The organism is Massiliimalia timonensis, assembly GCF_900186585.1.
In the GTDB taxonomy this organism is placed as follows: Bacteria; Bacillota; Clostridia; order Oscillospirales; family Ruminococcaceae; genus Massiliimalia; species Massiliimalia timonensis.
In genome coordinates this window covers 1-115,343 of sequence record NZ_FYDD01000004.1, presented here as the reverse complement: position 1 = coordinate 115,343, position 115,343 = coordinate 1, and the positions used below count along the sequence as shown (strand labels likewise).

88 protein-coding genes, 4 tRNA genes and 1 riboswitch (1 of these 93 running past the window's edge) are annotated in these 115,343 nt (G+C 47.7%); of the genes, 56 read left to right on the top strand and 36 right to left on the bottom strand.

Going from position 1 to position 115,343, the window contains the following annotated elements; all coding sequences use genetic code 11:
* The 3 genes from alaS to CIB36_RS13305 all read right to left on the bottom strand — a co-directional run.
* Window positions 1-579, bottom strand: the start of a protein-coding gene (gene alaS / locus CIB36_RS08270) for an alanine--tRNA ligase (protein WP_093989107.1). The gene continues 2,061 nt to the left of window position 1, outside the view; only the first 579 of its 2,640 coding nucleotides appear in the window; its start codon is at window positions 577-579; its stop codon lies off the left edge, out of view.
* Window positions 580-911: 332 nt separating this feature from the next.
* Window positions 912-2,531 (bottom strand): peptidoglycan D,D-transpeptidase FtsI family protein, encoded by a 1,620-nt coding sequence (locus CIB36_RS08260; protein ID WP_093989105.1) that lies wholly within the window; start codon window positions 2,529-2,531, stop codon window positions 912-914.
* Window positions 2,516-2,662: a hypothetical protein gene (locus CIB36_RS13305; protein ID WP_158662637.1), complete on the bottom strand. Its 147-nt coding sequence runs from the start codon at window positions 2,660-2,662 to the stop codon at window positions 2,516-2,518. Before CIB36_RS13305 ends, CIB36_RS08260 begins: the two co-directional genes overlap by 16 nt.
* Before the next feature lie 200 nt (window positions 2,663-2,862).
* Between CIB36_RS13305 and guaA the strand changes: the two genes are divergently transcribed.
* The gene (guaA, locus tag CIB36_RS08255; RefSeq protein ID WP_093989104.1) at window positions 2,863-4,398 is read left to right on the top strand and encodes a glutamine-hydrolyzing GMP synthase; all 1,536 of its coding nucleotides are present in this window, start codon (window positions 2,863-2,865) and stop codon (window positions 4,396-4,398) included.
* A 221-nt stretch (window positions 4,399-4,619) separates the two neighbouring features.
* Here the strand turns inward: guaA and CIB36_RS08250 are convergent, their stop codons facing one another.
* On the bottom strand, window positions 4,620-5,153 hold the full coding sequence (locus CIB36_RS08250; protein ID WP_093989103.1) for a helix-turn-helix domain-containing protein: 534 nt from the start codon (window positions 5,151-5,153) through the stop codon (window positions 4,620-4,622).
* Between the two features lie 381 nt (window positions 5,154-5,534).
* On the opposite strand from CIB36_RS08250, the gene CIB36_RS08245 reads away from it, so the two are divergent.
* The 9 genes from CIB36_RS08245 to CIB36_RS08210 all read left to right on the top strand — a co-directional run bounded on the left by CIB36_RS08245 (window position 5,535) and on the right by CIB36_RS08210 (window position 11,318).
* Complete coding sequence (locus tag CIB36_RS08245) at window positions 5,535-5,723, top strand: transcriptional regulator (RefSeq protein ID WP_003532935.1); 189 nt, start codon at window positions 5,535-5,537, stop codon at window positions 5,721-5,723.
* Window positions 5,723-6,814 (top strand): site-specific integrase, encoded by a 1,092-nt coding sequence (locus tag CIB36_RS08240; RefSeq protein ID WP_093989102.1) that lies wholly within the window; start codon window positions 5,723-5,725, stop codon window positions 6,812-6,814. The genes CIB36_RS08245 and CIB36_RS08240 overlap by 1 nt, the downstream gene beginning before the upstream one ends.
* Complete coding sequence (locus CIB36_RS08235) at window positions 6,804-7,127, top strand: plasmid mobilization protein (protein WP_093989101.1); 324 nt, start codon at window positions 6,804-6,806, stop codon at window positions 7,125-7,127. The genes CIB36_RS08240 and CIB36_RS08235 overlap by 11 nt, the downstream gene beginning before the upstream one ends.
* 1 nt (window position 7,128) lies before the next feature.
* Entirely contained in the window at window positions 7,129-7,275 is a 147-nt protein-coding gene (locus CIB36_RS13300) for a hypothetical protein (protein ID WP_158662636.1), read from the top strand.
* A 62-nt stretch (window positions 7,276-7,337) separates the two neighbouring features.
* Window positions 7,338-8,228: an AAA family ATPase gene (locus CIB36_RS08230; protein WP_324612423.1), complete on the top strand. Its 891-nt coding sequence runs from the start codon at window positions 7,338-7,340 to the stop codon at window positions 8,226-8,228.
* A gap of 250 nt (window positions 8,229-8,478) precedes the next feature.
* Window positions 8,479-9,732 carry a plasmid recombination protein gene (locus CIB36_RS08225; protein ID WP_093989100.1) on the top strand — a complete coding sequence of 418 codons (1,254 nt, stop codon included), beginning with the start codon at window positions 8,479-8,481 and terminating at the stop codon, window positions 9,730-9,732.
* Between the two features lie 9 nt (window positions 9,733-9,741).
* Complete coding sequence (locus CIB36_RS08220) at window positions 9,742-10,122, top strand: TnpV protein (RefSeq protein WP_093989099.1); 381 nt, start codon at window positions 9,742-9,744, stop codon at window positions 10,120-10,122.
* A gap of 110 nt (window positions 10,123-10,232) precedes the next feature.
* A complete protein-coding gene (locus tag CIB36_RS08215; protein ID WP_093989098.1) occupies window positions 10,233-10,445 on the top strand; it encodes a helix-turn-helix domain-containing protein in 213 nt (70 codons plus the stop codon).
* An 18-nt stretch (window positions 10,446-10,463) separates the two neighbouring features.
* Complete coding sequence (locus CIB36_RS08210) at window positions 10,464-11,318, top strand: DNA adenine methylase (protein ID WP_229408221.1); 855 nt, start codon at window positions 10,464-10,466, stop codon at window positions 11,316-11,318.
* Between the two features lie 33 nt (window positions 11,319-11,351).
* Here CIB36_RS08210 and CIB36_RS08205 read toward each other — a convergent pair whose 3' ends face one another.
* Window positions 11,352-12,173 carry a type II restriction endonuclease gene (locus CIB36_RS08205; RefSeq protein ID WP_093989097.1) on the bottom strand — a complete coding sequence of 274 codons (822 nt, stop codon included), beginning with the start codon at window positions 12,171-12,173 and terminating at the stop codon, window positions 11,352-11,354.
* Window positions 12,174-12,386 (bottom strand): helix-turn-helix domain-containing protein, encoded by a 213-nt coding sequence (locus CIB36_RS08200; RefSeq protein WP_093989096.1) that lies wholly within the window; start codon window positions 12,384-12,386, stop codon window positions 12,174-12,176.
* 169 nt (window positions 12,387-12,555) lie between these two features.
* On the opposite strand from CIB36_RS08200, the gene CIB36_RS08195 reads away from it, so the two are divergent.
* Window positions 12,556-13,143: a hypothetical protein gene (locus tag CIB36_RS08195; protein WP_093989095.1), complete on the top strand. Its 588-nt coding sequence runs from the start codon at window positions 12,556-12,558 to the stop codon at window positions 13,141-13,143.
* A gap of 513 nt (window positions 13,144-13,656) precedes the next feature.
* Here CIB36_RS08195 and CIB36_RS08190 read toward each other — a convergent pair.
* Window positions 13,657-14,676: a LacI family DNA-binding transcriptional regulator gene (locus tag CIB36_RS08190; RefSeq protein WP_093989094.1), complete on the bottom strand. Its 1,020-nt coding sequence runs from the start codon at window positions 14,674-14,676 to the stop codon at window positions 13,657-13,659.
* A gap of 273 nt (window positions 14,677-14,949) precedes the next feature.
* Between CIB36_RS08190 and CIB36_RS08185 the strand changes: the two genes are divergently transcribed.
* Window positions 14,950-16,878, top strand: a complete 1,929-nt coding sequence (locus CIB36_RS08185) for a DUF5060 domain-containing protein (RefSeq protein ID WP_093989093.1) — start codon at window positions 14,950-14,952, stop codon at window positions 16,876-16,878.
* A 135-nt stretch (window positions 16,879-17,013) separates the two neighbouring features.
* Window positions 17,014-18,363, top strand: coding sequence for an MATE family efflux transporter (locus tag CIB36_RS08180; protein WP_093989092.1), 1,350 nt, complete (start codon window positions 17,014-17,016; stop codon window positions 18,361-18,363).
* A gap of 270 nt (window positions 18,364-18,633) precedes the next feature.
* Here CIB36_RS08180 and ilvD read toward each other — a convergent pair whose 3' ends face one another.
* Window positions 18,634-20,361, bottom strand: a complete 1,728-nt coding sequence (gene ilvD, locus CIB36_RS08175; RefSeq protein ID WP_093989091.1) for a dihydroxy-acid dehydratase — start codon at window positions 20,359-20,361, stop codon at window positions 18,634-18,636.
* 15 nt (window positions 20,362-20,376) lie between these two features.
* On the bottom strand, window positions 20,377-20,517 hold the full coding sequence (locus CIB36_RS13295; RefSeq protein ID WP_158662635.1) for a hypothetical protein: 141 nt from the start codon (window positions 20,515-20,517) through the stop codon (window positions 20,377-20,379).
* Window positions 20,518-20,972: 455 nt separating this feature from the next.
* Here CIB36_RS13295 and CIB36_RS08170 point away from each other — a divergent pair, with 455 nt between their 5' ends.
* Window positions 20,973-21,335: a hypothetical protein gene (locus tag CIB36_RS08170; protein WP_093989090.1), complete on the top strand. Its 363-nt coding sequence runs from the start codon at window positions 20,973-20,975 to the stop codon at window positions 21,333-21,335.
* Window positions 21,336-21,382: 47 nt separating this feature from the next.
* A complete protein-coding gene (gene dapA / locus CIB36_RS08165) occupies window positions 21,383-22,348 on the top strand; it encodes a 4-hydroxy-tetrahydrodipicolinate synthase (protein WP_093989089.1) in 966 nt (321 codons plus the stop codon).
* A gap of 358 nt (window positions 22,349-22,706) precedes the next feature.
* On the opposite strand, the gene CIB36_RS08155 is transcribed toward dapA, so the two are convergent.
* The 3 genes from CIB36_RS08155 to CIB36_RS08145 form a co-directional block, all read right to left on the bottom strand.
* Window positions 22,707-22,792 (bottom strand) — tRNA-Tyr (locus tag CIB36_RS08155).
* A 29-nt stretch (window positions 22,793-22,821) separates the two neighbouring features.
* Window positions 22,822-22,897 (bottom strand) — tRNA-Thr (locus CIB36_RS08150).
* 61 nt (window positions 22,898-22,958) lie between these two features.
* Window positions 22,959-23,035: transfer RNA gene (locus CIB36_RS08145), tRNA-Pro, on the bottom strand.
* A gap of 169 nt (window positions 23,036-23,204) precedes the next feature.
* Between CIB36_RS08145 and CIB36_RS08140 the strand changes: the two genes are divergently transcribed.
* The 10 genes from CIB36_RS08140 to CIB36_RS08095 all read left to right on the top strand — a co-directional run bounded on the left by CIB36_RS08140 (window position 23,205) and on the right by CIB36_RS08095 (window position 36,660).
* Window positions 23,205-24,251, top strand: a complete 1,047-nt coding sequence (locus CIB36_RS08140) for a movement TGBp3 family protein (RefSeq protein ID WP_158662634.1) — start codon at window positions 23,205-23,207, stop codon at window positions 24,249-24,251.
* A 13-nt stretch (window positions 24,252-24,264) separates the two neighbouring features.
* Window positions 24,265-25,737 (top strand): 4-alpha-glucanotransferase, encoded by a 1,473-nt coding sequence (malQ, locus tag CIB36_RS08135; RefSeq protein WP_407657466.1) that lies wholly within the window; start codon window positions 24,265-24,267, stop codon window positions 25,735-25,737.
* Window positions 25,738-25,758: 21 nt separating this feature from the next.
* A complete protein-coding gene (locus CIB36_RS08130; protein ID WP_093989085.1) occupies window positions 25,759-28,119 on the top strand; it encodes a glycogen/starch/alpha-glucan phosphorylase in 2,361 nt (786 codons plus the stop codon).
* Window positions 28,120-28,268: 149 nt separating this feature from the next.
* On the top strand, window positions 28,269-29,873 hold the full coding sequence (locus tag CIB36_RS08125; RefSeq protein ID WP_093989084.1) for a potassium/proton antiporter: 1,605 nt from the start codon (window positions 28,269-28,271) through the stop codon (window positions 29,871-29,873).
* Between the two features lie 193 nt (window positions 29,874-30,066).
* Window positions 30,067-30,261, top strand: coding sequence for a ferredoxin (locus CIB36_RS08120; protein WP_093989083.1), 195 nt, complete (start codon window positions 30,067-30,069; stop codon window positions 30,259-30,261).
* Window positions 30,262-30,406: 145 nt separating this feature from the next.
* Window positions 30,407-31,258, top strand: a complete 852-nt coding sequence (locus CIB36_RS08115; protein ID WP_093989082.1) for a MerR family transcriptional regulator — start codon at window positions 30,407-30,409, stop codon at window positions 31,256-31,258.
* Between the two features lie 103 nt (window positions 31,259-31,361).
* Window positions 31,362-32,396 carry an NAD(P)H-dependent amine dehydrogenase family protein gene (locus CIB36_RS08110; protein WP_093989081.1) on the top strand — a complete coding sequence of 345 codons (1,035 nt, stop codon included), beginning with the start codon at window positions 31,362-31,364 and terminating at the stop codon, window positions 32,394-32,396.
* Between the two features lie 170 nt (window positions 32,397-32,566).
* Complete coding sequence (locus CIB36_RS08105; protein ID WP_093989080.1) at window positions 32,567-33,076, top strand: MarR family winged helix-turn-helix transcriptional regulator; 510 nt, start codon at window positions 32,567-32,569, stop codon at window positions 33,074-33,076.
* The gene (locus tag CIB36_RS08100; protein WP_093989079.1) at window positions 33,045-34,778 is read left to right on the top strand and encodes an ABC transporter ATP-binding protein; all 1,734 of its coding nucleotides are present in this window, start codon (window positions 33,045-33,047) and stop codon (window positions 34,776-34,778) included. The genes CIB36_RS08105 and CIB36_RS08100 overlap by 32 nt, the downstream gene beginning before the upstream one ends.
* The gene (locus CIB36_RS08095) at window positions 34,771-36,660 is read left to right on the top strand and encodes an ABC transporter ATP-binding protein (protein ID WP_093989078.1); all 1,890 of its coding nucleotides are present in this window, start codon (window positions 34,771-34,773) and stop codon (window positions 36,658-36,660) included. Before CIB36_RS08100 ends, CIB36_RS08095 begins: the two co-directional genes overlap by 8 nt.
* Before the next feature lie 77 nt (window positions 36,661-36,737).
* Here CIB36_RS08095 and CIB36_RS08090 read toward each other — a convergent pair whose 3' ends face one another.
* The gene (locus tag CIB36_RS08090; protein ID WP_093989077.1) at window positions 36,738-37,190 is read right to left on the bottom strand and encodes a hypothetical protein; all 453 of its coding nucleotides are present in this window, start codon (window positions 37,188-37,190) and stop codon (window positions 36,738-36,740) included.
* Between the two features lie 140 nt (window positions 37,191-37,330).
* Between CIB36_RS08090 and CIB36_RS08085 the strand changes: the two genes are divergently transcribed.
* From CIB36_RS08085 to CIB36_RS08065, 5 genes are all read left to right on the top strand, one after another.
* Window positions 37,331-37,906 (top strand): xanthine phosphoribosyltransferase, encoded by a 576-nt coding sequence (locus CIB36_RS08085; protein WP_093989076.1) that lies wholly within the window; start codon window positions 37,331-37,333, stop codon window positions 37,904-37,906.
* A gap of 473 nt (window positions 37,907-38,379) precedes the next feature.
* Window positions 38,380-58,440 (top strand): SdrD B-like domain-containing protein, encoded by a 20,061-nt coding sequence (locus tag CIB36_RS08080; protein ID WP_093989075.1) that lies wholly within the window; start codon window positions 38,380-38,382, stop codon window positions 58,438-58,440.
* 70 nt (window positions 58,441-58,510) lie between these two features.
* A complete protein-coding gene (locus tag CIB36_RS08075; RefSeq protein WP_158662633.1) occupies window positions 58,511-60,052 on the top strand; it encodes an ABC transporter substrate-binding protein in 1,542 nt (513 codons plus the stop codon).
* Between the two features lie 165 nt (window positions 60,053-60,217).
* Entirely contained in the window at window positions 60,218-60,898 is a 681-nt protein-coding gene (locus tag CIB36_RS08070; protein WP_093989073.1) for a TIGR00266 family protein, read from the top strand.
* 17 nt (window positions 60,899-60,915) lie between these two features.
* A complete protein-coding gene (locus tag CIB36_RS08065; RefSeq protein ID WP_093989072.1) occupies window positions 60,916-61,179 on the top strand; it encodes a hypothetical protein in 264 nt (87 codons plus the stop codon).
* Between the two features lie 43 nt (window positions 61,180-61,222).
* Here the strand turns inward: CIB36_RS08065 and CIB36_RS08060 are convergent, their stop codons facing one another.
* The 6 genes from CIB36_RS08060 to CIB36_RS08035 form a co-directional block, all read right to left on the bottom strand.
* Window positions 61,223-63,202, bottom strand: a complete 1,980-nt coding sequence (locus CIB36_RS08060; RefSeq protein ID WP_093989071.1) for an ABC transporter permease — start codon at window positions 63,200-63,202, stop codon at window positions 61,223-61,225.
* A complete protein-coding gene (locus CIB36_RS08055) occupies window positions 63,195-63,962 on the bottom strand; it encodes an ABC transporter ATP-binding protein (RefSeq protein ID WP_093989070.1) in 768 nt (255 codons plus the stop codon). The genes CIB36_RS08060 and CIB36_RS08055 overlap by 8 nt, the downstream gene beginning before the upstream one ends.
* 131 nt (window positions 63,963-64,093) lie before the next feature.
* Window positions 64,094-64,798, bottom strand: a complete 705-nt coding sequence (locus tag CIB36_RS08050; protein WP_093989069.1) for a transglycosylase domain-containing protein — start codon at window positions 64,796-64,798, stop codon at window positions 64,094-64,096.
* Window positions 64,799-64,975: 177 nt separating this feature from the next.
* Window positions 64,976-65,986: a sensor histidine kinase gene (locus CIB36_RS08045; RefSeq protein WP_093989068.1), complete on the bottom strand. Its 1,011-nt coding sequence runs from the start codon at window positions 65,984-65,986 to the stop codon at window positions 64,976-64,978.
* Between the two features lie 72 nt (window positions 65,987-66,058).
* Window positions 66,059-66,739, bottom strand: coding sequence for a response regulator transcription factor (locus tag CIB36_RS08040; RefSeq protein ID WP_093989067.1), 681 nt, complete (start codon window positions 66,737-66,739; stop codon window positions 66,059-66,061).
* 25 nt (window positions 66,740-66,764) lie between these two features.
* Window positions 66,765-67,466: a class I SAM-dependent methyltransferase gene (locus CIB36_RS08035; protein WP_093989066.1), complete on the bottom strand. Its 702-nt coding sequence runs from the start codon at window positions 67,464-67,466 to the stop codon at window positions 66,765-66,767.
* Between the two features lie 142 nt (window positions 67,467-67,608).
* On the opposite strand from CIB36_RS08035, the gene CIB36_RS08030 reads away from it, so the two are divergent.
* The 8 genes from CIB36_RS08030 to CIB36_RS13525 all read left to right on the top strand — a co-directional run bounded on the left by CIB36_RS08030 (window position 67,609) and on the right by CIB36_RS13525 (window position 73,065).
* Window positions 67,609-68,025 carry an acyl-CoA thioesterase gene (locus tag CIB36_RS08030; protein WP_093989065.1) on the top strand — a complete coding sequence of 139 codons (417 nt, stop codon included), beginning with the start codon at window positions 67,609-67,611 and terminating at the stop codon, window positions 68,023-68,025.
* 4 nt (window positions 68,026-68,029) lie between these two features.
* Window positions 68,030-68,464 (top strand): ribonuclease HI, encoded by a 435-nt coding sequence (gene rnhA / locus CIB36_RS08025; protein WP_093989064.1) that lies wholly within the window; start codon window positions 68,030-68,032, stop codon window positions 68,462-68,464.
* A gap of 36 nt (window positions 68,465-68,500) precedes the next feature.
* Window positions 68,501-68,920 carry a nuclear transport factor 2 family protein gene (locus CIB36_RS08020; protein ID WP_093989063.1) on the top strand — a complete coding sequence of 140 codons (420 nt, stop codon included), beginning with the start codon at window positions 68,501-68,503 and terminating at the stop codon, window positions 68,918-68,920.
* 185 nt (window positions 68,921-69,105) lie between these two features.
* The gene (gene nifS / locus CIB36_RS08015; RefSeq protein WP_093989062.1) at window positions 69,106-70,275 is read left to right on the top strand and encodes a cysteine desulfurase NifS; all 1,170 of its coding nucleotides are present in this window, start codon (window positions 69,106-69,108) and stop codon (window positions 70,273-70,275) included.
* A gap of 37 nt (window positions 70,276-70,312) precedes the next feature.
* Window positions 70,313-70,747 (top strand): Fe-S cluster assembly scaffold protein NifU, encoded by a 435-nt coding sequence (nifU, locus tag CIB36_RS08010; protein WP_093989061.1) that lies wholly within the window; start codon window positions 70,313-70,315, stop codon window positions 70,745-70,747.
* Window positions 70,722-71,783, top strand: a complete 1,062-nt coding sequence (gene mnmA, locus CIB36_RS08005) for a tRNA 2-thiouridine(34) synthase MnmA (protein ID WP_229408220.1) — start codon at window positions 70,722-70,724, stop codon at window positions 71,781-71,783. Before nifU ends, mnmA begins: the two co-directional genes overlap by 26 nt.
* Window positions 71,784-71,808: 25 nt before the next feature.
* Window positions 71,809-72,300: a GNAT family N-acetyltransferase gene (locus CIB36_RS08000; RefSeq protein ID WP_158662632.1), complete on the top strand. Its 492-nt coding sequence runs from the start codon at window positions 71,809-71,811 to the stop codon at window positions 72,298-72,300.
* A gap of 141 nt (window positions 72,301-72,441) precedes the next feature.
* Window positions 72,442-73,065 carry a hypothetical protein gene (locus CIB36_RS13525; protein WP_093989058.1) on the top strand — a complete coding sequence of 208 codons (624 nt, stop codon included), beginning with the start codon at window positions 72,442-72,444 and terminating at the stop codon, window positions 73,063-73,065.
* Window positions 73,066-73,284: 219 nt separating this feature from the next.
* Here CIB36_RS13525 and CIB36_RS07990 read toward each other — a convergent pair whose 3' ends face one another.
* From CIB36_RS07990 to CIB36_RS07970, 5 genes are all read right to left on the bottom strand, one after another.
* Window positions 73,285-74,706 (bottom strand): sensor histidine kinase, encoded by a 1,422-nt coding sequence (locus CIB36_RS07990; protein ID WP_093989057.1) that lies wholly within the window; start codon window positions 74,704-74,706, stop codon window positions 73,285-73,287.
* A complete protein-coding gene (locus CIB36_RS07985) occupies window positions 74,693-75,364 on the bottom strand; it encodes a response regulator transcription factor (RefSeq protein WP_093989056.1) in 672 nt (223 codons plus the stop codon). The genes CIB36_RS07990 and CIB36_RS07985 overlap by 14 nt, the downstream gene beginning before the upstream one ends.
* A gap of 54 nt (window positions 75,365-75,418) precedes the next feature.
* On the bottom strand, window positions 75,419-76,246 hold the full coding sequence (gene rsmI / locus CIB36_RS07980; RefSeq protein WP_093989974.1) for a 16S rRNA (cytidine(1402)-2'-O)-methyltransferase: 828 nt from the start codon (window positions 76,244-76,246) through the stop codon (window positions 75,419-75,421).
* Between the two features lie 7 nt (window positions 76,247-76,253).
* Window positions 76,254-76,982 carry a tRNA1(Val) (adenine(37)-N6)-methyltransferase gene (locus CIB36_RS07975; protein WP_093989055.1) on the bottom strand — a complete coding sequence of 243 codons (729 nt, stop codon included), beginning with the start codon at window positions 76,980-76,982 and terminating at the stop codon, window positions 76,254-76,256.
* 112 nt (window positions 76,983-77,094) lie between these two features.
* Complete coding sequence (locus tag CIB36_RS07970; protein ID WP_093989054.1) at window positions 77,095-77,325, bottom strand: HPr family phosphocarrier protein; 231 nt, start codon at window positions 77,323-77,325, stop codon at window positions 77,095-77,097.
* Window positions 77,326-77,717: 392 nt separating this feature from the next.
* On the opposite strand from CIB36_RS07970, the gene mtaB reads away from it, so the two are divergent.
* From mtaB to CIB36_RS07940, 6 genes are all read left to right on the top strand, one after another.
* Window positions 77,718-79,007 carry a tRNA (N(6)-L-threonylcarbamoyladenosine(37)-C(2))-methylthiotransferase MtaB gene (gene mtaB / locus CIB36_RS07965; protein WP_093989053.1) on the top strand — a complete coding sequence of 430 codons (1,290 nt, stop codon included), beginning with the start codon at window positions 77,718-77,720 and terminating at the stop codon, window positions 79,005-79,007.
* Window positions 79,008-79,118: 111 nt separating this feature from the next.
* Window positions 79,119-82,844 (top strand): phosphoribosylformylglycinamidine synthase, encoded by a 3,726-nt coding sequence (locus CIB36_RS07960; RefSeq protein WP_093989052.1) that lies wholly within the window; start codon window positions 79,119-79,121, stop codon window positions 82,842-82,844.
* 104 nt (window positions 82,845-82,948) lie between these two features.
* The gene (locus CIB36_RS07955) at window positions 82,949-83,479 is read left to right on the top strand and encodes a flavin reductase family protein (RefSeq protein WP_324612373.1); all 531 of its coding nucleotides are present in this window, start codon (window positions 82,949-82,951) and stop codon (window positions 83,477-83,479) included.
* A 246-nt stretch (window positions 83,480-83,725) separates the two neighbouring features.
* Window positions 83,726-83,828, top strand: a riboswitch (purine riboswitch).
* 138 nt (window positions 83,829-83,966) lie between these two features.
* Window positions 83,967-85,382, top strand: a complete 1,416-nt coding sequence (locus CIB36_RS07950) for an NCS2 family permease (RefSeq protein ID WP_093989050.1) — start codon at window positions 83,967-83,969, stop codon at window positions 85,380-85,382.
* A gap of 130 nt (window positions 85,383-85,512) precedes the next feature.
* Window positions 85,513-87,000 (top strand): polyphosphate:AMP phosphotransferase, encoded by a 1,488-nt coding sequence (gene pap, locus CIB36_RS07945; protein WP_093989049.1) that lies wholly within the window; start codon window positions 85,513-85,515, stop codon window positions 86,998-87,000.
* A complete protein-coding gene (locus CIB36_RS07940; RefSeq protein ID WP_158662631.1) occupies window positions 86,997-87,347 on the top strand; it encodes a DUF3221 domain-containing protein in 351 nt (116 codons plus the stop codon). Before pap ends, CIB36_RS07940 begins: the two co-directional genes overlap by 4 nt.
* Window positions 87,348-87,371: 24 nt before the next feature.
* On the opposite strand, the gene CIB36_RS07935 is transcribed toward CIB36_RS07940, so the two are convergent.
* The 6 genes from CIB36_RS07935 to CIB36_RS07910 all read right to left on the bottom strand — a co-directional run bounded on the left by CIB36_RS07935 (window position 87,372) and on the right by CIB36_RS07910 (window position 94,236).
* Entirely contained in the window at window positions 87,372-87,635 is a 264-nt protein-coding gene (locus CIB36_RS07935) for a metal-sensing transcriptional repressor (RefSeq protein WP_093989048.1), read from the bottom strand.
* Between the two features lie 20 nt (window positions 87,636-87,655).
* Complete coding sequence (locus tag CIB36_RS07930; RefSeq protein ID WP_093989047.1) at window positions 87,656-90,175, bottom strand: heavy metal translocating P-type ATPase; 2,520 nt, start codon at window positions 90,173-90,175, stop codon at window positions 87,656-87,658.
* A gap of 197 nt (window positions 90,176-90,372) precedes the next feature.
* Window positions 90,373-90,969: an HD domain-containing protein gene (locus tag CIB36_RS07925; RefSeq protein WP_093989046.1), complete on the bottom strand. Its 597-nt coding sequence runs from the start codon at window positions 90,967-90,969 to the stop codon at window positions 90,373-90,375.
* Between the two features lie 65 nt (window positions 90,970-91,034).
* On the bottom strand, window positions 91,035-92,204 hold the full coding sequence (locus tag CIB36_RS07920; RefSeq protein ID WP_093989045.1) for a SpoIIE family protein phosphatase: 1,170 nt from the start codon (window positions 92,202-92,204) through the stop codon (window positions 91,035-91,037).
* Window positions 92,205-92,244: 40 nt separating this feature from the next.
* Entirely contained in the window at window positions 92,245-93,945 is a 1,701-nt protein-coding gene (locus CIB36_RS07915) for a [Fe-Fe] hydrogenase large subunit C-terminal domain-containing protein (RefSeq protein WP_093989044.1), read from the bottom strand.
* Between the two features lie 42 nt (window positions 93,946-93,987).
* On the bottom strand, window positions 93,988-94,236 hold the full coding sequence (locus CIB36_RS07910) for a (2Fe-2S) ferredoxin domain-containing protein (RefSeq protein WP_093989972.1): 249 nt from the start codon (window positions 94,234-94,236) through the stop codon (window positions 93,988-93,990).
* A gap of 241 nt (window positions 94,237-94,477) precedes the next feature.
* Here CIB36_RS07910 and CIB36_RS07905 point away from each other — a divergent pair, with 241 nt between their 5' ends.
* From CIB36_RS07905 to CIB36_RS07890, 4 genes are all read left to right on the top strand, one after another.
* On the top strand, window positions 94,478-94,744 hold the full coding sequence (locus tag CIB36_RS07905; RefSeq protein ID WP_158662630.1) for an NAD(P)H-dependent oxidoreductase subunit E: 267 nt from the start codon (window positions 94,478-94,480) through the stop codon (window positions 94,742-94,744).
* Window positions 94,745-94,749: 5 nt separating this feature from the next.
* Window positions 94,750-96,249 (top strand): 4Fe-4S dicluster domain-containing protein, encoded by a 1,500-nt coding sequence (locus CIB36_RS07900; RefSeq protein WP_093989042.1) that lies wholly within the window; start codon window positions 94,750-94,752, stop codon window positions 96,247-96,249.
* A gap of 74 nt (window positions 96,250-96,323) precedes the next feature.
* A complete protein-coding gene (locus CIB36_RS07895) occupies window positions 96,324-97,265 on the top strand; it encodes an AEC family transporter (RefSeq protein WP_093989041.1) in 942 nt (313 codons plus the stop codon).
* A 56-nt stretch (window positions 97,266-97,321) separates the two neighbouring features.
* Window positions 97,322-97,783 carry a putative ABC transporter permease gene (locus CIB36_RS07890; RefSeq protein WP_093989040.1) on the top strand — a complete coding sequence of 154 codons (462 nt, stop codon included), beginning with the start codon at window positions 97,322-97,324 and terminating at the stop codon, window positions 97,781-97,783.
* On the opposite strand, the gene CIB36_RS07885 is transcribed toward CIB36_RS07890, so the two are convergent.
* The 3 genes from CIB36_RS07885 to CIB36_RS07875 all read right to left on the bottom strand — a co-directional run bounded on the left by CIB36_RS07885 (window position 97,784) and on the right by CIB36_RS07875 (window position 100,738).
* Entirely contained in the window at window positions 97,784-98,758 is a 975-nt protein-coding gene (locus tag CIB36_RS07885; protein WP_093989039.1) for a sodium:calcium antiporter, read from the bottom strand.
* Window positions 98,759-98,976: 218 nt separating this feature from the next.
* A complete protein-coding gene (locus CIB36_RS07880) occupies window positions 98,977-99,444 on the bottom strand; it encodes an ABC transporter substrate-binding protein (protein WP_093989038.1) in 468 nt (155 codons plus the stop codon).
* A gap of 10 nt (window positions 99,445-99,454) precedes the next feature.
* Entirely contained in the window at window positions 99,455-100,738 is a 1,284-nt protein-coding gene (locus tag CIB36_RS07875) for an ATP-binding protein (RefSeq protein ID WP_093989037.1), read from the bottom strand.
* 283 nt (window positions 100,739-101,021) lie between these two features.
* Between CIB36_RS07875 and ilvB the strand changes: the two genes are divergently transcribed.
* The 5 genes from ilvB (at window position 101,022) to CIB36_RS07850 (ending at window position 108,013) form a co-directional block, all read left to right on the top strand.
* Window positions 101,022-102,638, top strand: coding sequence for a biosynthetic-type acetolactate synthase large subunit (gene ilvB, locus CIB36_RS07870; RefSeq protein WP_093989036.1), 1,617 nt, complete (start codon window positions 101,022-101,024; stop codon window positions 102,636-102,638).
* 12 nt (window positions 102,639-102,650) lie between these two features.
* Entirely contained in the window at window positions 102,651-103,139 is a 489-nt protein-coding gene (gene ilvN / locus CIB36_RS07865; RefSeq protein ID WP_093989035.1) for an acetolactate synthase small subunit, read from the top strand.
* Between the two features lie 22 nt (window positions 103,140-103,161).
* Window positions 103,162-104,229, top strand: coding sequence for a ketol-acid reductoisomerase (gene ilvC / locus CIB36_RS07860; RefSeq protein ID WP_093989034.1), 1,068 nt, complete (start codon window positions 103,162-103,164; stop codon window positions 104,227-104,229).
* A gap of 348 nt (window positions 104,230-104,577) precedes the next feature.
* The gene (gene asnB / locus CIB36_RS07855) at window positions 104,578-106,416 is read left to right on the top strand and encodes an asparagine synthase (glutamine-hydrolyzing) (protein ID WP_093989033.1); all 1,839 of its coding nucleotides are present in this window, start codon (window positions 104,578-104,580) and stop codon (window positions 106,414-106,416) included.
* Between the two features lie 112 nt (window positions 106,417-106,528).
* A complete protein-coding gene (locus CIB36_RS07850) occupies window positions 106,529-108,013 on the top strand; it encodes a DUF1846 domain-containing protein (protein ID WP_093989032.1) in 1,485 nt (494 codons plus the stop codon).
* Window positions 108,014-108,082: 69 nt separating this feature from the next.
* On the opposite strand, the gene CIB36_RS07845 is transcribed toward CIB36_RS07850, so the two are convergent.
* A complete protein-coding gene (locus CIB36_RS07845; protein ID WP_093989031.1) occupies window positions 108,083-109,321 on the bottom strand; it encodes a cation:proton antiporter in 1,239 nt (412 codons plus the stop codon).
* A gap of 281 nt (window positions 109,322-109,602) precedes the next feature.
* Between CIB36_RS07845 and CIB36_RS07840 the strand changes: the two genes are divergently transcribed.
* A complete protein-coding gene (locus CIB36_RS07840) occupies window positions 109,603-110,568 on the top strand; it encodes a helix-turn-helix domain-containing protein (RefSeq protein ID WP_154825775.1) in 966 nt (321 codons plus the stop codon).
* Between the two features lie 48 nt (window positions 110,569-110,616).
* On the opposite strand, the gene sleB is transcribed toward CIB36_RS07840, so the two are convergent.
* Window positions 110,617-111,297 carry a spore cortex-lytic enzyme gene (sleB, locus tag CIB36_RS07835; protein WP_407657465.1) on the bottom strand — a complete coding sequence of 227 codons (681 nt, stop codon included), beginning with the start codon at window positions 111,295-111,297 and terminating at the stop codon, window positions 110,617-110,619.
* 924 nt (window positions 111,298-112,221) lie between these two features.
* Here sleB and CIB36_RS07825 point away from each other — a divergent pair.
* Together CIB36_RS07825 and CIB36_RS07820 are read left to right on the top strand one after the other, a co-directional pair.
* The gene (locus CIB36_RS07825) at window positions 112,222-112,407 is read left to right on the top strand and encodes a hypothetical protein (RefSeq protein WP_093989028.1); all 186 of its coding nucleotides are present in this window, start codon (window positions 112,222-112,224) and stop codon (window positions 112,405-112,407) included.
* Between the two features lie 72 nt (window positions 112,408-112,479).
* The gene (locus CIB36_RS07820; RefSeq protein ID WP_093989027.1) at window positions 112,480-114,618 is read left to right on the top strand and encodes a hypothetical protein; all 2,139 of its coding nucleotides are present in this window, start codon (window positions 112,480-112,482) and stop codon (window positions 114,616-114,618) included.
* A gap of 335 nt (window positions 114,619-114,953) precedes the next feature.
* Here the strand turns inward: CIB36_RS07820 and CIB36_RS07815 are convergent.
* A tRNA-Arg gene (locus CIB36_RS07815) sits at window positions 114,954-115,030 on the bottom strand.
* Window positions 115,031-115,343: the final 313 nt, after the last annotated feature.

Here is a 115,343-nt window from a genome sequence, read left to right as displayed (position 1 = left end):
GCAGTCGCATCCTACAGCGCAGTCCGGTCTGCCGCAGCCCTTTTCTTCGCCGCGGTCAAAGTAGATCTCAGAGCATGGGCCGCACGGGCCTGCACCAATTTCCCAGAAGTTGTCCTCTTTTCCAAGGCGGACGATGTGGGAAGGGTCCACTCCCACTTCATTGATCCAAATGTCGCGCGCTTCATCATCGTCCTCGTAAATGGATACCCACAAACGGTCTACCGGGAGCTTCAACTCCTCAGTGATAAATTCCCAGGCCCATTTTGTCGCTTCGTGCTTAAAGTAATCGCCAAACGAAAAGTTCCCCAGCATTTCAAAAAAGGTGCCGTGACGCGCTGTTTTCCCAACGTTTTCAATATCCGGGGTACGGATACATTTTTGGCAGGTAGTGACCCGCTTGCTGGGCGGCGTTTCCTGCCCCAAAAACCATTTTTTCATTGGAGCCATACCCGAGTTGATCAGCAGCAGACTCTGGTCGCCCTGCGGCAGCAATGGGAAGCTGGGCAGGCGGGTGTGTGCTTTTGTTTCAAAAAAGCTTAAGAATTTTTCACGCAGTTCGTTCAAACCGGTCCATTCCATGATGATTTCCCCCTCTTGGTCATAAGTAAAAAGCAAAAAAGAAAAGAGCCCGTCATATCATAAAGTATGATATGGGACGAAGGCTCTTTCAAGTTCCGTGGTACCACCCAAATTGCGGGTACCTTGACAGTATCCGCCGCTTGTTTTCCCCTTAACGCGGGATACGGGCAGTTCAGCCACTGCCGGCTCCAAGGTGGCTTCCGAAAACAGCTTGCGGGGCTTTTCAGCCAAGAGCCCGTTCTCTGTTGCAGGCGGTTTGTTCCGGTTGGTCTTTTCATTGCTTTTTGATAGTATATCTTTTTTCTTATTATACTGTGTTTTGACGGGACTTGTCAACTCAAATTTCCAACAGAGAAGCCGTCTGAACCACCTTGGGGATTGTGCAATAACGCTATTTTTCCCGCAATTTCGGAAAAAACAGGGGAAGCGCTTTTGTTCCCGCTTTCCGCGTCTTCTGCGATCACAGCGATTACATATTCCGGGTCTTCGGCCGGGGTGAACCCGACAAACCAACCGTTTACCAGCTCGTCGCCGTCTGCATAGACGCCGGTCTGCGCGGTCGCGGTTTTTCCACCGGAGGTGGTATAGGGGGATCGGGCGTTTTGTCCTTCCTGCTCTACGCAGTCGATCAAAAACTCCTGCAGTTGTTTTGCTGTTTGGGGCTGCATAGACCGGATACCGCTTGGCAGTTCCTTCTGTTCTACCCATTCGCCTTTTTCGGTTACGATCCCTTCTACCAAGGAAGGGGAGGGGGTGATACCGCCGTTTGCCACTGCGCTGAGCATCTGCGCCAACTGAACAGGGGTGCCCAGCAAGTTCCCCTGTCCAAAACTGAGGTTTGCCAGTTCACCGTCCGACAGTGTTTTCGGCAGGATCCCGGCTTGGGTGGAAAGCCCGGGGGCAAGCTCATATCCTTTCCCGAAAGATAGGTCTTTCGATACGCGGAGCAGGTGCTCCCGGTCTAAATGCATCCCAAGATTGATAAAATAAGGGTTGCAGCTGTTTACGATGGCTTCCTGCATGGAAAACTTGCCGTGCCCGGCTCGGTTGTGGCAGTGCATGACCACGTCTCCCAACTGGTAGCCGCCTTTGCATTCGTAGGAAAAGCTGGGGTTGATCCCCTCTTCCAGTGCCGTTGCTGCCACGGCGATTTTAAAAGTGGAGCCTACACTTAACGGAGTGAATGCCCGGTTGATCATAGGAGAATCCGGATCCTGCATCGCTTCGGATAAACGGTACGGGCTGTAGGTGGGAAAGCTGCACACAGCGCGAAGCTCGCCGGTTTTGCAATCCATTACAACGACCGCTCCTTTTTCTAGGCTTTGCCCGGCTTCCTCGCAGATTTTTTGGATGCGCGAATCCAAGGTTAGAACAATACCGGAATCACTTTCTTGGGAATAGCTCACTTTAGGCTTGGTGCCCGGGATTGTCCGTCCCATCGCGTCCAGGGTATAGGTGATTTCAACGGTTCGTTTGCTCTGTTCCAGCAGGTCCTGATAGCTTTTTTCCAGCCCTGAAACACCTTTGCCTTCCGAGAGGTAGCCGACTAGGTGCGCGGCTGTCTGCTCCTGCTCATAGCGGTTGTAAACCGGAAAAACGATGATGTTGTCATCGTCGACATCCTGTGTATTGACCTCGTGTAGAAAGGGTTTGGCTTCCTGCAATTTTTCCTGGACTTCCTGCTTATTAAGGTCGGTGATTTGGGCGACTAGCTCTGCATTCTCCTGCGTTACTAAAATGGCCGCCATCAGTTTCTGGGACTGGTTGACCAGCGGAAGACGATTAGTGTCGTATAGAAAGCCGCGGCTGACTGTCAGCTCCAAGGTGTAGCTGGATTGGCTTTTTCCGGCCGTCACATAAAAAGGGTCGGCCCCGATCGAACCAATCCTTAAATAGAGCAGGGTAAATGCTAGGCACATCGTACAAAAAATACTGATCAGCCGTTTCCACATACTGTTTCCTCCACTCTAAAGCTCACTGCATTGTCTGTTTCTGGTTGAATGGAAAGGCGGCCGGAGAATGAAAACAGGGTCGCGGCAAACAGTAAAATAAAACACAATACCGGAACAGTTTTTCGCATCATAAGATCGTCAGCCTCCTCATGCTTTCCAGTTTTTTCTTCGCTATTATTTTTAACCGAAAAACAGGAGCTTATTCCGGGCTGTTTCTAACAATCCTATGAAGTCATGGAAAACGAGGACAAAAAACTTGCATTTGCTTTCAAATCATGGCAAAATAGGAGTAACAAAAGAATGAACATGAGAACATGGAGGAAGTCGACTTATGAAGCATCAGTTTGTGTTGGTACTGGATTTCGGCGGTCAGTATAACCAGTTGATCGCACGCCGTGTCAGGGAATGCAGTGTCTACTGTGAAGTAAAATCATATCAGACGCCGATCGAAGAGATTCGGGCATTAAACCCAGATGGCATTATCTTTACCGGGGGGCCAAACAGCGTTTATTTGGAAGAATCGCCGCGCATCGGGAAAGAGATTTTTGAACTGGGCGTTCCTGTTTTGGGGATTTGCTATGGCTGCCAGCTGATGGCGCATGTCCTAGGCGGGACAGTTACCTCTGCCAATGCAACAAGTGAATACGGAAAGACAAAAACATATTTTGACAAGGCTTGCGCCCTGTTCCGGGAACTTCCTGATTCCGGGATTACATGGATGAGCCATACCGACTACATCAATGAATTGCCGGAGGGCTTTTCTGTGACCGCCCATACCGATTCCTGCCCGACGGCAGCGATCGCGGACCCGGTACGGAAATTATATGGACTTCAGTTTCATCCGGAAGTTCTCCACACGGAAAACGGACTGGATATGCTGCGCAGCTTTCTCTATGAAGTGTGTGGCTGTACCGGGGACTGGAACATGGGAAATTATGCCCAGACCGCGATCAATGAGATCCGGGAAAAGGTCGGCGATGGGAAAGTTTTGCTGGCGCTTTCCGGCGGGGTGGATTCTTCGGTATTGGCTGCCCTGCTTTCCAAAGCTGTAGGCAAGCAGCTTACCTGCATCTTTGTTGACCATGGGTTTATGAGAAAAAATGAGGGCGACGAGGTAGAGGCGGCGTTCCGGGATTGGGATGTCAACTTTGTTCGCGTAAACGCGGCCGACCGTTTCTTTGCACGCCTGGACGGGGTGGAGGAACCAGAAGCAAAGCGCAAGATTATCGGGGAAGAATTTATCCGGGTATTTGAAGCGGAAGCGAAAAAAATCGGAACAGTGGATTATTTCGCACAGGGGACGATCTATCCGGATGTTATCGAATCCGGCGCAGGTGACGCCGCGGTGATCAAGAGTCATCACAATGTGGGCGGTCTTCCTGATTATGTTGATTTTAAAGAAATCATCGAGCCGCTGAGATTGTTATTTAAAGATGAAACCCGCCGGCTTGGCATGGAACTGGGACTTCCGGATTATCTGGTTTGGCGCCAGCCCTTCCCGGGCCCGGGTCTTGCGATCCGTATTATCGGACAGATCACCCCAGAAAAGGTTGCGATCTTACAGGATGCCGACTATATCTTCCGGGAAGAAATCGCGCTTGCCGGTTTGGATCGGGACATCCATCAGTATTTCGCGGTGCTGACCTCGATGAGAAGCGTTGGAGTAATGGGTGACGGACGGACCTATGACTATACTTTGGCGTTGCGCGGGGTCACGACAACGGACTTTATGACCGCCGATTTTGCCCGGATCCCATATGATCTGCTTGCGAAAGTTTCCAGCAGGATCGTTAATGAGGTCAAGCACATTAACCGGGTTGTCTATGATGTGACCACTAAGCCTCCGGCAACGATCGAGTGGGAATAAAACGAAGTACCGTAAAAACCCAGTATTTATGCGGGTTTGCGGCGCTTGGAGAAGTCTTTTGATAACAATTTGATAACAGCCATACAAGAGCCATTATTCTTGTAATCCAGTGGTTTATGGGTTGCAGAATGATTGACAAGCGGTTGTGTGGCAAACGAAATCCATATTAGAAAGCCCTTAGCTGTGGGTAATAACTCATAGCTAAGGGCTTTTTGCCGTTCTTATTTGTCTTTTTTGAGCTTGTCCTGAAATGCCTCCACCAGCGTATCGCTTAACTCCTGCGAGGGGACTTTCTCCCAGATCTGCGTGGTATCGTATTTCGGATAGTAGTAACGCCAGCGGTCATAATCGTCCTTGCTGATTTCACCGGCAGAGAGCTTGTCCGCCTGCTCTTTCCAAGCATGGAGCATTTGCAGCATCTCGTAAGCCTCTTTGCCCTTGTCCCTGCTGACTTTCAGACAAACTTCTCCGTCCGCTTCGCTGACGGTCAGCCCATAAACATCTTCAAGGGTAAATAGGGTATGCATGAGACCGATCTGACTGTCAATGTCGGGGACATCAAGCGCCTGCGGGGAAACATCAAGCACCTGCGCCAACGCAGCCGTTAAATCCGCCTTCGGTTTGCGGGAGCCTGTTTCATATTGCGCCAAGCGCACATCGGCGCTCCTTTCGGGAAAACCGACAGCCGTACCAAGATATTTTTGCGTCATACCACGCAGAAGTCTAAAAAAATGGATTCTCTCACCAATCGCCATAGTGTTTACACTCCTCGCTTATGTATCTCTGCAATCAGTATAAGAACCTGTCAAGCACCGGGTAGTATTTTCTGCGAAAATCTCCACCCTTTCCTGCCTGACAGAACCTTGAACTGGTCACTGTTTCATTCTACAACCAGTATAGCAGATATGCTTAGTGAAAGTCAAGCGAAAATAAAGCAAAAAAGTTTAATGTTTTCTCTCAAACCACTTGAAAAAAGCAAATATGCTTAGCATAATAAAATAACATTAAGCAAATAAGTTTAATATCTGTTGTGCGTCACGGTAATGGCGTACCCGCCCGGGCAAATCGGAAGGCGGCAAGAAAGTATTCCGACGCGAAATAAATGAATTTGAAAAACAGAAGGAAAGGTGATTTTTATGGAAAACAGATTTATCCGTGCCGATGATGTGGCGCAGGAACTCAATGTATCGAAGCCCTATGCCTATAAACTCATCAGAAAGCTGAACGAGGAACTAAAAGCGAAGGGGTTTATTACGATTGCAGGGCGTGTCAACCGCCAGTATTTTTATGAAAGGCTCTATGGAGCCGGAAAGGAGAAGGAATAATGCCGGTATTCAAAAATGAGGACAACGGTACTTGGTATGTGATGGCAAGGTATGTGAACTGGAAAGGCGAACGTAAGCAGAAATGCAAGCGTGGCTTTACCACAAAGAAAGAAGCGCAGGAATGGGAGCGAATGTTCCAGCTACAGAATTCATCTGACCTTGATATGAGTTTTGAAGCCTTTACAGAACTATATATCAGAGATATAAAAAATCGTTTGAAAGAAAACACTTGGCTGACAAAGGAGCATATTATCCGCACGAAGATACTTCCCTTTTTCGGCAAGCTGAAAATCAGCGAGATTTCTACAAAAGAAATCATCACTTGGCAGAATGAAATGCTTGCTTACCGTGACGAGAAGAAAAAACCGTACTCACAGACTTATCTGAAGACGCTGCACAATCAGCTTTCCGCTATCTTTAACCACGCTGTGCGCTACTACGAGCTGCGCTCTAATCCAGCCGCAAAGGTGGGAAATATGGGAAGCGAGGAACACAGGGAAATGCTGTTCTGGACGAAAGAGGAATATAAGAAGTTTGCCTTTGAGATGATGGATAAGCCCGTTTCCTTTTACGCCTTTGAAATGCTCTACTGGTGCGGTATCCGTGAGGGCGAGCTGCTGGCGCTGACGCCTGCGGACTTCGACTTTGACAAAGAAACGGTCACGATCAACAAGTCCTATCAGCGCCTGCACGGAGAAGATGTGATTACCTCGCCGAAAACAAAGAAAAGCAACCGCACTATTAAAATGCCGCATTTTCTCTGTGAGGAAATGCAGGAGTATCTTGGTATGCTCTACGGACTCAAAAAGAAAGACCGTATCTTTACGGTAACGAAAAGCTACCTTCATCACGAGATGGACAGAGGTGCGAAGGCCGCAGGCGTGAAGCGTATCCGCATTCATGACTTACGCCACAGCCACATAAGTTTGCTAATCGATATGGGCTTTTCAGCGGTGGCGATTGCTGACCGTGTGGGATACGAGAGCATTGAAATCACCTATCAGTACGCTCATCTGTTCCCGTCCAAACAGACGGAAATGGCGAAGCGATTAAACGATTTAGGAAAAGGAGATTTTGAAAATGTCAGCTAAGAACAGAGATAACAAAAACCGTTGGAGGAATATCACGGTAGGTTTTCGGGTATCGCCCGAAGAAAACGAACGCATTAACAAGGCGGTTGCTTTATCGGGATTGCCGAAGCAGGAATACTGCTACCGCCGCTGTCTGAATCAGGATGTGGTGGTGCAGGGCAATCCGAGGGTGTATAAGGCTCTGAAACAGGAGCTTGCCGCTGTCCTTACGGAGTTACAGAGGATTGAAGCGGGAAACGGTGTAGATGATGAACTGCTCGATGTCATTGAACTAATCGCCGTGATTCTCGGCGGCTTGAAAGGAGAGGAATAGAATGAATAAGCAAAAAGAAATGACCGTCCGTAACACATCTGTTGGCGCAGATGATAGGCAGTCACTCCATGTAACTAATAACAGTATAACCAATCAAGGCAGAAATATCAATGCTTTTCTTCTGGAAGGCGGTGGTATGAATGGCTGAACTGAAAATTATCAGTATGGACGAAGTCCCTGTGGAAGAAGTGGTGGCTCTGGTATCCCTATATCCCGTTTGGAAAACTGACCATTATTCACGGTGACGGCGGCGAGGGAAAAACCACTTTAATCCTTCAGTTGGCGGCGCTGTTATCGAGGGGAGAAAAGCTCCCCTGCGACAGCACCGAGCGTGAGCCGATCAAAGTGATTTATCAGACCGCAGAGGACGGGCTCGGAGATACAATCAAACCCCGGCTGCTCGCCGGTAATGCGGATTGCTCGCAAATAAAAGTCATAGACGAGTCGGAAGCAACGCTTACTATGCTGGACGAACGCATTGAAAAAGCGATTGTGGAAACAGGTGCAAGAGCGCTTATCTTAGACCCGGTACAGGCGTATATCGGTGCAAAGGTTGATATGAACCGGGCAAATGAAGTGAGAGTTATCCTTTCCCAATTAGGGCGGATAGCCGGGCAATATCGGTGCGCCATTATTTTGGTCGGACACTTAAATAAAGCGCAGGGGAATAAATCCAATTACAGAGGGCTTGGTTCCATCGACTTTCAGGCAACTGCACGGAGCGTTCTGATTGTCGGCAGGTTAAAAGATAATCCGCAGATAAGGGTGATGGTGCAGGACAAGTCCTCCCTTGCTCCAGAAGGCGAGCCGATTGCTTTTGAGCTGGGCAAGGAAAACGGCTTTCGCTGGCTCGGTCATTATGATATATCGGTGGACGATCTATTAAGCGGAATTCCAAAAGAAAAGAAATCCGAACAGGCGGAAAATTTAATACTCGAATATCTTTCAAAGGGCAAATATCCGCAGAAGGAGATGGTAAAGAAAGCACAGGCGATTGGTATCTCCAAGCGTGTGCTGGACGAGGCGAAGAAGGCGCTGAATGTCCAATCTCTCAAAGAGGGCAGTCAGTGGTACTGGGAGCTTCCCGAAAAAACGGAGTGAGGGTTTTCAAGGTTGCAACATTGCAAAAACTGGCACACCTGCAATCTTGCAATGTTCCTTTTTCGGGAAGTGATAAAGTTTGGACGGGGTTGCAAGGGTGTCCTTTTCAAAGGACAGCCCTTGCCCCTCGGAGAGCCCACGACATCTTTGCAACCGTCAGGTTGAAAGTGTCATAGTGAGTTTACGCACTTTGAAAAAGGTGCGTAACTGCGCTGTTCCACAGTATCGCAAAACGAAGGGAGGGATACGAATGCCGAAGGGAGATTTCAGCGTTGCCCGTGTGGAAAAGCGAACGAGAGCGAGCGTCGGAAAGTTTGAACGGCACATCGAGAGAAAAAATGAAAGCTATGAAAATATGAATGTTGACTTATCCCGCACGCCCATGAATGTTCATTTTCAAGGGTGCGGCGAGCTTACCTACAACGAACATCTGGACAGGCTGATTGAGGACGGAGTGGTATCCTTAAAGGGACTGAAAGCAGACGCAACAGTCTTTAACGAGATGATTTTGGATGTGAATACAGACTATTTCGAGAGAAACGGCGGCTATGATTTCGCCTGCCGATTCTATGAAGAAGCGTTCCATTTTGCAGAAAAGCTCTATGGAAAAGACAAAATTGTTTCCGCAGTCATGCACGCTGATGAGTTGAATATCGCTATGACTGAAAAGTACAGAAAGCCGATTTATCACTACCATCTGCACATTATGGCGCTGCCTGTGGTGGACAAAGAAGTGCGTTGGTCGAAACGCTGTAAAGATCCGGCGCTGATAGGAACTGTGAAAGAGGTGATTCATCAAGTCAGCCATTCAAAGAAATGGAAATCAGAAAAAGCGTTGGACGAAAGCGGAAATCCCGTACTAAATAGTAAGGGGAAACCCGTCTACCGTGCTTCATACAGCATTTTACAGGATAACTTTTACGAATATATGAAGGACGCAGGATTTGAGGGCTTTAACCGTGGCGAGCGAGGAAGTACAGCAGAAAATCTAACTTCGTTGGGGTATAAAATCCAGCAGGACGAAAAAAGGCTGGCGGATATTGAACAGAAAATTGCCGCTGAACAAGTCCGATATAACGATAACCACAAGGCGTTTATGACCTTTGCGGAGATCGACAGCTCAGGAAAAAAGTCCTTCACGGGCAAATACACGGTATCGGCTGAGGATTACGAAAAGCTGACAACGCTGGCAAAGCGCAGCTATTCGGCGGTATCCGAGGCACAGCGTTTGAGAGAAGAAAACAAAAATCTGTCCCGTCAAATATGGTCGCTGCAAAGCGAGGTTTCAAAGTTAAGAACTGCGCTGCGGGAGCTGACCGAAAAGTGCAGACCGTACCTTGAGGCATTAAAGATTGCGCCGCAAAAGGTCAAGGAGTTTATCAGCGTTATTCTTGAAAAATTCAAAAAGCAGGAAAAAAGCATTTATTATGAGCCGATTTCGGCTCGTGAACGACAGTTATCTGAGCGTGGGAAACGCTCTAAAAATAAAGATTACGAAAGGTAGGTAAACGAAATGGCAAAAACGATTTTTGAAGAAATGGGCGGTGCTTATGTACGGCAGGGAGATTATTTTCTCCCTTGCCTGTCCTTACCCGCCGAAAAAGAAAACAAGCCTGTTGGCGTATGGGGACAGCGGCACCTGCGCTATCTCAAACAGCACCGCAAAGTACTTTATACCAATCTGCTTACAAGCGGTAAGTTGAACAGTTATCTTGCGGATATTGACGAGCAAGCAGAAGATTTGTTCTTTCGGCTGGTAAACCAGATGGTGGAGCGTGAGGGCGTGACCGAGCAGCTAAAGGCGGAAAATCGGATAGAATGGGTCGGCCGGATGAATAACATTCGCAGCAGGGCGATGGAGATTGTAGATTCAGAACTTATTTTCACGGTATAATTACAACGGCGGTAGAGATTTCTCTCTACCGCTTTTAGAAAATTATTTAGTTGATAATATCAATTAAATAATTTATAATATCAAGTGCAATTTCTTCAAGGAGGTTTTATATGACTACTTCAGAACAAATACGAGTATTGTGCGTAAGAACAGGAATTAGTTTGTCTGAACTTGCAAGAAGAATAGATCAGACACCTCAGAATTTTAATGCAAAATTAAAAAGAAATACAGTTACCCAAGAAGAATTAAATCAAATTGCAAAAGTGCTTGGAGCTACATATGAACAATATTTCGTTCTTTCTAATGGAGAAATAATTAAATAAAGAAAAGGAAAATATGAAATGTCAAAACTTAACATGGAAAAATCTAGGGTATTAGTTCCACCAATCAAATGTCAGGGGATAAAAACAAAAATTGTTCCATTTATCAAAGAGAAGGTTAAAATTAACGAAAATGGCACATGGATAGAGCCGTTTGTTGGAACAGGCGTTGTTGCATTTAACATTGCACCCAAAAGAGCAAAACTAATAGATAAGAACAGATATGTCATTGCATTTTATCAAGGAATACAAAATGGAACTATTACGAGTAATATAGTCAGAGATTTTTTAGAGTTCCATGGAAGAGAACTCGAAAAATATGGTGCAGAATATTATAAAAAAATGCGTGAAGAATTTAATACCAATGGAGAGCCGCTCTATTTTCTGTTTTTAAATAGGTCAGATTTTAATGGAATGATTAGATTTAACAGGCAAGGAAATTTTAATGTCCCTTTTTGTCAGAAACCTAATAGATTTACAAAAGCTTACATAACCAAAATTTGCAATCAGGTTTCAAATGTTGCAGACATCATGAAGGGAAAAGACTGGATCTTTGAATGCTGTTCTTGGCAAAAAGCTTTTGAAAATGCAAGTGAAATCGATTATATTTATCTTGACCCTCCATATATAGGTAGAGACACTTCGTATGTTGGGGAGTGGCCAGAAGAAGAAGCAATTTTGCTTGCAGAATATGCCCATAAGACTCCTGCAAATGTTTGTTTATCTATGTGGAAAGAAAATGAGTTCAGGAAAAATAATCATTTATTTGAATTTTGGTCTGACTTTACTTGGCATGAGCAAAATCATTTTTATCATATAGGCGCTAAAGAAAGCAATAGACATCCAATGATCGAAGTATTGGCGATAAAAAGGTAAAAATAAAGAAAAGTGATATACTTTTCTTTATTATCACTTATTTTGATGAATAAACTTATATCGTGAAATACTTTCCATAACGCTTTCTGCATCAAATTTGTGTAGTAGCTCTATTGAATCTATGTTGTTAGGAAGCCAGTTTAAAAATTCATCTAGTGAGGTATAGGCTTTTTGGAAAGTGCGATATTTAGGATAATATTTCCAATATATATCGAAAACATCCTGTCCCAATTCACTAAATGGGCCTTTTCCGTATTTTAAGTCAGAAAAGTTTTTTGTGGGAAACGAGCCAATATTTTCTGTATTTCCAGATCCTGGTTTATCACCGGAAATTTTATATTTTTCTTCGATAAAATACTTAACATCGTTATATGGGAATACTATTTTTTGACGGTCTTCGTATTTATAAACACGGCTTTCTTGAGCTAGCCCATTCCGTTTATAAACAAAACCAATCACATAATGCTTTATATAATCCGTATATTTGTATTCTATATTTTTTGTGTTGTTGCGCATATATGAGCCATATGATCCAAGAGTGAACTTGATGGTTGATTGTTCAGTGTTTATGTATGTGGTTTTTATATCTATGGCAACTTTTTCTGTTGGTTTTTCTGGTTTAAATAAAACGAAATCTGGATATACAGTTTGAGATTTTGGGGTTTTAATGGTGTATTTAAGTTCTTTCGCTATCTCTTCAAGTATTGGTTGGGCATACATTTCAAATATTCTGCCTATAATTTTGGAATCAGTTCCCAATGTATGAATACAATTGCTTGAATCTAGTATCCCAAATGCTTCCAAATTGACATTTGCCATTTTTTGATAGAATTTATCAATAATTAAATCTGCCATTCATTTTTCCTCCAAGAACAATTTATATGTTTCAACTCCTAGAGCATCTGCAATGCGCTGAATATTTTCTAAAGAAATACTACGACGATAACATTCAATTGCGCTAATATAAGTACGGTGCATACTACATTTATCAGCAAAGGCTTCCTGAGATAGCCCCAAAGAAGTGCGATATTTTTTTAGATTGTCGCCAAAAACTTTTACAATATCCACAGTTGCAATCCTCCTCAATTTGTATTATAATGAAAATGAATACTATAAGTCTACATACAATAAGTATCGGATGATGCTAAAATATTTGGAAGGAACACATTAAAAAATATTCTTGATAATAACCCAACCATTATAAAAACTAATTTGTTAAAAAGAGGAACCGAAAATTATGTCAAATATCTTCTTCTGGTTAAATGATAATAGTGGCTTCTTAACTTTTTTAACTGTGCTTGCATCGCTTATAACTTGTATATTAAGTCTGTGCTCGGCACGAGCTGCATGGGCTCAGGTTAAAGAAATGCGAAGACAATTTCAGGAAGAAAATCGTCCCAATATTGAGGTAGAGTTTCTTTATGAAAGGCGAGCATTTTATGGACTTCGTTTTATAAATCATGGAAAGTACACAGCAAAAAATGTAAGAATTCTTTTAGAAGACGCATTTATTAATGCACTTCCTGAATCTGCGTTTTCAAGCCTTTTACGAAAATCAAGCCAAAAAACTTGTATTATTGGTGTAGGACAGCATTACGATTTATTCATTGGAACGCAAAAGTATCGAGAATGTCCTAATAAACCGTCAGCAAAAGGTAAAATCATATATCAAGCTAACGGGCAGACATACGAGAGTGAATTTGATATTGATATGGAGAACTATGCCACAATTTTTTCGGTACAAAGTAAACAAGAAGATTTATTAAAGAAGTTAAAAGAGCAAAACAATGAGCTTAAAAAATACAACATGCAATCTTGTCTTTAAAACATGTGGAAGGCGAGAACAGCAGTAGTGATTGATGGAGAGTTACTTAATGAATTAAGAACAGGAACTATGCAATATTGCCTTATATATAGATCTACGCTAAGGGAGGCAAGTGTTATCAACCCCGATAACAAACTGATAACATTAGCTCATATAGGCAGGATAATATGGATACATCAAATAATCAAAGTCACCACGAATATGACAGAGAATAATCTCTAAACAAAATTGATTAGACTTTGTCGAGTGGGAATGATTTTACACCCCTGAAAAATCCCGTAGTTATGCGGTTTTAGGCGTTTTGGAACCCTTAAGTGGCAACAAAACGGCAAAATTATTTGAATGATCATAAGAATAAGCAAAAAGCTATCAGATTTCAAAAATCTGATAGCTTTTTTTTCTTTGCCTAATTACATATTTTTGAGTCTATCTTTGAACGCTCCAGCCATTTCATCACTGGGTTCCTGAAACTATCCTTTTGCTGTTCTATGCTTTTTGTTTCTTTTAGAATGGCTATCCTTTCGTCGAGCAAACGCTCTGCCCGGTCATGAGTACAGGCTCAAAAATTACTTCCCGGTTCCGCAGATTCGGCTTTTCGATGCGGGATAAAATACATCCTGCTGCTTTTTCCCCGATTTGGTATGGGCTAAGTGCGGCATGCCCCAAATCCACAAAAAAAAGATCGCTGTTTTCGATGTTCCCATAGGACATTACCGAAATATCTTTGGGGACAGAAACTTGGTGGCTTCTCAAATATTTTAAGACACCGATCGTCAGGGTGTTATTGGTGACGAGCAATGCAGTTGGCCGATCCTCCATTGTCATAAGATGCGCACAGCCGGTATAGCCATTTTCTACGCTGAAAGAAGCGCAGTCAAATAAATAAGGGTAATCAGTTCCTGCTGAGATACCAGCCGCTCGCATGGCATTGACAAATCCTTGCAAGCGTTCCCGGCCGGTGCTGACCTGTGTCTCGCAGTTGATCAGCCCAATTTTGCGGTGTCCTTTGCGAAGCAGGTATTGCGTCATTTCTTTCATGCCTTCTTGATTATTCGAACCGATGTAATCTCCGCGGAAACCTGGTTCCTCGATATTTCGTTCAATTAGTACCACTGGCAGCCGGCTGCTGAACTCCACGATTTGGTCGTTATTAAAATTTGTGGTATTTAAAATCAAGCCATCCACCTGGGAGCTTAGCATGTGGTGCAGATAGTCCAGTTCCTGCTGGGGATTTTCATCCGTGCTGCACACGATCATGCTGAACCCGTTTTCCCGCAGGATCGTTTCGATCGCTTTCGCCATACTGGTGAAATGGCTGTTTGAAATATCAGAGATCAAAAGTCCAATGGTCTTGGAAGAATTAGTTTTTAAATTGCGCGCAAAGGTGTTGGGCACATAATGGCATTCTTGGACCGCTTTCATGATCCTGGAAAGCGTTTGATGTTTCACGCAGGAGGGCGCGTTCAATGCCCGGGATACCGTAGAGGTGGATACGCCTGCCAAACGGGCGACGTCGCGAATCGTTGCAGCCATGGAATTCCCTTCTTTCTATCTCGTATGATTGTTATTGTAAAAATAAATTTACAAAATGTCAACCTAATAAGAGCAAAAAATAATAACGTTTTCACAAATTATGATAAATTTAAGCGTTTTGCATAAATTTATTAAAAAATAACCGTGTTTATTACATATTTACATTTTAAAAAGCGCGGATATATAATAAGGACACAATAATAACGTTTTTATAAAAATATTACTTGAAAATGAGAAAAGACAAACACTGAAATAATAAAAGGAGTGAGTTCTATGGCAAAGAAAACGATCCACCTTTGGGAAACCAACGAGATTGTTCTGAATGCAGCAAACAGCTATGAGAACCCCTACACCGAAGTAATGGTGTGGGCAGATCTGAAAGGACCGGGATTTGACAAAAGAGTATTCGGCTTCTGGGATGGCGATAATACCTTCCGCATCCGTGTTACAGCAACAGCACCGGGCTTGTGGACTTATGTGACGGGTTCTAACGTAGACGACAATGGTTTGAACGGAAAAACGGGCGGATTTACCGGGATCGAATGGACGGAAGCAGAAAAGAAAGAAAATCCTACCCGCCGCGGGATCGTCCGGGCTACGGCAAACGGCCATGCAATGGAATACGCTGACGGGACGCCGTTTATTATGGTAGGCGATACATGGTGGGCTTTGGCTACATACCGCTATCCATGGGTGGAGGATGAAACAGAACGTCCGATTGGCCCCGGTATGAGTATCAAAGACATGGCACGCCAGCGGTTAAAACAGGGATACAACACGGTTGGGATGATTGCGGCTTTTCCGACCTGGGCAGACGATGGCAAAGACCCGTGGATCATGCTGGATGACGGACATGAAACTTGTATCCGGAACGCATGGACCGCGGACGGTTCTGCTTCTATTACCACCCGCGGCACAGTCGCACACTGCAAGGACATGCATAACGAAGGCGGGCGGCCGTTCTTCTTCCCGGGAAAGGTAGCGGGATATGAAGATGTGGTGCCGGATTATGACCGGATCAACCCGGAATACTTTAAAGTTTTAGACAAGAAGATGGATTGGCTGAATGCACACGGATTAAGCGTCTTTATTGAAGTGATGCGCCGTGACTGCTCCAAGACATGGAAATATTACTATGATTGGCCAATGGTATACACCCGTTATATCCAGTATATCTTTGCGCGTTATCAGACAAACAACTGCTTCTTCAGCCCGATCCATTTTGACATCCGGATGAATACCATCGACAGCCGTGAATTTAATGAAGCGATCAACCTGTTTGTAGACATTTATGGCCAGCCGCCGTTTGGAACCCTGATGGGGACGAATGCTTCTCCAAGTACTTTAATCAATTACGGCGGTCCGGATGAACAGCACTGGCTGACCTTCCACCAGCTTGGGAACTGGCGGGAACACGAATTTTACTGGTACCTTACCGATGCATACCACGCAGACCCAGCCTGCCCGGCGATCAATGGGGAACCGTACTATTCCGGGCATCCGGAAACTGGGCTGAAGCTGGATGACGACGGGAATTTTGTCAGCATCCGAAACAATATGACTATTGATGATCCGGAAGACCACATGAACTGTCGTACCGGTTATTACGGAAGCGCATTGTCCGGCGCATTCGGCGGGATTTTAGCAGGCTATGAAGGCGGCTGGGGCGGCAATATTGAAGAGAATAACATCTACAATGTATGGGACACCATGACCTTCCCGGCAAGCTATCAGGTGAAATACCTGCGTGATTTCCTGCTTTCTGAAGGGCTGCGCTATCAGGAGCTGATCCCGAATGCAGAGTTGATTACCCCGAATAAGACTGGAAATCCATATGGCTACCGTGGCTGGGCATTTGCAGCCGCCACTAAAAAACGCGATCTGGTTATGGGATATGTAGAGAAAGAATGCCCGCGTACCGCGATCCGCGCATTGCGTCCCTTTGAGTATTATAACCTTACTTGGTTTGATGTCAGAACCGGGGAATGGTCCGACCCTGTGGAGATTCAGGTGGATTACCTTGGGATGCTTCATCTGCCGGCTTACCCGACTGATGAAGACTGGGCATTCAAACTGAATAAGATCGACCGGGAATATGAAATCAGCATGGAGGAAAATGAAACCACCACCTATGAAGTTTACCGCAAAACAAAAGAAGAGGTAGACTCCGGGGCAACTGAGATCGAAAGAACTTTCAAATAAGCATCCATCGTTTTTTCTTTGGCGCCGCAGCAAAGCTGCGGCGTGTTTTCTTTCTAAAGATATCTCGTTTTGACATTTTAGCCTTGATTCGGTAAGATAGAATGGAACATAAATCAGAAAGGAACTTTTATTGTTATGACCCGCGACCTGACAAACGGACCTATTACAAAAACAATGCTTCTTTTTGCCCTTCCTATGATCTTGGGAAATTTGCTTCAGCAGTTTTACAATGTTGCGGACACCTTGATCGTCGGGCAGTTTTTGGGGGCGGACGCTTTGGCGGCAGTTGGGTCGGCCTATACGCTCATGGTGTTTTTAACCTCAATTTTATTGGGACTTTGTATGGGGAGCGGCGCAGTGTTCTCCATTTACTATGGGGCGAAGGATCCTGATAGATTAAAATCAAGCCTGTTTGCTTCTTTTCTTTTGATCGCGGTGTTCGCTTTGCTGCTGACAGGATTGTCCTTTTGGGGACTTGATTGGATCATCGGCTTTTTACAGGTCCCGCAAGAGATCGTTTTGCCAATGCGGGAGTACTTGTGGGTGATCTTTTGGGGGATACCGGCAACATTTTTGTATAACTATTTTGCCTCTTTGCTGCGAGCGGTCGGAAATTCAGTGCTTCCGCTTATTTTCTTGGCAGTGTCTGCGGTACTCAATATCGTATTAGATCTTGTATTTGTATTGGTATTTCAGTTTGGGGTGGCGGGCGCCGCTGCGGCAACTGTGATTTCACAGTATGTTTCCGGGGTTGGGATTTTCATTTATACGCTGATCAGGATGCCGGAATTCCGCTTGGAGCGGCGGCACCTGCGCTTGACTCGGAAAACCGTGAAAGAGATCGTTCAGTTTTCTTCCTTGACCTGTTTGCAGCAGTCGGTGATGAATTTTGGGATACTCATGGTGCAGGGGCTGGTCAACAGCTTCGGCCCGGCAGTGATGGCGGCGTTTGCGGCGGCTGTAAAGATCGACTCATTTGCGTATATGCCGGTGCAGGATTTTGGGAACGCGTTTTCCACATTCATCGCGCAAAATTACGGGGCGGGGAAGAAAGACCGGATCCGCAGGGGGATGCGAAGCGCGGTCATTACAACGGTGCTGTTCTGTCTGCTCATTACGGCGGTAGTTGTGCTGTTCGCAAAACCGTTGATGCTGATTTTCGTCCAGCCGCAGGAAACAGAGATTTTGGCCATTGGCATCGAGTACCTGCGGATCGAGGGCAGTTTTTACTGTGGGATCGGCTGCCTGTTTTTGCTGTATGGGCTGTACCGCGCTATCAAACGGCCCGGAATGTCGGTGGTGCTTACGATCATTTCACTGGGAACACGGGTGGCGTTGGCATATTTGTTATCGGCGATCCCGCAGGTGGGGACAATCGGGATCTGGGCATCAGTTCCCATCGGTTGGTTTTTGGCTGACCTTGTTGGGCTTCTTTATTACCGTTCTCTGCAAAAGAAACGTGGGCTTCTCCTTGCAGAGAAATAAAAGAAAAGAGAAAAAGCGGCCGGTCTGAAAACCGGCCGCTTTTTTTGGAAAATACATGCCTTATCCGCAAAGATTAAAAAGTTTCGCATGGTTCTTTACAGCTTTTAACCTATAAAATATAAAAAACTGACATATCTTTATTTTCCCTCTTACAGACAAGAAGATGCCAAAATCTCGTCATTTTTTGTCTTTTGGCATATTTATTGTGGGATGTCAAAATAGATCAGAAAAGTATTGACAAATTACTTTCAGCGATGCTCTTTAGGCTCATTATATACCGGCGCCTTTCATTGCTGATGCTGCCGACTCGGTATACCGTTTGAAAATACCCTTGCGCGGAGCGGGCTGTTTTTGTTCCATATTCCGCCGGCGCTCTGCCAAAATCATACCGATCTCTTTTTCGGTCTTTTCTACGCCGGCCGTTCCCACCAAGGAAAGGGTGCGGTTTGGAATGTCATATTCAATAATATCCCCGTCCTGAAGGTAAGCAATGGGGCCGCCGCGGGCTGCTTCAGGGGAAATATGCCCAATGCAGGCTCCGCGCGTAGCGCCAGAGAACCTTCCGTCAGTCAAAAGGGAAACGGTCCCATTTAAACGCGGATCACATACGATGGCTTCCGTAGTCATCAGCATCTCTGGCATCCCAGAACCGCGCGGCCCCTCATAACGGATAACCAAAATATCATTTGGTTCGATAATGCCATTTACAACGGCATCATAACAGTCTTCTTCCCTGTCAAACACCCGTACTGGTCCTTTGTGCTTGCGCATATCTGGACTGACCGCCGAATATTTAATGACGGAACCCTCGGGTGCAATGTTTCCCTTTAAAATAGCGATCGATCCGATCTCTGAAACCTCGTCAAGCGGAGTAAATAAATCCTCGCGCGTCAGACCATAGTTGCGCAGATAGCCAAGATACCGATGAAAGTAGCCCTGCTGCTCCAGCTGTTCCAGGTTTTTACGCAATGTATTCCCTGTGACAGTAAGGACATCCAGATGCAGATAATCCCGTAGCATCCACTGCACCATTGGGATCCCTCCCGCAAACCAAAATGCTTCTGTCACTTGAGTCCCGCTTGGATAGACATTCGCAATATGCGGGATCTGATGGTTGATCTTATCAAAGAGTTCGATCGGAAGATCTATCCCTAGCTCTGCGGCGATAGACGGCAGATGCAGCGTGGCGTTTGTAGAGCCGCCGATCGCACTGTGCACCATGACTGCATTTTCAAAAGCCTCTTTCGTCATAATATCAGAAGCAGTAATTCCTTTGCGTGCGAGTTCCATAACAGCTATCCCCGCATTGCGCGCCCACTGGCCAATATCCCGCATCGTAGCAGGAATCAACGCGGCGCCTGGAAGCGTCATTCCAAGCGCCTCGGCCATACACTGCATCGTGGAGGCTGTCCCTAAAAACTGGCACGCCCCCACGGAAGGGCAGCCTGTCAATTTATAATCATCAATTTCACACTGTGTGATATGCTCCTTCTGTTTCTGCCGAAGTGAAATATCGCCGGCTTTGATTGAGGTAGACATATCCGGTCCTGGCCGCATGCTGCCGCCCGGAACAATCACGGTCGGTAAATTAAGCCTTCCTGCCGCTTTTAAGTGGGCCGGAACCGATTTATCGCACGAGGACAAAAGTACAAGCCCATCCCATGGGTTGACGCTTCCATGTAATTCCACCATGTCAGTCAAAACTTCGCGGGAGGCAAGGACATAGTTCATTCCGTTATGTCCTTGGGCACATCCATCACAGATATCTGTTGCATGAAAGCTTGCCGGTTTCCCGCCTGATTCATAAATCCCGATTTTCACCTGTTCGGAAAGCTGGTTCAAATGCACGCTGCCGGGATGGCTGTCACCATATACATCCTCTACCAATATCTGGAGCTTAGAAATATCCGAATAAGTCCAGCCGGTGCCAAGCTGAAGGGCGTCAAACTGCGCCCACAACAGCCGTTCTTTTGTACTTTTGGGATTCTGATTTTCCATAATTCGTCCTTTCTCCTAAACCGTTGGAAAAATACCAGCGGCGGTCAAAATATTTCTAACCTGTTGTTTTCGCGTGTTATCCAGCGGTTCAAACGGAGCAACTGGCATGTCGCAGACTCTTAGCACATAAGAAACAACAAACCTCTTGATGCTCATAATGACTCCTCCTATCGAATATTTATTCCCATTTTTCTTCCCTATCTTAAGAATATGATTTATTCCAATTATAGAACCCTCAAAGGCATCCGTCAATGGATTAGGCACTCTAATTTATTTTTTCGGTGGTAGGTTTGCAGCCTGATTATCCCCGTGGAGAAACCATACTCTGATTTTGGCGACAGAAAGGATTGCTGCCGATTCAATGATCCTTTCCGTTTCAAGGTTTCCTTGATTGAGCGCAGGCTGTGACTCGGAAGGAACAGATTGAAGATCATTTTGATTGTTCCGCGCCTTCCGGGAGGGTTCTCAACTGGACAGGATAGGTATTTATGAAATTTTAATGCGAGACGCATTATTTTAATGAAATATTGCTCGTAATTTTAAAAAGAATCGTTACAATGTAAGGTGTAGGAAATAAAGAATAATATAATCCTATTGGAGGAATCGTTTATATGAGAATTCAAGAATATGGCAAGACACAAGACCCGACAGTTTTATTGTTGGATAAAGGGTATAGTCCGATGGACCAAGAGGTTTCTGAACATTATCATATTATTCAAGTTTGTCCGGAGCAGGCATCCTCTGAAACTGAATGGAATGAGTTCAGCGGATCGCTATGTGATCGGTATCATGGGGATTTGTTTGCGATTGCGTCTGTTGCGGATGAATGGGGGTTCGCCCGGAAATTGTTGTTAAACGAAGCGATCCGTTGTGATCAAACGATAATTGAGAGCAAACAGGAAACCCCAAGGCATTTTATTGAAGAATCCTTGCTGGAGGCTGCAAAATGTCAGGCCATTAGTTATCAAGAGTAATCGGTCCGCAAATATATCATTGAAATATTGGAAGGATGGTTTCGGATATGAAACAAACCGTATTCACTGGTTCGGCGGTGGCTTTGGTCACTCCTATGAATGAGGATTTAAGTATCAATTATAATATGGTAGAATGGTTAATTCGATTTCATTTAAAACACCATACCGATGCAATCGTGGTTGCAGGAACGACCGGTGAAGGAGCCACCTTAACAGATGAAGAGCAGGAGGAGCTGATCCGTTTTACTGTAAAAAAAGTAAATGGAAATATTCCGGTTATTGCAGGAACCGGCAGTAATAATACTATGCATGCGGTTGCTTTATCTAAGATGGCACAAAAAGTGGGTGCGGATGCCCTGCTGCATGTTACGCCGTATTATAATAAAGCTTCTCAAAAAGGCTTGTTGATGCATTTTGGAGCATGTGCAGAATCTGTAGATCTTCCGATCATTCTCTATAATGTTCCGTCTAGAACAGGGGTAAATATTCAGCCGGAAACATATCAAAAGTTATCAAAGATCGAGAATATTGTGGCAGTAAAAGAAGCAAGCGGGAATTTTTCACAGATCGCAAAAATATTGTCTTTGTGTGGTGATGATCTGGACATTTATTCAGGAAATGACGATCAGATCACCTCAGCCTTAGCGCTGGGTGCGAAAGGGGTCGTTTCTGTATTGGCGAATATCGTACCGGAGGAAACTCATCTGTTATGCGATAGTTTTATGAAGGGTGACACTGCGCAGAGTGATACTCTGCAGATCAGATATTTGGAGTTGATCGAATCATTGTTTTCAGATATTAACCCGATCCCTGTTAAACAAGCGCTCAACGACATGGGGCTCCCTGTAGGGCCTTGCCGTTTGCCTTTGTGCAGTATGGACAGCGCATTAAAAGAACATTTACATCATGTATTGAATCAATATGGACTAATTTCTAAAGAACGCCGGCGTTCTGTTGGAACAGTAACAATACATCGTCCGATGGGTGTATTGATGAGCCGTAGAAATCCATAATGAGTTCACACATTATTTGGTTGTCAGTAGTCAAAAAGAATTTTGTAATATCAAAACGGGACAGAAAAATCTGTCCCGTTTTGATATTTTAGAAAGTTCTTCAAACCAGAAGCTAGCTTGTCGTCAGAATGACATCATCTGCCAGAAATATTTACACTTTCGACAACAGGAAAAAAGGGTGGTAAACACAAACAAGCGGAGTTCCCAGCCTGAAAAACCAGGTGAAAACTCCACTTGTTTTTGCAAATATTTCTTAAACGGGGATGACAGTAATGGGACACCGATCCTTTTTTGAGGCCCGAAAACCCGCATGAAATCTAAGAAAAGTGGTCCGGTCATAATAGATGACCGGACCACTTGGTGGTGGAGGATGGATTCGAACCATCGAAGCTAAGAAGCAACAGATTTACAGTCTGCCCCCTTTGGCCACTCGGGAACTCCACCATATTAAATTATTATATGCTTGAAAAGATTGGAGCTGGTGAACGGACTCGAACCCCTGACCTGCTGATTACAAATCAGCTGCTCTACCAACTGAGCTACACCAGCATTTAAGCACTTGGATATTATAGCATATCCAAAAAACTCTGTCAATATCTTTTTAAGAAATTGGTCGAGGCGACAGGACTCGAACCTGCGGCATCTTGGTCCCAAACCAAGCACTCTACCAAACTGAGCTACGCCTCGACAGTCTGCTGACGCCGTACATCAACGCATGAAACAGCTTTTATATTATATCTGAAAAGTCTTTATTTGTCAACACCTTTTATAAAAATATTTTTCTTTGTGAGTTTTGACATATTTCGACAAATACGGTAAAATAAAGGAAAGAATTTCCAAATGGAGTGAAGTCAATATGAGAAAGCAGAGAGTATTTTGTCTAATATTAGTGATGATCGTGCTGCTGGCCTTTTTAGCTGCTGTTTATTTGACTTTTCGTCCGGGAGTTACTATAATTATTACTGGTGAAAATAACGGTGCCTATCATACGTTACAAAACGATCAAAAAGTCGGGCATAAGAACAGTACTGCTTCTAAAGAGGACGGCAGTTCCCCAAAAGATGGAGGTCAGAAAGAAGAGCAACAGGAAGAATCGCTTTTATCCGGGGTGAGTTCAGAAATTTTAGAAGATACATTGCCGCCGGTTTCGGTTCCTGTTATCACGCCTGACAACTCCGCTTCAACAAACGACAGCAGCACTGTGGAAACAGATCCCGATGATAGCCAGATAAGCAAGCCGCAAGAAGATGAAAAGCCTCCTGCGGTCCAAGATTTTTCTGAAGCAGAAGAATATGCGGACCGGATCGCCAAAAACTATGAAATGACTGTTACTTTAAACACAGCGGATGACCCTGTTGATTCGGATACCGCTTTTCAAAACACGGAGTTGGCCGCCCTGACAGCACAGCGTTTAGAAAATTATTTGGGGCGGTTTGACCGGAAGATATTTTCCGGTTTATCCAGGCGCGGCTATCATATCAATATGGTATTGTCCCATCATGTTTCTAATCAAATCACGGCTGAAGTCCAAGGAAAATCCATATCTTACCGGATCGGTGCGGGGCAGGGAAGTTGGGAATACCTGTTTTTAGAAAAAACTGTCGGTATATTGGAAACAGTGATGTCTGTTCAAACAGATATGGCGACGCTGCATGAGGAGTTTGTGCAGTATAATCCCAAAGGATTCCGCTATGGAGTCCCCAATTATGATTATATCCAGACGATTCCGGAGCACACCTATTTTTATACGGTGGAGCAGCAGGCTTCGGTCAGCAAAGACCGGATCGAGCTATACGTATTGTATGTGATCGGCGGCATTCCTTCTGAATATCTTCAGCCTGAATGCCCTCTTTCCCATAAATTATCTGTTTTAAAATCACAAATTAAAACCTACATTGAATAAGAAAGGAAGATTGATGATGAGAGCAAGCGGGATTTTAATGCCTATCTCCAGTTTACCCTCCCGTTATGGCATTGGCACCTTTGGAAAAAGTGCTTATGAATTTGCGGATTCTCTGGAAAAGGCCGGCCAAAAATACTGGCAGATCCTTCCGCTGGGTTCCACCGGGTATGGAGATTCCCCGTACCAGTCTTTTTCCACCTTTGCCGGCAACCCCTATTTTATTGATTTAGAGCTTCTGTGTGATGAGGGGCTATTAAAAAAAGAGGAATGTGAAACGGCTGATTTTGGAGATGATCCGGTAAGGGTTGATTATGAAAAAATTTACCGGGCGCGTTTTTTGATGTTGAGGAAAGCATTTTCTCGTTTTGACAAAAATGGAAACGATTACATTTCTTTCAAAAAGGAGATGGACTGGTTAGAGGATTACGCCATGTACATGGCGGTGAAGCAGCATTTTCAGCAGGCTGCATGGCAGGAATGGGAAGAGGATATTAAGCTTCGGGAACCAAAGGCAATGGAGCGCTACCGGAAGCTATGTGCCGAGGAGATCGAGTTTTATTCCTTTATCCAGTATTTATTTACCAAGCAATGGAATGCTTTAAAGCTGTACGTCAATAATAAGGGTATCAAGATCATTGGAGATATTCCGATCTACGTGGCACTGGACAGCGCCGATACTTGGGCGAATACCAGCTTGTTTCAGATGGATGAGGACCATGTCCCGACCCGTGTAGCGGGATGTCCGCCGGATTCTTTTTCTGCGACCGGCCAGCTTTGGGGAAATCCTCTGTACGACTGGCCAAAGCACAAGGAAAACGGATATGCCTGGTGGGTCAAGCGCATCCAGTATTCCTTTACCCTTTATGATACAGTACGGATCGACCACTTCCGCGGGTTTGATGAATATTATGCGATCCCTTATGGCGACAAGACCGCTGAATTTGGCCGTTGGGAAAAAGGCCCGGGATATGACTTTTTCAAAACCGTAGAGAAAAAGCTGGGAAAACTGGACATTATTGCAGAGGACTTAGGCTTTTTGACGCCAAGTGTTTACAAGCTTTTAAAACAGTCCGGCTATCCAGGGATGAAGGTGCTGCAATTCGCATTTGATTCCCGGGAAGAGAGCGACTATTTGCCGCACAACTATGACAAAAACTGTGTTGTTTACACCGGCACCCACGACAACAATACCCTTGCAGGCTGGTACAGGGAAATTTGCCGGGCTGACAGAATGTGCGCCCGTAAATACCTGCAGCTAGGGCGGAAAAAATGCTATAACTGGGACTTTATCCGGGCTGCTTATATGAGCACCGCAAACCTTGCTGTGATCCCCATGCAGGATTTTCTGGAACTGGGAAGCGAGGCAAGGATGAATACGCCCTCTACTCTGGGCGGGAACAACTGGAAATGGCGGATGAAAGCGGGCGCATTTACTGACGAGCTGGCCCAAAAAATCAAAGACCTGTGCCAGACTTATGCGCGGTAACGAATATTCAGGAGGAAAACGATGAATCAAACAGCATCTGCGATCATGCAGAAAACGGAAGAACTTTTACAGGCGGAATCTTTTAAAACGCTGCAGCAGGCTACTCCCAAGGAACTGCATTATGCATTGTCCAAGGCGGTGATGGCACAAATCCACAGCCGCTGGACCAAAAGCGAGGAAAACCATGCCGCGGGGAAACGGGCCTATTATTTTTCCGCAGAATTTTTGATGGGCCGTGCAGTATTCAATAACCTGTACTGCCTTGGGGTCTTAGATGAGGTCCGCAAAGCACTGGAGGAAAAGGGCGTGGATCTTATTATGCTGGAGGAAATTGAGGATGATGCGCTGGGAAACGGCGGCTTGGGACGTTTGGCAGCCTGCTTTTTGGATTCTGCTGCGACCCAGAATATCCCGCTGGATGGGTACGGCATCCGGTACCAGTACGGGCTGTTCAAGCAGTACTTTGAAAACGGCTTCCAGAAAGAAATGCCGGACGACTGGCAGCGCTTCGGCGATCCATGGAGTATCCGCCGGGAAGAGGAAAGCGTGCTGATCCACTTTGCCCGCCAAACGGTAAAGGCGGTACCGTATGATATGCCGATCATCGGCTGCCGCACTGAAAACGTGGGGACCCTGCGCCTGTGGCAGAGCGAAGCGGTGCATGATTTTGATTTAGCGCTGTTTAACGAGCAGAAATATGACAAAGCGGTGAAGGAACGCAATGACGCGGAAAACATCTCCAAAGTCCTTTATCCGAATGACGATACCAATGCGGGGAAACGCCTGCGGTTAAAGCAACAGTATTTCTTCAGCAGCGCCTCCTTGCAGGACATCCTGCACAAATTTAAAAAGCAGTACGGCAATAATTTTTCTAAGTTGCCGGAGGTTGCCGCGATCCAGTTGAATGATACACATCCAACCGTTTCTATCCCGGAACTATTGCGCCTACTTGTCAACGGGGAGGGCGTAGCATTTCAGGAGGCGTTTGAGATCGCCTGCAAAACATTTGCTTACACCAACCATACCATCATGCCCGAAGCCTTGGAAAAATGGAACGTATCTCTATTCCGTTCTGTGATCCCTCAGGTGTACAAAATGGTAGTGTTATTAGACCGCCATTTGGTGGAGGATCTTACACAAAAAGGAGTATCTCAGGAAGAACTGGCACAGTACCGGATCATTGACGGGGATTTGATCCATATGGCGCGGATGGCGATCTACGCATCTTCTGCAACCAACGGAGTGGCGCAGATCCACACGGAGATCCTGAAAAATGACGCGTTAAAGGAATGGTATGCGCTTTACCCGGAGCGTTTCCAGAACAAAACGAACGGAATCACCCAGCGCAGATGGCTTGGTTTGTGCAATCCTCAGCTTTCTGCCATGATCACTGAGCTGATCGGCGACGGTTGGCTGACTGATCTGGAGGAGCTGAAAAAGCTGGAAGCATATCAGGATGACGAAAATATTTTGAAACGCCTGAATCAGATTAAGCTGGAGAATAAACGCACTCTTTGCGACTATGTGAAGCGGGAAGAGGACTTTGCCTTAGACCCGAATTTTATCTTTGATATTCAGGTAAAACGCCTGCACGAATATAAACGCCAGTTATTGAACGCCTTTTCCATCATGGATCTGTATTTTACCATGAAAGAGGGCGGACTCAAAGACTTTACTCCAACGGTATTCCTATTCGGGGCGAAATCTGCCCCCGGTTATTACCGTGCAAAAGGGATCATCAAATACATTAACTGCATTGCAGAGCTTGTCAACAATGACCCTGACGTAAAGGACCGCCTTGCAGTGAAATTCGTCAGCAACTACCGGGTATCCTACGCGGAAAAACTGATTCCAGCCGCCGATGTTTCGGAGCAGATCTCTACCGCGGGGACAGAAGCCTCCGGTACTGGGAATATGAAATTCATGCTCAATGGCGCGGTCACGCTGGGAACCTATGACGGCGCCAACGTAGAGATCGTGGAGCAGGCTGGGGAAGAGAATAACTATATCTTCGGCGCCCGGGTAGAGGAGATTGCCCAAATAGCGCCCAGCTATGACCCGAAAACAGTTTATGAGCAAGATCCGCGTATCAAACGAGTGGTTGACACCCTGGTCGACGGCACTTTTGATGATGAAGGGACCGGAATGTTCCGGGAACTGTACACATCGCTGTTGGAAGGGGCGAGCTGGCACAAGGCAGATAATTATTACCTGCTTTACGACTTGAAAGACTATCTGGACAAAAAATTACAGGTAAACCGTGATTATAAAGACAGCCTTGCCTTTGCGAAAAAGCGCCTGTTAAACATTGCAAACGCTGGGAAGTTCTCCAGCGACCGCACCGTGAAACAGTATGCGCGGGAGATTTGGGGACTGCTCTAAATTGAAGAAAAGGAAGAAGGAGGAACCTTTTGTGTTCCCCCTTCTTTTTTTCATGAAAGCCTGACAAACAAAGAACAAAAAATGATGAATTTAGCGCTGTAATCTGTTATAATAAAAAAGAAAATGATTTTAAAAAAGGAGGCGATACGATGAGTATGTATTTGTTGTTGGCCGGGACGGTGATCATTTTGTGTATTTTGCTGAGCCGGTTTGCAGAAAAATTACCGGTTCCGTCACTGCTGATTTTCATTGGTCTTGGAATGTGTTTTGGCGTAAACGGCTTTTTGGGGATTGCTTTTGACGATTACCGGATCTCTGAACATATCTGTTCGATCTGTTTGGTCTTTGTTATGTTTTACGGCGGATTCGGCACCAACCTGCAGGCGGCTAGGCCGGTAGCGGCGCAGTCGATCCTGCTGTCAACAGTCGGGGTAGTGATGACTGCCGCTTTTCTTGGCTGTTTTATTCATTTTTGCCTTCGGCTTCCCTGGATCGAAAGCATGCTGATCGGTTCTGTCGTCTCTTCAACCGACGCGGCTTCTGTGTTCAATATCCTGCGTTCACAGAAGTTTGACCTAAAGCATAATACGGCTTCCATGTTGGAGATGGAATCCGGTTCAAACGACCCGATCTCCTATATGCTGACCATTTTAATGGTGTCCCTGCTGCTGGGACAAGATATTTCCGTACCACTGGTCTTATTCAAACAAATTGCTTTCGGACTTTTTTTTGGTGTAGTCCTAGGGAAATTAGGGCTGTATTTGCTCAATCGATTTTCCTTTTATATGGAGCAGGGCAGGGCCATCTTTCTGTTTGGGATCGCTTTACTGGCTTTTGCGTTGCCGTCTGTATTAGGCGGAAACGGCTATTTAAGCGTTTATTTGAGCGGTATCATTTTGGGAAATGGATATATCCCACAGAAAAAGGAGCAGGTACACTTTTTTGACGCGGTGACAGGCATTGCGCAGATGATGATCTTCTTCCTGTTGGGCCTTTTGGTCACTCCAGTCGAGCTTTCGGAAGTGGTTTTGCCTGCGCTGCTGATCACGCTTTTTCTTACCTTGGTCGCACGTCCGGCGGCGGTTTCGGCGATCTTGCTGCCGTTCCGCGCTCCGCTTGCACAGATTGGACTGGTGTCCTGGTCCGGCCTGCGCGGGGTCGCATCTATCGTGTTTGCGATCTATGTGGTGCTGAACAAGGTACCGATGAAATACAATCTGTTTAACCTAGTGTTCTGTATCGTATTGTTCTCTATGGCGATTCAGGGGACGTTTCTGCCATGGGTATCTAAAAAGCTGAAGATGATTGACCGTCATGCAGAAGTTTCCCGGACCTTTAACGACTATCAGGAAGACAGCGACATCAGCTTTGTGAAGATCCATATTACAGAGCGCCACGCGCTGGCATACCGGAAATTAAAGGATTTTGCGCTTGCCCCTGATTTTTTGGTGGCGCTGATCATCCGCAAAGAAGGAAATATCATCCCGAACGGGAATACGCAGCTTTTGCCGGGCGACTTATTGGTGGTAACTGCCAAGACGTTTGAGGACCGGGCTAATTTATCTTTGTATGAGATGAACATCCCCAAAGGCCACAAATGGGAAAAACAGTCTTTGCAGGAGATCGAGATGTTAGAAAATTCGTTGATCGTTGCGATCCAGCGGAAAGGAAAGACGTTGATCCCCTATGGGCGGACAGTGATCCATCAAGAAGATACGCTGGTGATAGCTCATTTTGCAAAGGAAGAGGGATGATCCTCCCCCCGGCAATGTCCGGGGGCTTTTTGATGCGGTTTACTTGGGAATCGAAAACGGATAATGCGTTCAGAAACGCCTTTATGGGAAAATTTTGAAGCTGCTGTATGAATCCGGAACATTCTGGAAAAAATAGCAGTAAGGCCGGGAATCCTTTTCAGGCCAAATGAATTTTTACAAGGGAGAATGAACAATGAAAGCATATGTCAATGAAAACTGCATCGGCTGCGGCCTTTGTGTGGGAATTTGCCCGGAGGTATTTGAAATGACGGACGAGGATGTGGCGCAGGTGATCGCCGAGGTGTCGGAAGAAATGGAGAGCCAGGCGGTAGAAGCACAGGAAAGCTGTCCGGTCAGCGCGATCGAGGTCAGCGCAGACAGAGAATAGCAAAAGAAACGGCGGGAAAAGTTTCCCGCCGTTTCTTTTTGGAGGGGGAAGATAAAAATTAACGGATCGGATACAAGTTTTATCTGGAAGCGAAACCTTATATCTGGTATAATGTGGAAAAATAGAGATACCGGGAGGTGTTGTTGTGCAGTTGTTGACAGTTGGCCAGATGGCGCGGCTGAACCATGTATCCGAGCAGACATTGCGGCTTTATGATAAAGAGGGCCTGCTGCGCCCGAATGTGCGGGGAGAAAACGGATACCGATATTACGATATTAAGCAGAGCGCCTTGCTTGATATTATCCAGTATATGAAGTCTTTGGGAATCAGCTTGAAAGAAATCAAACGGCAGCTCAAGGAACAGGATATTGACGGGATCGAGCGGGCGCTGCGGGAAAAACAACGTCAGACAGACGAGGAGATCCGGACGCTGAAATGCCGGCAGAAGGCGCTTTCCAGAACGATCGAAAGCTTTTCTCGTTACCGGTATGCCCCGCCTGACGGACGGGTGCAGATGGAATATATTCCGCAGCGGCAGGCGTATCTGGCGGATACGCAGATCAATTTTTACGAGCATGGACTGGAGATCTATGAGACTGTACTACGCAAATTACAGGACGGATTGGTAAAAAATAAGCTGCCCCAAATTTATTTTTGCAATGCCGGGACAGTTTTGCGGCAGGAACTGTTTCAAAAGCAGGAATTTTATTCTACCGAGGCGTTCGTGTTTGTGGACCGGGAGTTTGTTTCGGACGAATTGATCACGACCTTCCCAGCGGGCAATTATGCCTGCATTTACTGTGATGATTTTTATAAGGAAAAAGAATATGCCAAAAAGCTCTTGGCATATATTCGGGCACAAAACTGTGAGGTGTGCGGGGATTACCTATGCGAAGCGATCGCAGATATACCGCTTTCTTTCAGCGGGGAAAGGAAAATGTTTTTACGACTTCAGGTGCCGGTGGCATATTGCACAAAAAGAACGTTAAAAAACTGACAAAAATCCAATTGACCTTATAACAGGTATAACCTCTATACTAAAATTACACAGATTGGGCATGCTAACTGTGAATTTATAAAAGTAAAGAGAGGTTAAGAACATGAATTGTGAAAAAATTCGCGTAGTGCAGTATGGCTGCGGAAAAATGGCAAAATACACTTTGCGTTATCTGTATGAAAAGGGTGCGGAGATTGTTGGCGCGATCGATGTCAACCCGGAAGTAGTCGGAATGGATGTTGGCGATTTTGCACAACTGGGTGTGAAGCTGAATGTCCCGATCCGCAGCGATGCAGACGCCGTATTAGATGAATGCGACGCGGACATTGCGATCGTGACCTTGTTCAGTTTTATGACGGATGTGGAAGAACACTTTATCCGCTGCCTCTCTCGCGGGATCAATGTCGTTACCACCTGTGAAGAGGCGATCTACCCGTGGACTACAGCCGCTGGGATCACAAACCGTTTGGATAAACTGGCAAAGGAAAATAACTGCACCATCACCGGAACGGGGATGCAGGACATTTTCTGGGCAAACTGGATCGGCACTGTCGCAGGCGCGGTACACCGGATCGACCGGATCGAAGGCGCTGTCAGCTACAACGTAGAGGACTACGGTCTGGCTCTGGCTAAGGCCCACGGCGTTGGTCTGACCCCGGAAGAATTTGAAGAAAAAATTGCGCATCCGACGACCCTAGAACCGGCTTATGTTTGGAACTCGAATGAAGCGCTGTGCAATAAACTAGGATTGACAATCAAATCCATGACCCAGAAATGCGTCCCGTATTTCTATGATACGGATCTGTGGTGCGAAACGATCGGCGAAACCATCCCCAAGGGCAACTGCATTGGAATGAGCGCGGTAGTGACTACTGAAACATTCCAGGGCCCGGTCATTGAAACCCAGTGCATTGGAAAAGTTTACGGGCCGGATGACGGCGATATGTGTGATTGGACCATCAAAGGGGAACCGGACACCGTATTCAGTGTGAAAAAACCGGATACGCCGGCACACACCTGCGCTTCCGTTGTCAACCGGATCCCAACGATCCTCAATGCGCCGGCTGGCTATATCACTGCTGAAAAGCTGGATGATTTGGAATATTTGACCTGGCCGATGCATTTGTATGTGGACTAATAGGATGAACTTTTACCCTGCGGGAAAACCCGCAGGGTATTTTTTATAGAGAGAAAAAGGAAACTGATTACCATTTTGTTAAATGAACCAAAATGCAAGGGATCTTGGTTGACAAATAATTTAATTATCCCTATAATAGTTAGGAAGCGAACAAAGTTTGAGGTGAAATGATGGAAAAGGAGAAGGAAAATGTATGGGACATGCACATGGGAAAGCTTGTCCATATGCTGTCTAACCAGCTAAAGCGGCGGGACAGCATGGAGGCCGGCCCCAGCGACTTGACCCATATGCAAAGGCTTGTGCTGCGGTTTATCCTGCTGCGTTCCCTGCATCTGGACCTGTACCAAAAGGACATTGAAGAGGAGTTCCACATTAGAAAGTCTACGGCGACGGGGATCCTGCAATTACTTGAAAAGAAAGGTTTCATTTCCCGGGAAAGCGTGGAACAGGATGGACGCTTAAAGCGGCTGGTCCCTACCAAAAAGGCGGAGGGATACCGGGAAAAGATTTTGGAAAACATCCGTGAAAATGAAGCGAGGATGGAACAGGGGATCCCAAGGGAAGACTATGAAGCCTGCAAACTGGTGCTTTGGAAGGTTTTTGAAAACCTGATGGAAGAAGAGAAGAAAGAAGAAAGGAGAAGACGCGATGAATCGAAAACTATTTCAATCAATCCGTGAATTCAAAAAAGAATCTATTTTAGCGCCGATTTTTGTTATTCTGGAAGTGCTGATGGAAGTACTTATTCCGTTGCAGATGGCAAAAATCATTGACGTCGGTATCCAAAACGGGGATTTGGCTTATATTGTCAAAATGGGCCTGATCCTGGTCATTATGGCAATGCTTGCCCTATATTTCGGGGTGAAAGCCGGGAAAATGGCAGCCCAGGCTGGCGCCGGATATGCCAAAAACCTGCGGCACGATATTTTTTACAAGGTGCAGCAGTTTTCGTTTAAAAATATCGACCGCTTTTCCACCTCCAGCTTGGTAACAAGGCTGACTACCGACATTACCAACGTACAAATGGCATACATGATGAGCATCCGCCTTTTGGCACGTGCGCCGATCATGATCGTTTTGTCGCTGGTTATGACTATGACCATCAGCATGCCGATCGCTTTGATTTTGCTGGTGACAATTCCTGTGTTGGGAGGGGTGCTGATTTTAATTGCGAAAAAGGCGCATCCTCACTTTATTCAGGTGTTTGACGAATATGACATACTGAACAACACTGTACAGGAAAACGTCAATGCGGCCAGAGTCGTAAAAGCATATGTGCGGGAAGACCATGAGATAAAAAAGTTTCATGGGATTTCCAAAATCGTATACGAGCTGTTTACCAAAGCGGAGAAGATCGTCGCATGGAACTCGCCGGTTATGCAGTTTACCATGTACGGGGTCGTTCTACTGATGGTGATGATCGGCGGGAGGAGCATTGTGCTTCAGACCATGGAAACTGGGGAATTGACCAGCGTGATCATCTACGCGATCCAGATCCTCAGCTCTTTGATGATGGTTTCCTTTGTGTTTGTCATGATTATGATCGCGGAAGCTTCCAGCGACCGTATCAAAGAGGTTTTGGAAGAAGAACCGGAGATGCAGGATGTACCGGACGCAATCCACGAGGTTCCCAACGGGGATATTGATTTTGATCACGTGAGCTTTAGCTATGCCGGCGAGGGCGGAAACCTTGCGCTGAAGGATGTTGACCTGCACATCAGATCCGGTCAGACGATTGGGATTATCGGCGGGACGGGGAGCGCGAAATCCACGTTGGTACAGCTGATCCCAAGGCTTTACGACGTCACTTCCGGCTGTGTCAGGGTCGGCGGGATCGATGTGCGCAAATATGGCTTGGAAGCCCTGCGCGACCAGGTGTCTATGGTTTTACAGAAAAATGTTCTGTTTTCCGGAACGATCTACGAAAACATCCGCTGGGGGGATAGGGATGCCAGCGACGAGGAAGTACGGCGTGTCTGTCGTTTGGCACAGGCCGATGGGTTTGTGCAGGATTTCCCGCATGGCTATGACACCATGATCGTTCAGGGCGGGAACAACGTTTCCGGCGGGCAGAAACAGCGGCTTTGTATTGCCCGGGCGCTGCTGAAAAAGCCAAAGGTATTGATATTAGACGATTCCACCAGTGCGGTGGATACCAAAACCGACGCGCTGATCCGTAAGGCGTTCCGGGAAGAGATTCCGGATACGACCAAAATCATCATTGCACAGAGGGTCTCCTCGATCGAGGATGCGGACCAGATCATCGTATTGGATGACGGCAGGATCAATGGGATCGGCACATCGGAAGAATTGTTAAAGACGAATACCATTTACCGGGAAGTATATGAATCACAGGTGAAGGGAGGGGAAAACAATGAGTAGAGCACAAAAGCCAAAGCTGGATAAAAATGCTTTGAAAACAGGGAAACGACTGTTAAAGTATGTAACGCAGGATTACAAGGTTTCGTTTATTATTGTCGTAGTCTGCATTCTGGTGAGTTCTGTCGCCTCCATTTCTGTTTCCCTGTCCTTGAAATTTTTACTGGACGATTTTATAATCCCACTGATTGGCCAGCAGAAGCCTAACTTTGCTGAACTGTACGGCGCGCTGGCAGTTCTTGGCGGCATCTTCCTTGCGGGCGTTATCGCGGCCTTTATCTATACCAGAATGATGGTAAGGATCGGCCAAGGCGTTTTGAAAAAGGTGCGGGATGAGATGTTTGAACATATGCAAACGCTCCCGATCCGCTATTTTGACCAGCACACCAACGGTTCGGTGATGAGTCTGTACACCAACGATACGGACACCCTGCGCCAGATGATCAACCAGTCGATCCCGCAGGTTCTGATGAGTCTGTTTACCATCATCGTTACCTTTATCACCATGCTGGCGCTTAGCCCGCTGCTGACTTTGCTGGCGGTCCTCATGATCTTTCTATTGATTTTCGTGACAAAAAAAATCGGCGGGAACAGCGGAAAGTATTTCGTGAAGCAACAGATGGATCTGGCAAACGTGACCGGCTTTATTGAAGAGCGGATGAACGGCCAGCGTGTGGTGAAGATCTTTAACCATGAGCGGGTCTCTGAAGAGGAATTTGACGCCTTAAACGACCAGCTTTATGACAGCGCGGCAAACGCCAATACCTATGCCAATATGATGGGCCCGGTCATTGGGAATTTGGGAAACCTGCAGTTTGTTTTGACCGCTGTTTTGGGCGGATTCCTGTCCGTCTTTGGTATAGGGGGGATCACGCTGGGGGTCATGGCCTCTTATTTGCAGTTTACAAAAAGCTTTACCCAGCCGTTTATGCAGGTGGCGCAGCAGTTTAACTCGATTATTATGGCGCTGGCCGGGGCAGGCCGGATTTTTGAGATGATCGACGAGGAGCCGGAAGTAGACGAGGGGTATGTCACTCTGGTCAATGCGAAAAAACGGCCGGATGGCACCATTGAGGAATGCCCTGAACGGACCGGTCTATGGGCGTGGAAGCATCCGCACCAGGAGGATGGAAGCGTCACCTATACTGAACTCAAAGGCGATGTCCGGTTCTTTGACATGACCTTTGGGTACAATGAGGAGCAGATGGTCCTGCACGACATTACTTTATATGCAAAGCCGGGGCAGAAGCTGGCGTTTGTTGGTTCCACCGGCGCTGGAAAGACCACGATCACCAACCTGATCAACCGTTTTTATGACGTGCAGGACGGAAAGATCCGGTATGACGGGATCAATATCAATAAGATCAAAAAAGCGGATTTAAGACGTTCTTTGGGAATTGTTCTGCAGGATACCCACCTGTTTACCGGGACCATTATGGACAATATCCGTTATGGCAAGATCGACGCCACTGAAGAGGAAATTTACCGTGCGGCAAGGCTGGCGCATGCGGATCAGTTTATCCGGATGCTGCCGAACGGTTACCAGACCATGATCAGCGGGGACGGGGAAGAATTGTCCCAAGGACAGCGGCAGCTGTTGTCGATCGCCCGCGCCGCGGTGGCTGACCCGCCTGTCTTGATTTTGGATGAAGCAACATCCAGCATTGATACCCGTACCGAAAGTATCGTGCAGCGGGGGATGGATAACCTGATGAAGGGGCGCACAGTATTTGTGATCGCGCACCGTTTGTCCACCATCCGTAACAGCGACGCCATTATGGTACTGGAGCACGGCAGGATCATTGAGCGTGGAAGCCACGAGGACTTGATCGCACAAAAGGGCACCTACTACCAGCTTTATACTGGAAAACTGGAGCTTTCATAACCGAAAAGGACTGCTTCCAAAAGGAGGCAGTCCTTTTTTCTCAGAACGAATCACTAATACTTTAGAACGATGAAGGATCATTTGCAGTAAAATGCAGTAGGGCCGTAAAAGGTGCACGCCGTAATTTTTCCGGAAAATTCTATGGAAAGCCGGGCGGTTTGTGCACCGGGCGGAATGGGGAACCGGGCAAGCCGCCATTGCCATTCCGGAGTGAGCCAGTTTGCGATCGGCTGTTTTAAGGTGTGCAGGAGCACGCCGGTCTCGTCATAAAAACGGGCGGTTAAAATTACGTTTTGCGCTTCGACTGCCCGGATATGGTATCCCCATTTTATGGCTCGCTGACCCTGTACAGGAATCGCCTGGCTATACGCCTCGAAGGTGTCTTCCTTGTCGGTATCCTCCCGGGTCAGACTGCAGGTGCGGAATCCGTTGATCCAGCAATGGTCAAAATTGATTCCGGATGATGTGAAATATTTTGGCGCGTTATTCCTGTCTGGGATGCGCCGGGGATTGAGGATCAAGTTTTTCATAATAGGGCTCCTTTAGCTGCATGACAGTCTATTCTATGCGGTCTAGGCTCTCTTTGGTGACTGGATACCGGAGAGCTGTTCTTTTTTTCGTGTTTGTGATACAATAAGCATCATAACAAAGGAGAACGGAGGAAATATGGATGGAACTGTTAAAGCAACGGATTTTAAAGGATGGAAAAGTGAAAGAGGGGAATATTTTAAAGGTGGACAGCTTCCTGAACCACCAGATGGATATTCGGCTGCTGGAAGCAGTTGGAGAGGAATTTGCGCGCCGGTTTTCGGATCAAAAAATCACGAAAATCCTGACAATCGAGGCTTCCGGAATTGGGATTGCGGCGATTGCGGCGCAGTATTTTGACTATGTTCCGGTCATATTTGCCAAAAAGACACGCTCTAAAAATTTGGATGGCGTTCTGCTTACTTCAGAAGTGCGTTCATTTACAAAAGGGATCACCTATCAGATCCAGGTGGAAAAGCAGTTTCTCGTCCCAGAAGACAATGTGCTGATCATTGACGATTTTTTAGCAAAGGGACAGGCTCTGCTGGGGCTATCGGATCTTGTGGAGCAGGCGGGGGCGGCGCTTGCCGGGTGCGGAATCGTGATAGAAAAAGGATTCCAGGAAGGTGGAAAAATGATTCGGGAAAAGGGAATCCGTCTGGAATCACTGGCTGTCATTTCATCAATTTCAGACCAAACTATAACCTTTCGGGAATAAAAGAAAAACCGGTATTTTTACCGGTTTTTCTTTTATTTAGGGAACTTGTCAAGAAAGTTCACCGATAATGTATAAAATTGTAGAAAGGATTTTTTACCTTTTGATAAAATTGAGGAAAAACAAGTCGAAAGGAATTGCTTTTTGCAGGGTTATATTATATAATTAAGCTGATTTAAATATACCTATTTTTAGGAGCCTTTTTGGGGAAAATACTCGCCGTTTTAATCGTATTTTCGTGTAGATCCAGAGGTCCCAAAAGGGTATTGCTTGATTTTAATAAGATAGACAGCTAAGTTTGTGGAGCGGACTGTAAAGTGCGCTTTGTGCCAGATAAGATTGCTTGAAATTGTAGACTTTTTCGCTCGCCGTAAAATCCGTTGAAAAGCTAAAAAAACACCCAATTTTGGGTGTTTCAGGGGGCGTTTTGATGGAACAGAAAAAGTCTGATTATTCCGGACAGGGGGACAATTTGGATGACAAGTTCAAAAAGAAGCGGCTTTCAGCGTGCGGTCAGCATGCTGATGATGGTTTTGTTTGTATTAAATATGGTAATAGGGAGCATGGTTCCGTCCGTCTCTGCGGCAGAACCCAGAGAGGTTCCCATCCCGTCGGCCAGTATCACCTTTGAAAGTGATCAGATGTCGGGAAGCGGGGCCAGCAAGGTTTCGGACAACCTGTACCTGTTAAGCAGTGACAGGCAGTTCATGATCTCCATGCGGTATAATGTGAATCAAAGCAGCGGGGGATATGTGACTGGAGCATACCTGAAGATCGTGCTGCCGTACCTGTACATTGATCCGGAGACCGGAAAAATGACGATCAGTGATACAAAGCCGGATAATATCCCGGAAGACAAACTGATGGGGATAGAGGCTAAGGTGGCAGAATCTGACACTTGGTTGGTAGATAACTCAGAAGGGGAAGCGGCAAACGAGGGGTACCGTCGGGGAACGATCCTGTTGAAAAGTTATGATGGGTTCCAAGTGCCGGCTAACCAGCCGCTTTCCTTTGACCTGACCTGCCGGTTCTTTGGCGATTTGCCGGAAAACGAATCCGCCAACATCAAAATCGGCGGCGGATATGCCTATTACCATGACGGAAAAGGCGGTACTTCGGAATCGGGATATGATATTCAGCCGGGATCTGTTGCGGACGACCCTTCTGCGATCCGGATCATCAACCTGGTCAACTCCAACTTGGTTTGGACGCCTTCGATCGACTTGGTGAAGACCTCTGTTTTGTGGGATAAGTATAACTATATGGTCTACAAGGTGCGGATCGATAACCAATCGGAGGATGTAACCAGTAAGATAGACCACTTCAACCTAATCATGTATGTACAGAATACCACCGGTTCTATGGGAAAAGGCGGCGTTCTGGAAAAAGATATGATGCAGTGGGAGTATGTGGAAGGTCAGGACCCAATCAAAAACGAGGCTGTTTCTGAAGAGGACTACAGAAAAACCTTTATCGGAAAGCCGAACGAGGGCGGCGCGCTGATCTATGATGTTACGGATATTCCGGAAGCAGAGCGTCAAAAACTTGATCTGGACACGTTTAGCAATTTAGGGGATCCTTTGCCATATAACTACACCTTGCCGGGAACGATCGGGATCCCGCTGGATGAGGAACATTCTGAGCTGTATCCTGAAAAGTCTGACGCAGTTGCTGAGGGTGAAAAACACAGCTACCGGGAATATTATGTTGCTGTGCCGTATCCCAATAACTTTGGCGCTTCCTTGGACTGTGAGGCTACTTTCCGGCCCACTATTTATTTTGGCGGCCGTGATTTGGAGTGGACCAAGGATACGGGGAAGCAAACGTGGCAGTTTGTCCAGAAGAAATATGAATTTAACCATCACAAATATATTTTAGACGGACAGACCCCCGCAGATAACAAGGAGATCGCGATCGGCGATACGGACACCTATTATCTGGACGGGTTTGACAACACAGGAAATGTTCCGGTGTTCAATGCAGTGACGACCGATACCCTGCCCGAAGAATTCCGGCTGGATCAACTGGAGATCACGCTCAACTCCTCCGGGGATGGCCGGGAGCCGGAGCTGGGCGACTGGTTTAAAGACAACGTGCTGACGTTCCTGTTTTTAGATCAGGACCAGAAAGAAACAGAGGTTTCGCTTCAGGAACTGGGAGTATCCGCCCAAACAAGCGTGGATGCACAGCAGAACAAGACGTGGACGTACTCTGTGCGCCAGGCGATCCAGGATTATTTGGACCAGCATGCCGGCTGGACGTTTGCCCAGAAGTTTAAGCTGTACTTTAAAGAACGGATTCCTGCGGGGGATACCTTTCAGGGTCGGATCGCGGTGACCGGGGAAGTAGACCGGCTGTTGGAGTATAAAAACCAGATCGACACAAGCTTTGAACACTGGTATTACACAGTTGGCACCGCTGAAATAAAGGAAGGCTATGTTGTAGAAAAAAATAAACAGGTAGATCCTGACAGCGCGGCCCTGACTACAAAGCGCGCAGAGCCTGTCATAGAAACACACGGCGTGCTGCGCGAAAACGGGAACGAAGATGTAGGACCAGCGGATGAAAAACAGGACGTTCCGGTGAATGAAGATATGTCTTCGCTTCGGTATGTGCTGGGGAACGAAAGCATCTCTAAAATGCTGCCGGGCGTTTTGGAAATTGGACCGCTTGGAACAGTTGATCCGAAAACGAAGGATTTCAGCGGGCTGGAGGCAAATACCGTCCGTTTATCCAAACAACTGCTTGCCCATGCTGCTGTACAGCAGATCGTTCTGACAGACATCAATGGAAAAGAAGTGGTCTTTGAAAAAGATGAATTGAAAGCGGACTCTAACGGGGAAATTAGGCTCGACGCTTCACAATGGTTGGGAAAAGAGCCGGATTTTGACATTTTAAAAGAAGCTAAAATTATCTTTGACAGCTTTGACGGTAACGTCAAGGTCTCTGAAAATGCGTTTGTAGATATTTTGGGGACACCGAATACAATTGGGGAATATGAAGCAAATGCCGTTTGGCAGACACAATACGATATTCCAAACATGGCTGAGGACATTGTTGAAAAAGCGGCCAAATTAAATGTTTTGAAGATAGAGCCGGTCATTACCGGCACTGCCAACTATGACGGGAAATCCGCTGCGACGCTGACTGTGCCGAATAAGGCAAACGGCTGGTATGAATTCACCGTGGAAAACCGTTCCAAATCTTCCGCGGGGATCGTTGACGTTGATTTTGACCTGACCAGCGTGGGAAACAAGGCAAACAGCGGCTCTCCGGATCAGATCCAAGGTTTCCGAACAGACAGGATCGAAATCGGTCCGTCTTATGTGCGTTCGGGCGTGATCGATTATATCGAGTTTTACGACTGGAATCAGGCGGTGGATCAGGATCAGGCGAAGCTTAAGATCCCGTTTGCTGATCTGGTAAAGGATTATGGAACTGCTGACGGAGGGATCTCTATTCCGAAAGACGCTTTTTCTGCGCTGACGCAGTTAAAATCTATCCGGATCCACTATACGAAATTTAACGGCTTGGCTGTTGCGGATTCTGACCCGGATCAGGATGCCTCTTTGCAGGTGAAAATTTATGGGAACACAGACTGGTATGACAAGCTTGACAATGTGTGTTCCTTTATTCCGCGTTCAAAAATTTATACGGATAAAGATATTGTGAAAAGCACGGCGGCATTTCAGGTGGATCGCCCTGCTCAGCTGCCGCATGCCCATATCGTCTATGACGATGTGAAAGAATCCTCTTTGGCCAGCACTGAAAATACCGATAAAAACCAAGCGGCACTGGGGATCCCATATGACCGGGATTTTATTTTCCGGACGGAATTGGTGAACCAGTCTATCTCTGTTTTGGACGATGTGGATACTACCTTTACCCTGAAGCTGGACAAGACTGCCGGCGGGTTCCACACCACCGCATGGAAATTGTACGAAGACGTCCTGAAAAATTACCGTACTTTTGAAAAAATCACCCTGACAGACCTTGACGGCAACACGCAGGTGCTGACCTATGACGCAGGACGCGAGGTGTTCCGTGCTGAAAGCGGGCAGGAGTACCCTCTTGCTGACGGCGGCTGGACCGTGAACCGGGAACAGATGGAACAGGATCTGGGACTGAACGGGCTGGTTTCGTTAGTTTTGACCGGGAAACAGTACCAGATCACAGAAACTGACGACAGCAAAGAATACTATGTGGATTTTTACGGGTATGAAGACGCAGAGATCGGCAGCAAGGAAGTGCTGAAGGTCGACTCTGTGAACTTTTTGGATGGACTGCGCAATGTTGACAGCTTCCAGAGCAAGGCCAAGGATGACGTTCTTGCTTATGTGTCCAAGATGTATTTTGACACGGTCATCACAGCCGGCTATAACGATAACGAACCAACTAAAAAATACAGCAAGACTTCCACACCGCTGGAACATGTCCGCACAGAGTATCGTTCTTCCGGCGGAAGCAAGTGGGGGGATAATTCCGAGCTGGAAGTGGGTTATAAGGCGCTCGGTTCTTTTGCAGTCGATTTCCGGCAGTATCTGAATGCAGGGACGGTTCGTCCCTTTGAGGTTACTCGTCAGGAACATGAGGGCATGGATTATGTCCGCACACAGTCCTTTAATACCGCGGCGGAGCTGGTTACAACGATCGACCTGCCGGAGGATTATTTTGACAGCCACTATTTGAAGATCGACCCACGGGCAAAAGACTATGTGCAGAAGATCAAGGTGTACCAGAAAGACGGCGCCAGTTATGAGCTGGACAAAAGCGAGCTGGTATACGGGGCAGTGGAAGAGGATTCCAATGGAAACAAATACTGCAGGGTAAATCTCCTGAAGGGGAATAAGGACGCCGCTTTTTCCAATAACTTGGAGGACTATTATTTGGCGCCTGAGCAATACGGTGAAACTCTGCCGCAGAACCCTGTTACCAAGATTGATATTACGCTGAAAATCAATCAGGAACAGTACACCGAAAAAGATGGCCAGCGGATTGCGAACAATCCCGATTTTGGCACTTGGTATCAAGATAGCAATGAAGCCAGCAAATATATGTTTGAGGTCAGCGGCCGGTTTTACCGTATGGATGAAACGCCTAACAAAGCAGGAAAAAATGTGGCGACAGCTACCACCAAGATGACCATTGGCGGCGGTCGTAGTATAGAACGTGTATCTGACGGGGCGCAGACAACAAAATCACCGTGGAGCTTTAAGGATTATTATCGGGGATATTATTACTATGGAAGCTATGTAGAACGTGAATATAAAGCGGGGCATTTATTCAGCAAAACCATGGTGCACACGGTCCATGATTATGACCGGGTTTATAAAGGAGCAACAACGATCCCGACCAATGATGTAAACGACAAGGCAGAATTTGGGATGGATAACCAGTTTGTTGTCAGCTTTTTCCGGAATAGTCGGACTGCGCGTTATCAGACCAGTGGTTATGACTATGAAACGACCGGAAATCTGGATACATGGCGTGATCAGGATCCGGATGACTGGAGCGGAAAGATCGGATATGCGGACGAGGTGATCTTACGCGACACCATGCCGATGATCCGCCCGGATGCAACCTATTCCTACTACGGCTTCCTTGCGACTGGGTTGGAATTAAAGCCTGCTATCTCCAAGTATTTTGACAAAATGGTGCTGAACCTTGAGGACGTGGATAACAGTGGCAACAAGACCAATCAGAAGCAGCTTGTGCTTACCCGCAATGACCTGACTGATTCCGGCGGGGTGCTGACCTTAAAACTGGAATACAGCGATACCTCAGCCGAGGAAAGCGTTTCTAACGGCGTACTGACCCTGAAGCCGGGACAGTTTTTGACCAGCTATGACATCCATCTAACAGACATGATGGGGAACGGCGAATACAACAAAGAGGTCGGGTCGAAAGGCACCCCGGATGGAAACGGGACCAATGCGGATACAGACCTGGTCATTCACGGCCGCCCGTACACCATTAAACAAAAGAACCCGGATAAGGACGGCACCAACACGATTCAGCCGATCACCAAAACGGATTATGAGCCGGGCAAAAATTATGTGAACATCATTCAGGAAACCTCCTATAGCAACGCGACCTATACAGAAACAGCACGCCTGATGGGCTTTTTGATCGATTTCCATGCCGGGTATCAGATCCGTCAACAAGGCACCCGTGATATTACAGATTACCAAACCAATAACTTAGACCCGAATGTTGCGGAATTTGGTGTAAAGCTGTACAATCAGAACAATACAGGGAATAACGACGGGGTCAATAAGGTGGCGCGGGTCCAGTCGGCAAACGCGACCAACACGATGAATCCCTATTATCGGTTACAGCACATCTATATCCCGGAAGCCTTTGTTACCGGGGATTGGTTCCGCGTTTCCAAACTGGTGCTGACCGCGAATGGAAAGACAAAGGAGATCCCGGTTTCCAGCCAGGATCTTAGCCTGTCTGCATCAAAACCGGGCTGCTATGAAATAGACGTGGAGCAGCTGCTTCGGGAAAATCCGGATCTGGTAAGCTCCTATGCAAACTCCAAGACAGATTTTGTTACATACAGCAAGGCGTTTGTGGATAAATTCCAGATCGTGTTCGAGGCAGTCCGTCCAGACCGTGAAGACCCGAATTCTGTACTGGAGAACGGGCAGTACCTGTCGGCAGATAAAGCAGACGGGTACGCATATTGGTACGACGGCGTATATGTGGACCGCACGCCGGAGGATTTTGACAAAGATGAATGGACTGCTGATTCCACCCCGTCCTTTGGGAAAAACCCGAATAGGTTTGCCGCTAATGATGCTTACTCAAGTAGCACTGGCTGGCTGATAGACGGAAACTATTTTTACAATAGGCTGTCGGCTACCTTTACTTCGGTAGACCCGAACGCTGATATTTACGACAGCAACCTGATCACCCCTAACTCTGACGGAGAGGACCACTTTGTCCTAAGCAACCTAGTTGCCACCATGGTGACCAGATTGAGCAGAAACCGTGATCTGGGCGGAGGGAATACCGGCTTTGCTTATGATAATGATAAAAATCCCGGCAGCCGGCTGGAGGTGGACAAAGACCACCTGGTTCCATATGATTATTTGGAATACACGCTGAGTACTTCTGCCAAAGACGACAGCTCCATCCCGCTGGAACGCCCGACCATGCACTTTGCTGTTCCAGAAGGCCAGCGGCTGGTAAAATGGGAGATCGTTTCCAATACAACGGGGATTGACAGCGCGGACATTACCGCTGAAATGACGGATGCTTCCGGTGCCAAAATTGCGGCACAGCCGCAAATAGACTATTCCCTAGGAAATGACGGAAGCCAGAACTATTACCGTGAGCTTGTGATCACCGGCGGGAAAGACGGGGCGCAGATCCCTGCTGGAACAGGGATTACTATCCGTATTACGACCCAACTTACCGAGGAATTGACCGATACAGCGCAAAAGCCAGCGTTTGAAGGCGAAAATTTGCAGGCAAACGCTTGGGTAACTGCGGCCTCAAAGCATGCTTACCCGCAGTACTGCATTGAAACACGAAATATTAACTCCACCACTGGAAAGTACCAGACGCTAAATGATTTGGGCGGAGAGGTCACTTATACCCGGAACTATACGGGAGCAGTGAATGGGAAATCAAACCAAGTATATGAATCCCGCATGGTCAGTGATGTTACGTTTAAAGACACCACCGAGCTGGTGGCAACGTACAGCTTTGATGATGAGGAATATGCCTATGACGAGCAAGGCGCAAAACTGACTATTTCCAGTATCAAGAATGATACCCGCCATTATCTGGAATCAATGCAGGTCACCATATCCCTGCTTGACCCGGCCGGTTACCGCGGCTTTACCTTAACCCAAAATCCAGTCATCGGTTATCCTGCTTTGCTGGCAGATGCCAACACAAAACCTGACATTAAGCTGGAATACTGGTGTGAAGGGGAAAATGACTGGATAACCAGTACCGGGAATGAGGATGAGGCGTTCCTGCGCACAGTTCAGAAGATCCGGTGGACTTATTATGAAATCGACGCGTTCGGCACAGACGGCAATGAGCTTACATTTGATAATGTCGAACTGATCGGGGTAGGCCGTTACGAGGATATTCGGAAACCGGCCGATACCACTGCGATGGCAGAAAGCTATTTAGCCAGCATCGATACAGAGGTGGTCCATAACCATCCGAACGTTGAAACAAAAACAGTCCAAGACGACGCCACACAGGTCACGCTGAACGAAACCGTGTCCCTGACAGAGGATAAAGTTTATACCAGGCAGGTGTACCGTGAAAATCCGGAAGTGAATTTCTACACTCAGGTGTTTGATACAGAGGCTGAGGCTGAAGCTGCAATCAACATCAATGCCACCCAGAAGGTCGGCTACCGTCCGGAGGAGGAAATGTGGCAGAAGATCGTACTGATCAATAACCACAAAGCTTCTAACGGGAAACAGACTGCTGACCAAGGGGTTTTGATCGATCCTGTTTTCTACGACAAGTTACCGGAATATCTGTCCTCCGAAGATTTGGAGAACGAAAACTTTACAGTTCGCTGGCTGGATATTACCGGAAAGGAAAAGAATCCTGACGCGAAGCTTCAGGTCGCCGCAACGCATCCTGTCAGAGGAGAAGATTACGGCGGGGCGATGGTTTACCCCAAATCGCAGACAAACACATTGGTTAATAAAGATGCGAAACTGTTTGACGACTTGAAGCCGAGCGCGGCAAACAGCAAGCAGATCGACTTTACGGTGTATGAACTGCGCTTTGAAAAGCAGAATGGGCAGGCTGTCCGCGTAGAAGTAGGGGATACCATTGAGATCTGGTACAAGGTCAAAGCTCGAAAAGATGATCTGCCGATGGTTTATGTAGACCAGGACCGTGACCTTGCCAGTACAGACGATCAGCATCCAGGATATTTCCCGCGGGTAGGGGAGTACTATACCCTTGCGCATAGTGCGCTGCATGCGAATGGGGAGTCTTTCCCATTTTCTACTGCAACCAATGAGGAGGCCCGTGCGATCAACAACCAAAACCGGTTGATGGATCTGGATTACCTGATGCACGATATTGGCCTGTCCGGGCAGAAGAACGAACAGGTGGACCGCTGGGAATATCTAAACGGTAGCCAGACCCAGATTCCGGGTTCGGCGAAAGATATATCACAAAATTCTTATCAATGGAGAGACAACTATCTTGGAGATAATGGGGTGCTATTTGACGAAGACATCAATCCGGCAAACAATCACCAGGCAGCGACCTATTATGGGGATACAACCAATAAAAATTCTGACGATATGCCGTCTTCCCAAAAGATGGTAAACAGCAATAACCGATTGCGTGACTGGTGGAGGTTTGTCCTGTCCCCAAGGACCCAGTTTGACTGCGACTGGGATGGAAAAGCCAATGATTTAGACCAACGGATGCCGATTTTATGGAGCCAGACCCGGCTGCACCTGCAAAAGGCGTGGCTGGTAACTGCCAGCGAAATGGCGGGTAAGAACCGGATCTATGAAAAGACCGAAGGGGATGGTTACACCAATTTCCCAGCAAATCCAAATTACAGCGCTAATGAGAATCATACCGGAAGTGAATCGCTGGCCAATGGGTACCGGAAGCTGACTGACGACAGCAGTGTTGTGGCATTGCAGTATAATGAAGACTTCACCACCCGTTTGTACGCGCTCAATTACGGTGACTGGAAGCTGGATGGTGTGGAATTTACTTATACTATGCCAAGGGGCATCCGTCCCAAGCTGGACGAAAACGGCAATTTTGATCCTTCCTCTATTACAGCGGAGGTGCTCAGCTCTGTTTCTACCAGCGGATATACCCTCAACGACGGTTATACGCCGATCGACCCGGGTGATATTGAGGTAGAAGTACTGCAAACTCCTAGTGGGGAGGATAAAGGCTACAAGGCGCCGAACCGCCCGCAGGACCCGCAGTGGAATCCGGATACCGATGATACCTATTATTCCAGAAGTGATGAGTCGCAGAATACACAGCCGTGGGTATTGAAGATCACGGTGAAGCATGGACTGAACAAATGGTTTAACCGCGGAACAGAAAAGGGCTATAAGATTCGGGTAAATATCCCAAGCAACGTTTACCTGACCAATGAAAACCAGTATTGGTACGACCGTGTCGTTACAAGGCCGTATATGAAGCCGGACTCTAAGAACTACTATTATTACCAGATATTGGACTATGACCATTGGGAAGGCACCACCAAGGAGCGGATGCGCCACAACCAATGCTACGGCATGGATTATATGTGGTATCATTACTATAATGTAAATGATAATAAGTATATGTACCATGTTGGTTCGCCGAACACGCCGTATATTGATGGCTATAACATTCAGGATAACGAGGTCCAGCTAAGTGGCGGCGATGTCATGGGGACCCGGACCCAAAATAAATATGACAACTACACGACCGCTGACAAGAGCGACCTGTATGCGCAAACTGGTACCCGCGCGGTCATGCGGAAACCATTTGTGCGCTTGTGGAGCACCGCTGGGGATGATTTGACCGGGGCGACCCGTTCGGATTACTACTTTGATACCGAGGGCGATACCAGCAAGATCAACATCCATGTGGAAAACAAATACTGGCTGGATCAGTATGCGCCGAATGCGGAGAGCAAATATAACTATGATTACGCGAAGTTTGTCCATAACTATGAGGTAGACGGCGGCGCCAGGGGCGATCTGATTTTGCCTGTCATCACAAATATCCTGCCTTACGGCATTGTTCCGGTAGCAACAGATGGTACGCTGTTCAGTCAGGATAATGCTGTAAACGCCGGCAAGGAGGTATCCTGGACTCTGTATCAGCGGGATCTGGCGGCGGGACAGAATGTGAAAACGGCGGCGTCGGTGCCGGCGGAACAGGAAAAATATGACGCGCGGGTCACCTACGAGCTGATCGACCGGGTGGACAGCAGCGGCCAGCCTACCGGAGAGAAGGAAGGCCGTTATGTGGTCACCTTTACACCGGCTGCAGCGGCAGACGGCGGGGACATTGCAAAAGAAGCGCGGCTGGCTTCTCAGAAAGCGAATATCTTTTCACTGGATACCTTTACCTATGCCGCGCCAAAGGCTGCGACCAGCAAGGACGGCACAGCCGGGGAAGAGGATGAGCTCTACCGCAACTATCAGGACAACCGCACCTACTTGACCAGCAGAATGCCGGGCTTTAAGTATATTGTTGACGAGGATATCAAGCGCTCGGGTGAAAGCACCAGTTATGTTAATCCGTATACGGTTGGTTCACTGGGACAGCATCTGTATCCGAACACCAACGGCGCGCAGATCCCGGACGACCGTTTGGATGCAATCAAGCACACCTACACATATACCTATAACGGTGGGAACAGCGTTGCTTACCATACGATGGGGAATCTCCCTGATGATAAGCTGAACCATACCTATGAGCAAAATACCGGCCTGATCGGCAAGCTGACAAAGTATGAAGAAACGCAGGAGCTCAACGTGGAGGACTATCCACAGTTAAATGACAAGGCGGTGTTGAGCAGCACCCAGAAAGACTTTGACCAAAACGGGGCGAACACCCACAGCGACGACTTGAGCACGCAGGCATTTGCTGATTTAGGCGTCACTAATACGCTGAAGATCCGCACCTCGTCACCAAGGCTGTCGGTGGAACATTATGTGGCGCCGGACAAAAACGCGTTAGGGGAAAAAGAGGGCGGTGATGACACCCAGGCCTTTGATTATTCCGATGATATCTGGTACAGCGCCAAGGTGGTCAATGAGCCAAGCTCTGCTGCCAACTATGAACAGATGGGCGCTGTCCATCATGCGAAGATGGTATTCTCGTTCCATCTGCCGTCAGTGGTGAATTATTCCGGTTCCGCAGGATGGAATGTTGAAAACTCTGCAGATCAGTACATGTATAACAATGAGAATGATTTCTGCATTGAGTATTATGACGCGGAGAAAAAGAAAACAGTGACCTTAAGCCAGAAAGAGATGCGCGAACAGGGCTGGGGCGTACAGCTGATCTCTGACTCTTCCGAGGAATGGAAGGATACGGATCTCAACCACAAAGGTCAGATCGTCACCTTTGAGGTGACTACCCCGAAATCGGAAGGCTTTACCGACTACGCTTCCTATGTTCAGGGCGAAAAGCCAGCGGGATATTTCCCGAGCGGGAGCTGGATGAACTTTAAGATCCGTACCCGTGTGGACAATGTTTCCGATACCGGCGTGCTGGATGCCCCGGATGTATGGAGCGGCTATACCTCGCAGGTATATACCACAATCCATGATACAGACGGCTATTATGCGCTGCGGGACGATGGGACATTTGCTCCGGAAGCTGAAGCAGACCGAATCCCGGCCGATAACTATAACGGTTACAAGGTCGAAACGCCGGATGGGCATCGGTTCTATGAACAGGCGCAGGCTCTTTGCCTGTGGGGACCGGCGGAACAGGTCAGCGATGAAAAAGACGACCAGGGAGATCTGACGCAGGATCATGACCGGGACCAGGAATATGACGCCAATTATGTCACTGCAAGGACTGCGCAGGTCAATATTCAAAAACCGCGAAGCACGGTGCGGGTAGACACAGGGAAACAGAGGCTTCAGGTCAACGACCCAACGGCTGATCGTTACATTATGGAAGACGCGCATGTTCGTTCTGCTTATAACATGTGGATGTGGATGGATCAGGCTGTCAATGAAACAGCTGCGGTAAACACTTTCATCGTCAACTACAATGTTCCATATTATGGAACAGATGAAGGGACGCCGGACGAAGCGTTTCATGACAACAGTAAAAAAGCGCTGCGGCAGACGCTGAATAAGATCCGGACTGGCCGCTGGGAGATCCCGGATACGATTCCGGAATCAGAACTTGACGCCGAAACACGCCGGATCTTGGAAGAAAATTTGCGGGTCTACCTACAGGTGCTGCCATTGGAGGAGCCATGGGATGAAACTGGGTATTATTATCCGGGGGCGAATGATAGCAATGGCTGGATAACGCTTGGCAAACAGGGCGGTTACCGGCTGGATGAAAACGCCACCATCGACATTGGAAAGGACTATCCACAGTATCAGCGCCAGATTTATCAGGTTCGCTGGGTCATTAAAACACAGGGCTTTATCTCTGAAGAAGGGGTGACCTACAGCGCAGAACAGGCGCCGATTTACTATCCAGTCCCGGCGGGCTTCCGCTTGGATGTGGACGCTTCCGACCAGTTGGATGGAAAGCAGGAGATGGATGATGTTGATCCTGAACGTTACAACAAGGACGAGCTGGCTCAAGATGTTCAGGATAACAGCGCATATATTGAACTGAACACCAGACGGCGTGATTTGAATGATGACGATGGCAAGAACAAACACAGCAATCACTTTGTAACAGGGTTCCCGCAATATGATGACCGCAAGCACACGCTCACTTCTGAACGTGCACGCGGAGGGTATTATGTTGACCCGGAAGTGCCGACCGTAGATTTAGGGATCGATGTGCTTTACTTTACCGGCGGCCCGATCAAAGGGTATAAATGGGATAACAACGTCATTATTGATTCCAGCAGCAGTACGATGTTGAAATATAAGGTCAGCTACTCCAGTATCAGCAGTAAACAGGATCCTGATATTGTGCAGGATAACGTATCCAATCCCAATATTTCTGTAGCAGTGCCGTATATCGACCGGCTTCGTGAGGATGATTTCCAGTATGTGGATTATCAGGAGCCGGGAGCGGATGGTTTCTATCAGGGTGATTATTATATTGGCGACGCTTACGGGCAGATGGAAGATGAAACGGACGAAGCCCATAAGGTCACCGAAAATCTGGACAATAAAACACCGCTGTGGACCTGGTATGTGCAGAATGAAGACGGGACGATCCTGACGCCGGAGGAACTAAAAAATATTCCGGACGGATTGCAGCTGACGCAGGAATCGCCGACCTTTACGACCAAGGTGATCGACAAGACCACCAACCAGCGCAAGATCTTAAACTACTACTTTACCGGAACCTTGGAAGCAGGGCAGACCCTGAAGATCGAGTTTATGCTGCCGGTAAAAGAAACCGACGGGAACGCTGTGCCGACCGATCTTTTGCAGTCCAAGGCCTATGGATTTAAAAAAGGCGCTTTTGAGCCATATACTAAATCTCAGGGCAGCTCGTTGGACAGCCTGGTGCTGGTATACGACAACTATGATGTCAATAACAACACCGAAACAGTGGAAATGGGAGTCAGCCGTTCTTCTAATGCGATCGCATTTAAAACGGTTTCCTCTGTGTCACAGAACAAGACCGTAACCACAGATCTGGTCAGCAATCAGACCGAGATCGCCACCCCTGTCCCAGAAGGTGGGACTTATGAGTACAAGGTTTCCATGATCAATAAGAGTGAATCTCAGAATTATACAGAGGGCGTTTTCTATGATGTCCTGCCGTATCTGGATGACTATGAGATCAAAAACCTTGACACCAGCACCAATCAGAAAATCCCAAGGAACTCTAAATGGCATGGCTGGATCGACCCTTCTACCATTCGGGTATTAGACTTTGCCGCCTCTGCCGGCGGAGTGGAAACCGGTTCGGTCGAATTGGTCCGGAACAAAGACTATGAGGTCTGGGTCGGACCGATCGTAAAACAGGGCTCTGATTTTGTGCTCAATGATATTAGCAGCCTGCCGGATCAGGAAGCGATGTCCAAAAAAGAAACGTACGATGAGCTGCGGGCAAGCGACCAGGCAAAGGCGAAATACTTTGTAAAACTGGATGAACTGATGGCGTTGGATGACGGGGAAGAAAAGGAAACCCTGATCAAGGGGATCCGCGCGGTCTGGGTACAGATGGCGGACGACTATACCATCTTGGCTAACAACCGTTTGCGGCTGTTCTTTGACATGCATGCGCCGCTGAACCTGCCGGAATACGTTGGTACGCTTCAAATGTCAGAGGATGCAGTAAACGCAACAGTCCAGTATAACGAAGCGGTAAAAGATTTCAGCGCTTGGAATACCTTTGTTGCGCATTGGAACAGCGGCCGGATCGAATTGGTACGGGCGGGCGTTTATACGAATGCGCCTGCCGGACGGGGCTATATTGGAAGCTACGTTTGGAACGACGCGGATTACAGCACTGTTCCAGATGACGGAGAAGGCGATTACGGCGTAGAAGAAAAGACCGGACGGATCCAGTTAAAGAACAAGACAACTGATCTGGACTTTGACGGGAAAGAGGACGATCCGGGGATCAATGGGGTAAAGGTAGAACTGCTGACAGTAAAAGGCTATCCCGCAAACCGTGACGGGCAGGCAGTTGCTGCTGAAATAATCGACGGACAGGAAACCGGCCAGTATTTGGTGCTGGACGAAGAAACTGGACTGCCGATCACCGACCCGCTGACCGGGAAACAGGAATACTCTTTAGCCGGAGGGCCGGTTGCTTTTGAAACCGAAAGCGACTATTATGACAATGACGGGTATTATATTCTTGCTAATCTGAAGCCGGGCCAATATAACCTGCGTTACACCTTCCCGGAAAACTATAACCAGTATTCGGTGACCACTACATCACTGGGGAAAGAACAAATCCCTGTTCAGGTATACCGCAATAACGAATTAGTTTATTCCGGAACCAAGAAGAGCGTTTCGCCGGTGTATGATCTGCCGGCTGACCGGTTGGTAGTTCAAACAGCTGAACCGATCACGGTGAAAGCAGTGGAAGAAGATTTGACAAAATACCCTGATTACGACAAGGAAGTGACATCGTATAATCTGGGCGTAGGGCGCGCGTATACTTATGGCGGTTCCGTGTGGCTGGACGAACATGAAATACCGGATCCTGACGCCCCGGATGAAACAAAAATCGACAGCAACGGAAAACGGGAAGACGGCGAACCGTATCTGGAGGATATGGAGGTATCTGTCTACAATATCAAGGATCAGACAAAGCCTTGTCTGGATGGTGATGGGAACCCTGCTGTATACACTACCAAGGCAGACGGGGAATACCAGTTCCGTTTGAAGCCGGGCGAGTCTTATATTGTCCGCGTTACAGATAAAACGACAACAGAAGACCGCTTGTTAAAGCCGTCGCCATGGACCTATGAAAGCGATCCGCTGACACAAGACGATGACAACGATCTGTCCAAGATCAACAAAAACTATGAGACCAAGGCGTTTGAAGCGGCGGTCCCGTACGATCAGAACGGCGATCCTATTTTTGCCGATGATAAGAAGCAGTCGTTCCAGGCTAATACCAATATCGACTTGGGACTGATCAATGCCGGACGGGGCTATCTTGGGAAATTTGTTTGGAACGATGCCGATTATGACGGAATCATGGATCCGGACGAGGAAGGTGTTCCAGGTGTGACCGTTACACTGGAGTCCTATTATTATAAGGACGGCCAGTGGGTCCGCTCTCAGACTGACCGCACCATGACCACCAACGACGGCGGTGTTTATGTCTTTGACAATGTGATGAGTTTCCATTCTGAAGGCGGAAAACGGTATTTGGCTGGCTACAAGCTGAAAATCGACCCGGCTTTGAATGAGGAGATCTTCAAGCAGTACGGCGTCACCCACTTCTACGTGAACAAAGGTGTCAGCGACAGTGACCTAGGGATAGACCGTGGTTATTATCTCAATGACGATTACATTATCATTGCAGTTGACGCGACCGATGAAACTGTCCCGGACAACCAGGTGATCTATCAGGGACATGATTATGACCTGAGTGACGCGGAGATCATTTTGGACTACGATGCCGGATTAAGCGAGTATCAATACGGTAACGTTGACGGGATCATCTGGGAGGATGCGGATTATGACGGCGTAATGGATTCCGGGGAAACAGGGATCGACGGCGTTACAGTCTATCTGGAGCAGTATTATAAAGACGCGAACGGCCGCTATCAGAAAGTGACCAAGGCGGAAAGTGCCAATGGAACAGTATACACGGGCGAACTGTCTACCCTGACGGCAAACGGAGGAAACTACCATTTTGAAAATGTACCGACCTTTGTAAAGATCGATGGGAAGAATACGCTGTGCTACTACCGGCTCCGCGCTGATGCTCCGGCAGGCTTTGGAGTGACCCGGTACCAGCAGCAGGTCGCTTCCGGCGGCACCAACAGCGACTGGATCACCAACCAGTATGCCGGATCTGAAAATTATTTGACATCGCCCGCAGACGGGGACTACTTTATGGTGGCCCGGCCGGCAGGGAAATTGGTCAATCCGCATTATACGCTGACAGATGGAAAAGATTCCTATGACATCATTCGCAAACAGGCCGACCATACCGGCTATGACGGCGGTTTAAAGGCGTATCCGCAGGGAGAACTGACCGGATTTATCTGGGATGATCTGGATTACGATGGCATCAGGGATACCGGAGAAAACGGAGTCCCAGATGTAAGCGTATTCTTGCAGCGTTATTACTATGACGGGGCCAAATGGGTACTGGATACGGCCTTTACCGAACAAAAAGCAACCACCCAAGCCGATGGTTCCTATACCTTTGCCGGCTTGGATACGCAGGTAGTGGTGAAGCAAAAGGCTTATCTGGCTGGCTATACTCTAAAGGCAGAAGCTTTGCCAGACGGTTATGGGATCACCTATTACCAGCAAGGAAACGACCGTACGAAAGACAGTGATTTGAACGCGGCGGATCTGACCCTGACCCAGGCGGGAGAATACATTCCGGTTGCGGCAGTGGCCTCCCAAAACAGCACAGGCGGTGGATATAACAGCAGTACTGTTTCTGTCAAAGAGGTCAGCGGCAAAACAGTCGTTTATGATATGCTGGCTCAGCGTACTGCCTCCGGTAATGACGGCGGTCTGGTGAAATATCCGGACGGTACGATCATCGGAAGGGTGTGGAATGATAAGGATTACGACGGGATCCAGGACAGCGGAGAAGTCGGGATCGGGAATGTCTCTGTAGAACTGGAACGCTATTATTATGACGACGGACAGTGGCAGAAAGACGCCGATTTCCCAATGCACTCTGCTATAACAGACGGAGCTGGAAAGTATACATTTACTGGTTTGGACACACAAGTAGTTGTCAATCAAAAGGCTTATCTGGCTGGCTACGCCTTAAAGGTGGACTCTGATTCCCTGCCAAGCGGCTGCGGGATCACCTATTACCAACAGGGAAGCGACCCTACGAAAGACAGCGACTTGGATGCGTCAGATCTGTCATTGACACAGGCTGGGAAGTATCTCCCGGTTGCCAAGCCGGTGAAGGCTGCCAATAACAGCAGTGTTGTAAAAGTGGGAACGGCATACTATGATATGCTGCTTGCCGATACTGTTTCCGGACAAGATGCAGGGCTGGTAGAGTATCCGGACGGCGCTATTACCGGGATCATCTGGGATGACTTGAATTATAACGGCATCCAGGATGAAAATGAACCGGGATATGCCGGAGTAGAGGTTTTGCTGGACCGGTATTATCTGGACGGTGAGACTTGGATACAGGATCCCTCCTTTGCTCAGCAGAGCCGGACCACTCTTGAGGATGGAACCTTCCGTTTCGATAATCTGGATACACAGGTTGAGCAAAACGGAACGGTCTATCTGGCTGGGTATGCGCTGAATCTGAAGGAACTGCCTTCAGACCGTGCTGTGACCAAATACTGGAGAGGCGATGACCGTAGTAAGGACAGCAACCTGATTTCCAGTACCAAATCCTTGATGCGTTCCGGGGAATATCTCCCAGTAGCGGCGGTAAAAGACCCGAACAAGGCGGCTAACAGCTCACAGATCACAATGACTGATGTTGAAAAACAGCAGGTCACCTATGATCTGCTGACCGCGCGAACCGTCGGCGGCTATGACGGCGGGTTCTCCGAATATAAGGGCGGAAGCCTAGGCGGGATCATCTGGCGGGATCAGAATTTTGACGGGATCCGTCAGGACGACGAACCGGGCGTTGAAAATGTCCGTGTGATCCTGAACCGGTATATCCTGAAAAATGGAGTTTGGGAACAGGACGCTGATTTTGTTCCATATGATATTCCTACCAATGAAAGAGGAGAATACCTCTTTGACGCATTGGAGACCCATTTGATCGACGGGCCGAATAAGTACCTGTACGGATACCAGGTCACCGTTGATCTGGATACGATACCGGAAGGATATGAGGTCACTCATTATCAGATGGGCGAGGATAAAACGGTGGACAGCGACTTAAATTATCAGAATGGAGCGCTGACAAAAGCGGATGAATACGTCCTGTTAGTAGACAAAGCTGAAACAGAGTCCCAAAACCCGGATTATATCATTGACGGGTATGACGTTGTACAGGGAATCGACATCCGCGGATATGACGGAGGGATTTTGAATTATCAAACTGGTTCAATCTCCGGTGTTATCTGGGAGGATCAGAGCTATGACGGGATCCGTCAGGACGACGAACCGGGGGTTGCGGAAGTTCCGGTTTCTCTGCAACGGTACTATTATGACGGGACCCAATGGTTGTTTGACGACACCTTCCAGATGGAAGCCAAAACGGGACGTGACGGAGCATACCTCTTTGACGGGCTGGCTACGGTGATCCAGAAAGAAGAGACAGACGCTGCTGGAAACACAGTAGTACACAGCTACCTTGCGGCTTATCGGCCAAAGGTAGAGGCGCTTTCTGAGCGCTGGGCGGTCAGCAGGCCTTATATGGGAGACGACCCAGCCCGTGACAGCGATCTGGATGCCAAGACCTTGGCGCTGCTGCCGGAAGGCGAGGTCATGATCTTAGCGGCGCCGGCGCAAAAGGGTGCGGATGGTTCCTATCACTACACCTCTGTCAAGGTGACAGGGAAGGATGGAACAGATGCGCATTATGCACCGATGGTACCGCAGGACCTAAGCGGGCAGGATGCCGGGTTAACAGCCTTTGAACAGGGCGCCGTAGGAGGTACCGTCTGGCTGGATGCTGATAAAGACGGGATCATGGACCTGACAGAACCCCAAGTATCGGGCGTAGAAGTGATCCTTACGCAATACGCGTTTGTAGATGGCGCATGGAAACAGGTGGAAGATTTTGAACAGACGATCAAAACCAACCGTTTTGGGAAGTATCTCTTCGGAGATCTGCCGCTGTTCCGCGCTGTAGAGGATGATGCGGGAGAACGGCAATACCAGATGTTGGGCTATCGGCTGAACATTGAGGAGCTGCCGGATAACCGTGAGATCACCAAGTACATGCAGAATAAAGGGATCGACGACAGCAAACTGATTTTAGACCAGTTGAAACTGACAGATAAAGCCTATGAGTTTAAAGGCTGTATGATCCTGTCTGAAAAAGCAGCAGAAGCGACCAATCCGGTTTACCGGCAGCAGGGCTATGACCTTGTCAAAGCAAGGGACATCGATCAAATGCATGCTGGGTTGCTGGAGATGTTGGCTGAACTGCCCAAAACAGGCGACAATTTATGGATCATACTAAGCTTGGCGGCATTCTGTGTGGTTTCTGGCGCGTTCCTGTTGATTATCGTTATCTTAAAACGTAAAAATAGGAAAAAATAAAGGACATGCACGGAGGGATAAATTGCCCTCCGTGTGCCTTTCTTAGAGGATGTGAGGTTTGTTGGAAGAGATGTCAAAAAGAGAAGGGCTGGCCAGATTTTTCACTTTTTTCGCAGGTTTGTTCATTGTGATCGCGGCAGTGATTATTGGCAGTATCGTGTTCCAGACGAGAGAAGGAGCTCTGATTTTTCAGGGAAACGCTTCGCTGATCCATAAAAGCGAAGCGCAGAAAGAAAGCTTTGTCATTGGGGGTGCCGACCTTCCCCAAACTGCTTCCCCCTGTTCCGAATCCGGAAAGATGGCGCAGCTGATGTCATCGTTCGTGTATCAGCCGCTGGTTTCGGTTTCTGCACAAAAAGAGGCACAGCCGGTGCTGGCGGAATCTGTCATCTTTTCCAAAGATGGGAAAACAGCAGAGGTGACGATCAAGGATGTGGTCTTTTCCGACGGGACACCTCTGACAGCGGAAACAGTGCGAGCGGCATACGACGCGTTGAACGCCCCGTCTTCCGGCTATCCGAAAAAGGAACGGATGCGGCAGATCATTGGGATGACAGAATACCAAACAGGAACAGAGGAACGGATCGCCGGCTTAGAAGTGCTGGATGAAAAGACGCTTCGGTTCCAGTTCCAGTCTGCAAGCCTGTCCAATGTAACGGCGCTGACACTGCCGATCGTAAAAGCTTCTGACGACGGGAGCCGGACAGAGTTGGGTACGGGTCCCTATCAAATCGAATCGATCCGTGGCTTAGAAGAAGCGGTACTGGTTAAAAATCCCCGATCCGAAGGGAATGAGTATCCATATCAGACCTTTCGGTTTGTGAACATGACAAGGCAGGCCGCTGAACAAGAGATTGAGGAGTTTGGGCTGGATGTTGCCTTTTTGAATCAGGAAAGCAGCTTTGAGCAGTTTAAAGAAGCGGGGTATTATGACATTTACCGATACCCCTCGGCCAGCTATTCTTATTTGGGCTTTAGCTCCAATAGCAGTGAACTGCTGCGAAAAGCGGTCTGTGTGGGATTCAACCAGAAAAAGTTCTGGGAAGATCTTCGCAGGTCAAGTAAAGAAACCACGTATCTTCCCGTTGGGGGAGTTACCGGCACACAAAAGGAAGAACCGTCGTTTTCAAAAATGATGGCTTCCCGCCGCAGATCGGCAGGCCCGTTGTTTAAAAAGCTTTTGAAGGAACGCGATGGCCAGGCGCTGCGCTTTCTATGTGAGGACACAACACGGGGAAGGCTTTATTTCAAAGAGATGCAGGAACAATTTTCACCTTATGGAATTGAGGTAGAAGCTGTATTTGTGAATGCTGATTCTTTGGAAGACACCCTCCGTTCTGGGGAAGGGTATGATTTTTATTTTCAGCCGCAGGGAAATATTCCCCCTGAACAGTTGTTGGACAGCATGTATCAAGTGCTTGTACCGCAACAGCAGGAGCAAGCTATGGCAAAGGCGTTGCAAGGAGGAATTACGGGTGTTTACCATGCGGTGGAAAGCGATGCCGCCAACCGGTATCTTCTGTGTCCGGTGGATACCCAAGGAGGATTTTTAGCCGTTTCCGCAGACCACAGGGAGCAGGAGTTTTTGCTGCATTTCATCGAACAGGAATAAATGATAAAACAGGGATCCTATGGGGTTCCTGTTTTATTCGCATCCTCAGAAACAAAGCATGAAAGCTTCGTGACATCCACCTATCAGTATGGTACAATGGGAGAAAGAAAAGCCTGCTGGTAAAACCTTTTAAATGATTGAAGCAGGTATGAAAGGGGAGCAATTATGAAATACTCAATTGAAGGCACACCACTGCCGGTAGTCATCTGTGAATTGCAGGCCGGAGAAAGCATGATCACGGAAAAAGGTGCAATGTCCTGGATGTCGCCGAATATGGAGATGAAGACCAGTACCAATGGCGGGATCGGCAAGGCGTTTGGACGGATGTTTACCGGAGAATCTATGTTCCAAAATATCTATACAGCGCAGGGCGGACCGGGACTCATCGCATTTGCTTCCAGCTTTCCTGGTTCGATTCTGGCTTTCCCTATCTCTGTGGGCAATGAGATCATCGTCCAAAAATCCGCGTTTTTGGCTTCTGAGGCAGGAGTGCAGATGTCCGTACATTTTCATAAAAAGTTTTCCGGCGGGCTGTTCGGTGGGGAAGGCTTGATCATGCAGAAGCTTTCCGGACAGGGAACTGCTTTTGTAGAGATCGACGGTTATGCAAAGGAGTATGAACTGCAGGCAGGGCAATCCATTATCGTGGATACCGGTTATGTCGCCGCGATGAGCGCGACCTGTACCATGGATGTACAGTCGGTGCCGGGCGTAAAAAATATGCTGTTTGGCGGAGAGGGGATCTTCAACACACGGGTAACGGGGCCGGGCAGGATTCTGATCCAGAGTATGCCGATCAGCCAGATGGCCGCATCCCTGAATCCATTCCTTGGAACAGCTAAATAAAGCGGGAGAAACAAAAAATGACGTATCCAGTTCTTTATAAAAGATACCCCGAAAGCAAGCTGGCAACAGCTTTGTCCGTGTTTGCTTCTATTTTCGTTACAGTGGGAGTGGTTTTGCTGCTGGAGTGCGCGGACGCGGTCAATGGCGGGCAGGCTTTCTCCCCGGGGATTTTGGTTATGCTGGGCTGCTATGTTGGGGCGGCTGTCCTTGGAATTATGCTGCATCGTGTTGTGGACAGAGCTATGGAGAAAAAGGCCCGTCCAAAAAAGAAACTGAAATAAAAAAGAGAGCGCTGTAAATTTAGCACTCTCTTTTTTGTATCATTCACTCTTTGGCTTTGACGATTCGGTAATAGGTTTTCGCCGTTAGCTGGTAAACGATAAAATAGAATACCGCAAACACGCTGATCGTTGCCAATGTGCATAGGATAAAAACAAAAGGATCCAGCAGTCCCAGGCTCATTAAAATTTTACTGAGGATCGGCAGAGCCGCAAAGACATGGATCACTGCCGTGACCAACGGCAGGAAAAATACGGTCAGAATCTGCTTTTGGATCGCCCGTTTTACCTCCCGGTCGCTCAGTCCGACCTTTTGCATGATCTGGAACCGGTCGTGGTCGTCGTACCCTTCTGTGACCTGCTTGTAGTAGATGATCAGCACGGTCGCGGTCAGGAATACAGTGACAAAAAAGATCCCGATAAAGAACAAGCTTCCGTAAATCCGATAGAAACGATTCTGTTCGTCGGCTTTCGTGCGGGAGTAGCAGAGCGCCGCGCCGTCTTCTTCTGAATCCCAATGACTCCAAAGAGATTCCATAAACTGTTCCATATGGGGAACATCTTCGGGAACGTCGAAAAAGTATTGGTAGGTCACCAGCCGGTAATCATTAAATTCCGCCGCGATACGGTTGGTCAGCTCCCACAGGTCGTCTACTGTAGGGAAGATAAAACAGATATCTGTCCCCGGTTCAGTGATCTCAGGGTCGGTGATTGTTTGCGTGCGGTAAGAGGTACCGTTGATAGAAATTTCTTCTGGGAATCGCTCCCGGCTGGGGGAAAGGATCGTCATTTGCCCGGGTCGCAGGGAAAGCGGCGTGCTTGCGATTTTGTTGTAATCCTCCTGGGCGTAACAGGAAACATAGACCGTTTTGCTGTCCCCGCCGCCGGAGGTGGAAAATTCCCCGTTTTGATAGTGGAAGGAATGGTTGACCGTAGTAAGCCCCACTGCGTTGAGCATAGGAACGTCGTATTGCTCCGACTGTTTTTCCAGTGCGGTTACAAAGCGATCGGCATCCTGCTCCTGTTTTTCTTCCTCTTCTAGATAGCAGGAGATCATGGCCTCCCGCGGGAATTGCAGGCGGATAGAGTCCTCTCCGCCGCAAAACAGGCTGAGGCAGGAGGAAAGGGTGACCAGCACGGCAGTAGAAAGCAGGCAGATACTTGCCAGCCCCACTGCGTTCTGCTTCATGCGGTAAAGCATGCCGGAAACAGTGATGAAGTTGCTGGGCTTATAATAAAAGCGCTGGTTCTTCTTCAGCAGTTTTAAAAACACGATACTGCCCGAAATAAACAAAAGGTAGGTGCCCACCGCGACTAGCAGGACAGCGGGAAAAAAGATGGTGATTGCGTCGGCCTTTGTTTGGGCGGTCAGGGCAAGGTAGTACCCTCCTCCTAAGGCAAGAAGCCCCATCAACGCCAAGGCCCACCTTGCTTTTGGTTCCCGTTCCCCGGCTTTAGCGCTGTAAAGCAGTTGGATCGCATTGGTGCGCCAGATGCTGATGATGTCAAAGATCAGCAGGATGATAAAGCCAATTACAAACCAGACGACGGTTTTCCCAATAGAATCGACCGGCAGGATGAAAGTGAGCTCGGCCGGGATATGGAGGATCTGGAGAAGAAGTAAAAACATCAGCTGGCTGAACAGAATGCCGCAGGCAATTCCCGCTGCAAAGCTAAGCAGGCTGAGGAGCAGCACCTCCCAGCACAGCATCAGGGAGATATGCCGTTTTTCCATCCCCAGGATCGCGTAAAGGCCAAACTCCCTTTTGCGCCGTTTGATGACGAAGCTGTTGACGTAAAACAATATGACCAGGGAAACGATGCCGGATACAATATTAAACTGCGCCAGCATATGATATACGTTCTCACGGCCCTCCATGCCGCTGGCGATCACCATCAGCCTGACGGAATCCATGATATAGTATATGGCAATACATAATGCCGACGCGATAAGGTAAGGGAAATACATCGTTTTATTTTTCCGCATGGAGGTGATCGCCAATTTGGGGTAAAAAAACTTATTCACCGTTTTTCCCTCCTGTTGCAAGGACAGTCAGCGCGTCCGAAATATGCTGGTACATCTCCTCGTTAGAAGCCGCCCCTTTATAAAGCTGGTGGAAAACGACACCATCCTTGATAAACAGCACCCGGTTCGCATGGCTGGCCGCTTTCAGGCTGTGTGTGACCATAAAAATGGTTTGTCCCATGCGGTTGATCTCCTCGAAAATACGGAGCAGGCTGTCCGTCGATTTGGAATCCAGCGCTCCGGTAGGCTCGTCAGCCAGCACGATCTGCGGGTCGGTGATCAAAGCGCGGGCAACTGCCGCACGCTGTTTCTGCCCGCCGGATACCTCATAAGGGTATTTTTTCAGCAGAGCGTCTATCCCAAGCATTTGGGCAAGCGGGAGCAGACGGCGCTGGATCTCTTTCGGTGTTCTTCTGGAAAGCACTAAAGGCAGCGCGATATTATCGTACAGGGAAAAGGTATCCAACAGGTTGAAATCTTGAAATACAAAGCCGAGGTTTTCCCGCCGGAAAGCGGACAACTGACGGTCAGGGATAGAGCCAAGCTCCACGTTATTTAAAATGACAGATCCGCTGGTGGGCTGGTCCAGGGAAGCGAGGATATTGAGCAGGGTGGTTTTCCCTGAGCCGGATTCCCCCATGATCGCCACATACTCCCCCTCCTCCACGGAAAAGGTAACGTCGCTTAATGCCTGTACCTGATTTCCCCCAAACCGGGTCGTATAAATTTTTTTTAGATGGTTCACAGTTAATAAAGGCATGTTTTTTCCTCCTTGGTGGGTTTTCTAATTCTATTATAAAGATGCAGGCGGCGCGTTTCCATTGATTTAACTTACACTTTTTGCCGCAAACCTTACACCGGTGTAAGGTTTGCATGAAAAAAGCAGGAGGGTCACTCCTGCTTTAAGATATTGTCAGCCTGTTCTTGGGAAAGGCATTCCTCATCTACCATCCGCCGCAGGACCTGCCTTTGCCGTTCCTGCGCAAGTTTTGGGTTTGCGGTCGGCGCATAAGCAGAGGGCGCGTTGGGGATCCCGGCCAGCATGGTGCATTCGCTGTCTGTCAGCTTGTCGGGCGTTTTTCCAAAAAAGCCCTCGCTGGCTTTTCCTATGCCGTAATATCCGTTTCCAAAATAAATGGAATTTACATAAAGCTCCAGGATCTCCTCCTTAGAAAAATGCTTTTCCAACTGGAACGCCATGAAGATCTCCGCAACTTTTCGGGTAGGCGTACGGTCTTGGGTAAAATAGAGATTTTTTGCGGTCTGCTGGGTGATGGTGCTTCCCCCTTCGGCGAGGCTCAGCGTTCTCACATCGTTCCAAAGGGCGCGGCAGATTGCGATGAAATCAATGCCGGAATGGGTATAAAACCGATGATCCTCCACGGCTACCACCGCGTCTAAATAAATTTCAGGCAGTTCCTCTAACGGGGTGAATCCCGGGGTATCGTAAACCGTTTGCGCCATCTCGTCCAGCGAGGTTTTTTGATAGGCTTCGTCATACGTTTTGTAGCCGCGGTATAAAAAGATGGAACCAGCGACTAAGGCGATGACGAAAAGGAGCAGAAAAAATCCTTGTAAAAATTTTCTGATGCGCATACTTTCCCCCTCCTTTCAGAACAATCAAATCATACCATGAAACAGGATATGATTTTAGAAAATATTCCTTAAAAAACCTTTAAATCTTTCACTGTTCCTATCATATCAGAAATTATCGCAGTTTGCCAGTGAATCAGCTTACACTTTGCCTAAGATTTCTTACATTTTTGTAAGGATTTATTCCACTTCCAGCGGGTCCCGGGAAAGGTCCAGCTTTACCAAAGTGCCGATTCCGGGTGTAGAAGTGATCTCGATCCGATGCCCCAAAAGCTGGGCCGCCTGCCGACAAAGCGCCAATCCGATCCCTGTAGAACGCTTGTCCAGCCTGCCGTTATATCCGGTATATCCCCAATCGAAGACACGCGGCAGGTCTTCCGGCCGGATGCCGATCCCCGTGTCCTCAATACAAAGCGTGTTGGGAGCCTGCGGGTCAAGCGACAGGGATACCGAACCGGCGGCCGTGTATTTTACCGCGTTTGTCAGCACTTGTTCCAGAATAAAGCACAGCCATTTTTCATCGGTCAGTACAACGGCGTGCAGGTTTCCCAAACGCAGGCTAATATTTTTATAGATGAACAACGGCGCGATCTTTTTTAACACCTGTTTTACCAGATGCTCTAAATCATGGCTTTGAAACGACAAATCGTTGGGCTGGTCCAGGCGCTGGTATTCCAGCCCCATCGAAACATACTGCTCGATCTTTAAAAGCTCCTGCTCTACATTTTGCCGGTTCAGCCCTCCGGATTCGGCGAGGAGCCGGATGGCGGAGATGGGGGTTTTAATTTGGTGGTTCCACAGCGTGTAGTAGCTGTTGGCGCGCTCCCGGGATTCTCTGGCGGCGCGTTCGGTATCCTGGCAGCGGCTTTCCAGCAGACGGATGATCTCCTGATAATTCTGCTCTAAAACACCAGAGGGACGAGGCAGCTCCCCAATGTGAAGGGCAGCTTGTTTTTTGAGCAGTTCTACCTGTTTTATACGTTTGCAATAATAGTAGCAGTCGATCAGACAGACTGGGACCCCGATCGCCAGCATCACGATCAAGGTATAAAACGCCGGCCCCCATTCCAGGTGATACAGCCGGTAGACCGTACACAAAATGACCCCGAACAGGATGAACAGCAAAAAAATCCATTTTCGCTGCCGCAGGTAAGCCCATAAATATCTCATAGTCGTAACGGTCGCTTTCATGAAGCGAAAGCGCTCCTTTCTTATAGAATGGGGCTGGCTTTGCAAGCAAGGCACCGCTTAAAAGACAAGCCTTTAAGGTTCCTCCTTAATTAGGTAACCGATCCCTTTTTTAGTGAGGATCAGGTCGGTTATCCCAATAGACTCCAGCCGTTTGCGCAGCCGGGTCATGTTGACAGTTAGGGTGTTGTCGTCGATGAAGCTGTCTGTTTCCCAAAGCTTTTGGATTAGCTCCTCCCGTGTTACCACACATCCGGTGTGTTCTAAAAGAACTTGAAGTATTTTAAATTCATTTTTACTCAGCTCCAGCGTTTCTTCGCCGAACCGCAGGGTGGCGTCGTTTAGGTTCAGGGTCAGCCCTTGGTGTGTGATGGTTTTCGGGTCGTTCCCAAAGGAATAGGTACGGCGTAAAATGGCCTGGATCTTTGCCAGAACGACCTCCAGTGAAAACGGCTTCGCCAAAAAGTCGTCTGCCCCCATATTGATGGCCATGACTAAACTCATGTTATCTCCTGCCGAGGAAAGGAAGATGACCGGCGTTTTGCTGATCTTCCGGATCTCGGCGCACCAGTAAAAGCCATTGAAAAACGGCAGGGAAATATCCATTAGCACCAAATGCGGTTCAAAGGCTTGGAATTGCTCCAGGACATGCCCAAAATCCAAGACAGCTTCTACCTGATAATTCCATTTGGTAAGCTGCTGCGCCAGAACGCTTACAATGGTGGGATCGTCCTCCACCAGCAAAATGCGGTACATATGACTTGGCCTCCTTGGGAACGTTTTATTTTGACGCGGATTTTTTTGCCCGTACGATGATAATATCCGGGATCTCTTTGCCGCGATAGCTTTCTTCGTAAAACCCGTCGATGATAAATCCATTGTCAAAACAAAGCTGGAAAATTTCCTGAAGGGAACGGTGGTAATAGCACTGCTTGACGGGCTGCCCCTCAATGGCGATGTCCTTGTAGCTGTGAGGGGTGAGATATTGTTTGGTCAGGGTCACAAAGCAGGGATGCTGGGTGGCAAAGACGAAGATCCCCTGCTTATCCAACAACCGGTTGACGCTTTGAAACAATGGGGCCGCGTCGGCAATATCCATCACCGCCATATTGGAAACCGCCTTGTCATAGGGCCTTTCCTGCTTCAACGCCATGACCTGGCCTGCGTTTGTTGCGTCGGCTACATAGAAGCTTATTTGAGCAAGATGTTTTTTCTGCCGCTTCTTTGCCAGTGCTATCATGGATGGGCTGTAGTCAAAAGCGACGACCCGAACGCCCCGCCCGGCAAGATAAGCGGAGTAATTGCCGTTTCCGCAGGCAATGTCAAGGATCAATTCTCCAGCCTGCGGGCACAATAATTCGGTCACCTTTGGGCGCACGACCTCCCGGTGGAACTGGTTGGAGTGTTCGCCCATGCTGTCGTCCCAGAATTTGGCGTTTGTTTCCCAAGCCTTTAGGCTTTCGCTGACCGAATACAGATTCATATTTCTTCCCTTCCTGATTACAAAATACTTTGGTTTAATCCTAGCATTTTGAAAGGATTTTGGCAAGAGGAGAGTGCTGCCAGCTTTCCTTTTTTCAGGAAGTGTGATACAATTATCAAAGAATGACAGGGGGAAAGAAACCATGAAATCACATAGCAAGATCGTTGCACGGTATGCGGAAACGGACCAGATGGGGATTGTGCACCACTCTGTTTATCCAATTTGGTTTGAAGTTGCAAGAACGGATTTTATCAAACATGCGGGGATGACCTATACCCAAATGGAACAGGCAGGCGTGATGCTGCCGCTTGCAGGGCTGACCTGCCGTTATTTTTATCCCACTAGATACGAGGATGAGGTCACGGTCGAGGTGAGCATCCAAAAGCTGACTCCTGCCAGGATCGAATTTTTATATCAAGTGTTCAGCGAAGAGGGGCGCCTGTTGGTAGAGGGCACCACCACGCATGGCTGGACAAACCTCTCCTTAAAGCCGATCAGCCTGAAAAAGCACTTTCCGGCGATTTATGAACTGGTAAAACACGCCCAGGAGGACGAATAAACAGATGAAACAGGTGCAGATGTATACAGACGGCGCATGCAGCGGAAACCCTGGCCCGGGCGGCTGGGGAACCATTTTGAAATGCGGCGGCGTAGTGAAAGAGCTAAGTGGCGGAGAGGCGCGAACCACCAATAACCGCATGGAGCTGACCGCAGTGATCGAGGGGCTGAACGCCTTAAAATACCCTTGCAGGGTCACTGTCACCAGTGATTCTAAATATATTATTGACGCTATCCAAAAGGGCTGGGCCAGAAAGTGGCGCGCGCAGGGATGGATGCGCAATAAAAAGGAAAAAGCCTTAAACCCGGATCTTTGGGAGAAACTGCTCGCCCTTTTGGAGGAACACGAGGTAGAATTTGTGTGGGTGAAGGGCCATGCCGGCCATCCGGAAAACGAACGGTGTGATGAAATGGCGGTAGAGCAATCAAAAAAGTTTTGAACGCAATGATGATTTTGCGATATAAGAGGGTATACTATGGATAACAGGGAAAGACAGGTCAGGCTTTGGTTTGAGATGTGGCTGCGAGGGGAAGATTTAGGGATAAAGGATATTTTTTCTGAAGATGCGGTCTATGTGGAAAGCTGGGGACCGAAATACATTGGAATAGAAAAGATCAAGCTTTGGTTTGATGAATGGAATACCCGTGGAAAGGTGCTTCGGTGGGAGATCAAACAGTTTTTTCATCAAGGGGATCAGACTGTGGCGGAGTGGTATTTCAAAAACGCCATGGCTGACGGAACGACGGAAGAATTTGACGGCGTATCCTTGATCCGATGGACAGAGGCGGAAAGGATCGGCTTTTTAAAGGAATTTGGCTGCAATAAAAACCACTATGACCCTTATCAAAATGGCCCCAGTCCTCATTTTTCGGGCGAATCGGTCCGTTGGTTTTAATGGTGAATTTTCTGCGGAGAAAAAAACCAAATTTATGTATTTTTTTCTTGCATTGTGGACAAGATAGGTGTATAATGGGTATATGCTCAAATGAGCATATACCCATTTAATTTCTGGATATTCGCTTAAAATACAGCCTTTCCCTGTATTGCAGGCAATCAAAGCAAAGAAAGGAACAGGATAACATGAACAAGGTTATTTATGCCGACAATGCGGCGACAACACAAATTGATCCGCGTGTTTTGGAAGCGATGACCCCGTATCTGACAGAATACTATGGGAACCCGTCCAGCATTTACTCCATCGGGAGAGATGCCAAGCGCGCCATTGAAACTGCCAGAGAACAGGTTGCAAAAGCATTTGGAGCAAAGGTGCAGGAGATTTATTTTACTGCCGGTGGCTCGGAATCTGACAACTGGGCGATTAAAGGGAGCATGGACCTGCTGAAGGCCAAGGGGAAGACCCATATTATTACAACGAATTTTGAGCATCACGCTGTGATGGATACCTGCAAATTCATGGAAAAGCATGGATTTGAAGTGACCTACCTGCCGGTAGACGAAGAGGGATACGTCACTGTCAAACAGGTAGAGGATGCGATCAAAGAAAATACTGGTTTGGTAACTATCATGTATGCAAACAACGAGATCGGCACCATCCAGCCGATTGCAGAGATCGGCCAACTCTGCCGCGATAAGGGGATCTTATTCCATACCGATGCTGTGCAGGCGGTTGGGAATGTAGAGATAGATGTTGTAAAACAGCACATTGATATGCTGTCTATGTCCGGGCATAAGATTTATGCGCCAAAGGGCGTGGGTGTGTTATATGTCAGAAATGGTGTGCGCTTAAGCAACCTGGTACACGGCGGCGGCCAGGAACGCGGTCGGCGCGCTGGGACTGAAAATGTGGCCTCTATCGTGGGGCTGGGAAAAGCGATCGAGCTGATCACCGAGGATATTCCGGGGCGGATCGAAAAGGTGTCCAAACTGAGGGATTACCTGTTTGAGCAGGCTTCCAAAATTGAACGCTCCCGCATTAACGGCGGGCGTAAAAACCGCCTGTGCGGAAACTTTAACATGTCGTTTGAGGCGGTGGAAGGCGAAGCGCTTTTGCTGATGCTGGATCTTAACGGGATCTGTGGCTCGTCTGGTTCTGCCTGTACTTCAGGTTCTTTGGACCCGTCCCATGTTCTGCTGGCGATCGGCCTGCCGCACGAAATTGCGCATGGTTCTTTGCGGCTGAGCATCAATGAACACACCACCCAGGAGGATGTGGAGAAAATCGCAGAGGTGCTTCCGAAGGTTGTGGGAAGGCTGCGGGAAATGTCCCCGGTGTGGAACAAGTTAGACTAAGCGGGATAGAATAGGAAAGAAAGGAACGTGGAACACGATGTTATATTCTGAAAAGGTGTTAGACCATTTCGCAAACCCAAGGAATGTTGGGGATATGAAAGATGCCGACGGGATCGGGGAAGTAGGAAACGCAAAATGCGGCGACATTATGCGGATGTATTTAAAAATTGACGGTGATGTGATCACCGATGTGAAATTCCAGACCTTTGGCTGCGGGGCGGCGATCGCAACCAGTTCTATGGCAACGGAAATGATCAAGGGCGCAAAAATCGAAGACGCCCTGAAGCTGAGCAATAAAGCGGTAGTAGAAGCGCTGGATGGGCTTCCGCCGGCAAAGATCCACTGCTCTGTTTTGGCGGAACAGGCGATCAAGGCAGCTTTGGCAGATTACTTTAAAAAGCAGGGGATCGACCCAACGCCGTTTGTTGGGGACATCAACACCGAGTGTGAAGCGTGCCATGGGTGCCACTAAAAAAGTTTTGGTAGCGTTAAGCGGGGGAGTTGACTCCTCCGTTTGCGTTTACCTGCTAAAACAAAAGGGATATGATGTGGCGGGGGTCGTGCTGAAGATGTCCCCCGCGCACGATCAGACTGTCCGCGACGCGCAGGAAGCCGCTGACGCGTTGGGGATCCATCTTTATGTCAAGGATATGAGCGAGGCGTTTTCCTCCTGTGTGGTGGATTACTTTGTCAGGGAATACCAAAACGGCCGTACGCCGAACCCCTGCGTAGTCTGCAATCCTACCGTGAAATTTAAGGCGCTGGTGGATGCAGCGGATGAATACGGATACGATTATGTGGCGACCGGCCATTACGCTGACTTAATAGAACGGGACGGCGAGGTACTGCTGGCAAGAGGCGAATGTAAGCAGCGGGATCAGTCTTATATGCTGTACCGGCTGACCCAGCGCGAGCTGACCCGGCTGATGTTCCCGCTCAACCACATGGACAAACAGCAGGTGCGGGCAATCGCAGAGGAGGCAAAGCTGCCTTGCGCCAAGAAGCCGGATAGTCAGGAGATCTGCTTTATCCCGGACAATAACTACGCCAAATATATCGTGGAACGCACCGGGGCTGTGCCGGAAGAGGGGGATTTCATCTCCCCAGAGGGTGAAGTATGTGGAAAACACAAGGGGATCATCCATTATACAATCGGCCAGCGCAAGCATCTGGGCATTGCGTTGGGACGGCCTGTTTTTGTAAAAAGGATCGACCCGGTGGAAAATCGGATCTACCTAGCCGATGCGGGGCAGGAATATTATTCCCGGGCGGTGGTTCGCGATGTGACGGTGACTACTGGAAAACCATTGGAGCCCTGCCATGTGCAGGTCAAGATCCGTTCTGTCGCACCGTTGGCTGGCGCGGCGGTCACACCTCTGCCGGATAAAAAGGCGGAGGTTGTGTTTGACGCTCCGCAGCGTGCAGTAGCAAAGGGGCAGTCGATCGTATTTTACACCCCGGAAGAAATTGTGATCGGCGGCGGATTTGTAGAAGAAGTGGAAGAATAAAGCCGCTTGGGGAAGAGGGGATTCGGTGGTTCAGCTAAGACCGATGCAAACAGAAGATTGCCAGGTCATTGTGGGATGGAATGCAGAAAAAGATTTGGCGTATCTCCAGCAATGGGCCGGAAAACAGGTATATCAGTATCCATTAACCGAAGAGCAGATAAAAGCTAGGTGTAATGTTCCAAGCAGCCAGATTCTCATGGCATTTGATGGAAAAGAAGCTGTTGGCAGTGTAGAATTAGATCATATTGACCAAAGGTTGAAAACTGCGCATATTTGCCGTTTTCTTTTACCGGACCAGGCGCAGGGCCGGGGGCTTGGAAGCCAAATCTTGAAAGAACTGATCCGAATGTCTTTTGAAGAAATGGGGTTGGAACGGTTAACGTTACGAGTATACTGTTTTAATATTAAGGCGATCCGCTGTTATGAAAAGTGCGGTTTTTTGGTATCGGAATTTCATCAGGATAAAAACCCATATTGGAATGGTTTTACGATGGAACTGAGGAAAGGGAAGCAATAATGCTTCCCTTTTTTGTTTTCGCATATTACTGAGGAGAACAAAAATATAAGGAAAATGAAAGTTGCTTTTTGCCCGGGGTTCCTCTATACTGAAAGTAAGATCTACAAGAAAGCGGCAGAATATGTTTGGAGGTGTTCTTTCATGAAAAAACGGTTTCAGGCGATCATGGGCGCGGCGATTTTACTGGCTGGCTTGACCGGATGCCAGGAGGAGTTAACGGCGGAAAAGCCTATTATCTATCTCTATCCGGAGCGGGAGCAGACAGTTACGGTAGCGCTTCGTTGTGATGGGGAGCTGCTTTGCACCTACCCGGAGTATCAAGACGGTTGGACAGTAACAGCCCGTCCTGACGGAACTTTGGTAAACGCCGAAGATGGAGAGAAATACTCTTACTTGTTCTGGGAGGGCGAATTGGATACGGAATATGACATGAGCAAAGGCTTTGTCGTTGCCGGGGAGGATACTGCCGCTTTTTTGCGGGAAAAGCTGTCACAAATGGGGCTGACTCCGCGGGAATACAATGAATTTATCGTTTACTGGCTGCCGCGGATGCAGGATAACCCGTATAACCTGATCACGTTCCAGGAGGAAGCATATACCCAGCACGCCGAACTGGATGTCACCCCAAAGCCGGACAGTGTACTGCGGGTGTTCATGGCGTATCAGGGGCTGGAAAAACCCATTTCGGTGGAAGAACCGGAGATCACCGCTTTTGAACGTACTGGCTTTACGGTCGTGGAATGGGGCGGAACAGAGGTCGTGTAAAAAAACGCTATCCCTAAATTGGGATAGCGCTTTTTGTGATATTTGAAAGGTTCTATTTCATTTTGGACGTTGAACATACAGAGTCTCGCCAAGCTGCAATTATTTTTTCTTCCTCATCCCCAAATAGATAGCCACAAAAGCGCATAGAATAGCGGTACCCACCGCGATCCATAAAACGAAATCCATATATGTCATCTCCTTATCAGAAGTTTGCGCTGGTTATTCCGATACTTCCCCTTTTTTGACTTCGAACCAGAAGATACTGCCTTTTCCCACCGTACTGGTAACGCCGAAATTAAAGTGGTGTACCTGTAAGATCCCTTTGACGATGGATAGGCCTAACCCTGTTCCCATACCTTTGCGGTCCTTTTTCTTATACGGCTTGTAATATCTATCCCAAATCAACGGCAAGTATTCTTTTTTGATGCCTGCGCCAGTATCAATGACCTTGACAATAGCATGGTCTGGATGATCCTCTAAGACCACATCCACCCGTTTATCCGGGCCGGTATGATTGGTGGCATTGTTGATGAGGTTGTAAATGACCTGTTCGATTTTTTGTTCGTCTGCGTATACCAGTACCTGCTGCGGTGCCGTAAGGGTGAACTGATACCCTTCGTTGGTGGCGAGCAGGTCGTACCGATGGATAATATCCCGCAGTTTTTGAGCCAGATCGAACTGGCTGTATTCGGGCACGATCTGCCCGGCCTGAAGCTTGGATAAATCTAAAATATCATTGACCAATCCATTGAGCCGATCGCTTTCATCAATAATAATATCCAACTGCGCGTCCCGTTTTTCTTTGATGTCTCCGGTCAGATCCTTCATCGTTTCCGCATATCCTTTGATCATGGTAAGCGGGGTGCGGATATCGTGGGAGATATTTGCGATCAGTTCCCGTTGAAGGGCGCTTGCTTTGGAGATCTCTTTAGACATCATGTTAAAATTTTCCCCAAGCTGTCCCAACTCGTCCTTGGTATCCACCGGCACATAGGTATTTAGGTTCCCCTTGGCGATTTCCTGCGCCGCAGCGGAAAGCTGTACAACAGGACGGGTCAAGGAGCGTGCGATCACAAAGGACGAAACGGTTGCGATCAATAAAAGCCCGATCGAAATCCAAATCAACTGGAATCGAATGGTATTTACCGCCTCACGGACCGGGGCCAGTTCCGAAGCCACCATCACCACATAATCCATATCTCCATTAGTCTGCCACGAGGCGCCTACATAGTATTGCGGGTTTTGCTGGCCGGGAAAGCTGTCGGAAAAGACATATTCCGTCTGTTCCTGCTCTAAAAGCTGGAAGATGCGGGTGCGCAGGGTTTCATCCTCGTCTAAGATATTCCTGCTTCCGATCGGCTGCATAGATAGGATCTGCGGGGAATGCCCGGTAGAAAAATCGGTGATCTCAATACAATAGTTATTGTTGGCAGAAAGCTCCTTCAGATCAGCGGTTGCAAGCAAAATCCCTTTATCATTGATCAGGGAAACAGCTTTTTGGGTGTCGTCAAGCATTTCGCCTTTCTTTTCTGTCAGGTAGCTTTCTTCCAGCAAAACAACCTGACAGATCCAAATAGCAAGGATCGCAAGTGCTGTCGTGCCGAAAATAGCCAGCCAGACTTTGTGCTTAATACTCTTCATATTTATAGCCTACGCCCCAGATAGTTTTGATCAGGTCACGGTATTCGCCCAGATTTCCCCGAAGCATTTTGATATGGGTGTCTACGGTCCGGCTGTCGCCGTAAAAGTCATACCCCCAAATGTGGTTGAGAAGTGTGTCCCGTGTGATGACTGTGTTTTTGTTATGGATAAAATATACCAAAAGCTCAAACTCTTTGGGCGTCAGGTTGACTGGCTTTCCGTCGATCTTCATTTCATAGGATTTCGGGTCAACGGTAAGCCCGCGGAACGTGTACGTTTCCTCTTCCGGTTTGGCGCGGTGCACCCGCTTTAGGATCGCCTTCACCCGGGACATCAGTTCTTTTGGGCTGAACGGCTTGACGACATAGTCATCCGCGCCGAGGTCGAACCCGAATACCTTGTCGTATTCCTCTCCTTTGGCAGTGAGCAAAATGACCGGGACTTCGGAAAATTCCCGGATTTTGCGCAGGGTGGTGATCCCATCCCAATTTGGCATCATCACATCAAGGATGATCAAATCAAACGGTTCTGCCTTTACCATCTGGTAGGCGGCAAGGCCGTCATCCGCTTCGTAAAAGGAGAATCCTTCAAATTCAATGTATTGGCGGATAATATCACGAATCCTTGCTTCGTCATCCACCACTAAAATCTTTTCCATAGACAGCCTTCCTTTCCAAGCTTATCTTACGGCAGGTTTGTGAAATCCATGTGATCAATCCAGTAATTTCTTGTAAATCTCCGCTTTGGAAAAAGGCGTTTCCTTGGCGGCATTTTTTGCCGCTTCAGTCGCTTTGGCTCCCTGAGTCATCAAAGAACGAGCAAACTCCACCGCCTGTTCTAAGGTCGGCTTTTCCTCTTCCTCTTTTGGCTTGCCCTCTACCACTAGTACAAATTCCCCTTTAGGCTTCTGCGTTTCATAAAAGGAGATTGCTTCGTCCAGAGTGAAACGGCGCACTTCCTCGTAAATTTTTGTAAGTTCCCGTGCGATGGATAGTCGGCGCTCCCCGCCGAAGAAGGTTTTTAGGTCTTCCAGCGTCGCGGGCAGCTTATGCGGCGCCTCATAGAAGATCATGGTCCGTTTTTCCTCCCGCAGGGATTCCAGATGCTCCAAACGGTTTTTTCGGGTGGTGCTTAAAAAACCCTCAAAGGTGAAACGGGTGGTGGTAAGCCCGCTGATCGCCAAGGCGGAGACCGCGGCGCTTGGACCGGGAACGACCCGCACCGGCACCCCGGCGCCAGCACACAGCTTTACAAGGTCTTCCCCCGGGTCGGAGATACAGGGCATCCCCGCATCCGAAACAACAGCGCAGCTTTCCCCAGCCAGGATGCGGGAAAGGATCATCTCCCCGCGTTCGCGCAGGTTGTGCTCGTGATAACTGACCATGCTTTTTTTGATTTCAAAATGGTTTAACAGCTTTTGGGTGACGCGGGTGTCCTCGGCCGCGATAAAATCCACTTCCCGTAAGGTTTTTACGGCACGCGGGGAAAAGTCCTGCAAGTTCCCGATAGGCGTCCCCACAACATACAAAACTGACATGATAAACTCCTTATCCTTTCGGCTGGCCCCAACCGTAGATTTGTCCCATTTCTTCTGAAAAATTTTCCCCGTCGTAAACGGCAAGCGTCGGCTCTACCTGTAGAAAGGGCTTGCTGCCCTTTTTGCCTTCGATCAGGAACAGCCACGGGGCATCCTGCGGCGTTTTGGCGACAAAGCGCAGCCGTTTGGGTTCGATACCTGCGGTTCTCATGGCAGCGATCACGTCTGCCAGGCGTTCCGGACGCTGGCAGATACAAAGCTTTCCGCCAAACTTTAACAGCCTTGCCGCCGCACTGCAAACGTCGTCAATGGTGCATAGGATCTCGTGGCGGGCGATCTGCTCGGCAGTCAATTCGCTGAGGATTCCAGCCCCGCCTGCTTTATAAGGCGGGTTGCAGGTCACAACGTCAAGTGTTCCGGGCATAATGCCGGGGATCTTCTTTAAATCGGCATGAATTGGGACAATGGTACCTTCTAAATGACTAAAAGTGATAGACTTTTGCAGCTGGCATACAGCCTGTTCCTGGATTTCCACCGCATAAATTTTTTTAGGCGGCTCCTTTCTGGACAAAAGCAGGGGGATGATCCCGCAGCCTGTTCCAAGGTCGCACACCACATCCTTTCTGCGCACGGCCGCAAAGGCGGCGAGCAGAAAGGCATCCGTGCCGAAACGGTGCTCCGGCGTGACGCAGACAGAGATGGCGTCGGTGAGCTTTTCAAAGCGTGAATTTAAAAGCATAAAAGAAAAATAGATCCTTTCCTGTACTGGTTTTATTGTACCACATTTCTGAATACTCGTAAATAAAAAACGGGCGGTACAAATTTTGTACCGCCCGTTTTGAAAAGAGCACTTATTTTACAATAAATCTTTCCAATTCAGCAAAGAAAGCAGCGCCGTCATCGGTGTGGGCTTCCAATTTGATCGGCTTGGAAAGATCCAAACTGAAGATACCCATGATGGATTTTGCATCGATTGCGTATCTGCCAGAAGTCAAATCTACATCAAAATCATATTTTGATACAATATTCACAAAACTTTTTACATCGTTAATGGTGCTCAATAAGATAGTTGCTGTTTTCATAACCTATTACCTCCTAATTCATTCAAACCATACTATAAACTGATCCCGCAAGAGGGGCGCCTTCCTGACGTTTTCCCTTGCTTCTCTCTCAATATAACAGAAGAAATTAGCGATGTCAACAGCTAATTTGAAAAAAAAATAGAAATCAAGTATAATAAGAAAAAAGAAAAAAAGTATATGTGGAAAATGCACAAATATTTATTTTCATTTTTGTGCGGTTAAACATAGAATATCCGGGTATTTTTATGGTAAAAAGAGGCTTGCAAGAGATAGAAAACAGCGTATTTAGGCATATTGTCACAATTTTAACATAGAAACTCAAAGCCTCACTGCTAAACTGCTATTTTTTACCAAACAAAATGCACAAAGATGATTTGGAGAGGAGCAGCAGGATGAAAATTGCATTTTATACACTGGGTTGTAAAGTGAACCAGTATGAAACAGAGAATCTGAAAGGACGGTTTGCCGCGGAAGGCTTTGAATTGGTAGAGGATACTGATCAGGCGGATGTGTATGTCATCAATTCCTGTACTGTGACTGCCTCTGGGGATAAAAAAACAAGGCAGGTTTTGCATCGGTTTCGCCGGCAAAATCCAGACGCTGTGCTGGCGCTGACCGGCTGCATGCCGCAGGCCTTTCCGGAAAAGGCGGAGCATCTGCCCGAAGCGCAGATCATCACCGGCTCTTACCACCGGGCGCGTCTGGTGGAATATGTCCGTAGGGCACTGGCGACAGGGGAGCGTATTGTCGACATTACCCCGCACCGCGCCGGGGAAGGATTTGAATCCATGAAGACTACCCGCTTTACAGAAAAGACCCGCGCCTTTGTGAAAATTGAGGATGGATGCGACCGGTACTGCTCCTACTGCATCATTCCAAAGGCGAGAGGCCCGGTGCGGAGCAAACCGCTGGATGCCCTGCGGGAGGAATTAGAGGAGATCGCCCAAAACGGGTATCAGGAGGTAGTGCTGGTAGGCATCAACCTTTCTTCTTATGGAAAGGAATGCGGACTGCGTCTGATCGACGCAGTCGAGCTTGCTTGTTCGATCGAAGGGATCGTCCGGGTAAGGCTTGGCTCGCTGGAGCCGGAGCTCCTTTCCGATGATGATATTGAACGGATGAGCCGGCAGGAAAAATTTTGCCCGCAGTTCCATCTTTCCCTGCAAAGCGGGTGTGATGAAACCTTAGCCAGGATGCGCCGGCATTATGACACCGCCTTTTATGAAGCTTTGGTGGATAAGCTGAGAAACCATTTTCCGAATTGCGCCATCACTACCGATATTATGGTGGGTTTTGCCGGAGAAACGGAGGCGGAGTTTGAAGCCTCCCTGTCCTTTGCCCGAAAGATCGGCTTTGCGCAGATGCACGTGTTTTCCTACTCGGTGCGGGAGGGTACCCGTGCCGCGGCTTTTCCCGGCCAGCTTGACCGCCGCACCAAAGAGCTGCGCAGCCGGAGAATGATGCAGGCAGCCCAGGAAAACCGGGAAATATTTTTAAAGGCTCAGGTTGGAGCCGTGGCTGACGTTTTGTTTGAATGCACGGTTACCGAAGAGGGAACGGAGGGACACACCAAAAATTATGTGCCTGTTTTTGTAAAGGCAGACCTCCCTTTGTCTCGCAAGATCTTTTCTGTGCGCATTACCGGCGTTCAGGGTGATCACTGCACTGGCGAACTTGTATAGATAAAAGATCGTTCCTTTATGCAAAATGTAATAATTATCTATAGAATTTTGTGTTTTTTTTTAGTATAATAAAATTGCGACAATTTTTAAAAAATTATAGGAGTGTGGCAGATGTCAGTTTTTCGTATTTACGTTGAGAAAAAGGAAGAGTTTGCTGTAGAAGCCGCTCATATTTTAAGCGATCTGAAAACAGCGCTTGCAATCGACAGTGTAGAATCTGTGCGCCTACTAAACCGCTATGATGTGGAAGGACTTTCCAAAGAAGCGTTTGATCAGGCAACGGTCACGATTCTTTCGGAACCGGCTGTGGACGTCACCTACACGGAACTGCCCCAGGTGGAGGGAAACCGTGTGTTTGCGATCGAATACCTGCCGGGACAGTTTGACCAGCGTGCGGACTCTGCGGCGCAGTGCATCAGCCTGATGACGCAGGATAAGCGGCCGGCGGTGCGCAACGCGCGGGTATACCTGCTGGGCGGTGCGGTCACGGACGAAGAATTTGCAAAGATCAAGGATTATTTGATCAATCCGGTAGAAAGCCGCGGGGCTTCTCTGGAACCGGTGGACACCTTGAACGTGAAGTATGAAACGCCGTCCTCAGTGGAAACGCTGCATGGGTTTATTGCGCTTTCCGAGCAGGAGCTGGCTGATTTTGTCACAAAATATGGACTGGCAATGGACTGCGATGACATCGCTTTTTGCCAGCGTTACTTTAAGGAAACCGAACAAAGAGATCCTACGATCACCGAGATCCGGATGATCGACACCTATTGGTCGGATCACTGTCGTCACACTACCTTTTCTACCAATATTGAACATGTTACTATCGAGGATCCCTTCATTGAAAAAACTTACCGTGAATACCTTTTGACCCGGGAAGAACTGTATGCGGGCAGAAAGGACAAGCCGGTCACCTTAATGGATCTGGCCACCATTGCGGCAAAGAAACTGAAAAAAGACGGCATTTTGAAGGATCTGGATGAATCGGAAGAGATCAACGCCTGCTCTGTAAAAATCAAGGTGGAGATCGACGGGGAAGAGCAGGACTGGCTGCTGATGTTTAAAAACGAAACCCACAATCATCCGACCGAGATCGAACCGTTCGGCGGCGCCGCCACCTGTTTGGGAGGGGCGATCCGCGACCCGTTGTCCGGGCGTTCTTACGTTTATCAGGCGATGCGTGTGACTGGCGCGGCCGACCCGCTGCTGCCGATCAAGGATACCATGGCAGGAAAGCTGCCGCAGAGAAAAATCACAGTGGGCGCTGCGAACGGGTACAGCTCTTACGGAAACCAGATCGGGCTGGCTACCGGGCATGTGGCAGAGATTTACCATCCCGGCTATGCGGCAAAGAGAATGGAGATCGGCGCTGTTGTGGGCGCGGCTCCGGCAAGCCATGTGATTCGGGAAGTGCCGGAAGCGGGCGACATGATCGTTCTGCTGGGCGGAAAGACCGGGCGCGACGGTTGCGGCGGAGCGACTGGCTCCTCTAAATCCCATACCATCGAATCTATTGAAAGCTGCGGCTCCGAAGTACAGAAGGGAAACCCGCCGGAAGAACGGAAATTGCAGCGCTTGTTCCGCAAACCGGAGGTAACTACCCTGATCCGCCGTTGCAACGACTTCGGCGCGGGCGGTGTTTCCGTCGCGATCGGGGAACTGGCGGACGGACTGGAAATCAATTTGGACGCGGTCCCGAAAAAATACGATGGGTTGGACGGCACCGAGCTAGCGATTTCTGAATCTCAGGAACGGATGGCCTGCGTAGTCCGTGCAAAAGATGTAGAGCGCTTCATTGCTGAGGCGGAAAAAGAAAATATTGAGGCGACGGTCGTTGCTCGGGTAACAGAAGAACCAAGGCTGAGAATGTCCTGGCAGGGCAATGAGATCGTCAACCTTTCCAGAGAATTTTTAAATTCTAATGGCGCAGACAAACATACCGACATAGTTGTAACAAAGCAGGCTGTTGAGCCGGTGCATGATTATAAAAATACAGCCGAAGACTGGATGGAGCATCTGTCCGACTTGAATCTCTGCTCTCAAAAGGGGCTGGTGGAACGGTTTGACTCCACTATCGGCGCAGGGACTGTTCTGATGCCGTACGGCGGGGAACACCAGATGACCCCGACTCAGGCGATGGTCGCGAAGATCCCAGTTTTAGAGGGGCAAACTGACACTTCTTCTGTGATGGCATGGGGCTTTAACCCAATGATCAGTGAACAGAGTCCCTATTTGGGTGCAATGTATGCGGTGATAGAGTCCATTGCAAAGGTGGTTGCCGTGGGCGGAAGCTATCATCAATGCTGGCTTACCTTCCAGGAATACTTTGAACGCACCAAAAACGACCCGAAACGCTGGGGCCAGCCATTGGCAGCTCTGTTGGGGGCGTATCAGGCGCAGATTTCCATGGGTATTGCCGCGATCGGCGGAAAGGATTCCATGTCCGGAACCTTTGAGGATATTGATGTACCGCCGACTTTGGTATCCTTTGCAGTGTCGGTGACAGATGCGAACAAGGTCGTTTCACCGGAGTTTAAAAATGCGGGGAACCCTATAGCACTGATTTTACCGCGTTATGATGAGCACGGCCTCCCGGATTTTGGCAGCGTGAAGGAAACCTTTGATTTAGTAGAACAGCTGATCGATCAGGGGCATGCGGAATCCTGCTACGCGTTGTCTGCCGGCGGGATTGCGGAAGCAGTTGCTAAAATGGCAATGGGCAACCAGATCGGGATGAAATTTGTCAAGGAACTGGATGATACCCTGATCTTTAACCCGGTATACGGCGGCTTCCTGGTAGAACTGCGCGGCGATTCCGCTCAGGCGGAAAAACTAGATATTATCGGCGTTACGACCTCTAAATATATGGTGGTGTTCCCGTCTTTGCAGATGCTAGATCTAAAGCTTCTGCAAAAACAGTATGAGGACAAGCTGGAAGGGATCTTCCCGTGCAATATCAAGACCACCAGCAAACCGGTAAATACCATTACCTACCATCAGCCGGTAGAACGGCTGAAAGCGTCGCAGCCGGTTGCAAAACCGCGCGTTTTGATCCCGGTATTCCCGGGCACCAACTGCGAATACGATACGGCAAGGGTATTTGAACGTGCCGGCGCTAAAGCTGAGGTGTTCGTCGTCAAAAACCAGAACAGCTCCCAGATCGAAGAAAGCGTGCAGGAATTCAACAAGCTGATCCAGCAGTCCCAGATCATCATGATCCCGGGCGGCTTCTCGGGCGGGGACGAGCCGGAAGGATCCGGGAAATTCATCACCTCTTTCTTCCGCAACCCGATGATCAAGGACAGCGTTCACGAACTGCTGCAAAACCGCGACGGTTTGATGCTGGGGATCTGCAACGGGTTCCAGGCCTTGATCAAACTGGGGCTGGTGCCTTACGGCGAGATCGTAGAAATGGAAAACGACGCGCCGACGCTGACCTTTAACACCATCGGCCGCCATCAGTCGAAGATGGTCCACACCCGGATCTGTTCCAATAAATCACCGTGGTTCGCAAACGTGAATGTCGGCGACATCCACACCATTGCGATCTCTCACGGGGAAGGGCGCTTTGTGGCGGATAAAGGGCTGATCAAAAAATTGGCGGATCATGGGCAGATCGCGACCCAGTACGTCAACTTAAACGGCGACCCGACCTATGACATCCGTTTCAACCCGAATACCTCTATGACTGCCATTGAAGGGATCACATCTCCAGATGGCCGTGTATTGGGCAAAATGGGCCACAGTGAGCGAATCGGTAGCAATATCTGTAAAAATGTACCGGGAGATAAGGATCAAATGATCTTCCGTTCCGGTGTAGAATATTTTACAAAATAAGTATGGGCTGACAGCTCATTCCTAAAAAATGACTGCTCTGCCCGGAGCAGTCATTTTTTTCAGAAAAAACTACTATAATAAAGCATAGAAAGGGAGAGATTATGATGGCCGAATTTAAAAAACTAGAACAAAAGGACCTGATGGGAGATCCATCTGTATTAAAAGTAAATCCGTTTGAACTGATTGGCAAGGAATGGTATCTGATCACCGGCGGCAATATGGAGCATTACAATACCATGACCGCCAGCTGGGGCACCATGGGGATTTTCTGGGGAAAACCGGTGGTCAATTCGTTTATCCGGCCGCAGCGGTATACCTTTGAATTTTTAGAACAGGGCGAGTTGTTCACCCTGTCTTTCTTCCGCGGGGAAACGTATCGTCCGGCGCTCAATTTTTGCGGGAGCCACTCCGGGCGGGATTACGACAAAGCCAAGGAATGCGGCCTGACTGCCCGTGATTTTGACGGGGCAGTGGGGTTTGAGGAAGCGGATATGGTGTTGGTTTGCCGGAAGATGTATGCATATGACATCAAACCGGAGGAGATGATCGACAAGGGGATTGAGAAATGGTATCCTGAGCACGATTACCATCACTGCTATTTTGCTGAGGTGCAGAGCGCCTACCTGAAAAAATAACATCATCAAAAAGCCAAACATGGAAAAGCATGTTTGGCTTTTGTTTTTGAGGCTTGCCGGGATGAGAACAAATTTTAAAAGGTTCATCATAATGCCTAATTTTCACTTTTTTTCATAGTTAATATAAATAAAATTAACAATTCTTTCATATTACTATTGAAATGTGTTGTAAAAAAGTGTAAGATATAGGCATAACAGTTGTAAAAACTGCTTGAAATGACGAAAAAAGAAAACGATTCCGTTTTCTTTTTTTCTGTTGGAAGTACTTATATAAGCTCATTGATATGGAATGAGATTCTCTATGCGGCAACCTTAAATTGTCTGCGCTATAAGGATTCTTCGGTTTAGGTCCGCCTTGGCGGAACACCTTGCTTTTGCGCTTTTGTTTGATAAAACTAGGGTCGAAACAAGGGATGCACTTTTTGCACTGGTGACCGATTGGGCTTTGGCTTGACCGGTCTTATTTTTTTCAATAGGAGGAAACAAAATGTTAGAGAAGTTTTTTAAACTGAAAGAACATGGAACAACAGTCCGGACTGAAATTTTGGCCGGGATCACCACCTTCTTCGCGATGGTGTATATCCTGATGGTAAATGCCAACATGTTTGCAGATCCGTTCGGTGATGGTTCCATGCCTTTGGGCGTTTCTTACGGCGCGATCTACATCGCTACCGCGATCTCCGCAGTAGTGGGTACGCTGTTGATCGGCTTGCTTGCCAACCTGCCGCTTGCACAGGCCAGCGGGATGGGACTCAACGCCTTCTTTGTCTACACAGTCTGTGTCGGCTTTGGCCTGACCTACGCGAATGCGTTGGTATTGGTTTTGTTTGATGGTATCATCTTCATTATCCTGACGGCGACCGGCCTGCGGAAAAAGATCTTTACTGCGATCCCGCAGACAGTCCGGGTTGCAATTCCGGCTGGTATCGGCCTGTTTATTGCATTTTTGGGTCTGCAGAATGCGAAGATCGTTGTTCCAAGCACCTCTACCGGGGTCACCCTTGGTTCCTTTAACCTGCTGACAGAAGGCAGTTGGGCTACCATTATGCCGATGCTGGTAACTGTGATCGCGGTACTGGCGATCGCTATTATGTCCAAACGAAACGTCCGCGGGGCAGTTTTGTGGGGAATCCTTGGCGGCGCCGTTCTGTACTACCTGTTAGGTTTCACTGTTCCGGACTTTTATGCAAATCTGGGAATTACGATGTCCAGTCCGTTTGAGGCGTTTAAGGCATTTGGCACAGAAGCATTCGGGAAAGTGTTCACCGAAGGCTTTAACTTCTCTGCGTATGCGGATGCTCATGGTACGGCAAACCTTGTTTTGATTATCATTACCACAGCTTTGGCGTTCTGTATGGTGGATATGTTTGACACCCTTGGCACCCTTTACGGCGCCTGCGCGCGCGGCAACATGCTGACCAAAGAAGGGGAAGTTCCAAACATGGACCGCGCAATGCTGGCTGATGCGATTGCCACCACTACTGGTGCGGTTTGCGGTACTTCCACCGTTACTACTTTCGTAGAATCCTCTTCCGGTGTTGCAGAGGGCGGACGGACTGGGTTGACCTCTATTTCCACAGCGGTCCTGTTCTTTATCGCAATGTTCTTAAGCCCGGTCGCACAGCTGGTTCCAAGCTGCGCAACAGCTGCCGCTTTGATTTATGTCGGCGTTCTGATGATGGCTTGCGTAAAAGAGATTGACTGGCATTCTATTGATGTGGCTGTTCCGGCGTTTTTGACGATCGCGTTCATGCCGTTTGCTTATAATATTTCTTACGGTATCGCGTTTGGTTTGATCTCTTATGTTGCGATCAAGCTGTTCACAGGAAAAGTTCGAGAAATCAAAGGTGGGACTTGGGTTATCACGCTGCTGTTCTTGGCGATGCTGTTCCTGACCCACTAATCATTCTAAAAAATTCTCTGATAACGGCAGAAGCTTTTAAAAGCTTTCTGCCGTTGTTTTTTTGTAAAAATAAGTGTATTCTTTCTTTTTCTGATGTATAATAAGGGTAATGAAAGGCGGTGTAACTGGAATGTTGGAAAAAGTCAACTTAAAAAAGGTTATGATCAAAGAAGAGTACAAACCGGAGGCAGAACGCCTGAAGCTGCGTTTGACAGAATTGCAGCAGCAGGTGAAAGAGAAAAAACTGTCGGTGATCATTCTGTTTGACGGCTGGGGCGCCGCGGGAAAGGGGAGCCTTATTTCCAAATTGATTCTTAATTTTGATCCCCGCGGTGCAGGAGTTACATCATTTGTCGGCGCGGATGCGGCGGAATCCAGGAAACCGCTTTTGTGGCGGTACTGGACAGCGATCCCTGCCCAGGGGGAGATCGCTGTGTTTGACAGGAGCTGGTATCAGGATATTACGACAGCCGTTTTGGAGGAAAAGGTATCCAGAAAGGAGCGTCTTAGACGGATCGAAAGCGTCAAGACCTTTGAGCGCCAGCTTGCTGACGACGGGACCTTGCTGATCAAATTTTTCCTGCACATCGACCAGAAGGAGCAAAAGAAACGTTTTTCCAAATTGGAGGAAAACAAAAATACCGCTTGGCGGGTAACGGAACTGGACTGGAAACGCAACCGGCATTATGATGATTACTATCAGGTGTTTGACCAAACACTTCGGGAAACCAGCACGGAATATGCACCGTGGCAGATCGTAGGAAGCCACGATCAGAACAGCGCGGTGATCCAAATATACCGGACAGTAGTTTCGGAAATTGAACGTGCCTTGGAAAGGAAAGACGGTAAATCCACAAGCGGGGAAATCCAGCCGGGGGATTTTGATTTGGTTTCTATTCCAAAGTTATCGGAGATCCGGTTGGATAAACAGATCGAACCGGATCGTTACCAACAGCAGTTAAAGGAAGCGCAGGCAAAGCTGAAAAAACTTCATAACAAGCTTTACCGCAAAAAGATTCCGGTGGTGATCGCCTATGAGGGCTGGGATGCGGCCGGGAAAGGCGGGAACATCAAACGGGTGGCCGCAGCGCTCGACCCGAGAGGCTACGAAGTGATCCCGGTCGCCGCCCCAGATAAAACGGAACTGGCGCATCACTATTTATGGCGGTTTTGGAAACGCCTGCCTAAAACGGGGCATATCGCTATTTTTGACCGTACTTGGTACGGCCGGGTCATGGTGGAACGGATCGAGGGCTTTTGTACACAAGACCAATGGCGCCGCGCTTACCGGGAAATCAATGAGTTTGAGAAAGAATTATCCGACTGGGGCGCGGTAATTGTGAAATTCTGGATCCATATTGATCAGGACGAACAGCTAAAACGGTTCAAAGAACGGGAAAACACGCCGGCCAAACGCTGGAAAATTACAGAAGAGGACTGGAGGAACCGGGAAAAATGGAGCCTTTATGAAGAAGCTGTCAACGACATGCTGCGAAATACCTCGACCGATTTTGCCCCGTGGAATATCATTGAATCCCAAGATAAGCGGTTCGCAAGAATTAAGGCGCTGAAAATTTTGATTAGCGCGATCGAGGAACGGCTGGAGAAAGAATCATGAAAAAGGGAGCGGCTGTTATATTAGTTTTCCTGTGTTTTCTTTGCCTTGTGGTGACAAGCTGCGCGGAGTCGGCAAGCGCACAGGACTTTGACGCCAAGGTGCTGGAGGTCTTTGATCATGCTGTGTTGGTGGAACCGCTAGCCGGGGAACCGGAACGAAAAAGCGCAGATCAGATCATGGTCAGTACGGTGGAAATCCCAGCGGATAAGCTGCCTTTGTTAGAAGAGGGACAGTTGGTTCGTGTCGCATATTCCGGTTCGGTCGCGGAATCTTATCCCGCACAGATCCACGAAGTATTTGCTGTTTCTTTAGTAGAAAATGATGCGGAACTTAAAAAAGCAGAGTGAGTTTTACTCACTCTGCTTTTTTGCTTATCGGTTCAACTTGTCGATCAAAGCTAATACCTCTTTCAGCTTTTCTTCCGAGTCGCCGGTTTCCATGGCCTGCTTTACACAGTGCTCCATATGTGCGTGAATGACTTCCCGGTTTGTTTTCCGGAGGATAGATTCCGTAGCCATTAGCTGGTTAGAAATGTCAATGCAGTAGCGGTCCTCCTCCACCATACGGATAATCCCGTCGATTTGCCCGCGGGCTGTTTTTAACAGCCGCAGCACCGTTTTAGAATCTGCCATCATGGGTAGATCCCTCCCTTTTGTTACTGAATGGACACTACTTCGTATCCTGCGTCTGTCACAGCATTCCGAAGTACATCATCGGAAACATCTTTACTGAAAGAAACGCGGGCCAGCTTCTTTTCCAGATCCACCTTAGCGGATACGCCGTCGATTGCATTTAAGGCCTGTTCCACCCTGCCGGAGCAATGGGCGCACATCATACCGTTGATCATCATTGTTTTTTCCATTGTTTGTTCCTCTTTTCCTGATAGAATTGTTTTTTGTTTGATATTTTTAAGCTGCGGCGAGAACCATTTCAGCCGAAGTGCGTTGCTCACCACAAAGACAGAACTAAAGCTCATAGCCGCTGCCGCAAACATAGGATTCAGTTTTAAAGCGAAAGCGGGGAATAAGACGCCGGCGGCCAGCGGGATGCCGATCGTATTATAGAAAAATGCCCAGAACAGGTTTTGCTTGATGTTGCGGATCACAGCGCGGCTTAATTTGACGGCTGAAACAACGTCCAGCAGATCGCTGTGCATCAGGACAATGTCCGCAGAGTCGATCGCAATGTCGGTCCCAGCGCCAATAGCGATCCCTACGTCCGCCCGAACCAGTGCGGGCGCGTCGTTGATCCCGTCCCCAACCATGGCAACAAGCTTTCCTTGAGCCTGTAGTTTCCGGATATGCTGTTCTTTTTCCTGCGGCAAAACATCAGAGATTACTGTATTGATCCCGGCCTGCTTGCGGATCGCTTCTGCCGTTTTAGCATTGTCGCCGGTAAGCATGATCACTTCGATCCCCATAGCGGTCAGCTGTTCCACAGCCTCCCGGCTAGTTGCCTTGATTGGGTCGGCGATCGCGATCACGCCTAAAAGGGCGTTGCCTTCCGCAAAATAAAGAGGCGTTTTTCCCTCGGCCGCTAACTGGTCGGCGCGGCTTTCCCAACCCTCCAGCGGGATGCCCTCTGCTGTCATCATGGCCCGGTTTCCGGCAAGGCAGCGTTTTTTATCAATTACGGCGGCGATTCCCTGCCCTTCAATGGCGGTAAAATCTGCCGCGGGCTGATAAGCTGTGTTCTGCGCCTGCGCATATTCGGCGACCGCGTTTCCAAGCGGGTGGCCGGAAAGCCGTTCCAGAGAATATGCTATTGTCAGCAGATGATCCTGCGTGCAGGAGCTTGCAGGAAGTATATCAGTTACCGCCGGCTTTCCTTCCGTGACGGTTCCTGTTTTATCTAAAACAACGGTATTGATCTTATGGGCGGTTTCCAACGCCTCTGCCGAACGCATCAAAATCCCCTGTTCTGCACCTTTCCCAGTACCCACCATAATAGCGGTAGGGGTTGCAAGCCCCAAAGCACACGGGCAGGATACCACCAAAACAGAGATTCCGATCGACAAAGCAAACTCCACACTGGCGCCAAATAGAAGCCAAATGATAGTGGAGAGCACTGCAACAGAGATCACGACCGGAACAAATACGCCGCTGACTTTGTCCGCCAATTTAGCGATAGGCGCTTTGGAGGAAGAAGCCTCTTCCACCAAGCTGATGATCTGGGAAAGCGTGGTATCATCGCCCACTTTTTGTGCCTGAAACACCAGATAACCAGAGGTGACGATGCTGGCTCCGGTCAGAGGATCGCCGACCGTTTTAGATACTGGGATGCTCTCGCCAGTCAGTGCAGATTCATCTACCGTGCCGGCGCCTTCTGTTACAACACCGTCTACCGGGATCGTCTGTCCTGCTTTCACGCGCACAAAGTCGCCAACTATCACCTGTTCTATTGGGATCTCCACCTCTTCGCCGCCACGGAGGACAAAGGCTGTTTTGGGCGTTAGATCCATCAGCTTGCGGATCGCCTCTCCGGTTTTTCCCTTTGCCCGGGATTCCATGTATTTGCCCAATGTGATCAGGGTCAAGATCATGGCGGCGGATTCAAAATACAGATCCATCCGGTAATCGTGTACCATGTCAAGATCCTGAATTCCTAGGCCATACCCGATTTTATAAATGGCAAAAATGCCGTAAATCATTGCGGCGGCCGACCCAAGGGCGATCAGGGAATCCATATTTGGAGCGCGATGCCACAGGTTCCGGAACCCATTTTTAAAATAAGAGAAGTTTACAAAAACCACAGGGAGCATCAAAAGAAACTGCGTAAACGCGAAAGCTATCGCATTTTCATTCCCCTCCAAAAACCTTGGGAGCGGGAAATGCCACATATGCCCCATGGAGATATAAAACAGAGGCACCGTAAAGACAATCGATAAAATCAGCCTTAGCTTCATGTTTTTTTGTTGTTTTACCGCAGGATCTTCTGTTTGCTCGGCCTTGCGCCGCACCGGCACCGAGCTGTGTTGGGAAGCCCCATAACCTGCTTTTTCTACCGCCTGGATGATCCCATCTGCAGTAACCTTGTCTGAGAATTCTACAGTCATGGAATTGCTTAACAGGTTAACGTTTACCTGTTCTACGCCATCAAGGCCAGCTACTGTTTTTTCTATCCGAGCCGAGCAGGCCGAGCAGGTCATACCGGTTATATCAAATTTTTCTTTCAAAGTAATCACCTCGCAAAACACACCCACCCCGTGGGGGTATCTACACTATAACACACTTTATTTTGGTTTGTCAATACCAGATGTTATTGCTTTACAAATAAAAAGGCACTCCAATTTTGGAATGCCTTTTTATGACAACCGCAATACACAGGGTTAGTATGCTGCGCTGCTCCTAAAATAATTCTGAAACAGGAACACTATTTTTGTAAAATACGTCCCTTTTCAAGGCTTGGGGCAATAAAATGTTCCAGGGCATACTGCCATAGTTTTTCAGAACCGGCGGCAGTATGCTGGTTTCGATTTAAAATTTGTTCCAGATAAACGCCCCGTTCCTCCCAAGCCTTTCCGTCAGTAGCGGCATTGAGCATCATGGGCTGAATGTTATCCATTGTATGCGCGAACCGCGCTTCCGGGCTGGCACCCGTCTCAAACTCTTCCCACAGGGCGCGCAGTTTCTTTTGCTGATCGTCCGGCAAAAGTCCAAAGATGCGGTCCGCGCCGGCTAACTCCCGGCTTGCCTGTGTCTTTTTTGCCTCTTCATCATAGGCGTAGGTATCGCCCGCGTCGATTTCTACCAGATCATGGATCAGCAGCATGGAAACCGTCTTCAGCACGTCAATGGGTTCATTGGAATATTCGCTGAGCAGGATCGCCATCACCGCCATATGCCAGGCGTGTTCCGCGTCGTTTTCCTTGCGTTTTCCGTCAGAAAGGTAGGTCTGCCGCCCGATCATTTTTTCCTTGTCGATCTCTTTGCAAAAGGCAAGCTGTTTTTCCAGCCGGTCGTCCCTCATTCTGGGTCCCTCCTGTTATTTTAGTGCAATAGAAAGCGACGATGTCCTCCACCGCCGCAGTTCCGTCAATAATAAGAAAGCGTGACCCGCTTTCCGGTTTTTTCTATCTCTGCCGCAAGCTCCTTGATCAGGTTGAGCTTCAACCCCAGCGAGATCGGCATCCCCGGGTTTTGGTGAGCCGGGTTCAGGGCACGTCCCACCAGAAAATCCACCTGTGTGGAATCTTCCAGAAACAGCTTAGCAAGACGGGTGGCACCGTCGGTTTTCTTTAGGTTGAATGGTTCAAAGGAACCGTCGTTTGCCGTGGCTTTGCGCAGGATCTCCAGCGCTTTTCCAAGGGTAAGGACCCCTTCTGTCACCAGGTCGATGCCTTGTATGTGAGCGATCGGCGGCACTGCTGGATTTTCGTAGTCAATAGAAACAGAAACCTCTTTCCCGGTGACCTTACTGACGATTTGGCTGGTAGTGCCGCCACAGACGACCTTTAACCCCTTGCAGCTCATCAACCGGTCTACCACCTCGCGGTCCTTTTCCTTGTCCACAGGAGGCCCCACCATGATCGTTGCCGGACGGCTTTCCTTGACAAGCATGGTACAGACTGTACTGTCATCGCCGGGCTCCTGCATATAAAGGGTATTGACTGCCCCTAAAATATTTTTAGTCAGTGCAATCGGGGAAGTGTCCTTGGCAACGCTGTCTGTAATAAAGCTGACCGCGTTGTCATACTGCCATCCCAAATCAAGCAGCCTCCCCACGCCGGCATGGACCACTCCATCCGAAAAGGCGATGATAAGATCGCCGACCTGCGCTTCAAAATTGCTGATCAGCACTTGTTTTCCGTCAATGACACGGGTTTCGCGTTTAATCTCCATCAGCTTTCCGTCGCGGTAATGAAGGGCGTTGGGATTGTCAAATTCCGCCATGTATGTATGCCCGTTCTTGTCCACCCGGACAATGGTAAAAGTAGAATATGCGATTCCTCTGTCATGACAGACTGGAAGCGTTTTTGCGATCGTTTCAATGGCTTCATCCAGCGTTGCGCCTTCTTTGAGCATCGTGCTGATGATCTTGCTGGTCAGGGTGGAAAGGATATTTGCCTTTACCCCGCTGCCCAGTCCGTCAGCCAGTACCAGAATACAATAGTCATCCTCCCGGATAAACTCAACATTATCCCCACACAGCTCTTCGCCAAAGTGAAACAGGCTGTCATATGCAACGTCAATAAAATATTCCAAAAAAGAACACCTGCCTTTCTTTGTTTGTTTTGGGGAAATACTATTTATTCTGTTCTTCCATTGATTTTTTCAGCTTTGTAAGGGCGACCTTGGTTTCGGCCGTCGTTTCACCCAGCAGGCTTGCGATCTCTTGGGCCACGGTCATCTGTTTTTCAATGACCTTCTGTGCTATGGATACAGTGTGCTCCCGTAGGCCGGCAAGCTCCTGCTTGCGGCTTTCCTCCTCGCTGATGTCCTTGATGAAGACCAGATACATTCCGTGTTGTTTGACAAAGAGGATGGTCTGTTCACAGAATTTATCGTCGATCGTGATCTTCTTGACTTTAACTTTCTCTTCTGCGCGGGCATCTTCAAAATCGGTTTCCCCGTAGAACACTGGCGGCAGTTCGCCCAGCCAGTCCTTTTTCTCCAGTCCCAGCATTATCTCCGCGGTGGGGTTCATATCTAACAGGCGTTGTTCGCTGTCAAAGACAAGGATCCCATTGGGCGAGAACTCCAGCACAGTATTGGACATATTTTCAGCTTGCTGGCGGAAATATGGAAGACACATGTGAATGTCGGCCTTTCCTTGGAAAACAGCCACAGCTTTGGCTCGGCAAGAGGGGTATCCGCAGCTTCCGCAGTTGAGTTCATCCTCCGGCGAATGCTTCCCAATGGTAGCCAGAATGCGGCGGATGTCCTCTTCCGTGGGCTGTGGGCGCTGTGCGCTGCGGTTGGCAAACACACGCGGATGAGAAAACGCATTGCGCGTTGTAGCCGCGGGGGTGTCATCGTATTCCATGGGGTCATCATCTAGGTTGAATTGGGACAGGTGCGGGTTTTTATGCTTGCTGCGCAGAACAGGGCCGCCCAAACAGCCTCCCTTACAGACATTTGCCTCAATGAACAGCCCTTGGATGGAATCATCGTTTTTTAAGGTGTCGAACAGTTCGATACAGTCGCTGATTCCGTCTACGCTCACTTTACGGTATTTTTGTTTAAACAGCCGCTCGCTGATGGTCTGAATGATTCCAAACGGCTTTGGATAGAGACGGGAAACCGGATTTAATACCCCTACAGCCTCCGGGTCCGGCGTTTCACTGAACTGGATACCGTCCTTTTGCATCCATTCCTCCAGTCCTGAAAAGGTGATGGCATAATCCACATATCCGCCGGCCAAACGGTCCGCAGCCTCTTCCTTTTTTGCGATGCACGGCCCTAAAAAGACGACCTTAATGTCGTTGCCATAGGTTTCCCGCATCAGCTTTGCATGGGCCATCATCGGGGAAGCGACCGGGGCCAGATGTTTGATCAGCTCTGGATAATGCCGTTCCACCAGCATCACTACCGAGGAGCAGGCAGTGACGATGATGTTTCCCATCTGTCCGTCGATCAAAAGATGGCTGTATTCGCGGGAAACCTCGTTAGCGCCGATCGCAGTTTCTTCCACTCCGGCAAAGCCCATCTTTTTTAAAGTGGCGCTTAACGTTGGAAAATCAATATTATAATATGCAGTATAGCTTGGTGCGACAGAAACATAGACGCGTTCCCCCTGGGTCAGCAGATCTTTGACCTGCTGTCGCTGACTTTTTACAAATTTGGCGTTCTGCGGACATACATCTACACAGGTCCCGCAGAGAATACATTCATCGTCGATAACGGTGGCGCGGCCCTCTTTAAAGCGGATCGCTTTTAAGGGACAGTTGCGGATGCATTTATAGCAGTTTTGGCAGTTGCCGGTATTTAGTTCAATGATGCTCATTGCAGGTCTTCCTTTCTTCTTTTGCCGTAAAAGCGGGCTTTATTATTTTGTCAGCGGAAGCACATATTGGTTAAAGATCTCTGTCGCATTGCTAAAGCCGACATTTTCAATCGGCTCGTCATTGACGGTAACAGCAATCCCGCTGGCACAGCGCCCCATACAGAAAGCGGCTTTCAGCGCCACCTTATCTTCCAGATTTTGTTTTTTGATCAGCTCTTTGAAGGTGGTGATGACCTGGTAAGAGCCTTTTAAATGGCAGGAGCTTCCTACACAAACTTTGACTTCGACCATATCCATAATCTCCTTTGGTAAATTTATTGATAAAGTTCCTGTTAAGAAGTGGGATTTCTATGCTAAAATACACAATATTATCATACATGGAAAACAGGGGAATATCAAGCTGTAAATTCCACAAGATTTTTAGTGAAATTTTTATCAAACATCTGCCGGTTTGCCTTGACTATCTTTCGGCGGATAAGATATAATGATAGTTACATGGAACTTACTAGTAAAATGTAAAGGGGGCGGAAAGATGAAACGGTTGCAGGTACAGGTATGTGCATGTAATAAATGCATTATGATGGGTGCAATGGAGATCATGGAAAACATTGAGAGCCTGAAAAAGCTCAAGGTTCAGCTTCGGTTGCAGACACAGATCGACTTGATTATGGATAAAAAGATCTGCGGTGATTTATCCGATGACGCGGCGCCGGTTGTTATCATCAATGATGAGGTGATAGAACAGGCAACGCCGGAGATCGTCATGGAGAAAATCGTGAAATTAACGCAAAGGAAGTGATATGAGTGAGAGGCGTTTATACCCCTGTTACGAAATTAAGAAGACAAGTTTTTACGGAAATTGCCAAAATGGCTTATGAGAAGAAAGAATTATCCTATATTGAACAGCTTCCATATAAAATCATTCCGGGTGAGGTAGCAAAATACCGTGATAATATATTTAAAGAAAGAGCGATCGTTGGTGAACGTCTCCGCTTAGCAATGGGGCTGCCGTTAAGACCGGTTGGAGAACACCAGCCGCTGGCAAACGGCGTTGAGGACTGTGCAAAGCCGGAAATTTTTTACCAGCCGCCTTTGATCAACGTGATCCCATTTGCCTGCAACGCATGTCCCACCGCAACGGTAGAAGTCAGCAATAACTGCCGGGGCTGTTTGGCGCATCCGTGCGAAAGCGTCTGCCCGATGAAAGCGATTTCCATTGTGGATGGAAGAAGCGTGATTGATCAGGAAAAATGCGTCAAATGTGGCAGATGTATTGAAATTTGCCCATACAATGCTATTTTAAAATACGACCGTCCCTGCGCTGCTGCCTGTGGTGTTGACGCAATCGGCAGCGACGAGCTGGGACGCGCTAAAATTGACTATGATAAGTGTGTATCGTGCGGGCAGTGCCTTGCAAGCTGTCCGTTTGCGGCGATCGCGGACAAGTCCGAAATTTTCCAGCTGATTACGGCAATTAACGAGGGAAATGAAGTGATCGCGGAAATTGCGCCTGCTTTTGTGGGGCAGTTTGGACCACTGGCAACCCCGGAAAAGGTATTTGAGGGGTTAAAGCAGCTTGGATTTTCTGATGTTTATGAAGTGGCGATCGGCGCCGACCTTGGCGCGGTGGAGGAAGCGCATCATTTTGCCCACAAGGTGGCAACTGGGGAGCAGAAATTCCTAGCTACTTCTTGTTGTCCTTCGTGGTCGGTAATGGCGAAAACGCTGTTCCCGAAAGTGGCGGACTGTGTGTCTGATGCGTTGACCCCAATGGTGGCGACTGCGCGGATCATCAAAAAAGAACACCCCAATGCAAAGATCGTGTTTATTGGGCCGTGTGCCGCGAAGAAGCTGGAGGCACAGCGGCGTACGGTAAAGAGCGATGTGGACTTTGTCATTACCTTTGAAGAGCTGATGGGGATGTTTGTAGCTAAAGACATTGAATTTGGCGATATGGAACAGGCAGAACCTGTCAATCAGGCCACAGGAGCGGGGCGCGGATACGCCTGTGCCGGCGGGGTAGCGGATGCTATCTCTGAAGCGGTGCATGACCTGTACCCTGACCTGGACTTTAAAGTAGACCGTGCAGAAGGTCTGCGGGAATGCCGCAAGATGATGACCTTGGCCAATGCAGGCAAGCGCGACGGCTACCTGCTGGAAGGCATGGCCTGCCCGGGAGGCTGTATCGCAGGGGCTGGAACGATCCTGCCGATCAAAAAAGCACAGACCTCTGTCAAGCAGTTTAAAGATAAGTCCCAAATGCATCAGGCGGTAGAAAACCCGCGTGTTCCGGACGAAGATTAGGAGAGGGGGCTTGCCTCTCTCTTTCTTTTTATTGGGGAAATAGAAAGCCGCCCGAAAAGGGCTTGAGGAGTTTTATGGATCATTTTATTGTGTCGCTGAATGCCGTGATGCCGACCTTTTTGCTGATGGCAGCCGGCTTTTTACTCAGACATCTTGGCATTGTCAGCGCAGAGTTTTTAAAGCAGGCCAACAAGGTGACCTTTTCAGTCTTCCTGCCGGTGATGCTGTTCCGAAATATCTACCCGACGGATTTAAGCGAAACCTTTGATGTGGCTGTTGTGTTCATGGCTCTTGGCTGCCTTGTCATCCTGTTTTTTATTCTGTGGTTTACAGTTCCCCATGTTGTACACGACCCGAAACGGCAGGGCGTTGTGATGCAGGGAATCTTCCGAAGCAATTACCTGATTTTTGGCGTCAGCATCGTCACCAATATGTTTGGCTCTGAAAAGGCTGCGCTTGCCGCAATGCTCAGCGCGGTTTTGGTCCCGGCCTATAACTTTATGGCGGTGGTGGTGCTGGCGGTCTTTACCAATAAAGGACAGGTCAGCAAAAAGGAAACAGTGCTGTCCATCTTAAAAAACCCACTGATCCTTGCCAGTGTACTTGGGGTGATCGTGGCTGCTTTAGGGATCGATTTTCCGGAGTTTTTAGACAACAGCTTTAAGCAGCTTGGCGGGATCGCCACCCCGCTCGCTTTGATCGTGCTTGGCGGTGATTTTCAGATTTCTGCCTTGAAAGGGCGGTTTGCAACGGCGCTCACAGTATCGCTGATCAAGCTGATCGCCGTGCCGGCAGTAATGGTGCCGATCGCGGTGGCAATGGGATTCAGAAATGAAGTACTGATGAGCGTGGTGCTGGCGGGGGCCAGTCCGGTGGCAGTATCCAGTTATATCATGTCCCAGCAGGCCGGCGCCGACCATGAACTGGCAGGACAGATCGTTATGATCAGTTCGTTCCTCTGTTTATTTACGATGTTTGGCTGGGTATATCTGCTGCGCAGTATGGGTCTTGTATAAAGATCATGTGATGAAAAAAATGGAAGCTAAAATTTAGCTTCCATTTTTTTGTTTTCATATCTTCCTTTTCAAAGCAAATACTAGAAATTGCGAATGAACGCGAAAGAAAGGAAGAGCTTTTTATGAGCAGGAATACCAAGGAAAAAATGGTTGTATTTTCTGTGGGGGCAGCGGCCTATACATTGATCGAATTGCTTTGGCGGCAGCATACCCACTGGTCGATGACCTTGACTGGCGGGACCTGTTTTACGATCCTGTACCAGATCTATAACCGTTGGAAAGCTATGCCGCTGACGAAAAAATGCCTGATCGGCAGCGGTGTGATCACAGCCGTTGAGTTTGTGGTTGGAGTTGTGGTGAATATTTGGCAGAAATGGAATGTCTGGGACTATTCCGGGATGCAGTTTAATTTGTTAGGACAGATCTGTTTATTATACTCTTCGTTGTGGTTTTTCTTGTCTATACCAATCGTATATATCAGTAAAAAATTAAAAATCCGTTTACAGCGGGTATTATAGCTACGCGGAGAGTACCAAGAACAGCAAATAGGAAAGAACGATCCCTAAAGAGCAGATGATATGAAAGATTTTTGCCGCATTGCCCTCTTCCTTTTTAGCCCGCCGCTTCAGCAGGATCGCCCCTGCGATTACCGACGACAGCACGCCAAAGATGAGCATTAAGGTGGTCTGATAAGACGGGATATAGATCGACTGCTTCCAGCATAAGATGTCGGCGATGGAAAGGATCGTGAAGTTAAACATGTTGCTTCCGATAATATTTCCGAACATGGCGTTGTAGTTGCGCTTGCGCACCAGTGCGACGCTGGAGGTCAGCTCCGGCAAAGAGGTGGCGACGCCTAAGAACAACGCGCCTGCCAATGAAGCATTCAGGTTCAGTTTGCTGGCGATCTGGTCGGTCGCCCAGGTAATGCAGATGCTAGCGGCCACCAGTCCTAAGGCCATCAGGATAAAACGAACCACGATCTGCCGGACTGTCAGCGGAGAATCCGCCTCCTCATCGTTGGCGGTGTCGTCTGAAGAAAGGAAACGGAATGAGATCACGTAAACTACGATGATCAGCAAAGAAACAATGTTGATATTGATCACCGGGATCGTTCCCCAGCCGGTCAGGGTTGCAAACGCGCAGCCCAGATAGGCAATAAGAGAACAGACCAGCGTGGCCATATGGGAAGGCGCCACCTTGCTTTTGATAAAGTTCCGGGCAGTAAAGGCCACCAAGGCGCCCAGCACGGCTAGATTAAATACATTGCTGCCTAAGACATTCCCTATAATCAGTTCCGGGTTATCCACAACATAAAGGGAAGAGATACTGGTGAACAATTCCGGCAGGGAAGTGACCGCGGCAAGGATGATCCCGCCGATAAACGCTCCGGAGATGTTAGTCTTTTTGTCCAGCAGGTCAACGTAATCTGCACATTTGACCGAGCAGAGAACAACAAGTACCGCTAAAACGAAATAGATGATAAAGATCATGGCTGCTCCTCCAAGCTGGATCATAGGCACAAAAAGAGACCTATGTGCAGTGCTTCCTGCACATAGGTCTTGTTTTTTCAAGGTTATACCAGAGCAAAAGCCCGGGACTGTTGGTATAAGCTACTCAAAAGAATGAGCAAACTACTCCCCTATGATCCTGTCATTTTATTGTCTTTTATTATAGCATATTTTCGACATTTGTCAACTTGTTTATCGGCTCATTCAGAGTCTGATGCTTTTAGCTTTTCCAAAACAGCCGGGTACTGTTCCGCTTCTCCAGAGAGCACCAGGACTTTGATCCTTTGAGAGGAAAGAGCCTGTATATTTTTGGTGGAGAGGGCGGTATCTGTGATAACCAGATCCGGTTCCAGTTCGAGGATCGCCTGAATATCAGGCTGTTCCGCTGTCCCTGCAACAAGAGTTTCAGCATAATCCTCCAGCGCGGAATCTGTGTTGACCCCGGCAATACGATCAGTAAGCCCTAAGGCGGCCAGCGCGGAGGTGATCTCATCTGAAAGGGAAACGATCCGTTCCGGTTCCCCATATAAGGTGATATTTTCGATCACCACCGGAAAGTCTGCTTTGGAAGAGGTGTCCTCCGCGGGATAGGACTCGCAGGCTGTCAGAAAGCAGAGGGAGAAAAGAATAAAAAATACAGATAGTTGTTTTATATTACTTTTATACATAACGCAAACCTCATTGTTTGACTGGAGGAAGCCCTAAGCTTAAACGCCCCTCTACATAGTCGATATACTGGCGTGCGACCCGCCCGGAGCGGCTTGCTTTTTTCATTGCAAAGATATTCGCGCCTTTTTTCAGACTTTCTTCGTCCACTTCGAGCCCGCGTTCTTTTGCGATCTCGCAGACGATGTCCATGAATTCGTTGAGGTTTGGCTTGGTAAAGGTGACCACCAGCCCGAAACGGTCTGCCAAAGAAGCACTTTCATCGCGGGTATCGCTGGCGTGAAGCTCGTTCCCCTCCCGGGAAGAAAAGGTTTCCTTGATCAGGTGCCGCCGGTTGGTAGTGGCGTAGATCAAAACGTTTTTCGGCAGCTCGTTCAGCGAGCCTTCCAGTACGGCTTTCAGGGTATTGAAGCACTCGTCGTTTTCCTGGAAGGTCAGGTCATCAATAAAGATGATAAATTTCAACGGGTTATTTTCAATGAATTTTAATACTTTATGCAGATAGATAATGTCTTCTTTAGAAACCTGGATCATCCGCAGGCCATTTTGATGAAATTCATTTAAAACCGCCTTAACAGTGGTGGATTTTCCGGTGCCGCGGTCCCCGTATAGCAAGACATTATTTGCCGGCTTTCCATTGAGGAAGCTGAGGGTATTTTCAATGACCTGCCGTTTCTGGAGTTCATATTTTTTCAGACTGTTCAGACGGAACGGCTCAAAATGCTTGACCGGAACGATTTCCTTGTGATCGTCCATGAAGAAGGCATAATATTTGGTGAATACCGAGGTACCGTTTCGGCGGTGGTAATCGCCCAGCGGGGCAAGATCGTCGCCCCATTTCTTTTCGTGAGAACGGTACCGTTTCTTTTCATTGCTGTATTCGGCAAACAGCTTCACCATCTCCGCTTTTTCTGGAAACAGGTCGGTGATTGCCTGCTTGATCTCCTTGCTGGTGATCAAAGACAGCAGATAAAAGACGTTTAGATCAAATTCCGCCGCTTTTTTCAAAGCGCGGGTAAGGCGGTTATATTTATTCTGCGCGCACATGACGGAATACACGTTCTCATCACACAGGATCTTGTCAAACAGATAATCCGGAAGGCTGCCGCTGAATTCGCTTTCATACAATATCGTGCAGATTTTGCTGTAATGTCTGGAGATTTTATCAAAGTCAGCCGGGTCCTGCTCCAAAGCCCGGAATAGCTTGCAAAAGCGTTTGACCAATTTATCCTCCCTGAGATGGTGATAGACAGAAACGCCCGAGAGCATGTCCAATACATAGATCCCTTTGTCCATCTGAATAAAACCCCTTTACAACAATATGATTTCATTATACAATGACTCCACCAGATTTGTAAACTGAAATTTTGCAGATACGAAAATTTATACAAAGTAGGAGGGGGATTGTTTTTGATACAAAGACAGCTGTAAAAAATCGCAGGACGCTTTTTTGCTTTTTTAAACACTATGACAAATTAAAGTATAAAAGAGTTGAAAAAAATAAAGGAATCCCTTATAATAAAACCAATAATACTTAGGGCGCTATCATTAAGAAGAAAGAAAACGGGAGGGAACATGTATGATCACAGTTGCGCAAGCAATGGTAAAATGTCTGGAAGAGGAACAGACGTCTGTCGTGTTTGGTTATCCCGGCGCCGCGATCGGTGCATTTTATGATGCCTTATCTCACAGTGAGATTCAACATATTTTAGTTCGGCATGAGCAGATGGCTGCCCATGCCGCCAGCGGGTATGCCAGAATGAGCGAACGTCCGGCAGTCTGTATCGCCACTTCGGGGCCGGGAGCTCTGAACCTGATCACAGGGATCGCTACCGCATATATGGATTCGGTCCCTATGGTGGTCATCACAGGGCAGGTATCCTGCGATATTTTGGGAAGCGATGGATTTCAGGAAGCAGATATTACCGGCGCGGTAGAGCCGTTTATCAAATACAGTTATATTGTAAAGGATCCGGATTCGATCGGCCGGATCTTTAAAGAGGCGTTTTACTTGGCGGCAAGCGGACGTCCGGGTCCGGTGCTGATCGATGTGCCAATGGATATTCAGACCCAGAAGATCCAGTTTTCCTATCCGGAAACGGTGAATATCCGGGGATACAAGCCGACCATCAAAGGCCATCCGGGACAGATTAAGCGCGTGGCAATTGCCATGAGGAATGCAAAATGCCCGGTGATCTGCGCGGGCGGCGGGGTGTTTACCGCAAAAGCGCAGGCAGAACTCAGTGAATTGATTGAAAAAACGAATATCCCGCTGGTCACCACCATGATGGGGATCGGCGCGGTTAACTGTGATAACCCGTTAAACTTTGGGATGCTTGGGATGCACGGGGTCCCTGCCGCAAACCATGCGGTGCAGAAAGCAGATCTGTTGATCCTGATTGGGGCTAGGGCAAGCGACCGTTCCGTAATGGCGCCCAAAATTGTAGAAAAACATAAAAAAGTGGTACATATCGATATCGACCCGGCAGAGATCGGAAAAAACCTTGCGGTTGATATTCCTCTGGTAGGGGACATAAAAGCGATTTTGCAGGAACTGAACCAAAAGGTTACCCGCAACGAATGCACTGAGTGGCAGGAAGAGCTGCGGGAATTCAAAAATAGGACCAGGACAGACCGTACGGTCCGGGAGGGATACATTAATCCAAAGCTGTTTATGAATCTGCTCTCCACCGAAACAGACCCGAATGCGCTGGTGGTTGCAGACGTAGGGCAAAACCAGATCTGGACTGCCAACCACTGCGGGATCCACAACGGGCGGTTCATGACCTCCGGCGGGATGGGGACCATGGGGTACTCGATCCCTGCGGCGGAAGGCGCAAAACTGGCCGACCCCAAACGACAGGTCGTGTCGGTTTGCGGAGACGGTTCTTTCCAAATGCAGATGATGGAATTGGGAACGATCTCATACTATCATATCAATGTAAAAATGGTCGTGATGAACAACAACTACCTAGGCATGGTAAAGGAATTGCAGGATAAACATTATGCGGGCAATGAAACCGCGGTCCATTTAGGGGATGTGTTGAACATCTGCAAATTGGCTCAGGCTTATGGGATTCCGTCAAAGAGGCTGACCGATATGTCCGAATGCAAAAATGCGATTGCTGAAATGATGGAGCATGACGGACCGTACCTGCTGGAATGTATGGTATCTCCGGATGAATCCACATTGTAAGGAGGGAAAGATATGCTGCACACGATTTCTATTTTAGTAGAAAACCACGCCGGTACTCTTTCCCGGATTTCGGGGCTGTTTTCGCGGCGGGGATTCAACATTGAAAGCCTTGCTGTTGGAATCACCGACGACCCCACCATTTCCCGTATCACCATTATCGTGGAGGGGGACGACTACACAGTTGAGCAGGTGGAAAAACAACTGAATAAGCTGGTTGACGTAATTAAGCTAAAACGGATCCGTTCCGAGGAAAATATCAGCCGGGAGCTGATGCTGGTCAAGGTGGCGTACAACGCCAAGACCCGCGGCGACGTGATCGATATTGCGCGCGTCATGCAGTCGAAGATCTGCGATATTTCCCCCAGCACCATCACGATCGAGATCTCCGATACCACGGAGCGGCTGGAGATCCTTCAGGAATTACTAAAGCCTTACGGGATTTTGGAAGTTATCCGTACCGGCACCATTGCGATCCAGAAGGGCAGTGAAGTGATTAACTGATCAGGCTAACCTCAGCTGTGTTATGCAGCTGGATTATGTATACATACGACCGACGAGGACTCGCCGGAAAATTTTAGGAGGAGAAAAAGAAATGGCAGATTTGAAGATTTTTTATGAAAGCGATTGCAATTTAGGGCTTTTGGACGGAAAAAAAGTTGCGATCATCGGCTACGGCAGCCAGGGGCATGCCCATGCACTGAACCTGAAAGAGAGCGGCGTTGATGTTGTTGTCGGCCTGTATGAAGGTTCTAAATCCTGGAAAAAAGCAGAAGAAGCCGGCCTGACCGTTATGACCACCGCAGAAGCAACAAAGGTTTCCGACATCATCATGATCCTAGTTCCGGACGAAAGACAGGCTGACCTGTACAAAAATGAAATCAAACCAAACCTGACCGCTGGGAAGACTTTGGCGTTTGCACATGGCTTTAATATCCACTTCCAGCAGATCGTACCGCCGGCTGATGTTGACGTGATCATGATCGCACCGAAAGGTCCGGGCCACACCGTTCGTTCCGAATATCTGGCTGGCAAGGGCGTTCCGTGCCTGTATGCGGTTCACCAGGACGCTTCCGGCAGAGCTGTTGACATGGCTTTGGCTTATGCTGCTGGGATCGGCGGCGCAAGAGCGGCTGTTTTGGAAACCACTTTCCGCGTAGAAACAGAAACCGACCTCTTTGGCGAACAGGCTGTTCTGTGCGGCGGCGTCTGCGCTTTGATGCAGGCTGGGTTTGAAACCTTAGTAGAAGCTGGCTACGACCCAAGAAACGCTTATTTTGAATGCATTCACGAAATGAAGCTGATCGTTGATTTGATTTATCACGGCGGATTCTCTGAAATGAGAGCTTCCATCTCTGACACTGCGGAATACGGCGACTATGAAGTTGGAAAACGCATGATCACAGATGAAACAAAGAAAGAAATGAAAAAAGTTTTGGCAGAGATCCAAGACGGCACCTTTGCAACGAACTGGATCGCTGAAAACAAAAATGGCCGCGCCCACTTCAACGCGACTAGAAGGCTGAAAGCTGAACATGAACTGGAAAAAGTTGGTAAGGAATTGAGGAAAATGTATTCCTGGAATGAAGAATAACTACTTCTAGCATTGGAAAACCGGGAAAACAGTAGTTCTTTCTGTTTTCCCGGTTTTTGACATTTTGGGATAAGGTACAATTTTCCGTTCTATAGGAAATAAGGCTCAAAAAAGAAAAAAACGCCTGAAAATCAGGCGCTTTCAAAACAAAATTTATGAGCGAAAAAGTGTACTTTGTCATTCGTAAGTAAGACAGCGAATAAGAGGCTGCTTTTCAAGCATTTGACTGCTGTTTTTCCCCGAATGGCAAGGTACACTTTTTCATGATTTTTCATGGTATAGAAAGATAGTTGAGAAACATATTATTTATGATGAAGGCAAAATAGGAAATAGGAGAAAGAAGAAAACATGTGTGGATTTGTAGGATTCGTTGATGCAAGAACACAAGATAAAGCAAATGTGATCCATGCCATGGCCGACCAGATCGTTCACCGCGGCCCAGACCAAGAGGGATATTTTTTGGACGATACTGCCGCCTTGGGATTTCGTAGATTAAGCATTATAGATTTGGAAAAAGGCGGGCAGCCGATTTATAACGAAGACCAAAGCAAGGTTCTGGTTTTTAATGGGGAGATTTACAATTATAAGCAGTTAAGGGAAGAACTCATCCAGAAAGGCCATCAGTTCACCACAAAATCCGATTCTGAGGTGCTGCTGCATGGTTATGAAGAATACGGAAAAGAGCTTTTACAAAAACTGCGGGGAATGTATGCGTTCGTTATCTGGGACAGAACATCGCAGAAGCTATTTGGGGCACGGGATATTTTTGGAATAAAGCCGTTCTATTATTACCACAAGGGGGATGTCTTTTTATTCGGCTCCGAGATCAAGGGCTTTTTGCCGCATCCGCATTTTGAAAAAGCAGTAAACCAAAAAAGATTACCGGAATACCTTTCTTTTGAATACCTGCCATGTGAGGAAACGATGTTCGAGCATGTGTTCAAGCTGCTGGGCGGACATTGCTTTACCTATGAAAACGGCAGTTTAACCGTTGAAAAATATCATCAGATTGAATATCGCATTGATGAAACGAAATCACTGGAAGAGTGGGTAGACACCATTGAAAAGACCTTTGAGGACTCTGTGCTGGCGCATAGAGTCAGCGACGTAGAGGTAGGTACGTTCCTATCGAGTGGAATTGATTCCAGCTATGTGGCGAACGAGGTCAATAAAAGCTATCATGTAAAGGCTTTTTCAGTGGGATACAAGGAAGAAAAATACAGCGAATTATCCTATGCGGAAGAATTTGCACAAAGCATAGATTTAGATATTCACACCAAAAAAGTGTCTGCGGACGAGTTTTTTGAGATCGCGCCGAAGATCCAGTATTATATGGACGAGCCGCTGCCGAACCCCTCTGCCCTGCCGCTTTACTTTGTTGCCAATACAGCCGCCAAACAGGTGAAGGTAGTGCTGTCCGGTGAGGGGGCGGATGAATTATTCGGCGGATATAATTATTATACGGAACCATTGGACTATGCATCATACCAAAAATTGCCGCAATGGCTGAGAAGCTTTGCTGCTGCTGTGGCCGGGAAACTGCCAAGTTTTCACGGGAAGCGCTTTCTGACTAGGGCGAGCCAGCCTATTGAAACACGTTTTATTCGGAACAACTATGTGTTTGACCAGAAAGAGCGGCAAAAGGTGCTGGCACAGCCGGTAACTGCACCAGATCCGGCACAGTTTACGAAGCCTTATTTTGACCAAGCGGCCAAATTGGACGACGTTAGCAAAATGCAGTATGTGGACATCCATACATGGATGCTGTATGATATTTTATTAAAGGCTGATAAGATGAGCATGGCAAATTCTTTAGAGCTGCGTGTGCCGTTCCTTGATAAAAAGATGCTGGAGGTGGCGATGCAGATCCCGGCGAAATACCGGGTGAGCCGGGAAATGACAAAGATCGCCCTAAGGAAGGCGGCGATCCGGCAGCTACCGCCTAAAACAGCGAACAAGAAGAAGCTGGGATTCCCAGTACCGTTGAACGACTGGCTGAAACAGGAGCCATATTACCGCCAGGTGGCCGAAGCGTTCCAGAGCGAAGAGGCAAAGCTGTTTTTTGATCAGGCGTATATTATGAAGCTATTACAGGACCATAAAGATGGAAAACGCGGGAATATGAAAAAGATTTGGTCTGTTTATTGCTTTTTGCTTTGGTACCGGGAATATTTTATCAATCGGTAAGGAAAAGGAGAGGAAAAACCTCTCCTTTTTTCTGTAATAAAAAGGTTGTAAAATCCGGCTAAATTCTTTATAATATTCTTTGAGAGATGTTTGGAAGAAGAGGTTGGTAGGAATGAAAAAATTAGGATTTGACAATGAGAAATACCTGCAAATGCAGTCGGAGCAAATCCAAAACCGGATCAGCCAGTTTGATAATAAGCTGTATTTGGAATTTGGGGGAAAACTTTTTGATGATTTTCATGCTTCCCGTGTGCTTCCGGGTTTTGCGCCGGACAGCAAACTGAAAATGCTGCTAAAGCTAAAAGATGAAGCCGAAATTGTGATTGTGATCAATGCAAACGACATTGAAAAAAGTAAGATGCGGGGTGATTTGGGAATCACCTATGACTTGGATGTACTGCGGCTGATGGATGCGTTCCATGATGTAGGGTTGTATGTTGGAAGCGTCGTGCTGGCGCAGTATGCCGGGCAGCCGGCGGCAGATACCTTTAAAAACCGCTTGGAAAAACTGGGGACCAAAGTTTACCTGCACTATCCGATCGAAGGCTACCCCAGCAATATCCAATATATTGTCAGCGATGATGGTTATGGAAAAAATGAATATATTGAAACTTCCCGCCCACTGGTAGTGATCACAGCGCCGGGGCCGGGGAGCGGAAAGATGGCTACCTGCCTTTCACAACTGTATCATGAGTATAAACGGGGCGTAAAGGCGGGATACGCGAAATTTGAAACCTTCCCAGTTTGGAATCTCCCGTTGAACCATCCGGTCAATTTGGCATATGAAGCAGCAACAGCGGATCTGAATGATGTCAATATGATCGATCCGTTCCATTTAGAAGCCTATGGAGAAACGACAGTCAACTACAATCGCGATGTGGAAATTTTCCCGGTATTGAATGCGATGTTTGAAAAAATTGTCGGGAAAAGTCCCTATCATTCACCTACGGATATGGGGGTCAATATGGCAGGGAATTGTATCATTGATGACGAAGCTTGCTGCGAAGCTTCCAGACAGGAGATCATTCGGCGTTATTATAACGCAAGGTGTGACCAACGGCAGGGTCGTGGGGAGAAAGCGGCGGTCTATAAGATCGAGCTTTTAATGAAAAAAGCAGGCGTATCGGTAGAGAGCCGGGCGGTCGTAGGCGCGGCAAACCAGCGTGCAGAACTGACAGGAGAGCCGGCCGCGGCCATTGAACTGTCAGATGGAACGGTTGTAACTGGAAAGACGACCTCGTTGCTGGGTGCGTCGGCTTCAGTGCTGTTGAATGCCTTGAAGGTATTGGGAGGGATCAACCATGAGATCCATCTGCTCCCCCCGATTATTATCGAGCCGATCCAGCGCTTGAAAACGACCCATCTTGGAAATCATAATCCAAGGCTGCACACGGATGAGGTGCTGATCGCGCTGTCCATCAATGCTGCGACGAATCCCGCGGCAGAGCTCGCCTTAAAGCAGTTATCTAAATTGAGCGGCTGTGAAGCGCATTCCTCAGTGATCCTTTCTCAGGTAGATGAAAATATTTTCCGCAGGCTGGGCGTGAACCTGACCTGTGAACCGAAATATGAAAGCAAAAAGATGTATCATAAATAACAAGACCCCCGGAAATTATCCGGGGGTCTTGTTATAAAAACAGGCTGGGGGGAAACCAGCCTGTTTTCGTTATTCAATTAAAGTACCGTCATACGGGTCTACTAGTTTTCCGTCATAGGGGTTCTCTTCTTTTGGAGGCTCTTGCGCAGGGTGATTTTTATCACGGAACGCCAGCTTTAAGAGGATTGGGGCGACTATGGTGGTAACAACGACCATCAAAATGATCGGCCCAAACAATACATCGCTGACAAGCCCTAATGCCTTTCCTTTATTGGCAACGATCAGTGCAACCTCACCACGTGAAACCATTCCAGCACCAATTTGGATGCTTTCTTTGTTATTAAACCCAGTTATTCTGGCGCCTAAGAAACAGCCCACGATTTTGGAAAGGATCGCGATCACTACCAGTAATATGGAAAAGACGATCAGTGCAACGCTCATGCTGTCAAGTTTTGCGGCGATCCCGACGCTGGCAAAGAAGATCGGGGACAAAAACAAATATGACACAGTTTCAAAACGGGCAGTAATGTAATGGCTTCTTTTGGTGCCGGATAAGATCAAGCCTGCTACGAACGCGCCGGTAATATCTGCAACTCCGAACCATTTTTCTGCAAGGAAAGATAACAGCAGGCAGAATACGAACGCTACGATTACATAACGGCGCAGGTCTTTCTGGCTGTTGCTGAACCACATGGAAAACAGTTTGAAAAAGATGATTCCGACCACACCGGAAAACACAAAGAACAGAAAGATTTTTGCCAGGATCAGGGCAACGTTGGAGGATTCTCCAGACAAGCTGGAAACGATCGTCAACACAACGATCCCCAAAACGTCGTCGATAATGGCGGCGCCCAAAATAGTATTTGCCACTTTGGTGTTGAGTTTCCCCATTTCTTTGAGCGTTTCAACCGTGATGCTGACTGAAGTTGCGGTAAGCACGACACCGATGAAGATGTTTTCCATCAATGTTTCGCCGCCGACACTGCTGAAATGCCCTAATAGAGCCCCGCCGATCAATGGGACGATTACCCCAATGACGGCAACGACTGTGGAGGCAACTCCACAGTTCTTCAGCTCCTTGATATTGGTTTCCAGCCCTGCGGTGAACATCAAAACGATAACGCCGATCTCTGCGAGCTGGGTGATGAATTCTGTTTCCTGTAAGACTCCAAAGCATGCGGGCCCTAAAATCAGACCTGCCAAAAGCGCCCCTACTACCTGCGGCATGTTTACCTTCCGGGTCAACAGTCCAAGCAGTTTAGTGCTTAAAAGAATCAATGCGAGGTCCAACAAAAAATTATAAGACATTTTTTTCTCTCCTTACAAATTTTGTTACGAAACTGTGTCCAATTTACGCACCTATAATAGTACTATTTCCCAACAAAATAAGCAAGAGCAAATCTTCCAAAAATCCTATTATTTTCGAGAAAAATATAGATAAACATGTTTATTTATACATAATTATACGTAAAAGCTGTATAAAGAGATTATTGTTAAATATTCAATATCAATTCATAAATTGTCTATAAGGATGCAGTATCTGTTTGGTAAAATATAAAAAAGGGGGAGCGAAGATGAGGCCGGCTAACATGAATTTTGGAAAAGTTTTGAGACTGCTGATACAACATGGACCATTATCAAGGATCGATTTGGCAGACTTGCTTTCATTGACCAGGGCTTCCGTCACGATTTTAGTAAATGATATGCTTCACATGGGCGTTTTACAGGAAATCGGGGAGGATCATAAGCGTTCTCCTAAAAATGCAAGGGGCAGGAAAAAGATCTATCTTTCTTTTAATGAAAATTTTCGTCTTGCGGTGGGTGTCGTTTGGATGCCAGGCCAACTGTTATTAGGGCTTACCAATTTACTGGGACAGACACTAGAGCGTATCAGCATCCCTACTGTGGGGATCAAGCGTGAACAAGTCACAGATCGTCTAAAGCGGGAAGTTTTAAAAATACTCGGCAGGAATTGGATCGATCCGGATTGCCTGTTAGGGGTCGCAGTATGTATTTCCCCTAAAATAAAGAGCGATTGGAAAGAGGAAGAGCTTGGCTCCTTTCAAATGGAGTTGGAGGCTGCTGTTCATAAGCCGGTTTTTTTGGGTGCTACAGCAGAGGGGATCGGGGCCGCGGAACAGCTTTTCTTTTCTTCTTTTTCCAGTACAGATTATTTTTTGCTGGATTTTTCAGAGGACAACTGGCCGATTTATTGGTTTTTTGCCGATCGGGGAGATACTTTTAGAGAATTAGAGCTTCCTTGCTTTGTAAAAAAAGGAGAAGAATTGGTCTATCTGCCGGATCAGTGCCGAGCCTCTCATCTTTCAGTGGATTTATTCGCTGCCTCTTTTCTTTGCGTATTCCGGGCTATCCGGCCGGAAAAGGTACTGCTTTATCATCTTGATGAAAAGACGGAAGATATATTCCGGGCATTAAAAAAGATGGATGGTACATTTTCAGAACAGCAGATGCTCAAAAGCCATTTGGACGAAGAAAATTTATATTTGGCGGCAAGCGCCCTTTGTGTGAAAATATTTTTTTGGGAAACGGTGTAATATATATGGGGAGGGCACAGAACCTTCTGCGCCCTCCCCCATAGCTTTTTAAGAACAAAACAGATGATTGCCGATCATTTTAATAACCGGCCGGGAACGGATCCACTTGTTGTTGGTCTTTTTGGGGTTGTAATAATAAATCGCCCCACCGCTTGGGTCTGAACCATTTAACGCATCGCGTGCGGCAGAATAAGCGGAATCTGCAATTGGCTCGTTAAACTGGCCGTCAGTAATTGCAGTAAAGGCTCCGGGCTGGTAGATTACCCCGGATAGGGTGTCTGGAAAAGAGGGATGCTCTACCCGGTTCAGAATCACCGCCCCTACTGCCACCTGCCCTGTATAGGGCTCTCCACGGGCCTCTGCTGAAATGATACGGGCAAGTAAATTTACATTCGTTTCATTTGCACTGGGCACTGTGCCGATAGAGATCCCAAGCTTTTTTAAGGTTTGCGGGCCGGCGATTCCATCGGCAGAAAGACCTTTCTGCTTCTGAAATTTGATCACGGCATCTTTTGTCTGCTGGCCGTAGATTCCATCAACGGATCCTTTATAGAGTCCGCGATCCTTTAGCTCCTGCTGGATTGCCTTTACTTCTGGTCCTCGTGATCCCATACTGGACAATGCGGCGACCTGATAGATGTCGTCATTGATATAAACAATAAAAGATACGCATAGGACAACTGTTAAAAGTAGAATCAAAATTTTTAGAACGTTTATTTTTTTGATCACAGCAAATTTCCTTTCTGGATGGATTTTAAGACTAGTGTTTCAAAAATCAGGAAAAATATGCATGAATGCTGTGCTCAAAAAGTGAAACTCTTCCCAAAAAGAAAAAACAGTTCAGAAACATTGAAATTACAGTGATAGGGAAGTATTTATGCAAACATACTATAACACCGACAGGTGGGGAACTAAAAAGAGAGAACTGCTATTTTACCGCGGTTCTCTCTTTTTAGCTTTAAATATCCGAATTCAATTTTTTGACAATTTCCTTTTTAAAAATATCATGGTTTTCTTCGTATCACGCTTCTTTAGCAATAGCGCGGATTACGTTCTTGGCGCCATTCTCTGATTTAAGTTTCCCGGATAAAAAAATCATTAACGGCATGGTCTTTAGGGTTTGTAGGGTCTTGGTACGTTTAAAATAGGTTATTCGTTCATACGCATCGGTAAATGTGACTTTAGCGGAAAGCCTAAAGACAATATCCTGCCCGTTTTCCTGATTACAGGCATCAAAGACTTCGCGTGGGATTTTACAGACAATTAATTTTAGCGGATAAAATTCAAGGTTCCCAAACTTTAGAATCCAAGAACCCAGGTTCAACCAGACGTGCCAATGTGCAGGAGTTTTCTACTTTTTCGCCGGACATGGGAAGGTGTTCTCCCGATCACATAGCGGCTACTGTTTTTTCGCTCTGAGAGGTCTCAGTCACGATACCGTGCGTCAGTATGGCTCTACTCATTCGATAATCATAGAGGAAACACTAAATTTGGGGATATAAGATGCTTTGCTGAATGCACCGTCTTTATAAATGTGAAGGAGATGGATATAGGCGGTATATTCGCTAAAAAGGAGTATCGTAGAATAGTTAGTGCCATCTTGAAATTTTGTTGATTTCATGCTAAAATATTTCAAAAGGGGGCTTGACAAAGATGATGGCAGAGCGTAAAATCGGCTATCGGCTATCGGCTATCGGCTATCGGCTATCGGCTATCGGCTATCGGCTATCGGCTATCGGCTATCGGCGGCCTAACTTTGTCTATTTCTCTTGCCGATTGGTTTTTTATAAACTTTCAGATGTTTCAAAAGGCGTACTCTGCCCGTTTGACAGCGGGTAGAGTGTGCCTTTTTACGTCTCAGAGAACCAAAGCGAACATCTGTATAAAATTTGAACAAGGAAGGGAAAATCAATGAAGACAAAGCGAACATTTTTAAGTACCCTGCTGACGGCCTGCATGATGTTCCTGCTCATGCCGATGACAGTTTTTGCGGCGGATGATGCTGCGTTCGAGGTCATTACAACAGAAGGGGAAACAACTCAATATACAAATGTGCAGGATGCCCGCAATGCTATGCAAGACGGCTATACATTGAAGCTTTTAAAAGACTATGTTTCAACACCAGAGTATAATTGGGGAATATCTATCGACAAACGCGATATTACAGTGGATTTAAACGGATATAGCATTACCTCCAATAAAACTGACAGTTATGCGCTGAAGTTAGATCAAAAATACGGAGGAGCACGCAATAATACTGTAACGATTAAAAACAGCGGAAGCAAGCAGTCTGTTTTAGCCAGCAGCGGTTATCAGATTACAACTGCCAGCGGAGATAGCCGTTATAATCAGATCATTAAATTAGAGGGAGATATTGCGTTCAAGAATATAACTGAAGACGCTGAACCACTTGGGATCAAGCTGGGAACCGGCGCTAAATTATTGGATACGGAAAGCGCCCGTAAATTAGTACCCAACGGCGGATTTTCAGCAAAAGAAGCGGACGGTAACAACTACATTTATGGAAGTTATGCAAACGCGGCTAGCAGTTCAGTGGATGGTATTATAACGCTGCTGAACAACTATACGGGAAATGAAAAAATCTATTCCGGTTCTGAAAATGCAGTTCTCGATTTAGATGGTCATACCTACACTTATACAGGTGATGATACGGCAATCGATGTGAACTATCCGAATGTAACGTTTACCATTAAAAACGGTAAGATTGTCACCAGTGAGGCGGCAGACGGCGCTCATTTAATTGGTGCGCCAAATTCAGGCAATATGAATAACAGAGCCCTTGTGCTTGAAAAAGTGGAACTGACAGTACCTGGTGCTGATAAATATGGTATCGTTACAAACGGTACTGAAGCCGGAAACAAAGTAACGTTGAAAAATTCTACACTCAATGTAGAGAATGGTTATGGTATTTACTTCCCATCAGATGGTGAGGTAACGGTTGACAATTCAGTTATCAACGCTAAATATACGGGTGTGCAGGTTTGCTCAGGAAGTCTCACAGTAACGGGCGAGACCGCAATTACGGCGACAGGCCAGCCTCAGGAAAAAACAGACGGCGATGGCCCTATCGCAGACGGTGCGGCTGTGTCAATCGTGAACCGTGACGGATATAAAGGGTTAGGAACTGTAACGATAGAAAACGGCGTTTTCAATTCCGCAGCAGATGTAGAAGCAGTCAAGGCATATTCGTTTAACAATACAAACAAAACTGAAGAAGAATGGGCTGAAGCAGGCAATGTCGTTGAAGTAACAGGCGGAAGTTTTTCTTCCAACATTGCAGAAAATATCGTAAACAGCGATATGCAGGCAACTGTAACTTCCGGTAATGAAACAAGAGTCGTTATCGGAAAAATGGCTGTGGAAAATGCCGTTAAAGCACTAGGAGCAGGTGACAAAATAACATTCACAAAAGCGGCGGACGATGCAGTTATTACAATTCCCGAAGGGGTAGAAATAACCAACGGCACAGGAAAAGATATGACGATCAACGGCGATACTGTCGAAGCTGGCGAAACCTCAACCATGCATGTGTGGGACACTGAGTACACGATCGATAAAGAAGCCACCTGTACAGAAGACGGGAGCAAGTCGATCCACTGCACCACCCCCGGCTGTACTGAAAAGAAAGACGTGCAGATCATCCCTGCGGCGCACAAGCTAGAAGCTGTTGCCGTGCAGGACGCCACTTGTGAGGCAGAAGGCATAAAAGCACATCAACATTGTAGCGTGTGTGGTAAGGACTTCATTGATGGTGAGGAAAAAACCGCAGATGAATTAAAGATTGCTAAACTTGCCCATACCTATGCAGATGGTAAGTGCACTGTTTGCGGTGCGCTTGACCCAGAATATATACCGTCGAAGCCTTCTCAACCGGAGGAGGACCCTACGGATAGCAAACCAGAAACAACAATCCCCCAAACAGGAGATGGCAGCAATATGACACTGTGGGCCGTTATGTTGCTCGTTAGCATGGGCGGTGTTGTTGGAACTGTTATTTGCTCCAGAAAGAAAAAATACAACAATAAATAAAGTATAAAAGCGCTCTGTAACAAAGCAGGGCGCTTTTTTTATAGTCTAACATGAGAAACAGAGAAACTTGAAGGATTTCAACATCAACTGTTGGTCTTGACAGACCGACGGACTATCTCAATCTGAGTAAATTGAATTTTTTATTGTTATTTATGTTCAGATAACCGTGTAAAGAAGCACGGTTTTACGCAGCAAAATACAGATACTAAGGTACGATCTGTAAGCGGGGAAAACGAAGGACCTCCCCGGCGGTCTGCCGGGGAGGGTCTAAAATAGGGTACACTTTGAAAATATAAGAAAAAGCTGCATTTTGATTTTTCAAAATGCAGCTTTTTTGGTATGCCCGATGCGATTCGAACGCACGACCTTCAGAGTCGGAGTCTGACACTCTATCCAGCTGAGCTACGGGCACGTAGAGGGAATAAAGATAATAAATAGATTGTACAATATTTTTGAAAATTTGTAAAGGGGGAAGAGAGAGGAGAGGAGAAAATGAGGGAATGATTGTAAGAAACAGATAAAAAAAGGAGAAGAGAGAGAAAAAAGATCAACAAAAGGTAGAAGAGGAAAGAAAGGGGTTGACGAAAAGGGGGAGGAAGTGCTAAAATAACAAAGCTGTCGAAGCGGGGGAGTACCGAAAGACAAGGGGCGAAAAAAAGCACTTGACAAAGGGACGCGAACGTGATATGATAGTAAGGCACCACAAAGAGGGAGCGGACAAGTAC

Bases quoted from the DNA above. Each gene is read 5' to 3' on its own strand.
- CIB36_RS08260 (WP_093989105.1), bottom strand. From the start codon at position 2,531: ATGTGGAAACGGCTGATCAGTATTTTTTGTACGATGTGCCTAGCATTT.
- CIB36_RS13305 (WP_158662637.1), bottom strand. From the start codon at position 2,662: ATGATGCGAAAAACTGTTCCGGTATTGTGTTTTATTTTACTGTTTGCC.
- guaA (WP_093989104.1), top strand. From the start codon at position 2,863: ATGAAGCATCAGTTTGTGTTGGTACTGGATTTCGGCGGTCAGTATAAC.
- CIB36_RS08250 (WP_093989103.1), bottom strand. From the start codon at position 5,153: ATGGCGATTGGTGAGAGAATCCATTTTTTTAGACTTCTGCGTGGTATG.
- CIB36_RS08245 (WP_003532935.1), top strand. From the start codon at position 5,535: ATGGAAAACAGATTTATCCGTGCCGATGATGTGGCGCAGGAACTCAAT.
- CIB36_RS08240 (WP_093989102.1), top strand. From the start codon at position 5,723: ATGCCGGTATTCAAAAATGAGGACAACGGTACTTGGTATGTGATGGCA.
- CIB36_RS08235 (WP_093989101.1), top strand. From the start codon at position 6,804: ATGTCAGCTAAGAACAGAGATAACAAAAACCGTTGGAGGAATATCACG.
- CIB36_RS13300 (WP_158662636.1), top strand. From the start codon at position 7,129: ATGAATAAGCAAAAAGAAATGACCGTCCGTAACACATCTGTTGGCGCA.
- CIB36_RS08225 (WP_093989100.1), top strand. From the start codon at position 8,479: ATGCCGAAGGGAGATTTCAGCGTTGCCCGTGTGGAAAAGCGAACGAGA.
- CIB36_RS08220 (WP_093989099.1), top strand. From the start codon at position 9,742: ATGGCAAAAACGATTTTTGAAGAAATGGGCGGTGCTTATGTACGGCAG.
- CIB36_RS08215 (WP_093989098.1), top strand. From the start codon at position 10,233: ATGACTACTTCAGAACAAATACGAGTATTGTGCGTAAGAACAGGAATT.
- CIB36_RS08210 (WP_229408221.1), top strand. From the start codon at position 10,464: ATGTCAAAACTTAACATGGAAAAATCTAGGGTATTAGTTCCACCAATC.
- CIB36_RS08205 (WP_093989097.1), bottom strand. From the start codon at position 12,173: ATGGCAGATTTAATTATTGATAAATTCTATCAAAAAATGGCAAATGTC.
- CIB36_RS08195 (WP_093989095.1), top strand. From the start codon at position 12,556: ATGTCAAATATCTTCTTCTGGTTAAATGATAATAGTGGCTTCTTAACT.
- CIB36_RS08190 (WP_093989094.1), bottom strand. From the start codon at position 14,676: ATGGCTGCAACGATTCGCGACGTCGCCCGTTTGGCAGGCGTATCCACC.
- CIB36_RS08185 (WP_093989093.1), top strand. From the start codon at position 14,950: ATGGCAAAGAAAACGATCCACCTTTGGGAAACCAACGAGATTGTTCTG.
- CIB36_RS08180 (WP_093989092.1), top strand. From the start codon at position 17,014: ATGACCCGCGACCTGACAAACGGACCTATTACAAAAACAATGCTTCTT.
- ilvD (WP_093989091.1), bottom strand. From the start codon at position 20,361: ATGGAAAATCAGAATCCCAAAAGTACAAAAGAACGGCTGTTGTGGGCG.
- CIB36_RS13295 (WP_158662635.1), bottom strand. From the start codon at position 20,517: ATGAGCATCAAGAGGTTTGTTGTTTCTTATGTGCTAAGAGTCTGCGAC.
- CIB36_RS08170 (WP_093989090.1), top strand. From the start codon at position 20,973: ATGAGAATTCAAGAATATGGCAAGACACAAGACCCGACAGTTTTATTG.
- dapA (WP_093989089.1), top strand. From the start codon at position 21,383: ATGAAACAAACCGTATTCACTGGTTCGGCGGTGGCTTTGGTCACTCCT.
- CIB36_RS08140 (WP_158662634.1), top strand. From the start codon at position 23,205: ATGAGAAAGCAGAGAGTATTTTGTCTAATATTAGTGATGATCGTGCTG.
- malQ (WP_407657466.1), top strand. From the start codon at position 24,265: ATGATGAGAGCAAGCGGGATTTTAATGCCTATCTCCAGTTTACCCTCC.
- CIB36_RS08130 (WP_093989085.1), top strand. From the start codon at position 25,759: ATGAATCAAACAGCATCTGCGATCATGCAGAAAACGGAAGAACTTTTA.
- CIB36_RS08125 (WP_093989084.1), top strand. From the start codon at position 28,269: ATGAGTATGTATTTGTTGTTGGCCGGGACGGTGATCATTTTGTGTATT.
- CIB36_RS08120 (WP_093989083.1), top strand. From the start codon at position 30,067: ATGAAAGCATATGTCAATGAAAACTGCATCGGCTGCGGCCTTTGTGTG.
- CIB36_RS08110 (WP_093989081.1), top strand. From the start codon at position 31,362: ATGAATTGTGAAAAAATTCGCGTAGTGCAGTATGGCTGCGGAAAAATG.
- CIB36_RS08105 (WP_093989080.1), top strand. From the start codon at position 32,567: ATGGAAAAGGAGAAGGAAAATGTATGGGACATGCACATGGGAAAGCTT.
- CIB36_RS08100 (WP_093989079.1), top strand. From the start codon at position 33,045: ATGAATCGAAAACTATTTCAATCAATCCGTGAATTCAAAAAAGAATCT.
- CIB36_RS08095 (WP_093989078.1), top strand. From the start codon at position 34,771: ATGAGTAGAGCACAAAAGCCAAAGCTGGATAAAAATGCTTTGAAAACA.
- CIB36_RS08090 (WP_093989077.1), bottom strand. From the start codon at position 37,190: ATGAAAAACTTGATCCTCAATCCCCGGCGCATCCCAGACAGGAATAAC.
- CIB36_RS08085 (WP_093989076.1), top strand. From the start codon at position 37,331: ATGGAACTGTTAAAGCAACGGATTTTAAAGGATGGAAAAGTGAAAGAG.
- CIB36_RS08080 (WP_093989075.1), top strand. From the start codon at position 38,380: ATGACAAGTTCAAAAAGAAGCGGCTTTCAGCGTGCGGTCAGCATGCTG.
- CIB36_RS08075 (WP_158662633.1), top strand. From the start codon at position 58,511: ATGTCAAAAAGAGAAGGGCTGGCCAGATTTTTCACTTTTTTCGCAGGT.
- CIB36_RS08070 (WP_093989073.1), top strand. From the start codon at position 60,218: ATGAAATACTCAATTGAAGGCACACCACTGCCGGTAGTCATCTGTGAA.
- CIB36_RS08065 (WP_093989072.1), top strand. From the start codon at position 60,916: ATGACGTATCCAGTTCTTTATAAAAGATACCCCGAAAGCAAGCTGGCA.
- CIB36_RS08055 (WP_093989070.1), bottom strand. From the start codon at position 63,962: ATGCCTTTATTAACTGTGAACCATCTAAAAAAAATTTATACGACCCGG.
- CIB36_RS08050 (WP_093989069.1), bottom strand. From the start codon at position 64,798: ATGCGCATCAGAAAATTTTTACAAGGATTTTTTCTGCTCCTTTTCGTC.
- CIB36_RS08045 (WP_093989068.1), bottom strand. From the start codon at position 65,986: ATGAAAGCGACCGTTACGACTATGAGATATTTATGGGCTTACCTGCGG.
- CIB36_RS08040 (WP_093989067.1), bottom strand. From the start codon at position 66,739: ATGTACCGCATTTTGCTGGTGGAGGACGATCCCACCATTGTAAGCGTT.
- CIB36_RS08035 (WP_093989066.1), bottom strand. From the start codon at position 67,466: ATGAATCTGTATTCGGTCAGCGAAAGCCTAAAGGCTTGGGAAACAAAC.
- CIB36_RS08030 (WP_093989065.1), top strand. From the start codon at position 67,609: ATGAAATCACATAGCAAGATCGTTGCACGGTATGCGGAAACGGACCAG.
- rnhA (WP_093989064.1), top strand. From the start codon at position 68,030: ATGAAACAGGTGCAGATGTATACAGACGGCGCATGCAGCGGAAACCCT.
- CIB36_RS08020 (WP_093989063.1), top strand. From the start codon at position 68,501: ATGGATAACAGGGAAAGACAGGTCAGGCTTTGGTTTGAGATGTGGCTG.
- nifS (WP_093989062.1), top strand. From the start codon at position 69,106: ATGAACAAGGTTATTTATGCCGACAATGCGGCGACAACACAAATTGAT.
- nifU (WP_093989061.1), top strand. From the start codon at position 70,313: ATGTTATATTCTGAAAAGGTGTTAGACCATTTCGCAAACCCAAGGAAT.
- CIB36_RS13525 (WP_093989058.1), top strand. From the start codon at position 72,442: ATGAAAAAACGGTTTCAGGCGATCATGGGCGCGGCGATTTTACTGGCT.
- CIB36_RS07990 (WP_093989057.1), bottom strand. From the start codon at position 74,706: ATGAAGAGTATTAAGCACAAAGTCTGGCTGGCTATTTTCGGCACGACA.
- CIB36_RS07985 (WP_093989056.1), bottom strand. From the start codon at position 75,364: ATGGAAAAGATTTTAGTGGTGGATGACGAAGCAAGGATTCGTGATATT.
- CIB36_RS07975 (WP_093989055.1), bottom strand. From the start codon at position 76,982: ATGCTTTTAAATTCACGCTTTGAAAAGCTCACCGACGCCATCTCTGTC.
- CIB36_RS07970 (WP_093989054.1), bottom strand. From the start codon at position 77,325: ATGAAAACAGCAACTATCTTATTGAGCACCATTAACGATGTAAAAAGT.
- mtaB (WP_093989053.1), top strand. From the start codon at position 77,718: ATGAAAATTGCATTTTATACACTGGGTTGTAAAGTGAACCAGTATGAA.
- CIB36_RS07960 (WP_093989052.1), top strand. From the start codon at position 79,119: ATGTCAGTTTTTCGTATTTACGTTGAGAAAAAGGAAGAGTTTGCTGTA.
- CIB36_RS07955 (WP_324612373.1), top strand. From the start codon at position 82,949: ATGGCCGAATTTAAAAAACTAGAACAAAAGGACCTGATGGGAGATCCA.
- CIB36_RS07950 (WP_093989050.1), top strand. From the start codon at position 83,967: ATGTTAGAGAAGTTTTTTAAACTGAAAGAACATGGAACAACAGTCCGG.
- pap (WP_093989049.1), top strand. From the start codon at position 85,513: ATGTTGGAAAAAGTCAACTTAAAAAAGGTTATGATCAAAGAAGAGTAC.
- CIB36_RS07940 (WP_158662631.1), top strand. From the start codon at position 86,997: ATGAAAAAGGGAGCGGCTGTTATATTAGTTTTCCTGTGTTTTCTTTGC.
- CIB36_RS07935 (WP_093989048.1), bottom strand. From the start codon at position 87,635: ATGATGGCAGATTCTAAAACGGTGCTGCGGCTGTTAAAAACAGCCCGC.
- CIB36_RS07925 (WP_093989046.1), bottom strand. From the start codon at position 90,969: ATGAGGGACGACCGGCTGGAAAAACAGCTTGCCTTTTGCAAAGAGATC.
- CIB36_RS07915 (WP_093989044.1), bottom strand. From the start codon at position 93,945: ATGAGCATCATTGAACTAAATACCGGCAACTGCCAAAACTGCTATAAA.
- CIB36_RS07910 (WP_093989972.1), bottom strand. From the start codon at position 94,236: ATGGTCGAAGTCAAAGTTTGTGTAGGAAGCTCCTGCCATTTAAAAGGC.
- CIB36_RS07905 (WP_158662630.1), top strand. From the start codon at position 94,478: ATGAAACGGTTGCAGGTACAGGTATGTGCATGTAATAAATGCATTATG.
- CIB36_RS07895 (WP_093989041.1), top strand. From the start codon at position 96,324: ATGGATCATTTTATTGTGTCGCTGAATGCCGTGATGCCGACCTTTTTG.
- CIB36_RS07885 (WP_093989039.1), bottom strand. From the start codon at position 98,758: ATGATCTTTATCATCTATTTCGTTTTAGCGGTACTTGTTGTTCTCTGC.
- CIB36_RS07880 (WP_093989038.1), bottom strand. From the start codon at position 99,444: ATGTATAAAAGTAATATAAAACAACTATCTGTATTTTTTATTCTTTTC.
- CIB36_RS07875 (WP_093989037.1), bottom strand. From the start codon at position 100,738: ATGGACAAAGGGATCTATGTATTGGACATGCTCTCGGGCGTTTCTGTC.
- ilvB (WP_093989036.1), top strand. From the start codon at position 101,022: ATGATCACAGTTGCGCAAGCAATGGTAAAATGTCTGGAAGAGGAACAG.
- ilvN (WP_093989035.1), top strand. From the start codon at position 102,651: ATGCTGCACACGATTTCTATTTTAGTAGAAAACCACGCCGGTACTCTT.
- ilvC (WP_093989034.1), top strand. From the start codon at position 103,162: ATGCAGCTGGATTATGTATACATACGACCGACGAGGACTCGCCGGAAA.
- asnB (WP_093989033.1), top strand. From the start codon at position 104,578: ATGTGTGGATTTGTAGGATTCGTTGATGCAAGAACACAAGATAAAGCA.
- CIB36_RS07850 (WP_093989032.1), top strand. From the start codon at position 106,529: ATGAAAAAATTAGGATTTGACAATGAGAAATACCTGCAAATGCAGTCG.
- CIB36_RS07845 (WP_093989031.1), bottom strand. From the start codon at position 109,321: ATGTCTTATAATTTTTTGTTGGACCTCGCATTGATTCTTTTAAGCACT.
- CIB36_RS07840 (WP_154825775.1), top strand. From the start codon at position 109,603: ATGAATTTTGGAAAAGTTTTGAGACTGCTGATACAACATGGACCATTA.
- CIB36_RS07825 (WP_093989028.1), top strand. From the start codon at position 112,222: ATGATGGCAGAGCGTAAAATCGGCTATCGGCTATCGGCTATCGGCTAT.
- CIB36_RS07820 (WP_093989027.1), top strand. From the start codon at position 112,480: ATGAAGACAAAGCGAACATTTTTAAGTACCCTGCTGACGGCCTGCATG.